This window comes from Streptomyces sp. NPDC029041, from assembly GCF_040637515.1.
GTDB lineage: Bacteria > Actinomycetota > Actinomycetes > Streptomycetales > Streptomycetaceae > Streptomyces.
This window is the reverse complement of sequence record NZ_JBEZWO010000001.1, coordinates 226337-341679: the sequence shown is the minus strand read 5'-3', so window position 1 is coordinate 341679 and position 115343 is coordinate 226337. Positions and strand designations below refer to the sequence as shown.

At 70.8% G+C, this 115343-nt stretch carries 75 protein-coding genes (1 of these 75 cut by a window edge); 44 read left to right on the top strand and 31 right to left on the bottom strand.

The features are described from left to right. The 3 genes from AB0F04_RS01395 to AB0F04_RS01385 all read right to left on the bottom strand — a co-directional run. Positions 1 to 1182, bottom strand: the 5' portion of a protein-coding gene (locus AB0F04_RS01395; RefSeq protein WP_362036491.1) for a cation:proton antiporter. It extends 72 nt beyond the left edge of the window; the window shows 1182 of its 1254 coding nt (coding positions 1-1182); the start codon lies at positions 1180 to 1182; the stop codon falls past the left edge of the window. A gap of 428 nt (positions 1183 to 1610) precedes the next feature. Continuing rightward, on the bottom strand, positions 1611 to 2399 hold the full coding sequence (locus tag AB0F04_RS01390) for an N-formylglutamate amidohydrolase (RefSeq protein ID WP_362036489.1): 789 nt from the start codon (positions 2397 to 2399) through the stop codon (positions 1611 to 1613). 144 nt (positions 2400 to 2543) lie between these two features. Then, positions 2544 to 4763: an NADP-dependent isocitrate dehydrogenase gene (locus AB0F04_RS01385; protein WP_362036487.1), complete on the bottom strand. Its 2220-nt coding sequence runs from the start codon at positions 4761 to 4763 to the stop codon at positions 2544 to 2546. A 187-nt stretch (positions 4764 to 4950) separates the two neighbouring features. Here AB0F04_RS01385 and AB0F04_RS01380 point away from each other — a divergent pair, with 187 nt between their 5' ends. Then, positions 4951 to 6495, top strand: coding sequence for a M1 family metallopeptidase (locus tag AB0F04_RS01380; protein WP_362036485.1), 1545 nt, complete (start codon positions 4951 to 4953; stop codon positions 6493 to 6495). 12 nt (positions 6496 to 6507) lie between these two features. Here the strand turns inward: AB0F04_RS01380 and AB0F04_RS01375 are convergent, their stop codons facing one another. Both AB0F04_RS01375 and AB0F04_RS01370 read right to left on the bottom strand, forming a co-directional pair. Then, entirely contained in the window at positions 6508 to 7605 is a 1098-nt protein-coding gene (locus tag AB0F04_RS01375; protein WP_362036483.1) for a mechanosensitive ion channel family protein, read from the bottom strand. Positions 7606 to 7845: 240 nt separating this feature from the next. Further along, positions 7846 to 8829, bottom strand: a complete 984-nt coding sequence (locus AB0F04_RS01370) for a lysylphosphatidylglycerol synthase transmembrane domain-containing protein (protein WP_362036482.1) — start codon at positions 8827 to 8829, stop codon at positions 7846 to 7848. 216 nt (positions 8830 to 9045) lie between these two features. On the opposite strand from AB0F04_RS01370, the gene AB0F04_RS01365 reads away from it, so the two are divergent. The 4 genes from AB0F04_RS01365 (at position 9046) to AB0F04_RS01350 (ending at position 13963) form a co-directional block, all read left to right on the top strand. Further along, positions 9046 to 10941, top strand: coding sequence for an ABC transporter ATP-binding protein (locus tag AB0F04_RS01365; protein ID WP_362037303.1), 1896 nt, complete (start codon positions 9046 to 9048; stop codon positions 10939 to 10941). Positions 10942 to 11037: 96 nt separating this feature from the next. Beyond that, complete coding sequence (locus AB0F04_RS01360; protein ID WP_362036480.1) at positions 11038 to 11541, top strand: hypothetical protein; 504 nt, start codon at positions 11038 to 11040, stop codon at positions 11539 to 11541. Between the two features lie 95 nt (positions 11542 to 11636). Beyond that, positions 11637 to 13265, top strand: a complete 1629-nt coding sequence (locus AB0F04_RS01355) for a sensor histidine kinase (protein WP_362036478.1) — start codon at positions 11637 to 11639, stop codon at positions 13263 to 13265. Further along, positions 13262 to 13963: a response regulator gene (locus tag AB0F04_RS01350; protein WP_362036476.1), complete on the top strand. Its 702-nt coding sequence runs from the start codon at positions 13262 to 13264 to the stop codon at positions 13961 to 13963. The genes AB0F04_RS01355 and AB0F04_RS01350 overlap by 4 nt, the downstream gene beginning before the upstream one ends. Here AB0F04_RS01350 and AB0F04_RS01345 read toward each other — a convergent pair. Both AB0F04_RS01345 and AB0F04_RS01340 read right to left on the bottom strand, forming a co-directional pair. Then, entirely contained in the window at positions 13945 to 14424 is a 480-nt protein-coding gene (locus AB0F04_RS01345; protein WP_362036474.1) for a MarR family winged helix-turn-helix transcriptional regulator, read from the bottom strand. The genes AB0F04_RS01350 and AB0F04_RS01345 overlap by 19 nt on opposite strands. A gap of 157 nt (positions 14425 to 14581) precedes the next feature. After that, complete coding sequence (locus tag AB0F04_RS01340; protein WP_362036471.1) at positions 14582 to 15529, bottom strand: methionyl-tRNA formyltransferase; 948 nt, start codon at positions 15527 to 15529, stop codon at positions 14582 to 14584. Between the two features lie 250 nt (positions 15530 to 15779). On the opposite strand from AB0F04_RS01340, the gene AB0F04_RS01335 reads away from it, so the two are divergent. The 8 genes from AB0F04_RS01335 (at position 15780) to AB0F04_RS01300 (ending at position 35886) form a co-directional block, all read left to right on the top strand. Further along, on the top strand, positions 15780 to 17135 hold the full coding sequence (locus AB0F04_RS01335; RefSeq protein ID WP_362036468.1) for a lysine N(6)-hydroxylase/L-ornithine N(5)-oxygenase family protein: 1356 nt from the start codon (positions 15780 to 15782) through the stop codon (positions 17133 to 17135). A 138-nt stretch (positions 17136 to 17273) separates the two neighbouring features. Continuing rightward, positions 17274 to 18335, top strand: a complete 1062-nt coding sequence (locus AB0F04_RS01330) for an iron ABC transporter permease (RefSeq protein ID WP_362036466.1) — start codon at positions 17274 to 17276, stop codon at positions 18333 to 18335. Continuing rightward, positions 18332 to 19393 carry an iron chelate uptake ABC transporter family permease subunit gene (locus AB0F04_RS01325; protein WP_362036465.1) on the top strand — a complete coding sequence of 354 codons (1062 nt, stop codon included), beginning with the start codon at positions 18332 to 18334 and terminating at the stop codon, positions 19391 to 19393. The genes AB0F04_RS01330 and AB0F04_RS01325 overlap by 4 nt, the downstream gene beginning before the upstream one ends. A gap of 41 nt (positions 19394 to 19434) precedes the next feature. Continuing rightward, on the top strand, positions 19435 to 20289 hold the full coding sequence (locus AB0F04_RS01320) for an ABC transporter ATP-binding protein (protein ID WP_362036463.1): 855 nt from the start codon (positions 19435 to 19437) through the stop codon (positions 20287 to 20289). Between the two features lie 91 nt (positions 20290 to 20380). Continuing rightward, on the top strand, positions 20381 to 21439 hold the full coding sequence (locus AB0F04_RS01315; protein ID WP_362036461.1) for an iron-siderophore ABC transporter substrate-binding protein: 1059 nt from the start codon (positions 20381 to 20383) through the stop codon (positions 21437 to 21439). Positions 21440 to 21443: 4 nt separating this feature from the next. Then, a complete protein-coding gene (locus tag AB0F04_RS01310; RefSeq protein ID WP_362036459.1) occupies positions 21444 to 23231 on the top strand; it encodes an ABC transporter ATP-binding protein in 1788 nt (595 codons plus the stop codon). 57 nt (positions 23232 to 23288) lie between these two features. Beyond that, positions 23289 to 34199: an amino acid adenylation domain-containing protein gene (locus AB0F04_RS01305; protein WP_362036457.1), complete on the top strand. Its 10911-nt coding sequence runs from the start codon at positions 23289 to 23291 to the stop codon at positions 34197 to 34199. Then, the gene (locus AB0F04_RS01300) at positions 34189 to 35886 is read left to right on the top strand and encodes an ABC transporter ATP-binding protein (RefSeq protein ID WP_362036455.1); all 1698 of its coding nucleotides are present in this window, start codon (positions 34189 to 34191) and stop codon (positions 35884 to 35886) included. Before AB0F04_RS01305 ends, AB0F04_RS01300 begins: the two co-directional genes overlap by 11 nt. Before the next feature lie 365 nt (positions 35887 to 36251). Here the strand turns inward: AB0F04_RS01300 and AB0F04_RS01295 are convergent, their stop codons facing one another. Beyond that, positions 36252 to 37358, bottom strand: coding sequence for an alpha/beta hydrolase-fold protein (locus AB0F04_RS01295; RefSeq protein ID WP_362036453.1), 1107 nt, complete (start codon positions 37356 to 37358; stop codon positions 36252 to 36254). A gap of 92 nt (positions 37359 to 37450) precedes the next feature. On the opposite strand from AB0F04_RS01295, the gene AB0F04_RS01290 reads away from it, so the two are divergent. Beyond that, on the top strand, positions 37451 to 37663 hold the full coding sequence (locus AB0F04_RS01290) for an MbtH family protein (RefSeq protein WP_362036451.1): 213 nt from the start codon (positions 37451 to 37453) through the stop codon (positions 37661 to 37663). Between the two features lie 117 nt (positions 37664 to 37780). Continuing rightward, a complete protein-coding gene (locus AB0F04_RS01285; protein WP_362036450.1) occupies positions 37781 to 38233 on the top strand; it encodes a DUF1569 domain-containing protein in 453 nt (150 codons plus the stop codon). A gap of 48 nt (positions 38234 to 38281) precedes the next feature. On the opposite strand, the gene AB0F04_RS01280 is transcribed toward AB0F04_RS01285, so the two are convergent. Together AB0F04_RS01280 and AB0F04_RS01275 are read right to left on the bottom strand one after the other, a co-directional pair. Beyond that, a complete protein-coding gene (locus AB0F04_RS01280) occupies positions 38282 to 39754 on the bottom strand; it encodes an NAD(P)/FAD-dependent oxidoreductase (protein WP_362036448.1) in 1473 nt (490 codons plus the stop codon). Next, positions 39751 to 40695: a patatin-like phospholipase family protein gene (locus AB0F04_RS01275; protein WP_362036446.1), complete on the bottom strand. Its 945-nt coding sequence runs from the start codon at positions 40693 to 40695 to the stop codon at positions 39751 to 39753. The genes AB0F04_RS01280 and AB0F04_RS01275 overlap by 4 nt, the downstream gene beginning before the upstream one ends. A gap of 58 nt (positions 40696 to 40753) precedes the next feature. Between AB0F04_RS01275 and AB0F04_RS01270 the strand changes: the two genes are divergently transcribed. After that, entirely contained in the window at positions 40754 to 41341 is a 588-nt protein-coding gene (locus AB0F04_RS01270) for a TetR/AcrR family transcriptional regulator (protein ID WP_362036444.1), read from the top strand. Between the two features lie 693 nt (positions 41342 to 42034). Here the strand turns inward: AB0F04_RS01270 and AB0F04_RS01265 are convergent. The 13 genes from AB0F04_RS01265 to aztB all read right to left on the bottom strand — a co-directional run bounded on the left by AB0F04_RS01265 (position 42035) and on the right by aztB (position 66760). Further along, positions 42035 to 42538 (bottom strand): hypothetical protein, encoded by a 504-nt coding sequence (locus AB0F04_RS01265; RefSeq protein ID WP_362036442.1) that lies wholly within the window; start codon positions 42536 to 42538, stop codon positions 42035 to 42037. A gap of 10 nt (positions 42539 to 42548) precedes the next feature. Further along, positions 42549 to 44831, bottom strand: coding sequence for a hypothetical protein (locus AB0F04_RS01260; protein ID WP_362036439.1), 2283 nt, complete (start codon positions 44829 to 44831; stop codon positions 42549 to 42551). 913 nt (positions 44832 to 45744) lie between these two features. Further along, positions 45745 to 46962 carry an ATP-grasp domain-containing protein gene (locus AB0F04_RS01255; RefSeq protein ID WP_362036436.1) on the bottom strand — a complete coding sequence of 406 codons (1218 nt, stop codon included), beginning with the start codon at positions 46960 to 46962 and terminating at the stop codon, positions 45745 to 45747. Then, entirely contained in the window at positions 46959 to 49814 is a 2856-nt protein-coding gene (locus AB0F04_RS01250) for an amino acid adenylation domain-containing protein (protein ID WP_362036434.1), read from the bottom strand. The genes AB0F04_RS01255 and AB0F04_RS01250 overlap by 4 nt, the downstream gene beginning before the upstream one ends. Next, positions 49811 to 50668, bottom strand: coding sequence for a glucose 1-dehydrogenase (locus tag AB0F04_RS01245; protein ID WP_362037301.1), 858 nt, complete (start codon positions 50666 to 50668; stop codon positions 49811 to 49813). The genes AB0F04_RS01250 and AB0F04_RS01245 overlap by 4 nt, the downstream gene beginning before the upstream one ends. 26 nt (positions 50669 to 50694) lie before the next feature. After that, a complete protein-coding gene (locus tag AB0F04_RS01240; protein WP_123540446.1) occupies positions 50695 to 51411 on the bottom strand; it encodes an alpha/beta fold hydrolase in 717 nt (238 codons plus the stop codon). Position 51412: 1 nt separating this feature from the next. After that, the gene (locus AB0F04_RS01235; RefSeq protein WP_362036432.1) at positions 51413 to 56443 is read right to left on the bottom strand and encodes an amino acid adenylation domain-containing protein; all 5031 of its coding nucleotides are present in this window, start codon (positions 56441 to 56443) and stop codon (positions 51413 to 51415) included. A gap of 69 nt (positions 56444 to 56512) precedes the next feature. Continuing rightward, positions 56513 to 60250 carry an amino acid adenylation domain-containing protein gene (locus tag AB0F04_RS01230; RefSeq protein WP_362036430.1) on the bottom strand — a complete coding sequence of 1246 codons (3738 nt, stop codon included), beginning with the start codon at positions 60248 to 60250 and terminating at the stop codon, positions 56513 to 56515. Then, a complete protein-coding gene (locus AB0F04_RS01225; RefSeq protein ID WP_362036428.1) occupies positions 60207 to 61478 on the bottom strand; it encodes an MFS transporter in 1272 nt (423 codons plus the stop codon). Before AB0F04_RS01225 ends, AB0F04_RS01230 begins: the two co-directional genes overlap by 44 nt. A 924-nt stretch (positions 61479 to 62402) precedes the next feature. After that, positions 62403 to 63602, bottom strand: coding sequence for a zinc metallochaperone AztD (gene aztD, locus AB0F04_RS01220; RefSeq protein WP_362036426.1), 1200 nt, complete (start codon positions 63600 to 63602; stop codon positions 62403 to 62405). A gap of 94 nt (positions 63603 to 63696) precedes the next feature. Further along, the gene (aztC, locus tag AB0F04_RS01215; protein WP_362036423.1) at positions 63697 to 64656 is read right to left on the bottom strand and encodes a zinc ABC transporter substrate-binding protein AztC; all 960 of its coding nucleotides are present in this window, start codon (positions 64654 to 64656) and stop codon (positions 63697 to 63699) included. Further along, entirely contained in the window at positions 64653 to 65882 is a 1230-nt protein-coding gene (locus AB0F04_RS01210; RefSeq protein WP_362036422.1) for a hypothetical protein, read from the bottom strand. The genes aztC and AB0F04_RS01210 overlap by 4 nt, the downstream gene beginning before the upstream one ends. Before the next feature lie 20 nt (positions 65883 to 65902). Beyond that, entirely contained in the window at positions 65903 to 66760 is an 858-nt protein-coding gene (gene aztB, locus AB0F04_RS01205; protein ID WP_362036419.1) for a zinc ABC transporter permease AztB, read from the bottom strand. Between the two features lie 23 nt (positions 66761 to 66783). Here aztB and aztA point away from each other — a divergent pair, with 23 nt between their 5' ends. The 3 genes from aztA (at position 66784) to AB0F04_RS01190 (ending at position 72428) form a co-directional block, all read left to right on the top strand. Then, complete coding sequence (gene aztA, locus AB0F04_RS01200; RefSeq protein WP_362036418.1) at positions 66784 to 67518, top strand: zinc ABC transporter ATP-binding protein AztA; 735 nt, start codon at positions 66784 to 66786, stop codon at positions 67516 to 67518. A 327-nt stretch (positions 67519 to 67845) separates the two neighbouring features. Then, entirely contained in the window at positions 67846 to 70683 is a 2838-nt protein-coding gene (locus tag AB0F04_RS01195; RefSeq protein ID WP_362036416.1) for a carbohydrate-binding protein, read from the top strand. 29 nt (positions 70684 to 70712) lie between these two features. Beyond that, positions 70713 to 72428, top strand: a complete 1716-nt coding sequence (locus tag AB0F04_RS01190) for a ThuA domain-containing protein (protein ID WP_362037298.1) — start codon at positions 70713 to 70715, stop codon at positions 72426 to 72428. Positions 72429 to 72528: 100 nt separating this feature from the next. Here AB0F04_RS01190 and AB0F04_RS01185 read toward each other — a convergent pair whose 3' ends face one another. Together AB0F04_RS01185 and AB0F04_RS01180 are read right to left on the bottom strand one after the other, a co-directional pair. Continuing rightward, complete coding sequence (locus AB0F04_RS01185) at positions 72529 to 74022, bottom strand: arabinofuranosidase catalytic domain-containing protein (protein ID WP_362036414.1); 1494 nt, start codon at positions 74020 to 74022, stop codon at positions 72529 to 72531. Between the two features lie 71 nt (positions 74023 to 74093). Next, the gene (locus AB0F04_RS01180) at positions 74094 to 77648 is read right to left on the bottom strand and encodes a ThuA domain-containing protein (protein WP_362036412.1); all 3555 of its coding nucleotides are present in this window, start codon (positions 77646 to 77648) and stop codon (positions 74094 to 74096) included. A gap of 533 nt (positions 77649 to 78181) precedes the next feature. Between AB0F04_RS01180 and AB0F04_RS01175 the strand changes: the two genes are divergently transcribed. From AB0F04_RS01175 to AB0F04_RS01150, 6 genes are all read left to right on the top strand, one after another. Further along, on the top strand, positions 78182 to 79699 hold the full coding sequence (locus AB0F04_RS01175; protein WP_362036410.1) for a sugar ABC transporter ATP-binding protein: 1518 nt from the start codon (positions 78182 to 78184) through the stop codon (positions 79697 to 79699). Then, complete coding sequence (locus tag AB0F04_RS01170; protein WP_362036408.1) at positions 79696 to 80667, top strand: ABC transporter permease; 972 nt, start codon at positions 79696 to 79698, stop codon at positions 80665 to 80667. Before AB0F04_RS01175 ends, AB0F04_RS01170 begins: the two co-directional genes overlap by 4 nt. Before the next feature lies 1 nt (position 80668). After that, the gene (locus AB0F04_RS01165; protein ID WP_362036406.1) at positions 80669 to 81655 is read left to right on the top strand and encodes an ABC transporter permease; all 987 of its coding nucleotides are present in this window, start codon (positions 80669 to 80671) and stop codon (positions 81653 to 81655) included. A gap of 8 nt (positions 81656 to 81663) precedes the next feature. Continuing rightward, positions 81664 to 82839, top strand: a complete 1176-nt coding sequence (locus AB0F04_RS01160; protein ID WP_362036404.1) for a substrate-binding domain-containing protein — start codon at positions 81664 to 81666, stop codon at positions 82837 to 82839. 4 nt (positions 82840 to 82843) lie between these two features. Further along, positions 82844 to 83722, top strand: coding sequence for a sugar phosphate isomerase/epimerase family protein (locus AB0F04_RS01155; RefSeq protein ID WP_362036402.1), 879 nt, complete (start codon positions 82844 to 82846; stop codon positions 83720 to 83722). Positions 83723 to 83859: 137 nt separating this feature from the next. Continuing rightward, the gene (locus tag AB0F04_RS01150; RefSeq protein WP_362037295.1) at positions 83860 to 86160 is read left to right on the top strand and encodes an RICIN domain-containing protein; all 2301 of its coding nucleotides are present in this window, start codon (positions 83860 to 83862) and stop codon (positions 86158 to 86160) included. A 279-nt stretch (positions 86161 to 86439) separates the two neighbouring features. On the opposite strand, the gene AB0F04_RS01145 is transcribed toward AB0F04_RS01150, so the two are convergent. Then, positions 86440 to 87045 (bottom strand): lytic polysaccharide monooxygenase, encoded by a 606-nt coding sequence (locus AB0F04_RS01145; RefSeq protein ID WP_362037293.1) that lies wholly within the window; start codon positions 87043 to 87045, stop codon positions 86440 to 86442. Between the two features lie 364 nt (positions 87046 to 87409). Next, positions 87410 to 88180, bottom strand: coding sequence for a FadR/GntR family transcriptional regulator (locus tag AB0F04_RS01140; RefSeq protein ID WP_362036399.1), 771 nt, complete (start codon positions 88178 to 88180; stop codon positions 87410 to 87412). 159 nt (positions 88181 to 88339) lie between these two features. Here AB0F04_RS01140 and AB0F04_RS01135 point away from each other — a divergent pair, with 159 nt between their 5' ends. The 19 genes from AB0F04_RS01135 (at position 88340) to AB0F04_RS01045 (ending at position 111037) form a co-directional block, all read left to right on the top strand. Then, positions 88340 to 89611: an extracellular solute-binding protein gene (locus AB0F04_RS01135; RefSeq protein ID WP_362036396.1), complete on the top strand. Its 1272-nt coding sequence runs from the start codon at positions 88340 to 88342 to the stop codon at positions 89609 to 89611. A gap of 4 nt (positions 89612 to 89615) precedes the next feature. Beyond that, positions 89616 to 90596, top strand: coding sequence for a sugar ABC transporter permease (locus AB0F04_RS01130; RefSeq protein ID WP_362036394.1), 981 nt, complete (start codon positions 89616 to 89618; stop codon positions 90594 to 90596). Continuing rightward, positions 90596 to 91426: a carbohydrate ABC transporter permease gene (locus AB0F04_RS01125; RefSeq protein WP_362036391.1), complete on the top strand. Its 831-nt coding sequence runs from the start codon at positions 90596 to 90598 to the stop codon at positions 91424 to 91426. Before AB0F04_RS01130 ends, AB0F04_RS01125 begins: the two co-directional genes overlap by 1 nt. Before the next feature lie 3 nt (positions 91427 to 91429). Continuing rightward, positions 91430 to 92632: a mandelate racemase/muconate lactonizing enzyme family protein gene (locus AB0F04_RS01120; RefSeq protein WP_362036388.1), complete on the top strand. Its 1203-nt coding sequence runs from the start codon at positions 91430 to 91432 to the stop codon at positions 92630 to 92632. After that, positions 92629 to 92892, top strand: a complete 264-nt coding sequence (locus tag AB0F04_RS01115; protein WP_362036386.1) for an SDR family oxidoreductase — start codon at positions 92629 to 92631, stop codon at positions 92890 to 92892. Before AB0F04_RS01120 ends, AB0F04_RS01115 begins: the two co-directional genes overlap by 4 nt. After that, positions 92877 to 93842, top strand: coding sequence for a sigma-70 family RNA polymerase sigma factor (locus tag AB0F04_RS01110; protein WP_362036384.1), 966 nt, complete (start codon positions 92877 to 92879; stop codon positions 93840 to 93842). The genes AB0F04_RS01115 and AB0F04_RS01110 overlap by 16 nt, the downstream gene beginning before the upstream one ends. Positions 93843 to 94323: 481 nt before the next feature. Then, positions 94324 to 95814 carry a ricin-type beta-trefoil lectin domain protein gene (locus tag AB0F04_RS01105; RefSeq protein ID WP_362036382.1) on the top strand — a complete coding sequence of 497 codons (1491 nt, stop codon included), beginning with the start codon at positions 94324 to 94326 and terminating at the stop codon, positions 95812 to 95814. A gap of 136 nt (positions 95815 to 95950) precedes the next feature. Further along, positions 95951 to 98809: a glycoside hydrolase N-terminal domain-containing protein gene (locus tag AB0F04_RS01100; protein ID WP_362036380.1), complete on the top strand. Its 2859-nt coding sequence runs from the start codon at positions 95951 to 95953 to the stop codon at positions 98807 to 98809. Between the two features lie 122 nt (positions 98810 to 98931). Beyond that, the gene (locus AB0F04_RS01095) at positions 98932 to 100194 is read left to right on the top strand and encodes a ricin-type beta-trefoil lectin domain protein (protein ID WP_362036378.1); all 1263 of its coding nucleotides are present in this window, start codon (positions 98932 to 98934) and stop codon (positions 100192 to 100194) included. 226 nt (positions 100195 to 100420) lie between these two features. Continuing rightward, positions 100421 to 101305: a LysR family transcriptional regulator gene (locus tag AB0F04_RS01090; RefSeq protein WP_362036376.1), complete on the top strand. Its 885-nt coding sequence runs from the start codon at positions 100421 to 100423 to the stop codon at positions 101303 to 101305. A gap of 73 nt (positions 101306 to 101378) precedes the next feature. Further along, positions 101379 to 102437 carry a tartrate dehydrogenase gene (locus AB0F04_RS01085; protein WP_362036374.1) on the top strand — a complete coding sequence of 353 codons (1059 nt, stop codon included), beginning with the start codon at positions 101379 to 101381 and terminating at the stop codon, positions 102435 to 102437. Between the two features lie 114 nt (positions 102438 to 102551). After that, positions 102552 to 103688, top strand: coding sequence for an N-methyl-L-tryptophan oxidase (gene solA / locus AB0F04_RS01080; protein ID WP_362036372.1), 1137 nt, complete (start codon positions 102552 to 102554; stop codon positions 103686 to 103688). 141 nt (positions 103689 to 103829) lie between these two features. Next, a complete protein-coding gene (locus tag AB0F04_RS01075) occupies positions 103830 to 104510 on the top strand; it encodes a haloacid dehalogenase type II (RefSeq protein ID WP_037768947.1) in 681 nt (226 codons plus the stop codon). 381 nt (positions 104511 to 104891) lie between these two features. Continuing rightward, on the top strand, positions 104892 to 105998 hold the full coding sequence (locus AB0F04_RS01070; RefSeq protein ID WP_362036370.1) for an ABC transporter substrate-binding protein: 1107 nt from the start codon (positions 104892 to 104894) through the stop codon (positions 105996 to 105998). Further along, positions 105991 to 107130: an ABC transporter ATP-binding protein gene (locus AB0F04_RS01065; RefSeq protein WP_362036368.1), complete on the top strand. Its 1140-nt coding sequence runs from the start codon at positions 105991 to 105993 to the stop codon at positions 107128 to 107130. Before AB0F04_RS01070 ends, AB0F04_RS01065 begins: the two co-directional genes overlap by 8 nt. Before the next feature lie 3 nt (positions 107131 to 107133). Then, positions 107134 to 108030 carry an ABC transporter permease gene (locus tag AB0F04_RS01060; protein ID WP_362036366.1) on the top strand — a complete coding sequence of 299 codons (897 nt, stop codon included), beginning with the start codon at positions 107134 to 107136 and terminating at the stop codon, positions 108028 to 108030. Beyond that, complete coding sequence (locus AB0F04_RS01055) at positions 108027 to 108896, top strand: ABC transporter permease (RefSeq protein ID WP_362036364.1); 870 nt, start codon at positions 108027 to 108029, stop codon at positions 108894 to 108896. The genes AB0F04_RS01060 and AB0F04_RS01055 overlap by 4 nt, the downstream gene beginning before the upstream one ends. Positions 108897 to 109205: 309 nt before the next feature. Then, the gene (locus AB0F04_RS01050) at positions 109206 to 110486 is read left to right on the top strand and encodes an FAD-binding oxidoreductase (protein WP_362036362.1); all 1281 of its coding nucleotides are present in this window, start codon (positions 109206 to 109208) and stop codon (positions 110484 to 110486) included. 197 nt (positions 110487 to 110683) lie between these two features. Then, positions 110684 to 111037, top strand: a complete 354-nt coding sequence (locus AB0F04_RS01045) for a cupin domain-containing protein (protein ID WP_362036360.1) — start codon at positions 110684 to 110686, stop codon at positions 111035 to 111037. 1076 nt (positions 111038 to 112113) lie between these two features. Here the strand turns inward: AB0F04_RS01045 and AB0F04_RS01040 are convergent. The 4 genes from AB0F04_RS01040 to AB0F04_RS01025 are packed head-to-tail and all read right to left on the bottom strand — an operon-like array spanning position 112114 to position 115325. Further along, on the bottom strand, positions 112114 to 113544 hold the full coding sequence (locus tag AB0F04_RS01040; RefSeq protein WP_362036358.1) for an aldehyde dehydrogenase family protein: 1431 nt from the start codon (positions 113542 to 113544) through the stop codon (positions 112114 to 112116). Further along, a complete protein-coding gene (locus AB0F04_RS01035; protein ID WP_362036356.1) occupies positions 113537 to 113713 on the bottom strand; it encodes a hypothetical protein in 177 nt (58 codons plus the stop codon). Before AB0F04_RS01035 ends, AB0F04_RS01040 begins: the two co-directional genes overlap by 8 nt. Next, on the bottom strand, positions 113710 to 114528 hold the full coding sequence (gene otnI / locus AB0F04_RS01030) for a 2-oxo-tetronate isomerase (protein ID WP_362036354.1): 819 nt from the start codon (positions 114526 to 114528) through the stop codon (positions 113710 to 113712). Before otnI ends, AB0F04_RS01035 begins: the two co-directional genes overlap by 4 nt. A gap of 47 nt (positions 114529 to 114575) precedes the next feature. Continuing rightward, positions 114576 to 115325 carry an aspartate/glutamate racemase family protein gene (locus AB0F04_RS01025; RefSeq protein WP_362036352.1) on the bottom strand — a complete coding sequence of 250 codons (750 nt, stop codon included), beginning with the start codon at positions 115323 to 115325 and terminating at the stop codon, positions 114576 to 114578. Positions 115326 to 115343 lie beyond the last annotated feature (18 nt).

Sequence of the window (115343 nt, the reverse complement as noted above, 5' to 3'; positions counted from 1 at the left end):
CCCCGGGAGACGCCTTTGCCCGGCCGCGGGTTGCCGGCCTTTTCCGGCCCGGTGACGCGACCAGCAGCCGAACGCGATCTGCGCCCCGTAGTGCAGCAGGTTCACCGTGACCACGGCCGGGGCGACGATGCCGACCGTCTTGGGGAAGTCGCGTTCCAGGGTGAGGGCGAGCAGCACGGCCGTGAGCCCGTTCTGCTGGCCGATTCCCAGCAGGATCCGGTCCCTTCCGGACAGGCCGCGGACGAAGAGCGGCATCAGCAGCATGGCCACCACGGCCTGCGCGAGGAACGCCGAGCCTCCCAGCAGCAGCCCCGGTGTGATCGACACCCCTTGGGCGACGAACAGGCCCAGCAGGACCGTGGCGAGCAGGAAGGCACTGGTCACCGCCCGCGTCAGAGGGCGGGCGAACGGCTCCGTCCGCAGGAACAGTCCGGCCACCGCCACGGCCAGCATGAGCATGTTCGCGGCCGCCAGCGCCAGCATGACCAGGACCAGGAGGGCGGCCGGCACAGTCGCCGGGCGCCGGGGGCGCGCGGGCCGCTGCCCGGCCCGCCGGGCCGGCCACAGCCTGCCGGCGGCCCACCACGCCAGCAGGGCGCCGGCCGTCAGCAGCGTGTTCAGCGCCAGCCCGAGGGCGTATCCCCGGGCCCCGCCGCCCACCACCGAGGGCGCGCCCGTGTGCCCGGCGGCCGTGTAGGCGTACCCGGCGACGTACAGCGTCAGCAGCACCGTCATCGGGTCGTCGAACGAGGCCCACGCCGTGAGCAGCGAGCGGGCACGCTGCGACATGTGCCCGTCCTTGCTGAGCGCGGTCACCGACAGCGGGTCGATCTGCGCGACGACGATGCCGAGAATCAGGTACTCCGGCCGGTCGAAGGCCCAGACCATCACGCCCGAGATCATCGCCGCCTTGAGAACGACCCCCAGCGTGACGGCCGCCACCACGCCCCGAAGGTCACGACGCAGATCCGCGAGATCGATGCCGTACGTGCTGCCGTACAGCCCGACGGCCAGCAGCAGGCCGGTGGCGAAGACGTACCCGGTGGTGCCGACGAGGCGCGTCGGGTCCGCCGCCAAACCGATCGACGTCCCCAGAACCAGTGCGCCCAGCGCTCCGAGCAGAACGGCCGGAACAGCCGGCAGCTTCCGCCGCCGGCCGCGGTCGCGTCGGGACCTGTCCACCTGCTCCCCCCATCCCCCGGTGTCACGCCGCGAGCGTAGTCGGGCCGTAGGCACCTCGTGCGCCGATCGGTACGGACGTGCAACCGCGAGAGCAATCAAGCGTAGATGTGAACACTCGGACGGCGTAACACCATTTGCGGCCGTTCCTCTGCACGATGCCCGGTGACGACCGCCGCTGAACGCTCTTCACCCCTGGGGTGGATCCACGGCGCCCCGGCCGGTGCGCCCCGCGTCCGCCCCGCGGCCCTCGACGGAGCGCCGGACGGCATCACGTCCAGGGAGCGTGCGCCCCCGGCCCCGGCCGGACATCGCAGTGAACGAGCGGATGACGGCGCACGCGCTGGTGGGCCGCATCCGGCGCGCACGAGCCGGTGGCCCCCCTCGACCCGACGCCCCACGCACACAGGCAAGGTGCCCGCGCGGGCGGTTCAGCGGGACGCGGCGTCCACCAGCCCGGCCAGCGCCCCGCCGAGCCGCTCCAGCCCGGGACCGGCGGGGCCGCCCGGCTCCGTCATGTAGGTGTCCCGGCGGATCTCCACCATGAGGGCGCTCACCTCGGGTCGCTTCCCGTGGAACTCCAGCGGGACGTAGGTCCCGGCGAACGGGGTGTCGGGCTGCGTCTTCCCGAACGCCTCCCGGGCCGCGTCCAGCAGTGCGGAGGGCGTGTGGAAGGAGTCGGTACCGAGGCAGACCGGCGGGCGCGGCCCCTCCCCGTGCAGTTCGTAGGGCAGCCTCCGGCTCGGGTACGAGTGCACGTCGATGATCACTGCGCGCCCGGTCGACTCCAGCCGGTCCGCCACCGCCTCGGTCATCGCCCGCGCGTAGGGCAGGAAGTACCGTTCCACGAGCGGCCCGGCGGCGACGGCCTCGGCCCGCAGCACCGCGCCGTGCGTGGTCCGCGTGTACACCGCGCCCATCCCCACGGCGAGCATCTCCTCCCGCTCGTCCGGAAACCGCTCCGGATCGACGACCAGCCGCGACAGCCGGTTGACGAACCGCCAGGGCGTGACGCCCGCCAGTCCGGCCGCCACCTCGGCGATCCGGTCCGTGTACGCGTCCGTGATGAGGTCCAGCTCCCGCGCCAGTTCCTCGTCGCCGAGCACGATCCCCGCCCGCACGGCGTCCGGTATCTCCCGCGCGGCATGCGGCACATGGAGGATCACCGGCGACAGCCGGTCCCCGGGCAGCAGGTCGAAGGAGTGCGATGCGTCGGTCATGAGGCGGCTCCGGTGGCGTGGTTGCCATGCTGTGCGGAGGAACCAACGTGCCATACGGGACCAGGACGGGGCCGCACATGGCTCCGCCCCGGCCGGGCATGGCGCCGGCCGGGGCGGAGGGGGCGGGCCGTCGGGCCCGGGGCGTCAGCTCAGGGACGCCAGGGCCTCGTTCCACGTGGCGGACGGGCGCATGGCCTCCGCGGCCTTCGCCGGGTCGGGCTGGTAGTAGCCGCCGATGTCGACCGGCTTGCCCTGGGCGCCGACCAGCTCGTCGACGATCTTCTGCTCGTTCGCGGCGAGCGTCTCGGCGAGCGGGGCGAAGGCCTTCGCCAGGTCCGCGTCGTCGGTCTGCCCGGCCAGCTCCTGCGCCCAGTACAGGGACAGGTAGAAGTGGCTGCCGCGGTTGTCGATGCCGCCGACGCGGCGGGTCGGGGACTTGTCCTCCTCGAGGAAGGTCGCCGTGGCGCGGTCGAGCGTGTCGGCCAGGACCTGGGCGCGGCTGTTGCCCGCCACCTTCGCGAGCTGCTCGAAGGACGGCACCAGGGCGAAGAACTCACCGAGGGAGTCCCAGCGCAGGTAGTTCTCCTTGACGAGCTGCTGCACGTGCTTCGGCGCCGAGCCGCCCGCACCCGTCTCGAACAGGCCGCCGCCCGCCATCAGCGGGACGACCGACAGCATCTTGGCGCTGGTGCCCAGCTCCAGGATCGGGAACAGGTCGGTCAGGTAGTCGCGCAGGACGTTGCCGGTGACCGAGATGGTGTTCTCGCCGCGGCGGATGCGCTCCACCGACAGCTTCGTGGCCTCGACCGGGTTGAGGATCCGGATGTCCAGGCCCTCGGTGTCGTGCTCGGCGAGGTAGGTGTTGACCTTCGCGATCAGGTTGGCGTCGTGCGCGCGGGTCTCGTCCAGCCAGAACACCGCCGGATCGCCGGTGGCGCGGGCGCGGGTGACGGCCAGCTTCACCCAGTCCCTGATCGGCGCGTCCTTGGTCTGGCAGGCGCGGAAGATGTCGCCGGCCGAGACGCTCTGCTCGATCAGCGCGGTGCCGTTGCCGTCGACCAGGCGGACCGTGCCCGTGGTGGCGATCTCGAACGTCTTGTCGTGGCTGCCGTACTCCTCGGCCTTCTGCGCCATGAGGCCGACGTTCGGCACCGTGCCCATGGTGGACGGGTCGAAGGCGCCGTTGGCCCGGCAGTCCTCGATCACGGCCTGGTAGACGCCCGCGTAGGAGGAGTCCGGGATGACCGCGAGGGCGTCGTGCTCCTGCCCGTCCGGGCCCCACATGTGGCCGGAGGTGCGGATCATGGCCGGCATGGAGGCGTCGATGATGACGTCGGAGGGCACGTGCAGGTTGGTGATGCCCTTGTCGGAGTCGACCATCGCCAGCTCCGGGCCCTCGGCGAGCTCGGCGTCGAAGGAGGCCTTGATCTCGGCGCCCTCGGGAAGGGCGTCCAGGCCCTTCCAGATGCCGCCCAGGCCGTCGTTCGGGGTGAGGCCGGCCGCGGCGAGCTTGTCGCCGAACCGCGCGAACGTCTTCGGGAAGAAGGCGCGCACCACGTGGCCGAAGACGATCGGGTCGGAGACCTTCATCATCGTGGCCTTCAGGTGCACCGAGAACAGCACACCTTCGGCCTTGGCCCTGGCGACCTGCGCGGTCAGGAACTCGCGCAGGGCGGCGACGCGCAGCACGGAGGCGTCGACGACCTCACCGGCGAGGACCGGTACGGACTCGCGCAGCACCGTGGTGGTGCCGTCGTCGCCGACGAGCTCGATGCGCAGCGCGCCGTCCTCGGCGATCACGACGGACTTCTCGGTGGAGCGGAAGTCGTTCTGGCCCATGGTCGCCACGTTGGTCTTGGACTCGGGGGTCCAGGCGCCCATGCGGTGCGGGTGCGACTTGGCGTAGTTCTTGACCGAGGCGGGGGCGCGCCGGTCGGAGTTGCCCTCACGCAGGACCGGGTTCACGGCGGAGCCCTTGACCTTGTCGTAGCGGGCGCGGATCTCGCGCTCCTCGTCGGTCTTCGGGTCGTCCGGGTAGTCGGGCAGCGCGTAGCCCTGGCCCTGCAGCTCGGCGACGGCCGCCTTGAGCTGGGGGATGGACGCCGAGATGTTCGGCAGCTTGATGATGTTGGCGGCGGGCGTCTTGGCCAGCTCGCCGAGCTCCGCGAGGGCGTCCGGGATGCGCTGGTCCTCGGTGAGGTACTCCGGGAACACGGCGATGATGCGCCCGGCCAGCGAGATGTCGCGGGTCTCCACAGCGACACCCGCCTGCGAGGCGTACGCCCGGACCACCGGCAGGAAGGAATACGTCGCCAGGGCGGGGGCCTCGTCAGTGTGCGTATAGATGATGGTCGAGTCAGTCACCGGGTGCTCCGCTCCACGTCTGCAACATTGCTCGACATCAAGATATCTCGTGGGCGACCTCGTCTCGACAGGGGTCCGCGACCAGTTTCGCGCAACCGATCGCCCCGTTCGTGTGTCTGGGAGAGAGATCACTCACTCCAAGCCACGGCCGGATCTGACCACCCGGCCGTCCGAGCGGAAGCTGACCATGAGATATCGCACCAGAGTGACGGCCCCGGCGGTAGCCCTTCTCGGCACGGCGGCGGCACTGACCACGGGGATCCCGGCCCAGGCGGCCGGTCGGACCGACGCCGCCCCGGGCCCCGAGACCCTCGGCGACCCCGTCTACCCCGCCCTCGGCAATGACGGATACCGCGTCTCGGCGTACCACCTCGACTTCGCTTACGACGCCACGACCAGGCTCGTCGAGGCCACCGCGACCCTGACCATCCGCACCACCCAGGCCCTGAGCCGCTTCTCCCTGGACGCGCGCGGCCTGGACATCCGCTCCGTCCGGGTCGACGGCCGCACGGCCGCCTTCGAGCAGGTGGCCGAGAAGCTGCGGATCACCCCTGCACGCAAGCTCGCGGCGAAGCGCCGGGTCACCGTGTGCGTGGCCTACGGCGCCGACCCGCGCCGGACCCCGCCGCCCGCCGGTGGCTGGGTGGCCACCCCGGACGGATTCGCGGTGTGCTGCCAGCCGGACCTGGCGCACACCGTCTTCCCCTGCAACGACCACCCCTCGGACAAGGCCGACTTCACCTTCCGCCTCACCGTTCCCGCCGGGCTGCGGGGCGTCGCGAGCGGCACGCTGGTGCGCACCGAGCAGCTGTCCGGCGACCGCACCGCGTACACGTACCGCTCCCGTTCGCCGATCGCCACCGAGGTGGTGCAGATCACCGTCGGCGACTACGTGATCAAGGACCGGCAGGGCCCGCACGGCCTGCCGCTGCGGGACGTCGTCCCCGTCGCCAGGGCCGCCGCACTGGAGCCCGCCCTGACGCTCACCCCGGCGCTGGTGTCCTGGGTCGAGCAGCGGCTCGGCGCGTACCCCTTCGAGACATACGGCCTGCTGCCCTGCAACAACGACGCCCCGGACGCCTTCGACTTCACCGGCCTGGAGACCCAGACCCTCACGATCTACAAGCCGAACTACCTCCTCCAGGAGGAGAGCAAGATCGGCTCGCACATGATGCACGAGCTGGTCCACTCCTACTTCGGCAACAGCGTCAGCCCCGCCACCTGGGCCGACCTGTGGCTGAACGAGGGCCACGCCGACTTCTACGGCCTGCTGTACCGCTACGAGCGCGGCTGGCCCGACTCCAAGGGCATGACCACCATGGAAGCCCGGATGAAGGACACGTACGCCCTCGGCGACCAGTGGCGCCAGACCTCCGGGCCGGTCGCCGCCCCCAACGCGGCCAACCTGTTCGACAGCCAGCGCTACCTCGGCGGCGTGCTCGTGCTGTACGCGCTGCGGCAGCAGGTCGGCGAGGCGGCGTTCACGGCCCTGGAGCGCACGTTCCTGGAGCGGTACCGGGACTCCTCGGCCTCCACGGAGGACTACATCGCCGTCGCCTCGGAAGTCTCCGGCCAGGACCTGACCGGCTTCCTGCGGGACTGGCTGTACGGCACGAAGACGCCCCGGATGCCGGGCCACCCGGACTGGACCGTGACGCCGGCGAAGGCGTCCCTCTCGGCGCCGCGCGACCGGAGGGACAGCCGCCACCACGAGAACTCCGCGACGCTGTAACGGCGGAGCGCCTCAGTCGAACCGGGCGGGGCTCAGCCCGCCCGGTTCGATCACGCCGGTCCGCTGCTGCGGGATGCCGACCCCGCCCTGCTGGAGCGCCACCGTGCGCGCCGGGGCGGGGATGCGGATGCCCTCCGCGCGGTAGCGCTTGTGCAGGCGCTTGATGAACTCGTGCTTGATCCGGTACTGGTCGCTGAACTCGCCGACGCCCAGGATGACGGTGAAGCCGATGCGGGAGTCGCCGAAGGTGTGGAACCTGATGATGGGCTCGTGGTCCGGCACGGCGCCCTCGACCTCGGTCATCGTCTCGGCGATGACCTCGTTGGTCACCCGCTCCACGTGCTCCAGGTCGCTGTCGTAGGCCACCCCGACCTGGACCAGGATGGTCAGCTGCTCCTCGGGGCGCATGAAGTTGGTCATGTTCGCCTGCGCGAGCTGGCCGTTGGGGAGCACGATGAGGTTGTTGGACAGGTTGCGGATCGTCGTCTGCCGCCAGTTGATGTCCTCGACGTAGCCTTCCTCGCCGCTGCTGAGCTTGATGTAGTCACCGGGCTGGACGGTCTTGGAGGCGAGGATGTGGATGCCCGCGAAGAGGTTGGCGAGGGTGTCCTGGAGCGCCAGCGCGACCGCCAGACCGCCGACACCCAGGGCGGTGAGCAGCGGGGCTATGGAGATGCCCAGCGTCTGGAGCACCACCAGGAAGCCGATCGCCAGGACCAGGATCCGGGTGATGTTGACGAAGATGGTGGCCGATCCGGCGACCCCGGAGCGGGACTGGGTGACCGTGCGCACCAGCCCGGTCACCACCCGGGCCACCGACACCGTCGCCACGAAGATGAGCAGCACGGTGAGCACCTGGTTGGTGGTGTGCTGCACGGTGCGGGTCAGCGGCAGCACGGCCGCCGCGCCCGCCACGCCGCCCACGACCGCCGCCCAGGGCACCACGGCCCGCAGCGCGTGCACGATCACGTCGTCGCCGCTCCAGCGCGTGCGGTCGGCGTGCCGGCCCAGCCAGCGCAGCAGAACGCGCAGGGCGAACGCCGCCAGCAGGCCCGAACCGAGGGCGATGCCGGCGAACAGCAGATCGTCCACGGTGAGCGCCCGGTTCACCGGTCACCTCCGGTGCGGGGAACCGCGGCGAACGCCGCCACCGGCGGCCGGATGTGAAGTCTCGTCACGTCGTCACCTGCTCGTCTTCCGGGATGTCCGAAGGTGCCCGACCACCCTGACCAGCGGTCGGCACGATCGTTCATCCTGCCGTATCCCGCACGGGGTTCCGTACCGGAGACGGGGGCGGGCGAAGGGTGAGTCACTTCACATGACGCACCGTCACGTCTCCTCGCGCGTCCGTCAGATCACCTTCAGCCGCACCAGCGCCGCCAGCGTGAGGGCGCCCGGCACCAGCGGCAGCCAGACGGTGATGACCCGGAAGGCCAGGACCACGGCGGTGGCCACCGCGGCCGGGCCGCCCGCCGCCACCAGTGCCACGACCAGCGCCGCCTCCACCGAGCCGATCCCGCCCGGCGTGGGCACCAGCGCGACGGCCACCGTCGCCGCCAGGTAGGCCACCGCCATGTGCGCGGCCGGGATGTCCAGCCCCAGCGCCCGCCCCACCAGTACCAGGACCGATGCCTGCAAGGCCGGGAAGGCGAAGGACCCGCCCCACAACGCGAGGGCGCGGGCGGGCCGGGCGTGCACCGAGCGTGCCTCGCCGAGCGCCGTCCGCAGGAAGGACACCAGTGCCGAGCGCAGCCGCCGTACGAGGACGAGCACGGTCGCGGCGATCAGCAGCACCGCCCCGGCGCCGGCCAGCAGCGGACCGAACGCCGTCTCGGGCACCAGCGTGCCGAGCCGCAGCGCGTCGGGGAACGCGACGAGCAGGGCGCCCAGCAGCAGGACCCGGCCGGCGCTCTCGGCGAGCAGATACAGGGCGAGGGCGGCCGAGGAGCGGGCGAGGGGCAGTCCGCAGACCGTCATGAACCGCAGGTTGACCGCGCTCGCGCCCAGCCCGGTCGGCAGCAGATGGTTGGCCGCGCCGGCCGCGAACTGCGTGGCCAGCAGCCGTCGTCGGGGCAGCCGTTCGACGACCGCGCCCTGCCGGGTGCAGGAGGCGGCGACCCAGGTCAGGCAGGTCGCACCGGCGGCCGCCAGCAGCCAGGGCCACTCGGCGGTGCCCAGGTGCGCGAAACCCGCCGCCAGCACCGACCGGTGCCGCACCGCGACCACGGCCACGAGGAGCAGGGGGAGCAGACACAGGATCTGCCGCAGACGGCGGACCGGGACGCGACGGGGGAGTCGTCCCGGCCGGAGTTCGGGGAGTGGTACCGCTGTCATGTCCGCAGAGGCTGTCCAGGCCGTGCCAACTGCGGGTTGCGGGAGCGGGGACTGGGGATGGCGCGCGGGATGCGGCTGGGTGGGGAGCGTCATCGGGGCCTTTGCGCGAAGGGGACGGGGAAGCGGGGGTTGGGGGTGATTGTGCGGGATGCCGTGGAATTGTGCGAGCTCCTTGACCTCAAGATTGCTTGAGGTTCTACGGTCTCCGTCATGAGTATGGAGACCACAGCGTGGACACAGCTGCACAGCGTCATGAACGCCGAACAGGAACGCCGTCCCTTCGCCCTGGCCACCCTGCGCCGCATCGGCGTGTTCGCCCGCCCGCACCGGCGCCGCATCGCCCTTTTTGTCCTGCTCGGCGTGGGTACCGCCCTGCTGGCCGTGGCGACGCCCGTCCTGGCCGGGTGGGTCGTGGACACGATCGTGTCGCACGGGGACGAGGACAGAGTCGTACGCCTCGCCCTGCTCATCGCGGTGATCGCGGTGGCGGAGGCGGCCCTGGGCATCCTCGGCCGGAGACTGTCCGCGACGCTCGGTGAGCATCTCATCCTCGATCTGCGCACGGCCGTCTTCGACCATGTGCAGCGCATGCCGGTCGCGTTCTTCACACGCACACGTACGGGCGCCCTCGTCTCCCGGCTCAACAACGACGTCATCGGCGCCCAGCGCGCGTTCAGCACCACCCTGTCCGGAGTGGTCTCCAACCTCGTCACGCTGCTGCTCACCCTCGCGGTGATGCTCACGCTGTCCTGGCAGATCACCCTGCTGGCGCTGGTACTGCTGCCGGTGTTCGTGGTCCCGGCCCGGCGCATGGGCCGTCGCATGGCCCGGATGCAGCGGGAGGCGGCGACGCTGAACGCCGCGATGGGAACCCGCATGACCGAGCGGTTCTCCGCCCCCGGCGCCACCCTCGTCAAGCTCTTCGGACGTCCCGAGGAGGAGTCGCGGGAGTTCGCCGAGCGGGCCCGCCGGGTCGCCGACATCGGGATCCGCACCGCGACCGCCCAGGCGGCCTTCATCACCGCGCTCACCCTGGTCTCGGCCCTCGCCCTGGCCCTGGTCTACGGCCTCGGTGGCTGGTTCGCCCTGCGCGGGGCTCTGGAACCCGGCGCGGTCGTGTCGCTCGCGCTGCTCCTGACCCGGCTGTACGCGCCGCTGACGGCGCTCGCGGGGGCGCGCGTCGAGGTGATGAGCGCCCTGGTCAGCTTCGAGAGGGTCTTCGAGGTGCTCGACCTGCGGCCCCTCATCGAGGAGAAACCGGACGCGCGCCCGGTGCCCGACGGGCCCGTGGCGGTCGAATTCGACCGGGTCCGCTTCGGCTACCCCGCCGCCGACAAGGTCTCCCTGGCCTCCCTGGAGGAGGTCGCGTCCCTGGACGGCCGAGGCGGTGACGAAGTGCTGCACGGCCTGTCCTTCCGCGCCGAACCCGGCCAGACCGTGGCGCTCGTGGGCTCCTCCGGCGCGGGCAAATCGACCATCGCCCAGCTGATGCCCCGCCTGTACGACACCGACGAGGGGGCCGTGCGCATCGGCGGCGTCGACGTCCGCGACCTCACGGCGCGCTCGCTGCGGCAGACCCTGGGCATGGTCACCCAGGACGGCCACCTCTTCCACGACACCGTCCGCGCCAACCTGTTGCTCGCCCGGCCCGAGGCCACCGAGAGCGATCTGTGGGACGCCCTGCGCCGGGCCCGCCTGGAGGAGCTCGTACGGTCCCTGCCCGACGGCCTCGACACCGTCGTCGGCGAGCGCGGCTACCGCCTGTCCGGCGGCGAGCGCCAGCGCATGACCATCGCCCGGCTGCTACTGGCCCGCCAGCGCGTCGTCATCCTCGACGAGGCCACGGCGCACCTCGACAACACCTCCGAGGCCGCCGTCCAGGAAGCCCTCGCCGAAGCCCTCGAAGGCCGCACGGCCGTCGTGATCGCCCACCGTCTCTCCACCGTCCGCGCGGCCGACCAGATCCTGGTCGTCGAGGCGGGCCGGATCGTGGAACGGGGCACGCACGGGGAACTCCTGGCGGCCGGAAAGCGCTACGCGGAGCTGTACCGCACCCAGTTCGGCGGACCGGCCGGCGGGGTGCCCGGCGAGACGGTGGGGGAGGCCGCGTAGGGCGTGAACGCCTGCCCGGACCTGTGCGTACTCCTCCCCGAGTACTCCCGAAGACAGTCCGGCGGAAGCCCGACAGCCCGCATCCGGAGAGGTGACGTGTCCCAGCAGCAAGCGCCCGTACGATCCACCCGCCGGAACCTTTCCCGTGCCCACCGGCTGCGGACCGTCACGGCGGCCGGTGCCCTGGTCGTCCTTCCCCTCGTCACCGCCTGCGGCGGCGGTGACGCCGCCGGGGGCGCGGGCGGCGGCAAGGCCGCGCCGAGTGTGACCGCCGCTCCCGCCGCCGGGGTCGTCGCACCGGCCAAGGTGGAGGTGATCGCCGGGCTGACCGGCTGCAAGGCGAAGATCCGCATCGACGCCGACGAATTGCGCCAGGGTCTGTGCCACACCGAGAAGGCCGACTACCTCATCACCACCTTCCCCGAGGAGAAGCTCAAGGAGACCTGGCTGGAGGAGGCGCGCGTCTACGGAGGCAAGTACCTCGTGGGCACGCGCTGGGTGGTCAGTGTGAAGCCGGCGCTGCTGGAGTCCTTCCGCGCGAAGCTCGGCGGCACGATCAGGGAGCTGCGGGGCATCGGCCCCAAGCCCGGCGGGCGGTGACGGATCTCTTTCGATTTCGGCTGGTGGGCGTCATGATGGTGCGGCTCGGCACATGAGCCGCCCCGCTCGCGGCGGCATCGCAGATTGAGTTCGTCGTGGTCGCCACCTTTCGTCGCCACTCGCTCGCGGGCGAGATGCTGGTGCTCCAGCTCGCCATCGTCGTGATGGTGCTGCTCGCCGTCGCCGCGGTCTCCCTCGCCCAGTCCCAGGCCACCTTCAACCGCGTCGAAGGGCGCCGGGTGGGCGCGCTCGCCGAACAGCTGGCCGCCAACCCCCTGGTGCGCAGCCAGCTGGTGCGCCCGGCGCCGGGGGAGGCGCTCGCCCCGCTGGTGCTCGCCACCCAGGCGCAGTCGGGGGTGACCTCGGTGACGGTGGCCGACGCGGCCGGGCGGATCGTCAGCTCCACGAACCCCACGGTCGTCGGGGACCGGATGCGGCTGGGTCCGGGCACGGCCCGGGGACGCGGCTGGTCCGGGCAGCTGACCCTGGACGGCAACCGCGAGCTGGCCGCCCAGGTGCCCGTCCTCGGGGCGAGCGAGGAGAACCTGGGCCGGATCCTCGGCACGGTGATGATCGGTGAGGCCGATCCGACGGTGTGGCAGCGGCTCAGCGGTGCCTCCTCCTATCTGCTCGCCTATCTGGGCATCGCCAGCGGACTGGGCGTGGCCGGTTCCTGGCTGCTCGCGCGGCGGGTGAAGCGGCAGACCCTGGGGCTGGAGCCGGGTGAGATCGCGGGGCTCGCCGAGCACCGGGAGGCGATGCTCTACGGGATCGCGGAGGGCGTGATCGCCCTGGACCCGCAGCACCGGCTCACCCTCGTCAACGACATGGGCCGCCGCCTGCTCGACCTGCCCGAGGACTGCGTCGGCCAGAGCCTCGAAGGCCTCGGCATCGACGGGCGGCTGCGCGACGTGCTGTCCGGCACCGCCGCCGGCGAGCGCGACGAGGTCGTCGTCCGCCACGGCCGGGTCCTGGTGATGAACCGGATGACCGTCACCAAGGACGGCCGGCCCCTCGGTTCGGTCACCACCCTGCGCGACCGCACCGAACTGGCCCGGCTGGAAAGGGAGATCGGCTCCTTCCGCAGCTCCTCCGAGCTGCTGCGGGCGCAGGCGCACGAGTTCGCCAACCAGCTGCACACCATCTCCGGGCTGATCCAGATCGGTGAGCAGGACGAAGTCGTGGCCTATATCCGCGCGTTGAGCCGGCACCGGCAGTCGCTGGACGTCACCCTCAGCCGCCGCGTCCGGGACACCGCGGTCGCGGCACTCCTGATGGCGAAGGCCTCCCTCGCGGCGGAACGGAAGGTCAGTCTGCGGATCTCGGACGACACCGCGCTGGAGCGCCTGACCCCCGAGGACGCCGCCGATGTGGCGACCGTGGTCGGCAACCTCGTGGACAACGCCGTCGACGCCGCCGGCGCCCGGGACGACGCCTGGGTGGAAGTGGCGCTGCGGCAGGACGCCTCCAGCGTGGAGATCGTGGTCCGCGACTCGGGGCCGGGCGTGGCCCCGGAACTGGCCCGCGAGGTCTTCTCCCACGGTTTCACCACCAAGGCCGCCCGGGAGGGCGAGCGCGGCATCGGGCTGGCCCTGACCAAGCTGGTCTGCGAACGGCACGGGGGAGAGATCTCGGTGTCCAACACCCCGGAAGGGGCCGTGTTCACCGCACGCATGACCGTCAGCCACCTCACCGGCGCGGTGGCGGAAGGAGCGGCCCGATGACCGAGGCGAGCGACAAGACGGACGCGATCGACGTCCTCGTGGTCGACGACGACTTCATGGTGGCCAGGGTCCACCGCGCGTTCGTCGAACGCGTCGAGCCGTTCCGCGTCGTCGGTACCGCCCACACCGCAGGACAGGCCATCGAGGCGGTCGAGACCCTGCGCCCCGCCCTCATCCTGCTCGACCTGTACCTCCCCGACCTGTTCGGGCTCGACGTCATCCCCCGGCTGCGGACCGCCGGGCACGACTGCGACGTCATGGTCATCAGCGCGGCGGCGGAGGCCGAGACGGTACGCGGCGCCGTCCGCCGCGGTGTGGTCGACTACCTTCTCAAACCCTTCGACTTCGAGGACCTGCGCCTGCGTCTGGAGCGCTACGCGGCCCAGCGGGGCAGGCTGCTCACGGCGGTGGTCCGCGGCCAGGCGGACGTGGACCGCGTCCTGGCCGGAGCGTTCGGCCCGGCACCGGCCCCCACCCTGCCCAAGGGCATGAGCGTGGAGACCGCCGAACTGGTCGAGCGGGCCCTGCGCGAGGCGGACGGCACCCTGTCCGCCACCGAATGCGCCGCCGTCACCGGCGTGTCCCGGGTGAGCGCCCGCCGCTACCTGGAGTACTTCCACGGCACCGGCAGTGCGGAGGTGTCCCTGCGCTACGGCGCCGCAGGCCGGCCCGAACGCCGCTACGGCTGGCGGGCCTGAGCCGGCTCCCGGAATCCGGCGGCGGGGCCGTGTTCCTCGTGGTGGGCGTGCACGCGCCGGAGCAGGGAGGCCAGCTGCTCCCGTTCGGCATCGCTCAGCGGAGCCAGCAGGTCGTCGTCCGCGGAGGCGATGTCGGCGTTGAGATGGTCGAGGGCCGTTCTGCCCTGCTGGGTGATGCGGACGTCGACGCGACGGCGGTCGGCGAGGCTGCGGACGCACTCGACCTGCCCCGCGTCGGCCAGGTCCTTCACGATGCGCGCGAGATCGCTGGCGTTCATGTCCAGCCGGGCGGCCAGCACGCCCTTGGGCTGCGGACCGAGGTCGGAGACCAGGGTCAGGACGGTCAGATGCCACAACCGCAGCCCTCTGGAGTTGAGTTTCTCCGACAGGGTGCGGCGGGCTGCCTTTCCCGTCGCGTACATCAGGTACGCGCTGAGGTCCAGCACGCTGGGCGGCGTCATGCGTGGACGGTGGTCCGGCTGTGCCTTCTCTGTGAACACGGTTCAAAATTAGGGTACTTGGCGGCCTCGGCGGGCACTTTCCGCGATCGCCGCCGTGCGGGAAGGGTCCGTACGGCGACGCTGCCGGTCGGCCCGGGGGCCGTGACGGGGCCGTGGGTCAGGGGCGGCCGGTGAGGTAGCCGCCCATGGAGGTGAAGTACTCGGCCGCGGGCAATTCCCGGCCGTCCTCGGTGCGTACGCGGGTGAGGGCCAGGCCGTGGTTGCGTCCCGTGCGGGCGTCGGCGCCGGCGACGATCACCACGCCGTCGCCCTCGCGGTAGAAGATCCGGCCGGGTGTGCCGCCGTAGCGGCCCTCGGAGACGAACGCGGCCAGGACGTCGAGCCGCTTGCCCCGGTGGAAAGTGTGGGCGCTGGGGTAGGGCTCGGACTGGGCGCGCACCAGGCGCTCCAGGTCCTCGGCCGGCCAGCTCCAGTCGATGCGGCTGTCCTCGTCGGAGCGCTTGTGGAAGAACGACGCCCGGGAGCGGTCCTGCTCGGTGAACTCGGTCTGCCCGGAAGCGATCAGATCGAGCGCGCCGATGGTGACCGGGGCGATGAGGTCGACGGTCTTGTGGAAGAGGTCGGTCGCGGTGTCCGCCGGGCCGACCGGCACCGCCTCCTGCCGGACGATGTCGCCCGCGTCGAGTTCGTCGTTCATCATGTGCGCCGTGACGCCCACTTCGGACTCGCCGTTGATGAGCGCCCAGATCAGCGGGGAGAAGCCGGCGTACTTCGGCAGCAGCGAGTCGTGCACGTTCAGCGTGCCGTGGCGCGGCAGGCCGAAGATGCGCGGGGGGATCCAGGTACGCCAGTTGTTGGCCACGATGATGTCCGGGTCGGCGTCTTTGAGGCGCTCGAACAGCTCCTCGTCGTCGGGGCGGTTGCGGATCAGCACCGGGACGCCGTGCTCCTCGGCGAGGTCGGCGACCGAGTCGCTCCAGATCTTCTCGTAGGCGTGCTCGCTCTTGGGGTGGGTCACCACCAGCACCACGTCGTGCTCGGACTCCAGGAGGGCTCGCAGGGTGCGGTGCCCCCAGGTCTGGTAACCGAACATGACGACCCGCATCGGGTTCCTCCTCAGCGCAAGGTGTTGGCCGACGAAAGTAAAGCAAGGCTTACCTTAGTGCGCAACGGGTATGCAGCAAGCGCCAGTTGGTGGGATCCACCTTCGAGTGGCGCCCGTTTTGTCCTGTCGACACCTCCACTTGTTTAGCTTAGGCTCACCTAAGTTCGTTGGCGTGTCGCGTCGTCGGCATGCCCGTCTCCCCTTCCCTTCACACCTGACACGCGCGGCTGCCCCGCACGATGGGAGTGACATGTCGCAGGTTCTTCCCGATGACGCATCACCGGTCCACGACCTGATCGGAATCGGCTTCGGGCCGTCCAACGTGGCCATGGCGATCGCGCTCCGCGAGCACAACACCCGCGTCGGCGGGCAGGGGGCGATCACCGCTCACTTCTTCGAGCAGCAGCCCCGCTTCGGCTGGCATCGCGGCATGCTCATCGACGACGCCACCATGCAGGTCTCCTTCCTCAAGGACCTGGTGACCCTGCGGAACCCGGCCAGCGAGTACAGCTTCCTCTGCTACCTGCAGAGCAAAGGCCGGCTGATCGACTTCATCAACCACAAGAACCTGTTTCCGCTGCGCATCGAGTTCCACGACTACTTCGAATGGGCCGCGGCCCAGGTCGGGGACATGGTCTCCTACGGCCACGAGGTCGTCGGCGTCGCGCCCGTGGCCCGGGACGGCGTCGTGGAGCACCTGGAAGTGACCGTCCGCTCGGGCGGCGGCCTCGAGGTCCACCGGGCCCGCAACCTGGTCATCGGCACCGGCCTGCGCCCCCTCATGCCCGAGGGTGTGGAACGCGGCGAACGCGTCTGGCACAACTCCGAACTCCTGGCGAAGGTCGATGAGCTGGAGGGCACCTCGCCCTCACGCTTCGTCGTCGTGGGCGCCGGCCAGAGCGCCGCCGAGAACGTCGCCTACCTGCACCGCCGCTTCCCCGGCGCCGAGGTCTGTGCCGTCTTCTCCCGCTACGGCTACAGCCCGGCGGACGACAGCAGCTTCGCCAACCGGATCTTCGACCCGCAGGCCGTCGACGAGTACTTCGCCGCGCCCGAGGACGTCAAGCGCCGGCTGATGGACTACCACGGCAACACCAACTACTCCGTGGTGGACATCGACCTCATCGACGACCTCTACCGGCAGTCGTACCAGGAGAAGGTGCTCGGCACCGAGCGGCTGCGGTTCCTCAACGTCTCCCGGCTCACCGGCGTCAAGGAGACCCCGTCGAGCGTCCGCGCCACGGTGACGTCCCTGGTCACCGGCGAGGAGACCGATCTGGACGCGGACGTCGTGGTCTTCGCCACCGGCTACAGCCCCGTCGACCCCACGAGCCTGCTCGGGGAGGTCGCCGACCGCTGCCTGCGCGACGACGAGGGCCGCGTCCGCGTCGAGCGCGACTGGCGCATCGCGGCCGACCCCGCCCTGCGCTGCGGCATCTACCTCCAGGGCGGCACGGAGCACACGCACGGCATCACCTCGTCGCTGCTCTCCAACACCGCCATCAGGGTGGGCGAGATCCTGGACTCCCTCCTCGGCCGCGGCGCCGAGCCCGCCGCCGACCGGACGCGCACGGTGGCCGACGGCACGGGCAGCACCGCCCGCTAGCCACTGCGCCAGGGGTTCCGGCCCCACCGATCGGCCGCCGCGCCGCCGTGGCCGGGCGTGCCGCCCCCGCAGCACTTCGGGCGTCGCAGGCGCCGTCCGGTCAACTCGCCCACCGCACAAGGGATAACGTACGTCGACATGGGCACGACTGCTGCAGTGGAGCGCCCCCCGGTCAAGGGCTCGACAGCGACCCGCCGACGACGGGTCGCGGGTCTGGGCACCCTGGTGACGGTCCTCGTGATCGCCGTGGTCCTGTCGCTGGCCGTCGGCGCACGCGCGTTGAGCCCCGCCGAGGTGTGGCACGGACTGTCCGGCGCCCCGGACCCCGACCGGCGGCTCACGGAGATCAGACTCATCGTCGAGACCGTACGGGTGCCCCGCACGGTCCTCGGGATCGTCGCCGGCATCGCCCTCGGCGTCGGCGGGGCGCTGATCCAGGGGTTCACCCGCAACCCGATCGCCGACACCGGCCTGCTGGGCGTGAACTCCGGTGCCTCGTTCGCGGTCGTGCTGGCGATCTCCGTGTTCGGGCTCGGCGACCCGTTCCAGTACGTCTGGTTCGCCTTCGCCGGGGCGGCCGTCACCGGTGTCGTGGTCTTCGGTCTTTCGAGCATCGGGCGCGGGGCCGGCAACCCGCTGACCCTCGCCCTGGCCGGTCAGGGCGTCACGGTGTTCCTCGCGGCGATGACCACCGCCGTCGCGCTCTCCGACCAGGCGGCGCTGAACGCCCTGCGGTTCTGGAACGCCGGTTCCCTCGCCGGGGCCGGATTCGACGTCATCTGGCCGGTGACCGCGTTCATCGGCGCCGGTCTCGTGCTGGCCCTGACCACGCTGCCCTCCCTCAACCTGCTCAACCTGGGCGACGACGTGGCCCGGGGCCTGGGTGTGAACATCGCGCTGAGCCGGACCGCCGGTATCACCGCCATCACCCTGCTGGCGGGCGCGGCGACGGCCGCGTGCGGCCCCATCGCCTTCCTCGGCCTCATGGTCGCCCACGTGGCCCGGTACCTGACCGGCCCGGACTACCGCTGGCTGGTGCCCTGCGCCGGTCTGCTCGGGGCCGTCGTGCTGCTGCTGTGCGACATCGTCGGCCGACTGGTGGTGCGGCCGGGCGAGCTGGACGCCGGCGTCGTCGTGGCGCTGCTCGGCGCCCCTTTCTTCGCGGTTCTCGTGTGGCGCGGAAAGTTCAGGAAAGCATGAACATGACCGAGGTGAAGCCGTCCCTGCCGCCGGGTGTGCGGCTCGGCCGGGTGTCGTTCGTCTGGCGGCCCTGGCTCCTGTGCGTCACGCTGCTGCTGGCGGCGGCGACCTTCCTGGTGTTCTGCGTGTCCATCGGCGTCGGGGACTTCCCGATCGGCCTCCCGCAGGTGATCGCCACGCTCTTCGGGCGGGGCGAGCAGGTCGACGAGTTCGTCATCATGGACCTGCGGATGCCGCGCGCCCTGGCCGGGATCGTCGTGGGTGTCGCGCTCGGGGTGTCCGGGGCGCTCACGCAGTCCATCGCGCGCAATCCGCTGGCCAGCCCCGACGTCCTGGGGATCACCTCGGGGGCCAGTGCCGTCGCGGTGTTCCTGGTGACGGTCTCGGGCGGGGCCGCCGCGGCGGTCGTCAGCTCCGTCGGTCTGCCGGCCGCGGCGCTCGCGGGCGGTCTCGGCACCGGTCTGCTGGTGTACTTCCTGGCCTGGCGGCGGGGTGTCGACGGCTTCCGGCTCATCCTCATCGGCATCTCGGTGAGCGCCGTGATGGAGGCGATCACGGCCTGGCTGCTGGTCACGGCCGACATCAGGGACGTGGCCCGGGCTCAGGCGTGGCTGGTGGGCTCGCTGGATGGCCGCTCCTGGGGCGAGGTCCGGACGGCCCTGTGGTGCGGGATCGTCCTCCTGGCCGTCGTCTCCTGCGTCGCCTTCCAGTTCAGGCCGATGCACTTCGGCGACGAGGTCGCCGCGGGCCTGGGCGTCCGGTACGCGCGGGTGCGGGCGGTCCTGCTGCTGTGCGCGGTCCTGCTGGCCGGTGTGGCGGTGAGCGCGGCGGGCCCGGTGCCCTTCGTCGCGCTGGTGGCACCGCAGGTGGCGATGCGTCTGGCGCGCTGCCCCACACCGCCGATGGTGGCTTCGGGTCTGACGGGCGCGTTGCTGCTGACCGGCTCGGACCTCGTCGCCCGCACGGCGCTGCCGGTCTCGCTCCCGGTCGGCGTGGTCACCGCCGCGATCGGCGGGCCCTTCCTCGTCTATCTGCTGGTGCGGGCGAACCTGCGGTAGATGTACAAGAGTCAGTGAACCGGAGCAAGGGGGGACGACCCGTGGTCGTACAGTCCGTCACCGAGGCCGCGGCCGGCGGCACGTCGCGGCTCGCAGCCAGAGGTGTCACGGTCGGCTACGGCGGCCGGGTCGTCATCGACAAGCTCGACGTGGCGATACCGCCCGGCGTGATCACCACGATCATCGGCCCCAACGGCTGTGGCAAGTCGACCTTGTTGCGCACCCTGTCGCGGCTGCTCAAGCCGGCCGGCGGGACGGTCGTCCTGGACGGTGAGGACATCGGCAGGCTACGGACCAGGGACGTGGCGAAGAAGCTGGGCCTGCTGCCGCAGGCGCCGGTCGCGCCGGAGGGGCTGACCGTGGCCGACCTGGTCGCCAGGGGACGCCACCCGCACCAGAGCTGGCTGCGGCAGTGGTCGTCCGACGACGCCGACGTGGTGGAACGCGCCTTGGCCATGACCGGCGTGTCCGACCTGGCCGACCGCCCGGTCGACGCGCTGTCCGGCGGGCAGCGTCAGCGCGTCTGGATCTCGATGACGCTGGCTCAGGGCACCGATCTGCTCCTGCTGGACGAGCCGACGACCTATCTGGACCTGGCGCACGCCCTCGACGTCCTCGATCTGGTCGACGATCTGCACGAGTCCGGCTGCACCGTCGTCATGGTGCTGCACGATCTCAATCTGGCCGCGCGCTACAGCGACCACCTCGTGGTGATGCGGGAGGGCTCGATCCTGGCGCAGGGGCATCCGCGGGACGTCGTCACCGCCGAACTGCTGCACGAGGCCTTCGGGTTGCACGCCCGGGTCATCGACGACCCGGTCGGCGATCGGCCGCTCATCGTGCCGATCGGACGGGCCCATGTGCGGCCGGGACACCCACCGGCACAGGAGGGTTAGTAAGGCTAGGCTAACCTCACTATCGCACGGTAGGGTTTGGCTGCCCTTAGGCGAGGGTGCAGCGAACTGGCGCGACAGCAAGGGGATTTGAATGCTCCTCCATCGAACGACGCCCGGAAAGCCATGGCGGCGGCTGGCGGCGGTACTGTCCGCGGCCGCCCTCGGCGTCGGTCTCCTCGCGGGGTGCGGTTCCGACTCGTCGGATTCCCCGGGCGACAAGGGCGAGGGCACTCGGGCCGCGGCCGGCGGCGACTTCCCGGTCACCGTGGAGCACGCGTTCGGATCCACGACGGTCGAGAAGACGCCCCAGCGGGTCGTCTCCGTCGGCTACACCGACGACCAGACCGTCCTGGCCTTCGGCATCAAGCCCGTCGGCATGGTCGACCAGTACCCGAACCCGCCCGGCAAGAGCCCCGACATCAACACCCAGTGGCCCTGGGTGAAGGACAAGTGGGGCGACACCAAGCCCGAGGTCGTCATGGAGAACGGCGACTCCGGCCCCAACTACGAGAAGATCGCGGCCCTTCGCCCCGACCTGATCGTCGCGGTGTACTCCGAGATCGACCGGGCCGCCTACGACAAGCTCTCCAGGATCGCCCCGACGGTGGCCCGCACCAAGGGCGAGAAGGAGCCCTTCAGCGCTCTCTGGCAGGACAACGCCCTGCACATCGCCAAGGCGCTCGGCAAGGCGGACGAGGGCCAGAAGATGGTCGACGACATCCAGGGGCAACTGGACTCGGCCAAGAAGGCGCATCCCGAGCTCGGCAAGCAGACCGCCGTCGCACTGTCCTGGTACAAGGACTCGGTGGCACCCTTCACCTCCACCGACGTGCGCGGCCGGCTCGTCACGGGCATCGGCTACCGGTACCAGACCGAGATCGACAAGGTCGCGGGCGGCAACTTCTACACCACGCTCTCGCCCGAGCGCATCGACCTCGTCGACGTCGACCACGTCTTCGTCATCAACGACAAGGCCGACACCGAAGCGCTCAAGAAGTTCAAACTGTTCGCCAACCTCGACGCCGTGAAGAAGGGCAACGTGTCCTACCTGCTCGACAGCGAGGGACCGGCGGTCGGCGCGGCCATCTCCCAGGGCACCCTGCTGTCCATGCCGTACGCGATCGACGAGCTCGTCAAGTCGGTCGAGTAGGGAAGTGAGCGCCACCGACACGCGCGTCGTCCCGGCGGCCCTGCGCACGACGACCGGACGCGAGGCCGCCCGCTGGGTCGCGCAGCACTGCCGCGCGATGCCCGGGCTGACGCTCGCGACCGTGCTCACCACGGTCGCGGGGGCGGCGCTCCAGGTGCTCCCCGTGCTCCTGCTCGGCCGGGTGGTCGACGGCGTCGTCGGGGGCGAGGACCGTTCGGTCCTGGTCACGATCGGGGTGCTCATCGGGGCCGCCGCGCTGCTCGGCGCGGCGGCCACCGCGGTGTCCACCTACCTCATCGGACGGCTCGGCGCGGATCTGCTCGCGCGGCTGCGCGAAGGCGCCGTCCGGGCGGTGCTCGGCATGCCGAGCGCACGCATCGAGCAGGTCGGCCGGGGGGACGTGCTCTCCCGGGTCGGAGACGACGTGGCCGTCATCTCCAAGGGCATCCGCACGGCCGTCCCCACGGTGTTCTCGGCCGGCGTGCTGGTCGTCATCGCCACCCTCGGCATGTTCGGGCTCGACTGGCGGCTCGGCCTGGCCGGCGCGGGCGCGCTGCCCGCCTACGCGCTGGCGCTGCGCTGGTACCTGCCCCGGTCCGCCCCGCTCTACCGGAGGCAGCGCGTCGCCCAGGCCGACCGGGCCCAGGCGTTCATCAGCGGCCTGAACGGCATCGACACGGTCCGGGCCTACCGCCTGGAGGGAGCCTTCCGCGAGAAGGTCACCACCGAGTCGTGGCGGGTGCGTGAGCTCGGCATCGAGGTGTTCCGGTTCTTCGGCCGGTTCGTCGGCCGGGAGAACCGCGCCGAGTTCATCGGTCTGGTCCTGATCCTCGTGGTGGGGTACGCCCTGCTGGAGGCCGACGCGGCCACCCTGGGCGAGGTGTCGGCGGCTCCGCTGCTGTTCCACCGGCTGTTCACCCCGCTCGGCGCCATCATGTTCACCTTCGACGAGGCGCAGAAGTCGGGCGCGAGCCTGACCCGTCTGGTCGGGGTGCTGGGGGAGTCGCCCGAGGAGCGGCTGGTCGGCGACGACTCCGTGACGCAGGCCCCTGCGGGGGCGTATCCGGTGACGGTCGAGGGGCTGACGTTCCGTTACCCCGGCTCGCAGGAGCCGGTGCTCCGGGAGGTGAACCTCGCCATTCCCGCGGGGAGCTCCCTCGCCCTGGTGGGCGCCACGGGCGCGGGCAAGACCACGCTGGCCGCGCTGATCGCGGGGATCGGCGCCCCACAGGCCGGGTCGGTGCGCGTCGGGACGACCGATCTGGCCGACCTGGACGAAGCCGGGGCCCGGGCCCTGGTCAGCATCCTGACGCAGGAGACGCACGTGTTCTCCGGCCCGCTCGCCGACGACCTGCGGCTGTCCGCGCCCGGGGCGAGCGACGCGGAGCTGATGGACGCGTTGCGCACCGTCGGCGCCGAGGGGTGGGTCGCCGCGCTGCCCGACGGGCTGAACACCCCGGTCGGTGAGGGCGGTGAGCGCCTGGACGTCACCAAGGTCGCCCAGATCGCCCTGGCGCGGCTGGTGCTGGGAAGGGCGCCGGTGGTGGTGCTCGACGAGTCGACCGCGGAGGCCGGCAGCGAGGGCGCCGCCGAGCTGGAGCGGGCCGTACGGGCCGCGTGCGCGGGGCGGACCACGCTGTTCGTGGCGCACCGGCTGACCCAGGCGATGGCGGCGGACCGGATCGCCGTGCTCGACGCGGGACGCGTCGTGGAGCAGGGGACGCACGAGGAACTGGTGGCTCTGGGCGGCCGGTACGCACGACTGTGGCGGGCCTGGCGAGAGGGTAGTTAGGTAACCCTTATTTAGGCTACCCTAACTCCACATTCTGGAAGGGACGCTGAGTCTTCGATGATGGAACCGCGTGCTCGTCTCGTACCGCTTTCTCCCACGCGCCTGGCCGATGTGCGCCGGCGGATCGGCGACTACCCGGACCGGACCATCAACGAGGCCTGCGCCGTCGGCCTGTCGTACTGGGCGACGGGCCACAGCCCCGAGGGCATCGACCTCACCCCCGGCACGCTCTTCGCCGACGTCCTCGGCTTCGTCGGCAACGGCGGGACCGCGTCCGGCGGTTTCGGGGTCACCCCGGACGGCCGCGGCATCACCGTCCCCGAGGGCGTCACCCCCGAGGACGCGCAGCTCGCGCTGGACGACCTGGCCGACTTCCCGGACCGGCCGCTGGGCACCATCGGCCCCTCCAGCGTCGCGGCCCGGGTGCGGACTCTCGCCGAGTGGAACGACAACCGGGCCGACCGGGACCGCCCCACCCTCGTGGAGATGTTCCGCCGGCAGGCGCACGCACGACCGGACGCCGTGGCCGTCGTCGACGAGCACCGCTCGCTGACCTACCGTGAAGTCGCGCAACACGCCGCCCAGTTGTCCCATCACCTGCGCGCCCGCGGGCTCGGCTGCGAACAGGTCGTCGGCATCTCCCTCACCCGCTCCGCCGACATGGTCGTCGGGCTGCTCGCCGTGCTCCAGGCCGGCTGCGCCTTCGTACCGCTCGATCCGCAGTGGCCCGCCGCGCGCCGGGCCGTCGTCATCGAGGACGCCCGGGTCGTCGTGCAGCTCAACGCCTCCGGCGAGCACGATCCGGCCGAACCGGACGCCCTGGCCGTCGACCTGGGCGACTGGCGGTACGGCGCGTACCCGGCACAGGCGCCCGACGTCACCGTCCTCGGTGACGCGCTGGCGTACGTGATCTTCACGTCCGGTTCGACCGGGCGGCCCAAGGGCGCGATGATCCGGCACGAGGCGATCAGCGAGCGCCTGCTGTGGCAGGTGAACGAGATCCTCGGCTTCGGCCACGACGACGCCTCACTGTTCAAGGCGCCGCTGTCCTTCGACATCTCCGTCAACGAGATCTTCCTGCCGCTGGTCTCCGGCGGCCGGCTCGTCGTCCTGCGGCCCGGCGGCGAACGCGACCCGCACCACCTGCTGAGCGTCATCGCCGAACAGCGCGTCACTTTCACCTACCTGGTGTCGTCCATGCTGGACGTACTGCTGGAGATGGCCGGCGACTCCGGCCGCCTGGACAGCCTGCGGCACGTGTGGTGCGGCGGCGAGGTCCTCACGCCCGAACTGTACGAGCGTTTCCGCACCAAGCTCGACAACATCCCCATGTACCACGGCTACGGCCCCGCCGAGACCACCATCGGCGTCTCCCACGTCATCTACCGGGGCGCGGCGGAACGCCTGTCGACATCCATCGGCAAGGCCAACCCCAACACCCAGCTCTACGTCCTGGACGACGAGCTGCGCCCCGTCCCGGTCGGCGTGGGCGGTGAACTCTACGTCGGCGGCTTCCTCCTGGGCCGCGGCTACGTGGGCGCGCCCGGTCTGACCGCCTCCCGCTTCGTCGCCAACCCCTTCGCGAACGACGGCTCCCGCCTCTACCGCACCGGCGACCTCGCCCGCTTCGCCCCCGACGGATCGCTGGACTTCCTCGGCCGCGCCGACAACCAGATCAAGATCCGCGGCATGCGGCTGGAGATCGAGGACGTGGAGGCCGGCCTCGCCGAGCACCCCCGGGTCCGGCACACCTGTGTCGTCGCGAAGAAGAACACGGCCGGCGGCACCTACCTCGTCGGCTACGTCATACCGGCCGCCGGCGCCGAGGACCTGAACGCGGACGAGGTCAAGGCGTGGGCCGCGGCGCACATGGTCGAGTACATGGTGCCCGCCCACATCGTGGTGCTGGAGGAGTTCCCGCTCACCGCCAACGGCAAGCTCGACCGCAACGCCCTGCCCGAGCCCGTGCTCGGGACGGGCTCGTTCACCCGCCCCACCAGCGACGACGAGCGGGCGGTCTGTGCCGCGGTCGCGCAGGTGCTGCGCCTCGAAGAGGTCGGCGTCGACCAGGACTTCTTCCAGCTCGGCGGCGACAGCATCCTGGCGATCTCCCTGCTGAGCGCACTGCGCGAGCAGGGCCTGCACGTCACGGCACGGCAGATCTTCACCCACACCACCCTGGGCGCGCTGGCCGCGGTCGCAAGCCGCGAGGACGTCTCCGCCGTGGACCACGCCGATGTCGCCACCGGCGCCGTCGTCGGCTCACCCATCGTGCAGTGGCTCGGCGAAACCACGGACGCCGTCGACGGCTTCGTCCAATCGGTCGTCCTGAACACCCCCGCGGACCTCACCGCCGATGCCCTCGACACGATCCTCACCGCCCTCCTCGCCCGGCACGACATGCTCCGCGCCAAGCTCGTGCGCGGCAGCCGCTGGAGCTTCGACATCCCCGGGGCCGAGCGGGCCCAGCCCGGCTGGCAGCGCAGCGACCGGCCGCTCGACGAGTGCATCGCCCTCGCGACGGCCGGGCTCGACCCGGCGAACGGCGTGATGCTCCGGGCCGTCTGGCGCCCCCGGGCGCGCCACCTCGTCCTCGTCGCCCACCACGTGGTCGTCGACGGCGTGTCCTGGCGCATCCTGATGGAGGACCTGGCCACCGCCTGGCGACGGTACAGCTCGGGCGAGCCCGTCGGACTCCCCCCGGTGGGAACGTCGTTCCGGCGCTGGACGCAGCTGCTGGAACGCGCCGCGTTCGACGCCGACAGCTCGACCTACCGGAGCCCCCTGCCAGGCGTGGACCAGCCGCTGGCCCGCCGCGCCCTGGCCGAGACGGACACCGTCGCCGGCGAACGCCTGCGGACCGTCACGGTCGGCCCCGAGGTCACGGCCGCGCTGCTGGGCGAGATCCCCGCGAGGTTCCACGCCGGCGTCAACGACGTCCTCCTCACCGCCCTCGCCGTCGCCCTCGCCCGCTGGCGCCGCGACCTCGGCCAGGACCAGACCTTCGCCCACATCGAGCTCGAAGGGCACGGCCGGGAAGGGCAGTTCGTGGCGGGCTCGGCCGGGTTCGAACCGGATCTGTCCCGGACGGTGGGCTGGTTCACCACCCTGTTCCCGGTCACCGTGGACCCCGGCGCGGCGTCCGACCTCACCACCCCCGCGTACCTGACCGCCGCCCTCAAGGCCGTCAAGGAGGACCTCGCCCGGGTACCGGACAACGGCATCTCCTACGGCGCCCTGCGCTACCTCACCCACAGCGAGTTCGACGCCCCCGCACCCCAGGTGCTCTTCAACTACCTCGGCCGCTTCGCCGCCGGTGCCCCCGGCGACTGGCAACTCGCCGGAACCACCGGCCGGCTGGGCGAGAAGCGCGACCCCCGGATGCGCCTGCCGCGCGCCCTGGAGTTCAACGCGATCGCCGAACCCGCCGCATCCGGCGCGTACGAGCTGGTCACCACCATCTCCTGGCCCGACGGCCTGTTCACCGACGCCGACATCACGGCACTCGCCGACCACTTCCGCACGGCCCTGACCGGACTCGCCGCACTCGACCAGGGCGGTCACTCGCCCAGCGACTTCCCCCTCGTCCCGCTCACCCAAGCCGACGTCGACGCCCTGGACGGCCCGGAACTGCGGGACATCCTCCCGCTGACCCCGCTGCAGGAAGGCCTCTACTTCCACTCGGTCTTCGACGACGACTCCGCGGGTGCCTACGTCGAGCAGCAACTGCTCACCCTGGACGGCGACGTGGACGCCGACCGGCTCGCGGCGGCGGCCACCCGGCTGCTCACCCTGTTCCCCAACCTGGCCGCCCGCTTCACGGCCCTCAGCGACGGCCGCGTGGTCTCCGTCCTGGAGAACGGACTCCAGGCCCCCTTCACCACGCTCGACCGTCCCGGCATCACCGCCGAGGAGATACGCGCCCTCGCCGAACGGGACCGCCGCACCGGGTTCGACCTGACGAGCGGCCCCCTCATGCGGTACACGCTCATTCGCGCCGGCTCCGGCCGCAGCGTCCTCGTGCAGACCGTGCACCACATCATCGCCGACGGCTGGTCGGTGCCGCCCATGCTCCGCGCCCTGCTCGCCGAGTACCACGCGCCGGGCACCGTCCATCCGCTCGGCGGCTTCGCCGACTACGTGCACTGGCTCGCCGGACGCGACGCCGCCGAGAGCGACCGCGTCTGGCGTGAGCAACTCGCCGAACTATCCGGCCCCTCACTCATCGCCGAAGGCCACACGCCCTCCGACCGGTTCGCCGACACCGCCGTGGAACCCGGGGGCGGCTTCGACGCCGCCGTCCGCGAGGCCGGCGTGCCGCTGAGCGTCGCCGTGCACAGCGCCTGGGCCGTCACCCTGGGCGGCATCCTCCACGGACGGGACGTCGTCTTCGGCTCCACGGTCTCCGGCCGCGACGCCGATGTGCCCGGCATCGAGGAGATGGTGGGCCTGTTCATCAACACCATCCCCGTACGCGCTTGTTGGACCCCCGAGACCACCGCGGCCGGCCTGCTCACCGCCGTACGCGACCACCAGAGCGCCGTCCTGCCGCACCAGCACGTCTCCCTGGCCCGCATCGGCCGCCAGGCAGGCTCCGGTTCCCTCTTCGACACACTCGTGGTGTTCGACGTGGCCACCGACCTGACCTCGCTCCGGAGCCCCGGCGACACGCTGACCATCACGGCCCTCGTCAACGAGGGCGCCCCGCACTACCCGCTGACCCTCGTGGTCGAGCGCGCACCCGACGGCCGTCCGCGCTTCAACCTCATCTACGACGGTGAACTGCTGCGCGAGACGACCGCCCGGTCGATCCTGCACACGTTCAGCCGGACCCTGACCGGCCTGCTCGCCCACCCGGACACCCCGGTCGACGACCTGGCGGCGGGAGCCGGACGACGCCCCGCCCCCATCACCCCGACCACTCTGGGCGGACTGTTCGACATCGCGGCCCGCCGCGACCCGGCGGCCACCGCCGTCACCCAGTGCGGCCTCGACGGCGCCACCCGCTCCCTGACCTACGGCGAGCTGTCCGACGCCAAGAACGACCTGGCCTCCGCCCTGCGCGCGGCAGGAGCCGGCCCGGGCAAGCGGGTCGCCGTGGCCGCCCCCCGCTCCCTGGAGCAGGTCGTCGCCCTCGTCGCAATCGCCGGCACGGGTGGCGCGTACGTCCCCCTCGACCTGGCCTACCCGGACGAGCGGCTGGAGTACATCCTCGCCGACGCGACCCCGCAGGTCGTCCTCGTGGACCGGGACCAACGCGACCGCTTCACGGACCTCCTGGCCCGGGCGGGGGTGCCGGCCCGGGTGCTGGTCCAGGGCGAAGAGCCCCCGGCCGCCCGCAGGGAGCCCGCCCCCGAGCCCGACTGGCACACCCCCGCCTACGTGATCTACACCTCCGGATCCACGGGCCGCCCCAAGGGCGTCGTCGTCCCGCACTCCAGCGTCGTGTCGCTGCTCGCCAACACCCGACCGGACATGGACTTCGGCCCGGGGGACGTCTGGGTCCAGTTCCACTCCTTCTCCTTCGACTTCGCCGTCTGGGAGCTGTGGGGCGCGCTGGCCCACGGCGGTGAGCTGCTGGTGCCCGAGTACGCCCTGACACGCTCCCCGGTCGACTTCCACCGGCTGGTCCGCGAGCGCGGCGTCACCGTCCTCAACCAGACCCCGTCGGCCTTCTACCAGTTCATCGAGGCCGACCGACTGGCCGGCGAACCGCTGCCCGCACTGCGCCGCATCGTCTTCGGCGGCGAGGCACTGGACCTCGGACGGCTGCGCGGCTGGGTCGAGCGGCACGGCACGACCGCACCCGAGCTCGTCAACATGTACGGCATCACCGAGACCACCGTCCACGTCACCCACCGGGTGCTCACCGACGAGGACTTCACCCCCGGCAACGACGTCAGTCCCATCGGCGGTCCGATCCCCGGTCTGGTCACCCACCTCCTCGACGACCGGCTCCGCCCGGTGCCGCCGGGCCGCCAGGGCGCCATCTACGGCGCCGGTGACCAGGTGTCCCTCGGCTACCTGGGCAGGCCCGCCCTCACCGCGGGCCGCTTCGTGGCCGACCCGTTCGCAGCCGACGGTTCCCGCATGTACCACACGGGCGACCTCGCCATCCGTACCCTCGACGGCGAGCTGGTCTTCACCGGCCGTGCGGACGACCAGGTGCAACTCAAGGGCTTCCGCATCGAGTCGGGCGAGGTCGAGGCCGCGATCAGAGACCTCGACGGCGTGATCGACGTGGCCGTGACGGTGGCGGACACCGGGGATCACCTGGTGGCGCACGTGGTGGGCACGGTGCCGGACGACTTCGAGAGTCGGCTGTCGGAGAAGCTGCCGGTGCACATGGTCCCGGGCCGGGTCCGGACCATCGATGCCCTGCCCCTGACGGTCAACGGCAAGCTCGACCGACGGGCCTTGGCGGAACGCCCCCTCGGGGGCGCGGGGAACTGCGCGACCAGCCACAGCGCACCGGCAGGCGAACACTCAGCGCTCGCCACGCTGGTGGAGATCTTCACTGGGACACTGCCCGGCACCGCGGTGACCGCCGACACCGACTTCTTCCGCGCCGGAGGCGACAGCATCATCGCCATCACGGTCGTGAACAGGGCCCGCACCCTGGGGCTGCCCCTCACCCCGCGGGACGTCTTCCTGCTCAAGACCCCCCGCGCACTGGCCGCGCACCTCGGAACGAGCACGAACACCCCCCGGACCGCTCCGGAGACCACCCCCCGCGAAGACGGCCCCCTGCCCCCCACCCCGATCATCCTCCGCCAACGCGAACTCGGCGGCTCCCTCACCCGCTTCGCCCAGGCCAGGACCCTCCAGGCCCCCGAGGGCACCGGCTACGCCGACGCCGTACGCGCCGCGAACGCCGTGGTCGCCGCGCACCCGGTCCTGCGGCTGCGCCTCGACACCGCACACGGCGTGTGGGCCCTCCGCACCGACCCCGCCCACGAGATCACCGTCGTACGCCCGGACACGACCGACGCGGCGGCCGTGGCGGACGAGGCGGCCGGACGGCTCGACCCCGAGTCGGGCGAAGTGATCGCGTTCGCGTGGCTGGAGGCGAGCAGGACCCTGGTCGTCACCGTCCACCACCTCGCCGTCGACTCGGTCTCCTGGCTGATCCTGCTGGACGATCTGGCCGCGGCCCTGCGCGGTGAGCCCCTCGCCCCGCCGACCACCCCCTACGCCGAGTACGCCGAAGCCATGACGCTCCGGGCGACCCAGGACCTTGACGACCTCGGCCACTGGATCACCACCCTCCAGGCCCCCGACCTGCTGCCCACCCCGGGCCCTTTGCGCCGGACGACGGTCGTGGTCGCCTCCGACGTGAGTGACCACCTCACCCGCACCGCGCCCTCCGCACTCGGCGTCGGTCTCACCGAGCTGCTCTGCGGCGCCCTGCGCACCGCGCTGACCAGGATCCAGCCTTCGCCCACCGACCTCGCGATCGACCTGGAGCGGCACGGCAGGGTCCCGGCCCGCGCACAGCACGACTACACCCGTACCGTCGGCTGGTTCACCTCCATCGCACCCGTACGGCTCACTCCGCACACCGATCCCGTCGCCGCCGCGCACGAGGTCGCCGAGCGCCAGCCGGACGAGGACGGGCACGTCGCCCACGGCCTGCTCAGGTACCTCAACCCGCAGACGGCCCCCCTGCTCACCGCCCGCCCGCAGGTGCTGTTCAACTACCTCGGCCGGGGCAGCGAGTCCCAGGCACTGCACCTCACGCCCGGCGACCAGGGCAGCCCGTACGCCGTCGAGGTCAACGCGTGGACCGACGAGGCCACCGGAGGCCTGCTCGCCGAGTTCACGCTCGCCGACGGCGTCCCCGACGAGATCACCGAGCACTGGCGCAGCGCCCTGGAGCACCTCGCGGACGCCGCGACGACGGCCGAGCGCACCGCCCCCGTCACCCCGCTCCAGCGCGGCCTGTTCTTCCAGGCCCAGCTGGCGGGCCCGGCCGGACACTACGTCGCACAGAACTGGTTCACCTTCGACCGGCGCCTGGACACCGGCGCGCTGGCCGAGGCGATGGCGCACGTGATCGCCCGGCACCCCGTCGTCGGCGCCGGTTTCACCACCGACGACGACGGCGACCCGGTGCAGGTCCTCAAGGCCGGCCGGCGCGTCGGCGTGCGTACGGTCGACCTGGCGACGGACGCGGAGGTCGACGCCCTGCGCGCCCGGGACCGCGACACCGGGTTCGACCCGGGCGAGCCGCCCCTGATCCGGCTGACGGTCGTGCGTCTGCCCGGCGGCCGGGACGGTCTGCTGCTCAGCTACCACCTGCTGCTGTGGGACGGCTGGTCCCGCGAGATCGTCCTGCGCGACCTGTTCGACGCCTACCGAGCCGTCCTCGCCGGCGAGCCGCTGGACAACGCACCGGCCACGCCGGGCTTCGAGGAGTACGCCCGGGCGCTCGCGGCACGGGACTCCGCCGCATCGGAGCGCTTCTGGGCGGACCAGCTGGCCGCCCTGCCCGGCCCCACCCTGCTCGCCGGGCCCGCGCCGGCCTTCTCGGACGACCTGCCGAAGGCCCTCGTGCACACGCTGTCCGCCGCACGGTCCGACCTCGTGCGCGAGGCGGCCCGGGTGCACGGCGTCACCCTGAACTCGGTGCTGACCGGCGCGTTCGGCCTGCTGCTCGGCGCGCACACCGGCCGCGCCGACGCCGTGTTCGGCGTGACCGTCTCCGGCCGCGAGGGCGAGGGACTCTCCGACATCGTGGGCGTGCTGCTCAACACCGTGCCGATGTGGACCCGGGCCCGCCCGGACGACACCGTCCGCGCCTACCTCACGGCCGTACAGAGCGCCCGGGTCGAGGCGATGGAGCACGAGCACCTCGGGCTCGGCGAGATCCAGCGGGCCAGCGGGCACGACACCCTGTTCGACAACCTGTTCGTGCTGCAGAACTTCCTGGACATGGACGCGTTCGCCGAGATGAACGCGCGGCACGGCATCACCGCGGTCAAGGCCGACGACTCCACCCACTATCCGTTCACCTGGGTCGTCACGCCCGGCGAGCGGCTCACCGTCAAGCTGGAGTACCGCGACGGCGACACCGGCAACGCCCGCCGTCTCCTCGACGACTACCTGCGCGTCCTCGAGGACCTGTCCCGGGCGACCGGCCCGGTCGGCGCGCTGCGGGGACCGGGCGCGGTGCCCGAGCCGGCCGTACGCACCGACGTCGGCACGGACACCGTCGTCGACCGTTTCGACCGGGCGGCGGACCGCGACCCGCGGCGCGTTGCGCTCGTCGCCCACGGCTCGACGATGACGTTCGCCGAACTCCGCGACCGCAGCAGGGCCGTGGCCGGCGTGCTCGCCGCGCGCGGCATCGGGCCGGAGACCACCGTGGGCCTCGCGATCCCGCGCTCCCTCGACTGGGTCGCGGCACTGTTCGCCGTCCTGCGGGTCGGTGCCGCGTACGTGCCGCTGGAGCTGGACCATCCGGACGAGCGGATCGCCGCCATCGTCGGCGACGCCCGTCCCGACGTGACCCTCACCGTGAGTGCCGTCTCGCCCCGGCTGACCGGCGAGCTGATCGAACTGGACCGGCCCCTTCCGGAGACAGAGCCGTTCGTGACGTTCGCGCCGGACGACCCCGACCGTCTGCGCCACCCCGCGTACACGATCTACACCTCCGGCTCCACCGGGAAGCCCAAGGGGGTGGTGACCGAGTACGCCGGTCTCACCAACATGCTGATCAACCATCAGCGCCGGATCTTCGAACCGGTGCTGGCCGAGCACGGCCACCGGATCTTCAAGATCGCCCACACCGTGTCGTTCGCCTTCGACATGTCGTGGGAGGAGCTGCTGTGGCTCGCCGACGGCCATGAAGTGCACATCTGCGACGAGGAGTTGCGGCGGGACGCGCCCCGGCTGGTGGAGTACTGCCGGGAGCACGGGATCGACGTCGTCAACGTGACCCCGACCTACGCGCAGCAGCTGGTGGCGGAGGGCCTGCTCGACGACCCGGCACGGCGGCCCGCGCTGGTCCTGCTGGGCGGCGAGGCCGTCACCCCGACGCTGTGGCAGCGGCTCGCCGAGACCGAGGGCACGGTGGGTTACAACCTGTACGGGCCCACCGAGTACACCATCAACACCCTCGGCGTCGGCACCTTCGACTGCCAGGACCCGGTGGTGGGCGTCGCCATCGACAACACGGACGTGTACGTCCTGGACCCCTGGCTGCGGCCACTGCCGGACGGGGTGCCCGGCGAGCTGTACGTGTCCGGCATCGGCATCGCACGCGGTTACCTCGGGCAGCCCGCGCAGACCGCGCACCGCTTCGTCGCCTGCCCGTTCGGCGAGCCCGGGGAGCGCATGTACCGCACCGGCGACCTGGTGGTCCGCCGGCCGGACGGAAACCTGATGTACCTGGGCCGCACCGACCAGCAGGTCAAGATCCGCGGCCACCGCGTCGAACTCGGCGAGGTCGAGGCGGTGTTCGCGGCGCACCCGGCCGTGCGGTTCGTCGCCGCGGTCGCCCAGCCCGACCCGCAGGTCGACGGCGCCCACCGGCTGGCCGCCTACCTGGTCCTGGACGGCGCGGACCTGGCGGCCGTCGCCGCCGAGGTGGGCGCCGGGCTGCCGGACTTCCTGCGTCCCACGCACTACGCGCAGGTCGACGGCATCCCGCTGACGGTGAACGGGAAAGCCGACACCAAGGCGCTGCCCGAGGCGAAGCCGCTGGGCGCGCTGACCACGGCGGGGGAGCGGGGCCCGCGGACCGAGACCGAGACCGTGGTGTGCGAGTACTTCGCCGAGGCACTGGACCTGGACGACGACGAGGTGAGCGCGGTGAGCGACTTCGTGTCCCTGGGAGGACACTCCATGCTGGCGGTGCGGCTCATCGGGCTGCTCCGCCGCGAGTACGGTCCCGTCATCACCATCCGCGATCTGTTCACCCTGCGCACCCCGGAAGCGATTGCCCGCCACCTCGATGACAACTGACACCCAGCGGCCCCGCGGGGCCGCCATCCTGCGGACCGCCCTGCGCCGCAACATCGGCGCCATGGCCTGGGGCACCCTCCTCATGGGCCTCTACCAGGCCGGTGAGACGGCCTTCCCCATCGCACTCGGCATGATCGTCGAGCACACGATGCGGGACGGCCGCAGCCTCCAGGCGCTCGCCTGGTCGATCGGCGCGCTGGCCGTGATCATCACGACCGTCTCGCTGTCGTGGCGGTTCGGCATGCGGATCCTGCAGAAGGCCAACACCACCGAGGCGCACCGCTGGCGGGTGAAGGTCGCGGCCTGCGGCCTGCAGCCCGTGGCCCGGGACGTCGGCCTCAAGTCCGGCGAGGTGCTGACCATCGCCACCGAGGACGCCGACCAGACCGCCGACATCATCGAGGTGGTGCCGCTGCTGATCAGCTCGCTGGTCGCGGTGCTGGTCGCGGCGGTGGCCCTGGGCCTGGCCGACGTCCGGCTCGGCCTGCTGGTGATCGTGGGCACCGTCGCGATCCTGTCCGTGCTCAGCGTGATGTCCAGGCGGATCGGCAGCAGCACCCAGGAACAGCAGGCCCGGGTGGCACGGGCGGGTGCGAAGGTCGCCGACCTGATCACCGGCCTGCGCCCACTGCACGGCTTCGGCGGCAACCACGCGGCGTTCCTGTCGTACCGGAAGGTGAGCACCGAGGCGAAGCACCAGTCGATCACGGTCGCCAAGGTGAACGGCGCCTACGCGGGCACCGCACTGGCCCTCAACGCGGTCCTCGCCGGCGCCGTGACCCTGACGGCCGGCTGGCTGGCGTTCGAGGGCCGCGTCACCATCGGCGAACTCGTCATGGCGGTGGGCCTGGCGCAGTTCATCATGGAGCCGCTGAAGCTGTTCTCGGAGATGCCCAAGTACGTGATGATCGCGCGCGCGTCGGCCGAGCGGATGGCACTGGTGCTGTCGGCCCCGCCGGTCATGACGCCGGGCTCCGCACGCCCGTCACCGGGCAGCGGCCTCGAGATCGACTCCGTCCGCCACGGCACCCTGGCCGACCTGAAGTTCCGGGTGAAGGCGGGTGAGTTCGTCGCCATCGCCCCCTACCAGCCCCGCGCGGCGGCCGACCTCGCGGCCGTCCTGGCCGTGCGGGTCCCGCCCACCGCGTACGAGGGGACGGTACGGATCGGCGGCCGGGAACTGGGCGACCTGGCCGTCGAGGCGGTCCGTGAGCACCTGCTGGTCAACCCGTACGACGGGGAGATCTTCGCGGGCACCCTCCGCACCAACATCGACCCGGCGGGCACCAGCCGGACCGTCCCCGACGCCGTCGAGGCCTCCATGCTGACCGACGTCGTCGCCCTGCACCCCGAGGGCCTCGACTACGGCGTCCGCGACCGGGGCGCCAACCTCTCCGGCGGCCAGCGCCAACGCCTGTCCCTGGCGCGCGCCCTGGCCGCCGACACCGAGGTCCTCGTTCTGCACGATCCGACGACGGCGGTGGACGCGGTCACCGAACAACTCATCGCCCGCAACGTGGCGAAGCTGCGCCGGGGCCGCACGACGATCGTGATCACCAGCAGCCCGGCCTTCCTGGACGCGGCGGACCGGGTCCTGGTCCTGGACAACGGCACGATCACAGCCGAGGACACCCACCGCAACCTGCTGGCACAAGACCAGGACTACTGCTCGGCGGTGGCACGCTGACCATCGGGGGCGCGGGGAACCGCGCGACCGGCCCCCAGGCAGCGGCACCCGGCAAGGGCGCTGCACGCGAAGTGCTTTCATCAAGGGGCTCGGGGGGGACTGGCCTCAGGGGCGCGGGGAACTGCGCGACCAGCCCCCACGCGCCGGCACCCGGCAAGGGCGCTGCACGCGAAGTGCTTTCATCAAGGGGCTCGGGGGGGACCGGCCTCAGGGGCGCGGGGAACTGCGCGACCAGCCCCCAGGCACCGGCACCCGGCAAGGGCGCTGCACGCGAAGTGCTTCCATCAAGGGGCTCGGGGGGACCGGCCTCAGGGGCGCGGGGAACTGCGCGACCAGCCCCCACGCACCCGCACCCGACAACGGCGCTACGCGCGAAGCGCCCAGCCGACATCCCTGACCAACGCATGACGCCACCCCACCCGATCATGCCCCGACGCGGACCGGGACACCCGCACGGTCGCCCCCGCCCGCTCCACCAGCCCCTCGGTCACCTCACAATGCGGCAGCATCCGGTCCTCGTGCTCCCCGACGTCGAACGCGACCCGCAGCCCCGACAGATCAACCCCCGCCCGCAACCGCTCGGCGATCACACCCCCCACCGGACCCCCCAACGGATCAGCCGCCCGCCGGGCACCCGGCGTCCACCAGAACGACCCCGACTGACACGCCACCCGCGACACCAACCCGGGAAACTCCAGCGCCGCATACACCGCACTCAGCCCCCCGAGGCTCTGCCCGGCGACCACCAGCCGCCCGAGGTCGGCGGGTACGTCCGACTCCGCCACCAGCGGCAGCAGTTCGTCACGCACGGCCTCCCACAGGTCGGGCCGGCAGGTGAACTCGGCGACCCGGTCCTTGGCCGGCAGGAAGACCAGCGTCACCGGCGGCATCTCACCCGCCGCCACGGCCGAGTCGAAGGCGGCCATGGCCGGATGCAGATACAACCAGTCGTCCCCGTCGAGCAGCAGCACCACCGGCCCACCACCCCCCGCCGGATGAAGCCGCACCGTACGCCGCCCGCCCAGGCGTTCACTCGCCCAGCGGATCCGCGCCCGCGGCACGGGCAGCACCGCGTCCGCCCCGAGAAACGGCCAGTACGGCTGCTCCGGGGCGTCCGGCGTCGCGGCGATGGACCGCTCCCCGCCCGCCCCGGCCGGGTTGAAGGGGTCGGCATGGGCGGCGCCGCCCGCCACGAACCGGTACGTCAGCCGCAGCCGCTCGGGCATGTGCACCTCGGCGTACCAGCAGTCGGTGTCCTGCCAGCGGCGGAGGGCGACCGGCTCCGACCAGCTCTCGAACTCGACGGTCACCGGCGACGACCCGCGCCACAGGAACAGCGTCACCCAACCGCCACCCTCGGCGGGCACCGACGAGGGCGCCCCCACAGCGGCCCAGAACGCGGCACTGCCGGGCGCCTCCGGCAGCCCGAACCCGGCGAACGCGTCCTGACTGTCGGCCGCGGCCACGCGCATGAGCTCTCCTTGTGAGAGGGGAGGACCAAAGGCTAAGCTCCGTCAATTAGGCGAGCCTAACCTAAACTTGGCCCTCCGAGGAGGCAGCGCGCATGAGCACCAACCCCTTCGACGACAACGAAGGCCGTTTCCTGGTCCTGGTGAACGACGAGGGGCAGCACTCCCTCTGGCCGTCCTTCGCCGAGGTCCCCGGGGGGTGGGCGATCGCCTTCACCGAGAACACCCGCGAGGCCTGCCTGGAGTACGTCGAGACCCACTGGACGGACCTGCGCCCCGCGTCCCTCGCCGCGGCCCAGGACGCCTGATCCCGCCGACGCCGTACACCGGGGCCGACCGATACCGCCCCGTGTCCATGGCGGGGCGGATCGGATAAGCGCCGGGGTGGAGACGGGCGGGCCCCCGGTCCTGAGTAGGCTCGCACCATGTCCTCCCCCGACCTGGCCGGACTCGTCGAGCGGCTCCATCAGAACCTCGACCGCCCCGAGCGTGACCTGCTGGCCCCGGGCAGCACCTGGAATCTCTCCCAGACGGTGCAGCACTGTGCCCAGACCGTCCGCTACTCCGTGACCGGATATCCCGTACTCAAGCCCGCCCTGTTCCGGGCGACGGCGGGCTCTCTGGCCAAGCGGGTCTTCCTGCGTCGTGGAGCGATGAAGCACCCGCTCGGTGCGGTGATCGACGGCGCGCCCCCGCTGGACCCGGCGCTGCCGGTGCCCGAGGCGGCGGCCGGCCTCGCCGAGGCTGTGGCCCTGTTCACCGGCCACACCGCCGAGCACGCCCCTCACCCCGCCTACGGCCGCTGTTCGCACGACGAGTTCGCACGGCTCCACGCCCTGCATCTCGCCGAGCACCTTCCCGCACTGACCGAGCGCTGACGCCCCGCCGGGCCGACCACGCCCGCGCGATGTCCGGCGACGGCTTCTCTACCGCCGTCGGCCTTCCACGGGGGACACGGTGAAGTCCTCCGGGTCGAACCGTCCGACGTCGGTGCGGAGCCGGCCGGTGGACCAGGGCCAGCTGAAGCTGTTGCGGCCGTTGGCGTCGAGGTAATAGCTCCTGCACCCACCGGAGTTGTAGACGGTGCCGGCCAGCGCGGCCTGCAGCCGGGCGTTGTACGCGGCCTGCACGTCCCCGCGCACCTCGACCGCCGCCCAATTCCCCTCCCGTGCGGCGTCGATGGCCCCCAGGACGAGGTCGAGCTGTGCCTCCAGGATGGCGAACGCCGACGAGTGCCCGGTGCCCAGGCCGGGGCCGAGGAGCATGAAGGCGTTGGGGAAGCCCGCCACGACGGTGCCGAGGTATGCCTCGGGGGAGCCCTGCCAGCGGTCGGCGAGCGAGCGGCCGGCCCCGTCACGGACCAGGCCGGCGAGCGGCGAGTCGAGGATGCGGAAGCCGGTGCCGAGGATGACCGCGTCCACCTCGGCGGCCCGGCCGTCGGCGCCGTGCACCGTGTTGCCCTCGACGGCGTGCACCGCGGTGGCGTGCACGGCGACATTCGGCCGGTTCAGCGCGGGGTAGTAGTGATTGGAGAACAGGATGCGCTTGCAGCCGATGGTGTAGTCGGGAGTCAGCTTGCGGCGCAGTGCGGCGTCGCGCACGGTGGCCCGCAGATGGGCCCGTGCGATGGCCTGGACGCCGCGCATCAGCCCGGGGCGCCGGAACCCGCGCCCGAGCGTCTCCATGGCCCGGTACTCCAGCCCCGCCACCGCGGCTCGCGCGCCCGGCAGATGGCGCATGGCCCACCGTTCGGCCTTCGGTATGTGATGGTCCAGCTTGGGCAGCACCCACTGCGCGGTGCGCTGGAACAGATGGAGCCGGGCGACGCCGGGGGCGATCGCCGGGACGAACTGCACGGCCGAGGCGCCGGTACCGAGCACCGCGACCCGCTTGCCCCGCAGGTCGTAGTCGTGGTTCCAGCGCGCGGAGTGGAACACCTCGCCGGCGAAACCGTCGAGGCCGGGGAGGTCCGGGACGAGGGGTTCGTTCCACGGGCCGGCGCCGGCGACCAGGAACCGGGCGGTGAACTCACCGGCGTCGGTGCGGACGAGCCAGCGGGCCGGGCCTGGCTGCCATCGCGCTCCGGTCATCCGCACCCCGAACCTGGTGTGTTCGCGCAGCCGGTGGGCGTCGGCGACCCGCCGCACGTACGAGAGGATCTCCGGCTGGTGCGCGTACACCCGCGTCCAGTCCGGATTCGGTGCGAAAGAGTAGCTGTACAGGCGGGACGGGACGTCGCACTGGCACCCGGGATAGGTGTTGGCCCGCCACGTGCCGCCGAAGTCGTCGGCCGCCTCGATGATCAGGAAGTCCCGGACACCGGCGCCGCGAAGCCTGGCCCCGGCGCCGACCCCGGAGATGCCGGCGCCGACGACGATGACCTCGAAGTGGGTGCTCATACCGCGATGCTCCTGTCGACGGCTCGCTCGACGCGGTCGGGTGCGGTGCGCAGGGAGACGTCGAGGGTGGCCGCACGCCGCCGCGGGTCCATGAAGTTGGCCCCCATCACGGCCAGTTCCTCCACACCGGGCTCGATCCGGACGACGCGGCAGCCCGCCGCGCGCAACAACCGTTCCTCCGCGTCGACGGTCCGGGTCATCCAGCGGCGCAGGACCCGTTCGAGACGGCTCAGGCCGGTGGCGGGTGCGCCTCCGGAGGTGGACATGGGCGCGACGATCACCACCTCGTCCAGTCCGAGGGGGACGAGGAGATCCGCCGAGGTCGGGGACACCGCCCCGCCGTCGAGGTAGGTCCGCCCGTCGATCCGCACCGGTGGGAACCAGCCCGGGATCGCCCAGGACGCGGCGATCGCGCTGCCCAGGTCGGTGTCCGGCGCTCCCGGCGCCCCGAACGCGACCCGCCGGCCCGAGCGGGTGTCGGCCGCGACCAGCCACGTGCGTGCGGATTCCGTCCACGGGCGGCCCTGTGCCAGCGCGGCCCCGAATCGGCGCAGCCACTGCGCATCACCCCGGCCGCGCGGCAGCAGGCCCACCAGCCCGGCACCCGGCGAGACCCGGCCGCGCACGGCAGCCGCCGTCAGGCCGGCCCCCGGCAGTCCGGGCCACGGGACGGGAGGCAGCGCACCCGGACGGGCGCGGAGATGTCCGAGCAGCACCGGGTCCGCGCCGGGCTCTCCCCGTACGGCCGCGAGCAGATCGGACACGGACCGCCCGGAGCCGAGCGCGGACACGACCTCCGCTCCGGCGGACGTCCCCACCGACACCTCGGCGGTCCGCGCGTCCCAGTCCAGTCGCTCTTCCACCGCGGTGAGCGCCGCGACCGTCCAGGCGAAGCCGAGCGTGCCGCCGCACCCGACCACCAGCGCACGCCGTAAGGCCATGGATTCTCCCGGAATTCAGATATCAATGGAATCCGGAAGCTAGCGGTAATCTGCAGGCGTGGCAAGACTGACCCGGGCCGAGAGCCAGGCCCGCACCCGCGAACACGTCCTCGACACCGCTCACGAGCTCTTCCTGCGCGACGGCTTCACGACGACCTCCATCGAGCGGGTCGCGGAGGCCGCCGGTTACTCGAAGGGTGCGGTGTACTCCAACTTCGCGACCAAGAACGAGCTCTGCCTGGCCGTCCTGGACCGCATCGCCCTGCAGCAAGTGGCCCACATCGCCGCCGAGATGGGCGACGCGCCCCGCTTGGAGGACCGGATCGCGGGTTTCGCGCGGTGGGCCGAGCAGCACATCGGCGACAGTTCGTGGACCGCGCTGGAAGTCGAGTTCGCCACCGCCAACCGCCACGACGCACAGGTCTGCGAACAGCTCGCCCACCGACGGCGCGCCGTCACCGAGACCCTCGCGGACCTCATCCGGGCTCAGCTGCGGGAACTGGGCCGCACGCCCCACCTGCCCGCGGACACCGCCGCCTTGACCCTGCTCAGTCTCGGCATCGGCATCGGCGTCCAGCGCGCGTTCGACCCCACCGTCCCCGTTCAGCCCCTCGTCGACCTGCTCCGCCAGGTCATGACGGGCTGACCCCGGAGCGGCGGACTGCAGGCACGAGGCTCGCGGGTGGTGATGTCTTCAGTCCGTGGCGAGCCCCGCGACCTCGGTGAAGCGCATGATCCTGCCGCCCGCTCCCCAGGTCCCGTCCGGCTGCTCGTGGCGCGCCGCTCGTCATCGAGGACACCGGACGGCACGGTGACGTCGCCCCGGAAGCGAGGCGCGTCATCGGCCGCGGTGACCAGCGCCCCGGCAGGCAGCGCATGCAGGGCAGGACCACAGCAGGCAACGGATTATCTCCAGGTCGGGTGCGCCCACCCAGGAGAGCAAAGCCCGCGCCAGGTCCTGCTGGATGCTCGCTGCGCCTTCCTCGGCCAACGCGCCGTCGGGCACAGTGAGCTCGATCTGGGACAAGACCCTTCCTCCCACCTCCTGGGACGACATCGGCGGGCTTGCCGATGGCCGTGAGGTTTTTCGCCGGGGCACGGGTCGACTCGGATGTGCAGGGCCCGGTGCTCGACTCGTTCCGCGGGACTCGAGCGGCACCACTTGGCCGTCCCCTGCTCCCCGGACGGGGTGATGGAGAACCCGTTTCTCCGTGCGGCCGACCCGGCTCCGGAGTAGCTGACCACCTCGCTCGTGAACGCGCGCAGGTCCTGCTTCGTGGTTCGAAGCAGGACCTGGCGTCTGTTGCCCTCAGCTGCGTGTCGTACCGACCCGCAGCTCCTAGCCGGTTTTCAGTTCGACTTCACAGTCGAGGGTTTGTGTGTAGTTCTGGTCGCCCTGGCGGTAGTCGAACCGGCACTTTCGGGCGTTTCCTCGAGGGGGAGAGGTGATCTTCAGTTTGGCGAGGTAGAAGATGTCGCTCTCAGCCCCGGGGGCTACCTTCACCGGCCTTTTGATGTGGTCGGTCAGCCTGGCGAAGTCGGGGGCGTCACCGCCTTCACGTACCAAGAGGGGGACGCCCTCGGTGTCCACTTTGCTGTATGCGCCGTACTTCAACACCTTGATTCCGTGTGGAACGTGGATCACTGCAACGTCCGTGATCTCGATAGGGTGCGAGGTGGTGTTGACCGGTACGGGCAGCGCGAACCACCACGTCTCACCGACCTTGGCATGCTCGGTCCCCACGACGCCGCTGGACTGGGTGCCCTCGCTGGCCAGTGCCCGGCCGGACTCGACCGAGTCCGTTTGGGACGAGCAGGCACTGAGCGCAACGACAGCAATCATGACCAGCAGGCTAGAACGAGAAGAAAATGCCCGGCTTACCCGAGACCCTGTCATTCTTCCCCCAGATGTCGTGCCGGGACCCCGACTTCATTCCCGCGGTGATGCGCTGCTTGTGTTCCCTGTCGAACTGGGTGGAGCCGCCCAGCGTGACACCGAAGGCAGTGACCGCCCCGGACCATTTGATGCTTCGGTTTTTGGAAAGCTGGAAGTAGGCGCCGCGTTCCACGTAGGCCCGATGGGACTTCGGGGAGTTGTAGTAGGCGGTCATACCGTCCTTGTTGCGCACGTCCTTGCCGTACTTGCCGGTGGCACCGCCGGCGGGGACATGGTACTTCCCGGCCTGAATCTTGTACTGGGTGAAGGTGTTGCCGCCACCGCACTTCCAGATCATCTTGATCTTCTTGTACTGGATGGGCACCTTCCACTGCTTGGCGAAGTGCGGTCCCCGGTTGGTGTATCCGGTAGTGACGGACATCGAGGAGCCGAGCGTCACCGAGCCCTGGACCGACCAGTTTGAACCGGTCTTCACCGCGACCTCCACGTTGGAGGCAAGCTTCTGGTCGTAGTCCACGCTGGCTTTGGCGTCCCAGTAGGCATGGCCTTCCGCGACGGTCGTGTAGTAGGTCTTCTTGTCGATGACCTTTTCGCTGGTCTTGTCGCATCCGCCGTCATACGGCTCGATGGACATCCGCTTCGTGTCCACCCCACCGACGATGTAGGGGTCGGCAGTGGAGGGGTTGCCCACATCGCTCTGCCACATGGGCAGCGGGCTGTCGCCCAAGGTGTCCTGCGCCAGAGCCTCTTGCTGCGCGCCCCAGCTCTGGGCGTACTCCTGCTCGGTCGGCTGTGGTGCGGTGTCCTCGCTGAGGGGGAGGACCGGCACCGGCTTCGCGGAGTCCTCCGCCGCAGTTGCCGCCAGCGCCTGAGCGGTGGCGGGCGCGGTAGCCGGCGCTGCGGTCACATGGTCCACACCACGCATCGGCACGCCGGTAGAGGTTTTCCCCATGACGCTGGCCATGGCGTTGACGGCCCCGCCGTTCTCAGCGGCCGCGCTGCTTACGGAGGCGGCAAGCGTGGCCGGGAGCTCGAGCTTCCAAGTGCCGTCCGACGCGGTGGTTGCGGTACCGAGCGTGGTCAGCTCGGTCTCCGTGTCGCTTTCCTCGGTTACGTTGTCGGCCTCCACTCGAACGGTCATGCCGGCGGCCGGCCGACCGTCGCCCAGGACGAACTTGCCGGAGAACTGCGCAGGGTTCACCGGCTCGGAGTCCGGAGTGTCATCCGTGACGGCTGATGGAGGAGTCTCGGTTTCGGTCGGCATGCTGCCGAGAACGGGCTTGGTGTCCGGCGCATCCACCAGGCACGAGGCGGTATCGGCAAACACATCGCCGTACAGGCCGGTCATGACATCGTCGTTGGCCAGGGCCAGCGCAGTGGTGCCGGTGTAGCTTCTGACGATGCCGGAGTAGTCCTTCGCGCTGGTGGCGGTGTAGACGGAACCCGGTCCCGGGCTCCATCCGTTGACCGCGTCAGTCAGACCTGAAGCGAGGAGAACGCCGCTGTCCGGCAGGACCGGTATGGTTCCCTCTTCACGGTAGTCCCAGGCGCGGATTTCTCCGTCCTTCAGCGTGAAGATCCGATTGCCGGCCGCCCAGACGTCATCGGCGTTCTTGAACGCGAGGACGCCTGGTCTGTCGAACGGCAGCGTACCGAGGAGGCTCACCGTTCCTGCTCCGGTGGCCGGATCGCTCTGCTTGAAGACCTCAAGCTTGCCGCCTTCGTGCACGGAGAAGATGCGGCTGCCGTTGGACCAGACCCGCTTGCGGGTGGTCCAGTTGACGTCGTACGTGCGCGCGGGGGTCAGCAAGCTTCCACCGGTGTCGGTCTTGTCCTTGTAGGACTTCAGGACGCCCTCATTGGTGATCTCGTAGATCACGCCCTGACCACCGGTGAACACTCGGCTACCGTACGGAATTTGCCCTGTCTTGCCGGTGTCGAGCATCGTGCCGTTGGTATCGCCGTTCTTGGGATCCCAGTCGACGTACTTTCGCAGCAGGCGCGGCTTGGCGACGTTGGTCCAGCCCGTGCCGGGGGTCACTTCCATCACGTAGGTGGCAACGTGGCTCCGGCACGATTCGGCGGCCTGCGCGACGGGCGAGAAAAGCGGACTCGGGATCGTGATCCCGCCTGCGAGGAGGGCCGTCAGACAGGCGGCGTGCACCGCAAGCCGAGTACGGCGGGCAGGAGGTGCCTCCTGCGAATGTGGATGACTCACTGAGATGTCCTTCTGCTGCACCGGGCGGGCACCACCCTCTTGACGCACGCTGTTCGCTTGAGAATCACAGGTGGTCGGGGGCGTTGACCCGACTCCTCGAACGAGCGTCCGAGGGGGGCACGAACAGTAACGTGAGGGTGATCATTCGAGGCAGACGTGCCCCGAGGGCTGGCCGAATTTGACTGCTTCCGGCATGTGCCGAATTCGGAAGGATCAAACCCGGCAAATGGGTTGTTTGAAGCCGTGGATGCCCTGCGGGGGAGCTGTGAAGGTTGAAGGATGTTGACTCGATTCAAGTGCCCGGAACCTCAAGAGAGCCTCAACGACTGCCCAGGTCAGCCACCTGAGGCCCGGGCCGGCGTCCGAGTCGATGACCGCTGACCTTGTTCGTGCGGGAGGGCCAGGGCCGGCCGTTCTGAGCACGACCGCACGGGGATGGCCGAAGCGCTGGAGGCTACGGCATGCTGCGGGCAGCAGTCGAGCAGTGGTAACTCGTGGTCATGAAAAGCGGCTGATGGTGTCAGATCCGGCCGCCGCAGCTTATTGGAAGGGGTGTCCCGGGACGGTGTCGGTCACCTCGACATCCGGGCAAGGTGGGCGACTTCCTCCGCGCCGCTGAACTGGAGCCCGTCGAGCGGGCCGCGCTCGATCACGGGGTGACCGTACGGCGCGGCCAGGGCTGCACCCTGCGCGTCAGCGCCGCACCGACGGAGTACCGCAATCGCTTCCGGCACACCCAAGGGCTTGTCAGTTCGACCAAGGTGGGGCAGAGGGTTGGGGGAGGGGTGTTGTGCCCCGGCCACTCTGCCCCCCGGCCCAGGCAGGATCCCGCCCTGGGAGCAGGTCCGCTCCTGGCCGCAGGTATCGCCCCCTGCTGTCGTCGGCCCTGTGCGCGGCTGAGGCGGCCACCGGCAAGTCGGGTGGCCGCCCCGCGTCACAGGGGGCGCAGCACCTCCAGACCGATCGCGGGCGCGGCCTTGTCGAGGTCGGCCAAACACCCTTCGCGGGTCTCGCCGACGACGGTGACCAGGGCGTAGCGGCCGGCGACATGGCCGTGCGGCGGCAGCCGCAACTCCTGGCCGGGGAGGGCGACCGGGAGGGCGGAGTCCACCCCGGCGGGCAGCGCCGCGCGGTCGATCGACACGTGGCGGGCGATGCAGTCCGCCTCCGGATAGTGGAAGCGGACGGCCGCCACGCGGTGCCGGTCGGGGCGGATGCCGGGCTCGTCGCCGCAGGCCACGCGGGCGGCGACGAGCGCGGCGTCGACACCGAGGGCGAGCCGGCCGATGTCCGGGATGCGGTCGCCGCCGATCCGGGCGTTGATCTCCACGACCTTGGGACCGGCGGCGGTCAGCCGCAGTTCGGTGTGGGTCCACCCGGTGGTGAAGCCGACGGCCCGGTGCGCACCGGCCACCACGTCCCGTACGCGCGGGTCGTCCATCAGCGGGTCGCGGCCGTCGACGAGGTGGCCGACCTCCTCGAAGTACGGCGGGTAGCCGCAGTCCTTGCGGGCCACGAAGGCCGGCGACATCCGGCCTTCGTACCAGGCCGCGTCGACACTGATCTCGGGGCCGTCGAGGTACTCCTCCACGAGGACGTCCCCGGGGGCCACCTCGACGGCGCCGGGCGCGGTCGCCGCGCGGGCCAGCCGGAACCGGCCGGCCAGCAGGTGGGCGGACTCCACCTTCACCACGCCCGTACTGGCGTTCAGCGCCCGGGGTTTGAGCACCAGCGGGTAGCCCACCCGCGCGGCGGCGGCGCGGGCCTGCGGGAGCGAGGTGACGGGCACCGACTCGGCCTGCGGCACCCCCGCGGCACGGAGCGCCTCGCGGGTGGCCCGCTTGTCGCGGCACCGCAGCACGGCCTCGGGCGGGCTGCCCGGCAGGCCGAGCAGCCGGGCCAGTTCGGCGGTCTGCACGACCCGGGTGTCGTCCCAGGTGACGACCCCGGAGCAGCCCAGGCCCCGGGCGGCGGCAGCCAGCGCGGCCGGGTCGGCGGTGTCGAGGACGGTGTGCCCGGTGAGGTACGGCGCCTCCCAGGTGGGCGCGCGGTCGGCGAGCAGGTGGACGTCGTACTCCCCGGCCACCGAGCGCAGCAGGTACTCCCGGTAGATCTGCGAGCCGGCGCCGACGAGGGCGAGTGTTCTCCTCATGCGCGTGCCTCCGCCGCGGTGAGGTGGGCCGCCAGCGTGCGTACCGTGCGGTGCAGGTAGAGCTGCGGCAGGGGGAAGACGGGCATGCTGGCCTCGCGGAGCGCGGCCAGCAGCCGCACCGCGAGCAGCGAGTTGCCGCCTAGGGCGAAGAAGTCGTCGTCCGGTCCGACGCGGAACCCGAAGACCTTCTCCCACACGCCGCGCAACCGGGTCTCCAGGTCGCCGGCCTCCTCGTCCGCCGCGGCCGGCGTGCTCCGCCCGCCGGCGAGGGGCTCCGGCAGCCGGGACGTGTCGATCTTGCCGTTGGGGGTGAGCGGGAGGGCGGGCAGCGCGGTGACCGTCGACGGCACCATGTGCTCGGGCAGGAACCGTGCCGCGTGGCGCCGCACCTCCTCGGTTCCCGTCGCGGGCGCGGCGCCGTCGGGGCCCGGCACCCCGTCCCCGCCGCGGAGCACCACATAGGCGTCCAGCCGCGCGCCGGCCGCGTCGCCCGGCTTCTGCCGCAGCACCACGGCGGCCGCCGCGACACCGGGCGCGTCGAGCAGCCGGGCGCGGATCTCGTCCAGCTCGATGCGGAAGCCGCGCAGCTTCACCTGGTTGTCGAGGCGCCCCAGGTGCTCCAGCCTGCCGTCGGGCAGGAGCCTGCCCCGGTCGCCGCTGCGGTACATGGGTCCGGTGGCGTGCGGGTCGGGGATGAAGCGCTGCGCGGTGAGTTCGGGCCGGTTCAGGTACTGGCCGGCCACTCCGGCCCCGCCGACGTGGATCTCGCCGGCGACGCCCGGGGGCAGCTCGCGGCCCTCGGGGTCGAGGACGTAGAGGTGCCAGCCGGGCAGCGGGCGCCCGACGGACCGCGAACCGGTCAGTGCCTCGCGGCGGGTGACCGTCTGGGCGGTGACGTGCACGGTGGTCTCGGTGATGCCGAACATGTTGACCAGCCGGCACCGCGACGCCGGGTGCCGGTCCAGCCAGGACAACAGCGGGCGGGTGTCCAGCGGTTCGCCGCCGAAGACGACCAGGCGCACCGAGTCCGTCACCGGCTCGGCCCGGTCGGCCTCCATCAGCTGGGCGAACGCGCTCGGGGTCTGACTGAGGACGGTCACCCCCTCCTCGCCCAGCAGCCGGGCGAACCGCTCCGGGTCCCGGGACGCCCAGTAGGGCACGACGACGAGCCGGCCACCGGTCGTCAGGCAGCCCCAGATCTCCCACACGGAGAAGTCGAAGGCACTGGAGTGGAAGAGCGTCCACACGTCCCGGCCGCCGAGCCCGAAGTCCGCGCGGGTGGCGTCCATGAGGGCCGCCACGTTGCGGTGCGGCACGACGACGCCCTTGGGGCGGCCGGTGGAGCCGGAGGTGTAGATCACGTAGGCGGCGGCGGCGTCGGCGGAGAGCGGTCCGGGTTCCGGCGCCTGCCCGTCCGGGTCCGCGGCGGCGAGGGAGCCGGGGTGGACCGTCCGCACGCCCTCCATGGCGGGAAAGGCATCGGACTCGGTGACGACCAGGGACAGTTCCGCGTCCTCGGTCATGTACGCCAGCCGGTCGGCCGGGTAGGCGGGGTCCATCGGGACGTACGCCGCACCCGCCTTGAGCACGGCGAGCAGGATCACCACGAGGTCGGCCGTGCGGTCCAGGCAGACGCCCACCCGGTCCGCCGGGGTGACACCGAGCTTCCGCAGCGCGCCGGCGATCCGGTCGGCCCGCTCATCCAGCTGACGGTACGTCAGCTCTTTGCCCTCGAAGGTGAGGGCCGTCGCGTCCGGGGTCCGTTCGGCCCAGGACCGCACGGTCCGCTCGATGCGTTCGCCGGCCGCCTCGGGCGCGACGGGTGCGCGTCCCAGGCCGCCCAGGACGGCCAGGCGCTGCCGCTGTTCGTCGTCGAAGAGCGGGACGTCGGCCAGCGGCGTGTCCGGCCGTGCGGTGACCAGGCCCCGGTGGGCGGTGACCAGCATGCCGGTGAGCCACTCGACGGCGGAGTCGCCGACGGCGGAGCGCCGGTGGTGGCAGACACCGGACAGGACGGTGGAGCCGTCGTCCGCCACGTGCACCGACAGCGGGTGGAGCGGGGCGAGGAACGGCCGGTCCTCGATGACCTCGGCCTTGAGGCCCTCGCCGGTGAGCACCTCGGCGGGCTCGGTGACGTACAGGCCGGCCGCGGGGGTGCGGGACGGCCCCGGTTCGGCGCGCCGTATCCGCTCCAGGTACTCCCCGACCGTGGCGGTGGGGTCGGCGGTGAAGGTGATGCTGCGCCCGGGGCCGGTGCCCAGTTCGACGCCGGGACCGCCGGCGCAGCGCGCCAGGACCAGCCCGAGCGCCGCCGCGGCGGTGACGGCCGCCGGGGCGTCGCCGTGGACCGGCAGGGTGAAGGAGCGGCTGCCCGCGCCGGCCGCGCCGGGTTCGCCGAGGCCCCAGTCGGGGGCGGGCGCCCGGTCGAGCAGGGCCACCTGCTCGCCGAGCCGCCCGGCGGCGCCGTGCTCCGCGGGGACCGGGGCGGTGGGCCGGGCGGCCGGGTCGAGCAGGGCGCGGGCCAGTTCGTACGGGTCCGCCGGCACCGCCCGGTGGGCGACGACGACGAGGTCGGCGCCCCCGTCGGCGTACCGCAGCAGGACCGCCCGCAGGCCGGGTCCCGTGGCCGGGTCGGCGGGGCGGGTCAGCTCGCGTTCCCGGGCGTCGGCCGCGGCGGGGGACTCCGCCCCGTCGGGCACGTCCTCGACCCACAGGCGGGCGCCTGCGGTGCCGGTGAGCAGCGTGACGTCGCGGCGCAGCCGCTCGGGGTCGGCGCCGGTGTGGACGCGCAGGGCGACGGCGCGGCACAGCCGCCCCGCGGCGGACGGATCGTGGAGGTGGTCGTCGGTCATCGGCTGGTGAACCCTCCGTCCACGGTGACCGTCGAACCGGTCACCTGTCGGGACTCGTCGGACGCGAGCCACAGCGCGGCTCCCGCCACGTCGTCCGGCTCGATGAGCCGGTTCATCGGCTGGGCGGCCACGAAGGTCTGCTCGTGCTCCTCGACGGGGACGTCGAGGGACCGGGCGATCTCGCTGAGCATCCGGCCCTCGGCCGCCTCGTCGTCGCGCACCGAGCCGGGGCACAGGGCGTTCACCCGGACCCCGAACGGCGCGAGGTCCAGGGCGGCGGCCTTGGTCAGGCCGACCAGCGCGTGCTTGGCGGTGACGTACCCGGCGAAGTGGCGGTAGCCGACGAGCCCGGCGGTCGAGGCGACGTTGACGATGCTGCCCGAGCGCTGACGGGTCATGGCGCCGCCGACGGCCCGGATCATCCGCCAGGCGCCGGAGACGTCGACGTCGAGCATCAGGTCCCACTCGTCGGGCGTGATGTCGTGCACGGTCTTGCCCGAGGGGGCGGCGATCCCGGCGTTGTTGAGCAGGACGTCGATCCTGCCGAACCGGTCGAGGGCCGCGTCCACCACGGCGCGCACGTCCTCGGTGTCGCGGACGTCGGCGGGCACGGTGACGACGGAGCCGGCGCCCTGTTCGCGGCAGAGGAGCGCGGTGTGGGCCAGCTGGTCGGCCGTGCCCAGCGGGTAGGGCACCCCCGGCAGGTCGCGGCCGATGTCGGTGAGGAGCAGGTCGGCGCCGGCCCGGGCGTACGCCACCGCGCACGCCCGGCCGATCCCTCGTGCGGCGCCGGTGACCAGGGCGGTCTTCCCGGCGAGCCGGCCGGGCGGGCGCCCGGCCGGTGCGGTCGGCACGTCGTGTGCCGTCGGGGCGGGTGCGGTCACCGTCGCACCGCCAGTCCGGCCAGCTCGGCGTCGAGCAGGCGCATCAGGCCGTCGGGCGACTCCACCACGTACATGTGCCCGCCGGGCAGTTCGGCGTGGTGGTACGCGGCCGTGGTGGCCGCCTCCCACTCCTCCGCCTCGTCGCGCGAGACGAGTTCGTCGTGGTCGCCCCGCACGGAGACGACCGGGACGGGGAGGGGCTTGCCGGAGGGCGCCCGGTAGTTCTCGTGCATCTCCACGTCGGCGCGCAGCGGCGGCAGGAGCATCTCGCGCAGGTCGGGATGCTCCAGTGCCGGGTGGGTGTACCCGGCGAACTCCCGCACCTGCGCCAGGAACGCCTCGTCGGTGAGGCCGGTGGCCCTGGTCCGGCGCTGCGTCCAGGGGCCGGGCGAGCCGCTGACGATGAGCTTCACCACCTCGGGCCGGCCCAGGGCGCACAGCCGGTGGGCCATCTCGTAGGCGAGGACGGCGCCGAGGCTGTGGCCGAACAGGGCGACCGCGGGGCTGCCGGCGATCCGGTCGAGCACGGACGGCAGGAGGTCGTCGACGGCGGCGACGACGTCGGTGTGCAGCGGCTCGCCGAAGCGCTCCTCACGGCCCGGGAGCTGGACGGGGGTGATGAGGACGGTGTCGCTGCCGTACTCCTGGCAGCGGCGGTACACCGAGGCGCCGGCGCCGGCGAACGGGAAGCACAGGACGGGTATCTGCGGCATGTCAGCCCTCCATCTCGGTCGTGGTGGCCCACGCCCGCTCGATCAGTTCGCCGGTGCCGGCGGGGTTTCCTCGTACGAAGTAGTGGCCGCCGGACGCCAGCCGCTGGAAGCGCACGTCCTCGGCGAGCAGCCCCCAGGAGCGGTGGGCCTCGGCGGCGTGGGCGAGGCCCTGGTCGTCGTCGGCGACGACGACGGTGAACGGTGCCTCGATGCGCCGCCCGGACGGCTGCTCGGTGCGCCCGATGAAGTAGCGGTAGCCGCCGCAGACGTCGTGACGGAACGAGTCGCCGAGGAAGGAGATGTAGCGGTGGTCGAGGCCGTCCAGTTCGCTGTAGCCGGTCTCCTCGACCATGTACCTGATGATCTCCTCGTCGCTCCAGCCGTCGATCATGGCGATGGACTCGCGCATGTCGGAGACGGGCGGCAGCAGCTTGGACCCGATGAAGACGTGCCGGAGGTCGAAGCCGCGCTCCTCCAGGACGCGGGCCAGCTCGACGGTCACCGCGGCGCCGCCGCAGTGGCCCCAGAGGATCAGCGGCAGGTCCGCGCGCTGCTCGATCTCGTCGACGACGCGCAGCACCGTCTCGGTGACGTCGGTGAACTCGCCCCGGCGCTCCGGGCTGTGGCCCGGCTGCTCGACGCCGTACACGACGAGGTCGGGGGTGAGCTTCTCGATCGCCTCGGCGAGCGGCTTGAAGTTCACCGGGTGGCCGCAGGGGTACGGGACGCAGATCACCGCTCCGACGGCGGCCTCGCCCGGGGCGCTGGTCAGCCGCTGGAGCAGCTCGCCCTCCTCCTGGCCGGTGCCGCTCTCCTCGCGTGCGGAGCGCTCGTCCACCAGGGCGGCCAGCTCACCGAGGCGTGAGATGCGGGTGAGGTCGGACAGGGTGACCAGGCCGTCGAGTTCCAGTACGACGCGCAGCGCCAGCAGGGAGTTGCCGCCGAGGGCGAAGAAGTCGCCGTCGCGGGTGATGGTGGAGGCCGGGGTGCCGAGGACGTCCGCCCAGGCGTCCCGGATGCGGGCGACGGTGGCCTCGGACGCGCTGCCGGCGGTCGAACCCGCCGGGCCCGACGGGCGGGTGGCGGGGCCGGGCGTGCGGCCCAGCAGGGCCAGGTCCTCGTCCGCGAGCAGGGCGTGGGCCTCGTGCGGCGCGTCGGGTTCGGCGGCCATCAGCTCCAGCACCCGCACGAAGTAGCCGCCGATCCGGTCGATCTGCGCCTCGTCGTACAGGTGGGTGTGGAAGTGCAGGCAGAGCTGGAGCTCGTCGTCGAAGAAGTGCCGGGAGAACTCGGTGCGGAACGGGAACTCCGTCTCGGAGTCGACCCGCATGTCCAGCAGGGAGAACTCCGGCAGCTTCTTGAGGTTCTGGAGCAGGTAGAAGTGGGTGAAGTTGAACGTGGTGTTGAACAGGACGCGCTGGGTGGCGAGGTCCTGCTTCATCCGGGCCATCGGGTAGCGCCGGTGCGGCAGCAGGTCGAGCTCGGCGCGGTACACGCGGCGGATCAGGTCGGCCCAGCTGCCGCCGGCGAGGTCCACCTGGAAGGGCACGGTGTTGAGGTGCAGGCCGAGGGTGGTCTCCGCGCCCGGCAGCTCCGGCCGGCCGCTGTGCTCGTAGCCGGTCATCACGGTGTCCTGCCCGGACACCAGGGCGAGGACCTTCATGTGGGCGGCGAGCAGTACGTCCTTGAAGGGCACCGACAGGGCGTCGGCGGTCGCCTCGATGCGCTGGGTGAGCCCGCTCGGCAGGGGCACGTCCCGCAGGACCACGCTGAAGTCGTCGGTGGGCTCGGCACCGGGCCGGGGCGGCACGTCGGCGGGGTGCGGATCCCGCAGCACCTCCAGCCAGAAGTCCCGGGACTGCGGGGAGCGCAGTGCCTCGGTCTCCAGGCCGACGAAGTTGCGCAGGTGGTTGTCGACGGACGGGCGCGAGGTGTCGCGGCCGTCGAGCAGCTGGTGGTACAGCTCGAACAGCTGGGTGTGCAGCAGTGAGATGGACCAGCCGTCGAGTGCCGAGTTGTGCTGGCTGACGGTGTAGCGGAACAGGTCGTCGCCGAGCACCTGGACGTGCAGGGTGACCAGCCCGCCCTCCTCCCACACGAAGCGGCGGGCCTTCTCCTTCGCCAGCCACTCCTGGTGCCAGGCCTCCTGCCCGGCCGCGTCGAGGTGGCGCAGGTCCGCGACGGTCAGCGGCGGGGCCACCTCCCGGTGCACGATCTGGAGGAACTCGCTGTAGCCGGTGAGGTGGTAGGTGGTACGCAGGATCGGGTGGCGTGACGTGAGCCGGCGTACGGCCTCGGTGAAGGCCTCGGTGTCGAAGGTGCCGGTGATCGAGTAGCTCAGCACGTCGTGGTACTGGCCGAGGCCGCCGGTGATCTCGGTCTGGAAGATCAGCCCGGCCTGGAGCATGGAGAGCGGGTAGGCGTCCTCGGCGTCCTCCGGCAGCAGGGCCCGGTCGGCGTCGCCGATCAGCTCGAAGGGCCGGAACGCGCCGCGGGCCGCGACGTCCGCCTCGGCGGTCGCGGATTCGGTCCCGTCCTCGATGCAGCGGGCGAGCCGGGCGATGGTCTGGTGCTTGAAGAGCTGCTGGAAGGTGAACTCCAGCCCCGCCTCGCGGGCCTTGGCGAGGACCGACACGAAGTGGATCGAGTTCCCGCCGAGGGCGAAGAAGTTGTCGTTCACGCCGATCCGGTCCCGTCCGAGGACCTCGCGCCAGATCTCCGCGAGGGTCTTCTCGTGCTCGGTGCGCGGGGCGACATGGTCGGCGGGCTTCGGGCGCAGGGCATCCGGGCTGCGCAGGGCCGCGCGGTCCAGCTTGCCGTTGGGGGTGAGCGGCAGTTCGTCGAGGGCGAGGATGCGGCCGGGCACCATGTAGGCGGGCAGCGCCTCGCGCAGGTGGTCCTTGAGCGCGCTCTCGGCCGGGGCCTCCCCGGCCGGGACGACGAAGCCCCGCAACGAGGCGGTCAGGCCGTCGTCCACGGCGACCACCGCCGCGTCCCGGACGTCCGGGTGGGCCCGCAGCCGTTCCTCGATCTCGCCCGGTTCGACGCGGAAGCCGCGGACCTTGACCTGGAGGTCGACGCGCCCGAGGTAGTCGAGGGTGCCGTCCGGCAGCCACCGGGCGCGGTCACCGGTGCGGTAGAGGCGCTCCTCGCCGACGGCGGCGCCGCCGGTGAACCTCTCGGCGGTCAGCTCCGGTCGGTCGAGGTAGCCGCGGGCCAGGCCGACGCCGGCCACGTGGAGTTCACCGGGCAGGCCCACGGGGCAGGGGCGGCCCTGGTCGTCGAGGACGTGCATCCGGATGTTGTCGATCGGCCGGCCGATGGGAAGCCGGGCGCGGCTGTCGGCCCGGTCGAGGCCGGTGACGGGCTGGTGGGTGACGTCGACGGTCGCCTCGGTGGGACCGTAGAGGTTGATCAGGCGGGCCTCGGGGAGCAGTTCGGCGAACTGCGCGGCCTGGGCGGGGGTGAGGGCCTCGCCGCTGGCGAAGACCTGCCGTACGGACCCGGCCCGGGAGACGTCGCCGAACCGGTCGAGGTGGCCGAGGAACATGCTGAGCATCGACGGCACGAAGTGCAGGGTCGTCACGGAGTGCCGGTCGAGCGCGGCGAGCAGCTCGGCGGGGTCCTTCTCGGCGCCGGGCGCGGGCAGGGCGAGGGCGGCGCCGGCGAGGGGCCACCAGAACAGCTCCCACACGGAGACGTCGAAGGAGACGGAGGTCTTCTGCAGGATGACGTCGCCGGCCCCGAGAGGGTAGGCGTTCTGCATCCAGGCCAGCCGGTTGACGGCGCTGCGGTGCTCCACCTGCACACCCTTGGGGCGGCCGGTCGAGCCGGAGGTGTAGATGACGTACGCGACGTCGCCGGCGCCGCCCGCGGGGCCGGCCGGGCCGTCGGCGTCGGGGTACGCGGCGGCGTCCTCGAGGTCGAGCGCCGGGGTGTCGCCGAGCAGTGCGGCGAACCGGGCCTGGGTGAGCGCGAGGCGCGCCCCGCTGTCGGCGAGGAGGAAGTCGATGCGGGCCTGCGGGTAGGACGGGTCGACGGGCAGGTAGGCGGCGCCCGCCTTCAGCACCGCGAGCAGGCCCGTCATCATCTCGGGCGAGCGCTCCGCGACCAGGGCGACGACGGTGCCGGGGCCGACGCCGCGTCCGCGCAGGGTGTGCGCGAGCCGGTCGGAGCGGGCGTCGAGTTCGCCGTACGTCACGGTGCCGGCGTCGGTGAGGAGCGCGGGGGCATCGGGAGTACGGGCGGCCTGCGCGGTGAACAGGCCGTGCAGGGTGGCGTCGCGGTCGAAGGGCCGCTCGGTGGCGTTGCTCGCCGCGACGACCGCCGCGTCCTCGTCCGTCCACAGCGGCAGGTCGGTGACCTGCCGGTCGGGTTGCGAGGTGGCGAGGTCCAGCAGCAGGGCGTAGTGGCCTGCGATGCGGCGGACGGAGTCCTCCGCGAGGCGGTCGGTGTCGTACGTGACGGTGACGACCAGTCCGTCGTCCTCGCGGGAGACGGTGAAGCGGGTGGCGGCGGGGGTGGCGTACCCGGCGTCGTGGAAGCCGGCCAGCTCGATGGCGGTGTCGAAGGCGTCGGTGCGGCCCAGTTCGGCGGCGAGGGCGGCGACGTCGCAGTCCTGGTGGCGCTCGGCCTCCTTGACGGCGGCGGCGACCCGGGCGAGCAGTTCACGGAGGGTGCCGGTGGGGGCGGTGCGCAGCAGGAGCGGTCCGCCGGTGTGACCGGGGGCGGCGCCGCGGGTGGGCTGGGCGACGACGACGTCCTCCTGGCCGGTGCAGCGGCCGACGAGGGCGATCAGGGCGGCGGTCAGGACGACGTGCAGCTGCTCCGGCCGGCCGCGGCTGACGCGGTCGAGGCGGGCGGTCGGTTCGGGTCCGAGGCGTACCGCGTGGGTGGCGGTGGGCACCCGCTCCCGGTCCGCCGGCGGGCGGAAGTCGGACAGGAAGCCGGAGGTCTCCGTGAGCGCGGCCAGCTGGGATCGCCAGTGGGCGGCCTGCGCGGAGGGTGCTGCCTCGGGGTGGTGCGACGGCATAGGTGTCTCCTGGATCGAGCTGCGAGTGAGTGCGTGACGGGCAGTGCGTGTGCGTGGTGCCGTGTGCAGTCAGAGATCGAAGTCGAGGTCGAAGCCGGAGGGGGCGGGCAGGAGTGCGCCCAGGGAAGTGGTCGGGTCGGTGGTCGCCGTGTCGAGCACCGTGGTGAAGGTGTCGCGCCAGGACTCGACCGTGTCGCGGCGCAGCAGACCGGCCGCGTACTGCCAGGCGACCTCCAGGCCGCCGGGGGTCTCGTGGATCTGCATGTTGAGGTCGAAGACGGCCTGGCCGGTCTGTTCCAGGCGCAGTGGCACGCGGGTGCCCTGGAAGTCGACGGAGAGGTAGCGGGTGCTGTGCAGCGCGAGGAGCGCGTCGAACAGCGGGGTGCGGCTGTAGTCCCGGCCGGGGGCCGTCCGGGCCACGACCTCCTCGAACGGGAAGTCCTGGTGGGCGGAGGCCTCCTCGGCGGCCTCGCCGGTACGCCGCAGGAAGGCGTCGTACGGCAGGGCGGGGTCGGCGTCGAGGCGCAGGACGACGGTGTTGGCGAACATGCCCACGGTGCGGTGCAGTCCGGGGACGGTGCGGCCGGACACCGGGGTTCCGATCGTGATGTCGGACGTGCCCTTGAGCCCGGCCAGCAGCAGGGCGTACGCCGACGCCAGCACGGCGAACGGTGTGACGTCGTGCGCGCGCGCCGCAGCGCGGATCCGGTCGGTCCGTTCGCGGCCGAGGCCGAAGGCCACAACGTCGCCGTCGAGTGCGCGCAACGCCGGGCGGGGACGGTCGGTGGGCAGGTCCGCCGGGTCGACCGGTTTGGCGAACACCTCCTCCCAGTGGGGGGCCTGCGCCTCGCGGGCCGCGGCGGCGTCACGCCCCCGGAGCCACACCGCGTAGTCCCGGTACCTGCGGGCGGGCGGGGTGGGTTCGCCGCCCTCGTACAGCAGCGCCAGGTCCTCCAGGAGCGGGGTCAGGGAGAAGCCGTCCACGATGATGTGGTGCAGGTCCAGCCGCAGCCGGACACTGTCACCGGCCCGGTGCACCTCGGCGCGCCACAGCGGAGCCCGCGCCAGGTCGAAGGGGCGGACGAACGCGCCGGGCGGGGTGGCGTCGCGCGGGTCGCCGACGACCCGTACCGAGGGTTCGGCGTGGTCCTCGACGCACTGGCGGACCTCGCCGCCCTCGATGGTGAAGCGGGTGCGCAGCGCCTCGTGGTACTCCGGGAGCCGCCGCAGGGCGTCGGCGAGGCGCGCCGGGTCGGTGCCGGCGGGCAGGTCGAGGGTGACGGGCACGTTGTAGTGCACGGCCCGCTCGTCCTTGATCTGCTCCAGGTAGACCTGCCGCTGCTGCGGGGCCACCGGGTAGGTGTCGGCGTCGGGCGCGGCCGGGATGCGTGCCGCGACGGAGGCGGTGGAGTCCCGCAGCAGGGCGGCGAGACGGGCGGGCGTACCGCTGCGCAGGACCGCGCCCGCCGGGCAGTGGCGGCCCAGCCGTTCCTGCGCCCGGGCGGCGATCAGGGTGGCGGTGAGCGAGTCGGCGCCCAGGTCGCGCAGGTCGTGGCCGGTGCCGATGCCGGTCAGGCCGAGTGCCGCCTCGGCCAGTTCGACGAGCGTGCGCTCGACGTCGTCGGCGGGCGCGGTGTACGGGGTCGCGGCGAGCAGGGGTGAGCCGTCGGGGTCGGGAAGCCGGCCCCGGTCCACCTTGCCGGTGTGGGTGAGCGGCAGCCGCTCCAGGGGCACCAGGTGGGTGGGAACCATGTGGCCGGGCAGGGTGGCGACGAGGTGGTCGCGCAGTTCCTCCGGTCCGGGCGGCCGGGGGCCGGCGTAGTAGCCGCACAGCCGCAGGTCGCCGCGGCCCGGCAGGGGACGTGCCGTCACGACGGCCTCGGCGACGCGGGGGTGACCGAGCATGGCCTTCTCGACCTCGGCGGGCTCGATGCGGAACCCGCGGATCTTGACCTGGTGGTCGCGGCGCCCGAGGAAGTCGATCACTCCGTCGGGCCGCAGGCGCGCCAGGTCGCCGCTGCGGTACATCCGGCCGCCGGGGACGAAGGGGTCCTCGGTGAACCGCTCGGCGGTGAGGTCCGGCCGGCCCAGGTAGCCGAGCGTGACGCCCGCCCCGCCCAGGCACAGTTCACCCGGTACGCCGACGGGGCACAGGCGTCCCGCCTCGTCCAGGACGTACGCGGTGGAGTTGGCGATCGGCCGGCCGATGGGAATGCGGCGGCCGTCCAGATCGTCGCGGGTGACGCGGTGGGTGAGGGAGAACGTGGTGTTCTCCGTCGGCCCGTACCCGTTCACCACGGTCAATTCCGGGCAGGCGTCAAGGGCTTTCGCCACGTGCGGGGAGGAAAGCGCGTCACCGCCGACGACGAGTTCCCTCAGGGCGCGGAACGCTTTCGCGTCCTGCTCCACCAGCTGGTTGAAGAGCGGGGAGGTCAGCCACATGGTGGTGATCCGCCGCGTGCTCAGTTCCCGGCCCAATTCCCGGGCGTTGAGAATGACGTCCCGGTCGGACATGTGGAGACTTCCGCCATTCAGCAGCGGTCCCCATATCTCGAAGGTGCTCGCGTCGAAGGCCACCGAACCGGTGGGCAGCATTCTGGTGTCCGGCCCGAACGGTACGTATTCCGTTCCTTTGACCAGCCGGACCACATTGCGGTGCGTGACCTGGACGCCTTTCGGCGTGCCCGTGGTGCCGGAGGTGTAGCAGATGTACGCCAGGTCTCCGGCGGACACCGAGTCGGCCGGGGCCTGTGCTCCGGCGTCCGGGGGCCGGGTGACGGCGGCGTGCTCGTGGTCCCGGACGTCCACGGTCAGGACCGTGCCGTCGAAGGGCGGGGCCGCCGGGAGGCCGGGGCCGGTGACCAGCACCCGCACCGAGGAGTCGGCCAGCAGCCAGCCGGTGCGCTCGGCCGGGTGGTCGGGCTCCAGCGCGACGTAGGCCGCTCCGGCGCGGAGGATGCCCAGCGCCGAGACGACCAGTTCCGGGCCGTGCGCCGCGCGGAGTCCCACCCGGTCGCCGGTGCGCACCCCGCGGGTGCGCAGCGCGGCCGCCAGGTCCGCCGACCGCCGGTCGAGCTCGTGGTAGTCCATCCGGCCGTCGGCCCAGGTGACGGCGGTGGCCTCCGGGGTGCGCCGGGCCTGCTCGGCGAAGAGCCCGTGGACCGTGGCCGTGTCCGGCCAGTCGACGGCCGTGTCGTTGAGGGTGCCGAGGATCAGCGCCGGCTCGCCCTCCGCGAGGAGGTCCGCCTCGCCGACGGTGGCGTCGGGCCGGCGGGCGAGGAACTCCCGTACCCGCAGCAGGTGCTCGGAGAAACGTTCCATCGTGGCCGGTTCGAACAGGGAGGAGCGGTACGCCAGGCGGGCCTTGTCCCCGTCCCGGATCAGGAGCAGCTCGCACGCCTCGCCGGGCGCCGACGCGGCTCCCGCCTCCGCCGCCGCCGTCGTGTGATCCGCGTACCGCACCGGGGTGCCGGCCGGGGGCCCGGCGGGCCGCGGCGCGGCGCACCCGGCCAGCAGTGCGTCGACCGGCCCGGCCGGGTCCACGGTCAGCGCCAGGGCTCCGCGGTCGGTGTCGACGAGGAGCCGGCGGCGGCCGGTGTACCGGTGCAGGAGCACGGCGTACGCGGCGAGGAGGAGGGCGCCCTCCTCACCGGCGTTGTGGCGCGGCAGGGGCGGCAGGTCGACGGTGAGGGTGCGGAAGGGCGCCGTACCGCTGTCGAGGGCGCGCGGGTGGTCGGTGACGAGCAGGACGGGTTCGCCGGCGTCAGGAGCCGGAAGGGACGGTGTCGTTCCTGGTCTGCTGGTCATCGGCCGCGGTCACCCCCAATCTGAACGGGGTACGACGGAAGAGGACGACCGTGAGGATGCCGGGCGCGGCCGCGAGCGCGGCGACGGCGATGATCAGCCCGTGGTAGTGGCTGTCGGTGAGCAGGAAGCCGCCCAGCGCGGAACCGGCGGGCAGGGCGCCCGCCATCACCGTGCGCATCAGCGTCATGGCGCGGCCCCGCATCTCGTTGGGCACCCGGGTCATGCGCACCACACCGCCGAGGACGGTCATGGGCGCCGACAGGATGCCGTTGAGCGCCAGCCCGAGCAGGATCCAGGGCAGCGCGGTCGGGATGAGGAAGAACAGGACGGCGCCGGAGAGCAGTTGGAAGACACCGATGCGGAGCATCTGCTTCTCGGAGGTCTGCACGGCGCCGGAGACCAGCGAGCCGATGAGTTCGCCCGCCGCCATCACGGCCAGCATGAGGCCGAGGACCCCGGGACCGCTGGCGAACTCGAACTTCGCCAGCCACGGCAGCGCGACCACCAGGGCGCCGGCGGAGACATTGAAGGCGCCGAACGAGAGCGTCAGCACCAGCAGGAACCGGTCGCGGACGATGAGCCGGAAGACGGGCGCCCAGCCGGGCCGCTGCGGTGCGTCACCGGTGGTCTCCGCCGGCTCGGGGCGGCCCATCGGGGCCTTGATCCGGCTGATCAGGAAGGCGAAGAGCAGGTAGGTCGCGGCGTCCAGGAGCAGCACGTTGGGGGCGCCGAAGAGGGTGATCAGACCCGCGCCGATGGCCGGGCCGAGGACGTTGGCAGCGCCCATGGCGGTGGCTTCCAGGCCGGAGGCCGCCTGGAGCTTGTCGGCGGGCACCAGTTCGGGCAGCACGGCGGGTGTGCCGGCCAGCGGAATGATCTTGAGGAAGCCGTACATCAGCGCCACGACGTACAGGTGCCAGACATCGAGGGAGTCCGCGAAGGCGAGGAGCGGGATCAGCGCGACGACCACGCCCCGGAACACCGAGTCGTAGATGAAGAGCTTGCGCCGGGAGAACCGGTCGAGAAGCGGGCCGACGACGGCCCCTCCGGCGATCACCGGGAGCGTGAGGCAGACTCCCAGGATTCCCAGACCGGCGGCGCCGGCCTCCTCCACCGTGATCCAGGCGAGCGCGGCGTACGTGGCACCGTCGCCGAGCAGGTTGAGCACAAGAGCCGACCAGAGCAACCGGTAGTCACCGATGCGCAGGATGGCCAGATATGCTTTCACTTTCCACACCGTTCAGTAGGCCGAGATGGGCAAGCTAAGCCAGCGGGTGGCATGAAAATGCGCCAACACCGCCGCGAGTGTGCGAATGAGAGAGACGCCAGGGCGTGATGTGTCGACATGCCCGCGGGCATGCGTCGACAGTCCCGGCGTTCCTAAATATGACCTGTCAGGCGTGCTCGTTTCCGGCTCTCGAGTCCGGAATCCCCCGTGCGAGTGTCCTCAAGAAGTGCCCCCACCCCCGTACTGCGGCCACCGAAGCAGCGCGCCATTTCCGCCGATCGTTCTAACAGTTCGCGTGAAACGCGTCAACGACGGTGGAGCCAAGAGGAATGGCCTGTTCTGCAGCTTGAGTTCGGACGGTGGGCGATGTCGCCGAAGAACGGGCCGGAAGCGGCTTCGCTCACTCTCCCCGTCGGCCGGACTCGCGGCGGGTGGCCCGGACGGGTTCCTGAACCGGTGTGACGACCGGATGCACGCCGCTGATCACGGCGCATGGCGGCGGGAGGGGCCACCCCTTCGCCGCAGGGCGCGCACACCCGGCGTGTGGATTCCGGGAGGCGATCCGGGAAGCCGGCCGGACGGCTCGCGGGCGGGGCGCGGTGGGCGGTGTGCTCGGCTGGCTGATCGAGTTCCTGACGGATACCCGCGCTTTTCAGTCATGATGACGACACAATTTGCTCGCCTTGTGACCAGAGAACCGGCGATCTTCCCGCAGTGTCACCCCCTCAAGGTGGCCGGCCGGCAGCCCGCCGTCACCGCCAGCGCAGCGCCCTGCCGGGCGCCGAACCGACCCGTCGCCCGAGGGTGCGCAGCACCTCGACCCGTCCGGCCGCACGATCAAGTACATCGGTGAGACCGCGGGCACCGGCGCGGTGACGGCAAGCCGGTACCTGGTGTGGGTGCGGTCTCACCGAGGTCTGAGGGTCAGTGGCCGGTGACGACGCCGGAGAGTTCGTTCGTGCTCTTCGGCAGGGTCACGGACTTGACCTTCTTGCCCGATTCGATGTCTATGGCGTGCAGTTGGCGCTTGCCCGGCTCCGAGACGTACGCGGTGTGGTCGCGGACGAAGAGGGTGGGCCGGGGCTGCTGCCAGTCCAGCGGCTCCTGCCACTCGCCGACGACGGGGATCTTCTTGTCGACCTTGCCCGTCTCCGGATCGATGACGTGGAGAGTGCCGTTCGTCCCGAGGACGAGGGCCTCGCCGTGGGGGCCGCGGCCGAGGGAGCGGAAGGAGTAGCTGGTGCCCAGGTCGACCAGGCGCAGTTTCGCGGTCTCGGTGTCGATGAGGGAGATGCGGGTGGGCCGCTCCAGTTCGGCCTCCGGGTCGGTCTTGTAGTCGCCCAGGAGGATGGGTGAGGTGTCGCTGCCGCGCTGGTTGCCGATGCGGCCGTAGTCGTCGGGAGCGTCGACCTTGGTGAACGTGCCGTTCCTGTAGAGCAGGAGGCCGTCCTCGCAGCCGATGCCGACGGCTTCGCCCTTGGCGGTGGCCTCGCCGTGGACGCCGGGGCAGTTCTCGTTGCGCTTGATCTCCTTGTTGTTCTTGTCCAGGACGAGGGCGCCGGTGCGCTTCTCCTCGGTGCCGAGCGTGGTGAGGAGTTCGCCGTCGGACAGTTCGATGGCCACGCCGTGGTGCGGTTCGGCGGAGGTGTAGGTGCGGCCTTGCGGCTTCTTGCCGCCCTTGAGGTCGTCGGGGTCGAGGACGTTGACCTCGCCGGTGCCGTCGGTGAACAGCACCGTCTTGCCGGCGTGCTGGACGACGTGGCCGGGCTTGGCGCCCTTGTACTCGACGCCGGTGAAGGTCTGCTCGGCGGCGTTCAGGACGCGGAAACCGGCGTCGGTGGAGACCATGACATGGGAGTCGTCACCCGCGGGGTTGAGACGGTTGAAGCCCGGCAGCTCGATCGTGCCGGCCAGCTTCAGGCTCTCGCCGTCCAGGACGTACAGTCCGCCGTCGAACGTGGCGACCACCGGGTCCTTGACCGCCACGGCCTTGGTGCCCGGCGCAGCCTTGGCCTTCGCGTCGGAGGAGGAGCCGTCCTCTCCTCCGCAGGCGGTCAGGACCGCGGAGGCCGCCAGGGCGAGGGCCGTGCCCGTGACGGCTCTGTTGCGTATGGACTTGTTCACCGGTGTGTTCCTTTCTGTGCCGCGCGGGTGCGGCCGTGGATGGGGTGTGCGTGAGCGACCGGCCGGCCAGGGTTCGTGTGCGGGGCGGGCCTGCTCAGGCGGCGGTCAGGCCGTCGGTCATGGCGGTGGTGTTGGCGCGCATCATCTGCAGGTAGGTGCCGGCGCCCTTGCCCTTTTCGGTCAGGGACTCGGAGTAGAGCTCGATGACGCGCACACCGCCGCCCAGTTCGGTGCGCAGGACCTCGGCCAGCCGCTTGGGCTGGGAGGAGTCGGCGAATACGGTCCGTACGCCTGCCTTGCTCATGGCCTGGCTGAGGGAGCGCAGGTCGGAGGAGCTGGGTGAGGCCAGCGTCGTACCGCTGGGGATCACCGCGCCCGTCACCCGGAAGCCGAAGCGTTCGGCGAGGTAGCCGAAGACGTGGTGGTTGGTCACCAACGACCGCTGTTTCTCCGGTATGCGGTCGAAGGACTTCTCCATCCAGGCCGTGAGATCGGCAAGTTGCTCGTCGTAGCGGTCGGCGTTGGCGCGGACCGTCTTCTCGTCGACGCCGTCCACGTGGTCGACGACCTGGTCGGCGATCAGGCCGGCGGCCTTGCGGACGCGGTCGGGGTCGGTCCAGAAGTGCGGATCGGGCTGCCCGGCGTCCTCCTCGGTGCCACCGTCGTCCCGCGCCTGGAAGGTGAGCGGGTCCGCCGCCTTGCCGGCCTCGAAGGTTGCCACCCCCGCCTCGCGGGCGGCCTCCACGTGCCGCAGCACGTTCTCCTCCAGCCCCAGCCCGTTGAAGACCACCAGGTCCGCACGCTCCAACTCGGCGGCCTGTACCGCCGACAGGCCGAAGGAGTGCGGGTCGGCGTTCGGCTTCATCAGCACGGTCACATCGGCCTCGTCGCCGACGATCTCCTGGGTGATGTCGCCCAGGATGTTGGTCGTCACGACGACCCGGGGCCGGTCGTCGCCGCCCGCGCAACCCGTGCCCGCACCGGCGAGGGCGAAAGCGATCAGGGCCGGCAGGAGAGTGCGCAGCCGCCGCGCCCCTCGCGTCCGCGTGGTCATCGTCCGGTCTCCGCCATCAGGACCGGCTCGACGTCCAGCTCGAAGGTGCGCGCGAGGCGCAGGTTGTCGTTGTAGTCGATCTCGTACACGCGTTTGCCCTTGTGGTCGTTGAGGTAGGCGCGGCTGCGGTCGACCTCGATCGCCGGTGGCACAGCCCCGTCGGTACCGGTCTCGGAGGTGCCCGTCACCAGCCGCTTCGTCGTGGAGACCTGCTCGGCGGTGGTGATGTCGTAGCCGTGGAGTGCGCCGTCGGTCTCCAGGACGATGAGAACGGAGCCTTCGCCGGCGGTGTTGGCGGATACGACGGGCCCGGTCTTCACCCGTTTCCACGTGCGCTCGCCGACGTCCAGGACCCATACGGCCCGCTTCCCGGCCGGCGCCGTGAGCGTGTCGCTGCCGGGCCGGTGCCGGAAGGCCGTGGCCCGTTCCGCCTCGGGCACGTCGCTGCCGTACGGGATCTTCTCGGCGGTGAAGGCGCCGTCGTCCTCACGGACGAGCAGGGCGCCGTCGGCGCAGCCGAGGACGACTCCGCGCCGGGTGACGGCGTCCCCCCGCATCTCCTCGCACCGGGCGTCCGGCGACGCGGCCCGCTTGCCCTCGCGGTCGTACACCGTGACCTTCCCGTCCTCCGTGACGCCGAGCAGGTGCTCCGCGTAGGGCACGACGGCTGCCGCGTGCGTCCCGGGAAGCGTGCGGGCGGTGCCGACCTCGCCCTGCTCCAGACCGGCCCGGCGGTAGATCCTGGACCGGCCCTCCTCGTCGGTCACCGCTGTGACGGCGGCATCGCTGCGGACGCGGGTGCCCGGGCCTCCGGGCATCCGGCCCACGTCACGTATCGCCGCGCGGTAGTAGTGGACGTGGTCGCCGTGGTCCACCATCCAGGCGCCGCCGTCGAGCACGTGGATTCCGTCCGCGGTGTGGAAGTAGCCGAAGCGGCCGTCGGTGGTGAGTTCGGTGGTGCCCGTCGCCCGGGACACCTTGTGTGCCTTGCCGGTGATCAGATCGAGTACCCGGGTTCCGCCTGTGGCCGGGTCGTTGAGCAGCAGCCGGGACTGCTGCTCGGCCTTCTCCTGGGCGCCCTCGACGTAACCGTGCGGAGCGGAGGCCGAGGCGGCGGCCTCCGGGGCTGACGCGGTGTCGTCGTGGCTCGCGCAACTCGTGGTGAGCAGGGAGATCGCCGCGAGCGCGGCGGGCGCCCAAGGTATGACGTTGCTTCGGACGAGCAAGGGGATCGCCTCAGGTTCTTTCAGTCGGTCGCCGTCGCGTGAGCACCGAGGAGGCGCGCACGGTTGCGGTGGCGGAGAGCGGATGCCAGGTGGGAAAGGAAGAACAGGCTCACCGCGAGGCCCGAGACGGTCGCGCCGGCCGCGGTGCTCAAGTGCCAGGACAGCAACAGGCCGCCGAAGGTGGCGGTCATGCCGAGCAGCGTTGCCAGGACCATGACCCCCCGCACGCTTCGCGCCCAGGGCAGCGCTGCGGCCGGCGGAGCTATGAGCAGGCCCAGCACCAGCAGCGTGCCCACGATGTGGAAGGAGGCGACGATGGCCAGCGCGAGCAGTCCGAGGAGCACCGCATGGGCCAGGCGCGGGCGCAGCCCGAGTGTCTGGGCCTTGCGTGAGTCGAAGGCCAGGGCGAGGAAAGCCCTGTGGCCGAGGACCGAGACGACCAGCGCAAGCAGCAGCGCCACGCCCAGCAGCAGCAGGTCCTGCTCGCGGACGGCGAGGACGTCACCGAAGAGAAACCCGGTCAGGTCGACCGCGAAGGACTGCGAGCGCGACACGATGATCACACCGAGCGACAGCATCCCCACGAAGAGCAGGCCGATGCCCGTGTCCTGGGACAGCTTCGGCGTGCGGCCCAGAGCCGTGACGCCGACGGTCATGACGATCGCGCTCAGCAGCGCTCCCAGCAGCAGGTTGCCGCCGAACAGCGCGGCGAGCGCGACTCCGGGCAGCAGCCCGTGCGACATGGCGTCACCGAGGAAGGCCATTCCCCTGAGCACCACCCAGGTGCCGGCCAGGGCGCAGATCGCCGACACCAGCATTCCGCCCCACAGGGCCCGCTGCACGAAGGTCACCTCGAAGGGACCCGTCAACCACTCCATGTAAGCGGACTATAATGAAAATCATGTTCAACGCACAGGGGGCCCCTCCCGCAGTCGCCGACGCCCGGACGCCCCGGGTCCGCTTCACGGAGCTCTGCGCCGGATATCCCGGCCACCCCGTCCTTCATCAACTCGACGCCGTCATACCCGCGTTGGCGATCACCGCCCTCGTCGGCCCGAACGGCAGCGGGAAGTCCACCCTGCTCGGAGTCATGGCCGGGGTGATCCACCCCACATCAGGCCGGCTCCATCACGTCGGCGACCGGCCGCCGGCGTTCGTCCCGCAGCACAGCGCCGTCACCGACGCACTGCCGCTCACGGTCAGGCAGGCAGTGGAGATGGGGCGCTGGGGCGACCGCGGGCCGTGGCGCCGACTGACCCGGCAGGACCGTGCCACCGTGGACCAGTCCATGGAGAGGCTCGGCATCGCCCACCTCGCCACCCGCCAACTCGGGGAACTCTCCGGCGGACAGCGGCAGCGCGCCCTGATCGCCCAAGGACTCGCCCAGGAGTCGGACCTGCTCCTCCTGGACGAACCGACCACCGGCCTGGACCCCGAGGCAAGGGACCGGATCGCCACCCTGCTGACGGAGCTGGTCGCCGACGGCAGGACCGTCGTCCAGGCCACGCACGACCTGGAAGCCGCACGATCGGCGGACGCCTGCCTCCTGCTCCGCGAGGGCCGGCTGGCGGCGCAGGGGCACCCCGGGCAACTTCTCACCGCCTCGACACTCGCCCGGATCTGGCAACCGGTGTGAGGCGATGACGCTGACGGCGCCGACTCCGGCAGCGCTCACGACTTGTTCCACAACAGATCAGAAGTCTGCCTGGTCCGGAGGGAAGTATGGACATGGTGCGCCGAAGCCCTCTAGCCTTGTCGGTGTACCGTCACGGTCGTCGATGTGATCCGACAGCGCGGCAGCCATCGACTTCTCCTGTTTCCGAGCTGTTGCCCCCGCTCGGCGTAGTGGCCTGCTGAAAGCACACCCTGCGGGCCGTGTCGGCCACATCCCGCTACGGCATCGGCGCGGCAGCGCGCGCCCCAAGCCTGGCAGCCACCTGTTCAGGAAGGGGATCGCATTGTCATGCGCATGAAAATCAAGGTTCCCGCGCGTTGGCAGGCCATCGGTTCGGCTCTGCTCCTGGTCGCCGCCGCTCTCATCGCCACCTTGTCCAGCGCGCCCCCGGCCTCGGCGCACCCGATCGACCCCGCCGACTTCCAGCAGGTCCAACTGGCCCGCGGAGTGGCGGAGGTCGGTGAGCCGATGTCGCTGGCCGTACTCGCCGACCGGTCGGTGCTGCACACCGCCCGCAACGGCACCGTGCGCCGCACGGACGCGGGCGGCACCACCAAGGTGATCGGCACCCTCCCCGTGTACGCGCACGACGAGGACGGGCTGCAGGGCATCGGCGTCGACCCGGGCTTCGCCACCAACCGGCACATCTACCTCTACTACGCCCCGCCGCTGTCCACACCAGGAGGCGACGCACCCACCACCGGCGCCAACTGGTCGGCGTGGCAGGGTGTCAACCGGCTTTCCCGGTTCACGCTCAACGCCGACTTCACGCTCAACCAGTCCAGCAAGGTCGACATCCTCGACGTGGCGGCCGACCGAGGTATCTGCTGCCACGCCGGCGGAGACATCGACTTCGACGCGGCGGGAAACCTGTACCTGTCCACAGGCGACGACACCAACCCGTTCGAGTCCGCCGGATACTCCCCGCTCGACGAACGGACCAACCGCAACCCGGCGTTCGACGCGCAGCGCACCGCCGCCAACACCAACGACCTGCGCGGCAAGATCCTGCGGATCAAGGTGAACGAGAACGGGTCGTACTCGATCCCGGCGGGCAACCTGTTCCCGCCCGGCACGGCCAGGACCCGGCCGGAGATCTACGCGATGGGCCTGCGCAACCCGTTCCGGATGAGCGTGGACAAGGCCACCGGCACCGTCTACGTCGGCGACTACGGCCCCGACGCCGGCGCCGACTCCGCGCGCGGACCGCAGGGCCAGGTCGAGTTCAACCGCGTCACGGGCCCCGGCTTCTACGGCTGGCCGTACTGCACCGGTACGAACACGACCTCCGAGACGTACGCCGAGTGGGACTTCGCCACCAACACGGCAGGCGCGAAGTACAACTGCTCGGGCGGGCCGACGAACAACTCGCCCCGCAACACCGGCTTGAGCACCCTGCCCCCCGCCAAGGCCGCCTGGATCCGCTACGGAGGCGAGGCCGGCAGCCCGCCCGCGTTCGGCGGCGGCTCGGAGTCTCCGATGGCGGGCCCGGTGTACCGGTACGACCCGAACGTCAGCTCGCCCACGAAGTTCCCGCAGTCGTTCGACGGGCAGTTCTTCGCCACGGAGTTCGGCCGCGGCTGGATCAAGCCGATCCACCTCAACGCCGACGGCTCCCCGGGGACCATCGACAGCTTCCCCTGGACCGGCAAGCAGGTGATCGACTCGGCGTTCGGCCCGGACGGCTCCTACTACGTGCTGGACTACGGCACCGGGTACTACCAGGGCGACCAGAACTCCGCCCTGTACCGCTTCGACTACGTCGGCGCCGGCAACCGCGCGCCCACGGCGGTGGCCGGCGCCAACCGGACCTCCGGCACGGCACCGCTGACCGTGACGTTCTCCTCGGCCGGCTCGTCCGACCCCGAGGGCGGGGCACTGACCTATGCGTGGAGCTTCGGTGACGGCACCAGCTCCACCGCCGCCAACCCGACGAAGACGTACAGCACGAACGGCGAATACACGGCCACGCTGACCGTGCGTGACGCGCAGGGTGCCACCGGCACCGCCGACGTGCGCATCACCGTCGGCAACACCGCGCCGACCGTGACCATCAACAGCCCCGCCGCGGGGCAGATCTTCGCCTTCGGCGACACCGTGCCGTTCAGCGTCACCGTGACGGATCCGGAGGACGGCACGGTCGACTGCGCCAAGGTCAAGATGACGTACATCGTCGGGCACGACAGCCACGGCCACCCGGTCACCTCGAAGACCGGTTGCTCCGGCACCCTCACCATCCCGGTCGACGGGGAACACGACGACGCGGCGAACATCTTCGGGGTCTTCGACGCCGAGTACACCGACAGTGCCGGGCTCACCACGCACACGCAGCACATCCTTCAGCCGAAGCACCGGCAGGCCGAGCACTACAAGAACTCGTCCGGCATCGCCACCTTCGACAAGTCGACCGCCGAGGGCGGCAAGACCGTCGGTGACATCCACAACGGCGACTGGATCGCGTTCGAGCCGTACAAGCTGAACAACGCCACGTCGTTCAGCGCCCGGGTGTCGTCAGCCGGCGCGGGCGGCACGTTGCAGGTCCGGGCCGGCTCACCGACCGGCACCGTCCTCGGCTCCGCCACCGTCCCGGTCACCGGCTCGTGGACGAACTTCACCACCGTGGGCGGCTCGGTCTCCGGTGCGCCGGCCGGCACCACCACGCTCTACCTGACCTTCGCCGGCGGCTCCGGATTCCTCTTCGACGTCGACGCGTTCACCCTCGACACCGGCGGGGGCCCGGCCCCCGGTGCGGGTCCGGTCGTGGGGCTCGCGGGCAAGTGCCTGGATGTCCGTGACGGCGGCTCGGCGGACGGGACGGCGGTGCAGATCTCGTCGTGCACGGGCGCGGCGGGGCAGCGGTGGACGGTGACGCCGGGGTCGACGGTCAAGGCGCTGGGCAAGTGCCTGGACGTCAGCGGCAGCAGCACGGCGGACGGGACGAAGGTCCAGCTGTGGTCCTGCAACGGCGGTGCCAACCAGAACTGGCAGGCGAACCCGGACGGGTCGCTGCGCAACCCGCAGTCGGGCAAGTGCCTGGACGTGTCGGGCGGCACCTCGGCGGACGGCACCCTCGTGCACCTGTGGACCTGCCACGGCGGAGCCAACCAGAAATGGACCCTGCCCTGATGCCTGTCACCAAGAAGGGAGCGACGGACATGCGCAGACATCCCCGAATCCTGCTCGGCGGGGCGGCGGCCACGACACTCGCCGCCCTGGCCCTCCTCGCACAGCCCACACCCGTCAGTGCCGCGGACACGCCCTATGACGTCCTCGTGTTCTCCAAGACGGCCGGTTTCCGGCACGACTCGATCCCGGCAGGGATCCAGGCCGTCCGCGACCTCGGAGCGGCGAACAGTTTCACCGTGACGGCCACGGAGGACGGCAACCACTTCACCACCGGCAATCTGAGCCGGTACGAGGCGGTGATCTTCCTCAACACCACCGGCGACGTCCTGAACGACGCCCAGCAGGCGGCGTTCCAGTCGTACATCGGATCGGGGGGCGGCTTCGTCGGCGTCCACTCGGCCGCCGACACGGAGTACAACTGGCCGTTCTACGGCGATTTGGTCGGCGCCCTTTTCGCCTCGCACCCCGCCGTCCAGCAGGCCGACGTCAAGGTGGAGGGGCGGGCGCACGCGGCGACCGCCCACCTGCCGCAGACATGGACCCGCACCGACGAGTGGTACAACTTCCGGACCAACCCCCGTGCCACCGCCCGTGTGCTCACCACGCTGGACGAGTCGTCGTACTCCGGCGGCTCGATGGGCGCCGACCACCCGCACACCTGGTGCAAGAGCTACTCGGGCGGCCGGTCCTTCTACACCGGCGGCGGACACAGCCAGGCGTCGTACGCGGAGCCGGCGTTCCGGGCGCACCTGCTCGGCGGCATCCGGTACGCGGCAGGCCGGACCAAGGCCGACTGCCGTCCCGAGACCGGCTATACGAACCTCTACAACGGCTCGACCACCGGCTGGTCGCAGGCCGGCCCGGGCGGCTTCACCAACGAGGACGCCACCCTCACCTCGCACGGCGGCATGGGCATGCTCTGGTACAGCGCCCGGCAGTTCACCCACTACTCGCTGAAGCTGGACTGGAAGATGCCCGGCGACGACAACTCCGGCGTGATCGTCGGCTTCCCGCCGTCGAGCGACCCGCAGTCGGCACTGAACAACGGCTATGAAGTGCAGATCGACGCCACCGACGCGCCTGACCGCACGACCGGCTCGGTCTACGCCGTCAAGGCCCCGGACACGGCCGCCCGGGACGCGGCGCTCAACCCACCGGGCGAGTGGAACGCCTTCGAGTTGCTGGTGGAGGGCGAGCGGCTCCAGGTCTGGCTCAACGGCGTGAAGATCAATGACTTCACCGACACCGACCCCGCCCGCTCGCTCGCCGGCCACGTCGGCATCCAGAATCACGGCACGGGGGACGACGTGTCGTTCCGCAACGTCCGGATCAAGGAGCTGGGCGGCAGCCCGTCACCCACCCCCGGTGCGGGTCCGGTCGTGGGGCTCGCGGGTAAGTGCCTGGATGTCCGCGGCGGCGGCTCGGCGGACGGGACGGCGGTGCAGATCTCGTCGTGCACGGGCGCGGCGGGGCAGCGGTGGACGGTGACGCCGGGGTCGACGGTCAAGGCGCTGGGCAAGTGCCTGGACGTCAGCGGCAGCAGTACGGCGGACGGGACGAAGGTCCAGTTGTGGTCCTGCAACGGGGGCGCCAACCAGAACTGGCAGGCGAACCCGGACGGGTCGCTGCGCAACCCGCGGTCGGGCAAGTGCCTGGACGTGTCGGGCGGCACCTCGGCGGACGGCACCCTCGTGCACCTGTGGACCTGCCACGGCGGAGCCAACCAGAAATGGACCCTGCCGTGAGCTGACGCGGCATGCCGGAAGGGCCACCTGCCATGGTGCGGTGGCCCTTCCGTGTGGTTCCGCGTGTGCCGTTCATCGACGAACCTTGAAGAGCGGCGACTCAGCGGTAGCCGGCGGCGATGATGTTGGCCTGTACCGCGTTCTCGGTCACGTCGGACGGGTATCCGGACACCATCGCGCCCTCGTAGAAGGTGCCGGCGCTGAGGTTCGCGCCGCCGCCGGGCTTGCAGCAGTCACCACCGCTGCCGAGGATGATGGCGCCCTGCTTCTTCATGGGGCTGTAGCCGGGCGGAAGCGCGCCGTCCCAGAGCGTGGTCAGGTTTCCCGTCTGGGCGTTGCCACCCTTGAGCGCGAAACGGCTCGTCCCGTTGTTCTTCAGCATCGCCGTCACGAACTTGCTGGTGAAGGCCCGCTGGTTCGGGTTCCAGGTCTGGCTGCCACCGGAGTAGAGCCCCCATTCGAGGTCGGCCTGGACCCAGGGTCCCCTGCCGGCGCACCCGCCGAACCAGCACTGGGTGCTGAAGTTGATGGCGTCCATCGCCCCGGCCGCGTCGGCCGCCCGGGTCGTCTCACTGTTTCCGTAGTCGAAGCAGCAGCCGCTGTTGACATGGGTGCCGCTGGTCACCATGTACATGCCTTCGGGGGCGCTGCCAGTCGGCACGCCGGTCAGGTGGCCGTCCCGCCAGTAGCTGTTGCCGGGGTTGATGTAGAGCGAGTAGGCCTTGCTGCCGCCGACCGCCAGCGACTCCGACGTCGCGATCGCCGGGCGGCTCTGGGTGGAGCCGGGGACCACACTCGACCCCTGGTACCACAGGTCGTTCCCGCGGCCGGACTGGTCGTAGATGACGGTGATGACACAGGTGGTCCCCGCGCAGAACGAGTCCTGCGTCGTCGCGTCGGCGGTGCCGCCCGCGCTCAGGACGCCGATGTTCCGGGTCGTGCTGTCGGACGAGCGCCGGACCTGGTAGAGGTTGCCGTTGTAGGTGCCGTAGAGCGCTCGTACGGTGCTGTGGGCGGCGATGCAGGGGGTGCCGCCCGAGGCGTAGATGTCGCACGTGCCCGCGCCGCCGGGCACCGGCGGGTCCGGCGGCGGGGTGGGCGAGTTCCACTGCTGGTTGGTGCCGCCGTTGCAGGACCAGAGGATGATCCTGTTGCCGTTGGCGGTGCCCGCGGCGTTGGCGTCGAGGCACAGTCCGGACTGGACGCCGGTGATGGTGCCGTCGGGATTGACGTTCCACTGCTGGTTGTTCTGGCCGTTGCAGTCCCAGATGATGACCGCGGTGCCGTTGGTGGTGCCGCGTCCGCTGGCGTCGAGGCACTTGTTTCCGTGGACGGTCAGTTGTCTGCCGGTGGTGTGGGTCCAGGTCTGGCCCGTGGCGCCGTTGCAGTCATGTAGTTGGGTCTGGGTGCCGTTGGCGGTACTGGAGCCGGGGACGGTCAGGCAGCGGCCGGACTGCACGCCCACGACAGGGGCGCTCTTTCCGGGCTCGATCGGTGCCGCCACCGCGGTGGCGCCGACGGCGACCAGCACCAGGGCGGTGCCCAGCGCGGACAGCCGTCCGTACCGGCGGGGCCGGGGGATCCGAAAAACCATGGCGGTTCCTCACCTGTTCGCAGGGTGGGATGCCCGGCGCGCGACCGCGCCGGGCATCCCGTCCGGTCGATTCATACGGCGGTGAACCGCCACTGCTGGTTGGCGCCGGAGTGGCAGCTCCACTGCTGGAGTCGTGCGCCGTCGGCCGTCGAGCCGCCGTTGACGTCCACGCACAGCCCACTGGGCACGCTCTTCACCGTGTACACGCCCGCCGTGCTGGTCGGTGTGACGAGGAACTTCTGCGCGTTGCCGTTGTCGCAGGCGGACTGTTGCAGGAACGCGCCCTGGGCGGTGGACCCGCCCGTGACGGCGAGGCACTTGCCGCTGTGCACCGCCTTCAGGTGGACGGCGCCGCCACCGGCGTCGACGGCCTGCCACTTCTGGTTGTTGCCGCCGGTGGCCGGCCACTGGACGACCTGGGCGCCGTCAGCGGTCGAGGCCTCGCTGACGTCCATGAACTTGCCGCTGTGCTGCGCCGCGACCGTCCAGGTCCTTCCGGCCACGCCGCCACCGCCGCCGCTGCCCGGTTCGCCGACCCCGTTGCCGCCGAAGGTGAGCGAGTCGAGGTCGAACCAGTTGCTCGAGGTGCCCTTGAACACCAGGTAGAGCGGGTGCGAGCCGGAGAGATCGGCGGTGTTCACCGCCGACGTGGACTGGTAGGTGTTCCAGCCGCCGGTACTCGGCACCGGTGTCGTGGCCAGGAGCGTGCCGGTCGGGGAGTCGGCGCGCAGTTCGATCGATCCGCCGCCGCTCGGCGACGACAGGCGGTACTTGACGCTCGTGATGCCCGACAGGCTCATCGGTTTGAACGCGATCCAGTCGCCGTCGGAGATGTCGCCGACCCGCTTGCCGCTCTCCGCGCCGGCCTGCTCGACGATCCGCACACCCGACTGGTCGGTGTGGAACTCGGCCTGCTTGTGCTTGGGCTGGAGGATCACCTGGGCGTATCCGGTGAGCGGGTTCGCGCCGCCGGGGCCGCCGTCGTCGGTGTAGCGGGCGTTGAGGACGTAGTACAGGTTCGCGCCCTCGGGGTGCCCGCCCAGCAGCGTCGTGTCGATGGTGCCCGAGCACCCCGGATGGTCCGTGGTCTCGTGCTGGTGGTCGTCGTGGCCGAGGGCGGGGTTGACGAACACCTTGGAGCAGTCGACGGGCGCGCCGCCGGGGTCCGAGACGGACACCTTGTACGGGACGCGGTCGCCGAAGTCCAGCATGCCGCCGTCGGACGGAATCGTGATGGTGACCTTCGGCGCGGTGTTGCCCACGGTGATCGGCACGTTGGCGAAGGCCGTCCTGCCGGTGTTGTCGGTGACCTTGAGCTGGGCGGTGTAGTTGCCGTTGGCGGTGTAGGTGTGTGACGGGTTGGCCGCCGTGGACGTGGTGCCGTCGCCGAACGTCCAGTGGAAGCTGAGCGTGCTGCCCGGATCCGGGTCCGTGGACCCCGCGCTGCTGAACTGCACGTTCAGTGGCGCGTCCCCGTTGGTGGGTGTTCCGGTGGCTTTGGCGATCGGCGACCGTCCGCCGTGGTTGTAGTCGATGCGGTAGAGACCCGAGTCGTTGTTGCCACCGGAGAAGCTGTTGCCCCATTCGAGCAGGTACAGCGAGCCGTCGGGTCCGAACTCCATGTCCATCGGCTTGAGGAACTTGGCGGCGGGCATGAAGGGGTTGGTCCGGGTGACGGCGGTCGCCGAGTCGAAGTGGACCTCCTTGACGGTGTGGCGCGACCACTCGTAGAAGAAGTGGACCCCGTCGTAGTAGGGCGGGAACTTCGTCTCCGAGGGGTTCGCGGCGTTGTAGCGGTAGACCGGTCCGCCCATCGGCCCCGAGCCGCCGGAGCCGAGTTCGGGGAAGTTCGGCGAGACGCCGTAGCCATACCACATGTTCGGCGCGGTGATCGGCTTGAGGCCGGTCAGGCCGGTGTTGTTCGGCGAGTTGTTGACCGGCGCGTTGCAGTTGAACTTGGCGCCGACGACGCGGGTGTCCGGGTTGTAGGGCGCGTAGGCCTGGTTGTCACCGTGGCAGAACGGCCAGCCGTAGTTGCCCGGGGCCTTGATGACATTGAGCTCGACGAGCCCTTCGGGGCCGCGGTTGGTCGTGGGCGGGTTCCGGTCCGGGCCGTAGTCGGCGAGGTAGACCCACCCGTTCTCCGGGTCGATCGAGAAGCGGAACGGGTTGCGGAAGCCCATCGCGTAGATCTCCGGCCGGGTCTTCTCCGTGCCTTGCGGGTAGAGGTTGCCGGCCGGGACGGTGTAGCCGCCGCCCGCCGACGGCCGGATGCGCAGGAGCTTGCCCCGCAGGTCGTTGGTGTTGCCGGCGGTGCGGGCGGCGTCGAGGTTGGCCTTGCCCGGCCGCCAGTCCAGCGGGGCGTAGCCCTGCCAGTTGGAGTCGAGGTTCGGCGGGACGTCGTCCCCGGTACCGATGTAGAGGTTCTTGTCGGGGCCGAATTCGATGTACCCGCCCGTGTGCCCGGGCTCGGCGAACGTGCGGTCCCGGGTCGCCGGGATGTCGATGACCGTCACCTGGCTCGACATGTTCAGGGTGTCGCCGGTGAGCGTGAACCGGGAGACCCGGTTGATGTCGTTCGGGACTCCCGCCGGGGAGTGATACAGGTACACGTAGCCGTTGCCGGCGAAGTCGGGGTCGAGCGCCAGTCCGGTGAGGCCGTCCTCGCCGCCGGTGTAGACGCTGAGCGTGCCGGCTGTCACGGTCTTGTTCGTGGTCGGCTTGAAGATCTTCACCTGTCCGGACCGCTGCACGTACAGCACCCGCCCGTCCGGGGCGACCGCGAGGGCCATCGGGTCCGCGGTGTTGTCGTCGAGGGTGCGCTTCTCGAAGTTGCCCCACACGGTGCCGCCGCAGTCACCGGGCTCCTTGCCGGCCGCCCACTTGACGCCCCCGAGGACGTGGTTGCGGAAATGGGTCTCGCTGTACGCCGCGCTGGTGTGCCCCATGCCTGTGGCCCACACGCGGCCGCCGCCGGTGTTGCGGCACCAGGAGATGGGGTGGTCGGGCCCCATGGCGCGGGGGCCGGGGTTGTACGTGCGCTCGTCCGCGGTGACCAGCACATGGACGTCGCCGCGGGGGTTGCGGTCGAAGTTGTACCACTCCTCGCTGCGGTTCCAGCGGTCCGGCAGACCGGCCGTCGACGGGTGCTTCTTGTCCGCGACGACGGCGGTGCCGCCCAGCACGCCGGGGGAGTGCTCCGGCATGTGGGCGCCGCCGTTGATGGTCTGGTCCCACCACGGGTACTCGTTCTCGATTCCCATGTCCGTGGCGTTGTGGATCGCGACGATGCCCTTGCCACTGGCGAGGTAGCCCTCCACCGCCTGACGTTGGGCCGCCGTGGTCCACACCATTCCCGAGGTCTGGAACATGACGAGCACGTCGAAGGTGGCGAGGTTCGCCGGGGTGAAAACGCTCGAGTCCTCGCTGTGGACCAACTCGAAGTTGTTGGCCGCCGCCTGCTCCCGGAACATCGCGAGGCCGGCCGGGATCGAATCGTGCCGGTAGCCGGCCGTCTTCGTGAAGACCAGGGCGCGGAAGTCCGGCGCCGCTGACGCCGGTGGGGCGATGACGAGCGACAGGAGCACGCCCGCGATCGCTCCGAAGACAAAGATGATGCGACGCAATGCCGTCTCCTATTTCGGCGGAGCAACGATGGCATGACCACGGGCACGCGTCGGCCGCACCTGAAGATGCGCCGGAGTGCCCGAACGCGTCGTAGGCACGCGTGTGCCGTCAGCTCGTCGTCCCGTCCGCCGTGACGGGCAGTCAAGTCCCTACGAAAACAAGGGGAGTCACACCAGATGCGACCGTCTCCCGTGGTCTGCCGGCCAGCATGCAGCGGGGTATCGCAACAGTCAATATGAATCGGGGTGCGGCCGAATCCATAACACATTTTGCGCATCAATCGTTGTGGTTCGGTGCGCGACTGTGGTCGGGCCGATTCGATAACACATTTTGCGCAACAGCCGTCGTGGTTTGACGTGCGACTGTGGACGGGGCGATTCGATAACAGATTTCGGCGTATCAATCCCTGATGTCCGCTGGTATTGCCAGGAACTCATCGAGGCATTTACCCTCGGGGCCGCGATGTCGCCATCGCGTCCGGCGAAAGTTCGCAGCTATTCGACCTGACGACGCGAATGCAGAGGTTCCCACGATGTCTGGCCTGCCGTCGCCGCTGCTCGCTCTGCGAGGCATCGGCAAGTCGTTCCTCGGCGTGCGGGTGCTCGACGGCGTCGGACTCCAGGTCCGGCCGGGCGAGGTGCACGCGGTCGTCGGTGAGAACGGCGCCGGCAAGTCCACGCTCATGAAGGTGGTGTCCGGCGTCCACCAGCCCGACGAGGGAACGGTCGAGTTCGCCGGCGCACCGCGGACCTTCCGCAGCCCGCGTGAGGCCCAGCAGGCCGGTATCGGCACCGTCCACCAGGAGCTGACCCTGCTGCCCGAGCGCACCGTCGCGGAGAACGTCTGGCTGGGCCGCGAGCCCCTGCGCCGCGGGCTCGTCGACCGTAAGGCGATGCTCAGCCACACCGCGGGGCTCCTCGCCTCGATCGGGGAGGACTCGTTACCGCCCGACACGCGGGTGGGACGACTCGGCGTGGCGCAACAACAGGTGGTCGAGATCGTCAAGGCGCTCGCCCTCGAAGCGCGGCTGCTCATCATGGACGAGCCCACCGCCGCTCTCGCCGACCACGAAGTCGACCGGCTCTACGCGCTCGTGCGGCAACTGCAGGAGCACGGGATAGGCGTGCTGTACGTCTCGCACCGCCTCAAGGAAGTCTTCGACCTGTCCAGCCGGATCACCGTGCTCAAGGACGGCCGGGCGGTGGCCACCTTGGACACCGCGGACACCAGCGCCGATCAGCTGGTGCGCCACATGGTCGGCCGCGAGCTGTCGAGCTACTACCCCGACCCGGCGAGGCCGCAGGAGCTGGGCCCGGTGCGGCTGACCGTCCGGGGCGGAGGCAACCGGAAGCTGCGCGGCATCGACCTGCGGCTGCGCGCCGGCGAGGTGCTCGGCGTCGGCGGCCTCCAGGGCTCCGGCCGGTCGGCGCTGGCCCGCGCACTGTTCGGCGCCGCACCGTTCAGCACCGGCCGGGTGACCGTCGACGGAGCGCCGGTCCGGCTGCGCTCACCCCGCGCCGCGATGCGGGCCGGTATCGCCTACGTCTCCGAGGACCGCAAGGGCGAGGGGATCGTCGCCGGGCAGTCGGTGCTGGACAACGCGCTGCTGGCCGCACGCGCCGTCCGCGCCGTCCGCCCGGGGTGGGGCGGACGCGGTGCCCGGACCGCGCGGGTCCGGGAACTGCTCGCCGCCGTCGAGCTTCGCGCCGCGGGGGAGGACCAGGAGATCCGTTTCCTGTCCGGGGGCAACCAGCAGAAGGTCGTGCTGGCCAGGTGGCTCACGCTCGCTCCGAGGATCCTGCTCTTCGACGAGCCGACCCGCGGCATCGACGTGGGCGCCAAGTCGGCGATCCACGACCTCGTCCGACGGCTGGCCCGCGACGGCGCCGCCGTGCTGATGGTGTCGTCCGAGCTGCCCGAGCTGCTCGGCATGAGCGACCGGATCGTCGTCATGCGCGACGGCCGGATCGCCGGCGAGCTACCCGCCGGCGCGCGTGAGGAGGATGTCGTCGCCCTGGCGGTCGGCACCGCGCGGGAGGAGGCCGGATGAGCGGCGCGCTGTCCCTGCGGGCCCGGCGGACCCCGCCCGGCGTGTTCGTCGCCCTGGTCCTCACCCTGGCGATCGGCTGGATCGTCGTCACACTCGACGGCGGCCGACTGTTCAGCGTGCCGACGACGGTGAGCCTGCTGCACGTCGCCGCCGGTCTGGGCCTCGTCGCGGTCGGCCAGACGCTGGTCGTCGTCGGGGGTTCGCTGGACCTGTCCGTGGCCTACGTGGTCAGCCTGAGCACCCTCGTCGCCGCAGAGACCATGGCCGGTGACGACGGTGCGCTGCTGCCGGCGATCGGTCTGACGCTCGCCGTCAGCGCCGCGATCGGCCTTGTCAACGGCCTGCTCGTCACCGCAGCGCGGATCAACCCCTTCATCGCGACCGTCGGCGTCGGACTGCTGCTGAAGGGATACCTCGACAACGGATACGACGGCCCGGCCGGCAAGACCGCACCCGCCCTGGTGCAGGGCCTGGGATACCAGCGCATCGGCCCGGTGCCGCTGTCGTTCCTGCTGCTGCTCGCCGTCGCCGCCGCAGCCTGGTTCGTGCTGACGCGCACCCGGTTCGGTCACCATCTGACCGCCGTGGGCGGTGACCCGGAGGTCGCCCGGCTCTCCGGCGTGCGGGGCAGCCGGGTCCTCGTCACCGCCCATGTGCTGTGCGCCCTCTGCGCCGGCCTCGCCGGGGTCTACCTCGCCAGCCGGCTCGGTGCCGGCGCACCGAGGGTGGGCACCGAGGGACTGTACGACCTGGAGTCGATCGCCGCGGTGGTGCTCGGCGGCACCGCCCTGGCCGGCGGGCGCGGCGGCGTGGTCGGCACGGTCGGCGGCGTGCTGCTGCTCGCGAGCATCGACGCCGTCTTCAACCAGCTGGAAGTCGACGTGTTCTTCAAGCAGGTGATCCGTGGCGTGATCATCATCGTGGCGGTCGCCGTCTACGCCCGCCGGGCGATGCGAAAGGCGTCCTAGCATGCGGATCGCGCGCCCACCGCGGCTCCTCAAGGTCCGCTCCGGCGGCCTCACGCCGATCATCGCGATCCTGGCGGTGCTGCTGGTTCTGCTGGCCGCCCGCCAGCCGGACTTCCTCTCGCCGCCGTCGCTGATGTCGTTCCTCGGCCGCTCCGCGCCGGTCGTCCTGCTCGCCGCCGGCCAGTACTTCGTCATCGTCTCCGGCGAGCTGGACCTGTCCGTCGGCTCTCTGGTCACGGCGCAGGTGGTCGTCGCCGCCCGGCTGATCGACGGCGATCCGTCGGTCGGCTGGCCCGTCGTCCTGCTGCTGCTCGCGTTCGGCATCGCCGTCGGCGTCGTCAACGGCCTCGTCACCACGCGGCTGCGGGTGCCGTCGTTCATCACGACCCTCGGGATGTTCCTGATCCTCGTCGGCGCCGTGTACCTGTGGTCCGACGGTGCCCCGAAGGGCGGCCTCTCCGAGGAGTTCCGCCGGCTCGGCCGGTCGGCGTTCGAGGACGTGCCCGTGCTGGGGCGGGTCCCGTACGCCCTGCTCGTCCTGCTGGCGGCGGCCGCTGTGGCGCTGGTGCTGACGCGTTCGGACTTCGGCCGCACCCTGGTCGCCGTCGGCGGCAACCCGCGGACCGCCGAACTGAGCGGGGTGCGCGTGTGGCGCGCCAAGACCCTGGCGTTCGTCCTCAGCGGACTCGCCGCCACGCTCGCGGCGGTCCTCATCGGCGGGTACAGCGGGGTGTCGTTCCAGGCCGGTGCCGGCCTGGAGTTCGGCGCGATCACCGCGGCGGTCCTCGGCGGTGTCGCTCTGGGCGGGGGCCGCGGTTCGGTCGTCGGCGCGATGCTGGGCGCGCTGACCCTCGAGACGCTCTTCACGCTCATGAACTTCTACGGCGTCTCCGGCGCCCTCAAACCGACGGTCCAGGGCGCGATCATCCTGTTCGCCGTGGCGGCGGCGTCCTTCCGTCTCCCGTCCAGACAAAAGGGGATTCAGTGAGGCATTCCATGACGGTGCTGGCCGTGAGCGCCTTACTGGTGCTGGCCGGTTGCGCCACCGACGAGCCCACCTCCACCGGCGCATCGGGTTCACCTTCCGCGGGCACCGGGTCGGGCACCGGGAAGCAGTCGAAGTTCTTCGTACGGGCCGACTACGACAAGCAGCTCGCGCTCCTGGACACCGCGCCCACCGGGCCCGCCGGCAAGCCCTGGGAGCAGGCGCTCGACCCGGTGATGGTGAAGACCGCGAAGTACAAGAAGTCCGGACCGCACAAGATCTGCTTCTCCAACGCCGGGCTGAACAACCCGTGGCGCCAGGTCGGTTTCAAGACCATGCGGGCCGAGGTCGACACGCACCGCGGCCGGATCTCCGAGTTCGTCCACGTCGATGCCGAAGGCAAGGACCAGAAGCAGATCGCCGACATCAACGACCTGCTCGGCAAGGGCTGCCACGCGCTCATCGTCTCGCCGAACACCACCGCGACGCTCACCCCGGCGGTGGAGGCCGCCTGCCGGAAGGGGCTGCCGGTCATCGTCTTCGACCGCGGCGTCGACACGACCTGCCCGGTGACGTTCATCAACCCGATCGGCGGCTACGGATTCGGCCACGTCGCGGCGGAGTTCGTCACCCAGAAGATGAAGCGGGGCGGCAAGGTGCTCGCGCTGCGCATCCTGCCCGGCGTCGACGTGCTGGAGACCCGTTGGTCCGCGGCGAAGGTCGCGTTCGACAAGGCGGGCGTCGACGTCGTCGGCGTCGAGTTCACCGACGGCGACCCGGCCAGGACGAAGAAGATCGTCAACGACTACATCCAGCGGTACGGCACGATCGACGGCGTCTGGATGGACGCCGGGGCGGTCGCGGGCGCGGCGGTCGAGGCGTTCCAGGACGCCGGCAAGCCCGTGCCGCCCATCAACGGCGAGGACCAGCTCGACTTCCTGAAGCTGTGGAAGGACAAGAAGCTCACGGCGATCGCCCCGACCTACCCGACCTACCAGTGGCGCACCCCGGTCATCGCCGCGCTGAGGATCCTCGACGGCGAGCAGGTGCCGAACCCGTGGAAGCTGCCACAGCCGACCATCACCCAGGACAACCTGGACGAGTACGTCGACCCCGCCATGCCGCCGCTGCACTACGCGATGTGCGGCTGCACCGACCTGCCCGGCTACCCGAAGCGCTGGAAGTAGTCAGGTGTACACCATCGGTGTCAACCCGTGGGTCTGGGCCTCGCCGGTCGACGACGAGGCCCTGGCCGAACTGGTGCCGCGCATCGCCGCGTTCGGGTTCGACGCGGTCGAGCTGCCGATCGAGCAACCCGGCGACTGGGACCCGGCCCGCACCCGGGACCTGCTGGCGGCGTACGGTCTGCGCGCGGCCGGCGTCTGTGCGGTCACCTCGCCCGGACGTGACCTCGTGAACGCCCCGCCGGAGGCCGTCGCCTCGACCGTGGCGTACCTGAAAGCGTGTGTGGACAGTGCGACGGCCGTCGGCGCGCCCTGCGTCGGCGGCCCGGTCTACGCCGCGGTGGGGCGGACCTGGCGCATGTCACCGCCTGAGCGCGCGGCCTGCTACGCGGACGTCCGCCGCGCCCTGCGGCCGGTGGCCGACCACGCGGGGGAGCGGGGCGTGAGCATCGGCGTGGAGGCCCTCAACCGCTATGAGACGAGCGTCGTCAACACGGTCGGGCAGGCGGTGGAGCTGATCGACGGCCTGCCTGCGAACGTCGGTCTCATGATCGACACCTATCACATGAACATCGAGGAGGCCGACCCCTACGAGGCGCTCCTCACGGCTGGTCCGCACCTCAAGCACGTCCAGGTCAGTGGCACCGACCGCGGCACCCCCGGCGCCGACCACTTCGACTGGCCACGCTTCCTCGCCGGCCTGGCCACGACCGGCTACGGCGGCGCGGTGTGCATCGAGTCGTTCACCGCGCAGAACGAGGCCATCGCCACCGCGGCCTCGATCTGGCGGCCGCTCGCCCCGTCGCAGGACACCCTCGCCCGTGACGGGTTGTCGTACCTCCGAACGGTCCTGCGCGGACTGGAGAACGCTCCCTTGACCGGGTGATGGGGGAGGGATCGCTTCTGCCGTCATCGCCTTCGGCCCGGGAACCCCCACAAGGAGAAAAGGTGTTCACAACTCTCACCATTCGAAGGCGGCTGCTGGCCGGAGCCGCCACGGTCGGTCTGACCGCGACCGCCGTGATGGCGTTCCCCGCGCCCGCAGCCGCGGCTCCCCGCACCGTGTACGTCTCCCCGTCCGGCACCGGCACCGACTGTTCCAGCGCGCAGCCGTGCTCCCTGACAGCCGCGCAGGCGGCGGTGCGCTCGCTCAACGACTCCATGTCGGACGACATCGTGGTGCAGTTGGCCGACGGCGTGTACCGGCTGGACAAGCCCTTGCGGCTGACGGCGGAGGACTCCGGCTCGGGCGGTCACACGGTCGTGTGGCGGGCCGCCCCGTCGGCGCGTCCGGTGATCACCGGTGCCCGGGCGGTCACCGGCTGGTCGGTGGCCGACGCGGCCAAGAACATCTGGAAGGCCGACGTGCCCGCCGGTCTCGATGCCCGGCAGCTCTACGTCGACGGCGCCGTCGCCACCCGGGCACGCACACAGGTGAACAGAGCCGATTTCACGGCCTCCAGCGCCGGACTGAGGTTCTCGAGCGGTGCGCTGAGCTATCTGAACAACCTGGGCAACCAGAGCCGGGTCGAGGTGGAGAGCGTCAACTCCTTCACCGACCGGTACTCGCCGGTGCAGAGCATCAGTTCGAACTTCATCACGATGCAGCAGCCGGCGTGGAACAACAACAACTTCGGCTACGACACCCTGATGCGGCCCCACCGGGCCGGTCCGTTCTACCTGTCCAACGCGTACGAGTTCCTGGACATGCCCGGCGAGTGGTACCTCAACCCCACGGCCGGAGACTTGTACTACATCCCCCGGCCCGGGCAGAACATGAGCACGGCCAGCGTGGAACTGCCGAGGCTGCAGTCGCTGGTGAGTGTCGGGGGCACGTACAGCGAGCCGGCGCACCACGTCACGTTCAGCGGGATCACCTTCACCGGTACGAGCTGGCTGGGCCCCAGCAGCAACCAGGGTTACGTGGACCAGCAGACCGGCGCGTACCTGTCCGGCAACTGGAACTGGCCGGGTTTCGACTCCTGCCACAACGGCTGCACGCAGTTCGAGGCCGCCCGGCCGCACTGGCAGCAGATGCCGGCCGCCGTGCAGGTCTCCGCCGCCGACACCATCACCTTCAGCGACTCCCGGTTCGTCAACCTGGGCCAGACGGCCATCGGCATCGGCAACGACGCGGGCGCGCACGCCGGCGGCGTCGGCCTGGGCGCCCGCGACATCACGGTGACCCGGTCGGAGATCGCCCGGAGCTCAGCCGGCGGCATCCTCGTGGGCGGCGTGCGCGCCGACGCCCACCACCCCGGTGACCAGCGCATGGTCAACAGGGACATCACGATCAGCAACAACCGCATCCACGACCTCGGGGCGGACTACCGGGGCATCGTCTCCGTCCTGACCACGTACGTCACCAACAGCACCGTCGCTCGGAACGAGGTCTACAACATGCCGTACTCCGGCATGTCGATCGGGTACGGCTGGGGCGCCAACGACGCGGGCGGCAGCAACCACTACGCGGGCCGCGGCCTGTACAACTACCAGCCGCGCTACACGACGCCGACCACCGCGTCCAACAACCGGCTCATCGGCAACTACATCCACGATGTCATGCAGCAGATGAACGACGGTGGCTGCATCTACACCCTCGGATGGAACCCGGGCGCGCAGATCAGCCGGAACCACTGCCTGCGGACCAACGGATACTTCGGGGTGTACTTCGACGAGGGCTCGAAGTACTACACGGCCACCAACAACGTCTTCTCGAACACCGGTACGTGGGCGACGGCCAACTACTGGGGTGGCGAGAACATGGGGAACTGGACCGTCACCAACAACTGGTCGACCAACGGCAGCACGAACATCACCCACGGGGACCGCGGCAACGTGGTCTCCGGCAATGTCACGGTCACCAATGGCAACTGGCCGTCCGGCGCCCAGGACGTGATGGCGTCCGCCGGACCGCAGGACACCACCCCGCCGCCCACGGGGCAGCAGATCGTGGGCGCGCAGTCCGGCCGCTGCCTGACCGTCCCCGGCTCCAGTACCGCCAACGGAACCCAGACCCAACTCCAGGACTGCACCGGAACAGCCGGCCAGACCTGGACCCACACCACCGGCAGACAACTGACCGTTCACGGAAACAAGTGCCTCGACGCCAGCGGACGCGGCACCACCAACGGCACCGCGGTCATCATCTGGGACTGCAACGGCCAGAACAACCAGCAGTGGAACGTCAACCCCGACGGCACCATCACCGGCGTCCATTCCGGCTTGTGCCTCGACGCCAACGCCGGCGGTACCGCCAACGGCACCAGGACCATCCTCTGGTCCTGCAACGGCGGCACCAACCAGCAGTGGGCACTGCGATAGCGGGATCAACGCCTGTTCGCTCTCTCTGCAGGCGACGGACTACCTCTTCCCCCGCAACGCCCTACCCATCAACCGCCACCAGGAGATGACCACCTGCGCGGTCCTGGCGGATCTAAGGCAGTTGAGCCCGGACATCCAAGTTCCGACAGAGTCAAGTGAGGAACGCAGGAAGCCCCGTCGGGGCAGGGTGACCAAATGGGGCCCCTGCCCCGACGGGGCTCGGTCGGGCGGGTTACCGGCGCCCGGCAGAGGCCGGTGCCGTGTGCGGTGCTTTGCGGCTCAGCCGAAGTTCACGTCGCTGCACCACATGTAGGCCTGGTCGAGGTGCGAGGCCTGCCAGATCACGAACACGATGTGGTGTCCCGTGTAGCCGGAGGTCTGGACGGGGAACGTGATGTCCTTCGCCGGGGCGAAGCGGCCGGTCTGCGTGATGAAGTCGAGGTTGCTCCAGCCCAGGGTCTGGGTCTTGGGGTTGAAGCCCTGCTTGCTCACATAGACCTTGAAGTAGTCGGCACCGTGGGACGCCTGGTCGTACAGGTGGACCGAGAAGTTGTTGCCGACGGTGGTGGTCTTCCACGGTCCGGGCTTGTCCAGACTGGCGTTCCTCGAGAGGTTGTTGCTGCAGAGTGTCCCGTCGGGGGTCCGCGCCTGGAACTGGCCTCCGAGGCCGTCGCGGAGCGCGCTCATCCAGTTCCACATGGTGTCGGAGTTGGCCTGGAAGGCCTGCCAACACATGGGGTCTTGGGTCTGCATGGCCGGGTTCGTGTGGTTGCTGCCCCACGTCTTCCAGCACTGGTACGCGCGGGTGGCGGGGCCGACGACGGTGCCGTGAGCCTGGGCGGGGGTCGACCAGGCGAGGGCGCCGACGGTCACGGCGAACAGCATGACGAGCGCCTGGAGAGGCCGGCGTAGGGACGTCCGCGAGCGCCCGGTTAACGGACTCTGGTTGCGCATGTGGGGGGACTCCTTCCAGTTGCAGGGCTGTTATGGGAGCGCTCCCAAGGTCAGGTCTTTTGAGTGAGATGTCAATGAAGCAGACGGAGTTGATTACACGGGTGGGTGGCGACCAGGGAATCTGCCGTGGGCCGGGAGTCAGAAATGTTCGCGGGACCGGAGAACGAGGATGCGGCCTGGACCGGTGTGCTCGCGCGGTGGGCGGTGTGCGGCGGGGGCCACCCTCTCGTGGCGCGCCCCGACACCCGGGGATCAAACACTCGTTCCGGGATGAAACATCGGGAGAAAGCGACCTCTAACGCCGCAGCCGGGTCGGCTCGCCCGGCCCCCTGCGGCGCACCACCCACGCCTCGGTGATGTGGGTGAACATCGCCTCGGCCGCACCCTTGGGGTCGTGCGCGGCGATCCGCTCGTAGATGCGCCGATGGCCGTGGTTGGACGCGACGCAGAAGGCGCGGCCGGTTCGGCCCATGTAACGGGCCGAGTCGATGGCCTGGCGCTCCAGCGAACGGACCACGGCACGGCCGATGCGGTTCCCCGACGCCTGCATGACGGTGTCGTGGAACGCCCGGTCCTCCTCGTGGTACGAGGCGGGGTCGTCGACGAGCTCGTCCATCCGCTCCACCAGAGTGCGCAGTTGGTCGATCACCTCGGCGGTCGCCAGGCGGGCGGCGACGTTGGCCATATCGGACTCCAGCGCGCGGCGGGTCGCGACGAGGTGATCGAGAATGGCCAGGCTCTCGTCCTCGGCGATGGTCGCGCCGAGGACCAGCTCGTCCAGCATGTTCCACTTCGCCGGCGGGGTGACCATCGTGCCGGCGCCCTGACGGACCTGCACCAGCCCTTTTTCCTGAAGTATCTTCACCGCCTCGCGGACCACGGTGCGGCTGACCGAGAAGGTCTCGCAGAGCACGGGCTCGGGGGGCAGCGGCGAGCCGGACGGATGGACTCCGCGGACGATCCGCTCCACCAGCTCAGCCGTGACCGCGACGGCCAGGTTCGCGGGGCGCCGGCTCCAGGCGGGAGCTCCGGAGGCCTCTGCGGATGACTGCGGTACTGCCGTCATGACACCCCCCGGGGACCCGTGCCCTACCACGGATGCTCGCCAACTATACGGCATCCGGTTGACGTCATACGTCATACGAGTTACATACGTCATACGAGTTGCGTTCTTCCTCAACCTCAATCGCCGGACAGCCGGCCACCTGTGGAGAGTGGGGCAGCAATGAAGCAGCGATTACCGTGGTCGGCGATCCTGGTTGCCGGGCTCGTCGTCTCAGCCGGCTGCGGAAGCGCCTCCGACCCGCATGCGGCGCCCGGCGGTTCGCAGGGCAAGCTCGTCGTCTGGGACTGGAAGTCCGGCGACGCCACAGCGTCCTCGTACGTCAAGAAGGCCAAGGCCGACTTCGCCGAGCGGCATCCCGGCGTGACGGTCGAGTTCGTCGCTCAGCCCTTCGAGCAGTACTACACCCTGCTCGGGGCCGCCCTCCAGGCCGGCAAGGGGCCGGACGTCATGCTCTTCAACGGCGGCGGGCAGATCCGTGACCGCGCCAACTCCCTTCTGCCGTTGGACGAGTACGTCCGTGACGACAAGAAGCGGCTGGCCGGGTGGGAGGCCTTCACCAAGGACGGCAAGACCTACGCCGCTCCGGTGACCTTGCAAGGTCACCCGATCTACTACAACAAGTCGCTCTACCGGAAAGCGGGGCTGGACCCGGAGCAGCCGGCCACCGGCTGGGACGAGTTCGTCGCCGACTGCCGGACCATCACCGAGGCGACCGGTGCCAGGTGCCTCGCACAGGGCAACAAGGAAGGCATCGGTATCCAGTTCTTCCTCTCCGGGCTCGGCTCGGGCGTCCTGTCGCCCACGCAGTACGACGACTGGATCGCCGGCAGACGAGACTGGTCCTCACCGGCGGTCAAGCGGATCTTCTCGCTCTGGAAGGAGGCCGACGACAAAGGCCTGAACAACGACGGGGCGAACTCGACGGCGATGTTCAACGACGCGTTCGCGGTGTTCCAGTCCGACAAGGCAGCCCACGTCATCGGGTTGATGTCGGACGTCGGGCACTGGAAGGACTTCGCCGAATTCCTCGACGCCGACGATGTCGGCGTCATGAAGGCGCCGGTCGTCACGGCCGGTGCCACGCCGAGCCTTCCCTACGACGGCGGCATCGGCTACGCCGTCGCCAAGTGGACCAAGGACCCCGAGGCCGCGGCCGACCTGGTGCGCTCCCTTACTTCGACCGACGCATTGAAGTCGTTCACCACCGACGCCGGCGCCATCGCGGCCGACCGCACCGTGGACGTCTCGGGCGCCGGCCCGGCCGTCGCCACGATCGTGTCCGGGATCGACCGTGGCAAGCCCGCCCTGCACGTGGCGCTGTCGTCCAGGACCGTGGACCTGATGGGGCGGCTGTCCCAGCAACTGCTGAGCGGATCGGTCACGGTCGACTCGGCGGTCAAGCAACTGGCGGCGTCCGAGCAAGTGAGCTGAGGCCATGTCACCCGTTGGTTCGTCGGGCCGCGCTGCTCAAGCAGGCCGGCCCGACGGGGCGCGAGCAGGTGAGGCGGTAGACGGCCGCGGCCCTGCGTCGAAGTCCCCGCGCGCCCGGAACGGCCGGCGCGCCGACCGCCTCGCCCCCTACATCCTGGTCGCTCCCGCCGTCCTGATCATCGTGGTGCTCCGGCTCTGGCCCCTGGGACTGGGGGTCAACTTCTCCTTCACCGGTGACGGCGAACACAACGGCGCCACGGTCGGGTTCGACAACTACGCGGAGCTCCTCGACGATCCGCTCTTCCGCACCGCCCTGCGCAACGTCGGCTGGCTGGTGCTCCTGCTGCCGGTCGCGGTGGCGATCCCGGGACTGCTCGCCACCTTCATCCATCTGCGGGTGCCAGGACACCGGGTCTTCCGGAGCGTCTACTTCTTCCCGGCTGTGCTCTCACCGGTGATCGTCGGCGCGATCTTCAACCTGCTCCTGGCCTTCGACGGTCCGCTGAACGCCGTGCTCGGCGGCTCGGGGCTCGGTCCGGTGGACTGGCTCGGCGATCCCGGCGTAGCCATGTTCACCGTCGTCGGCGTGCACATCTGGGCGACGTCGGGGATGGCGCTGGTGGTGTTCCTGGCCGGGTTCTCGACCCTGGACCCCGCGCTCCTGGACGCCGCACGGGTCGACGGCGCCTCGCTCGCGCGGATGATCTGGCACGTCATCATCCCGGGGCTGTCCCGCACCATCCAGTTCGTCGTCGTCACCACGATGATCGGGATGCTGACCTCGATGTTCGGGCTGCTCTACGTCATGACCAGTGGTGGCCCGGAAGGGTCGACCTACCTGCCGGAGTACTACATCTGGGTCCAGCAGGGGCAGATGAGCCGCCCGGCGCTCGCGTCGGCCGCGTCCACCCTCCTCTTCCTCGTCATGCTGGTCGTGGGCCTGCTGCAGGTCGGCCTGCTGCGCCGGGCGGGGAGGGAGGACTGATGCCCCGCCCCCTGGGACCGAGCAGATGGCCGGTCGCCGTGCCGATGGCGCTCCTCGCCGTGGCGACGGTCTACCCGCTGCTGTTCACCGCCAACGTCGCGATGAAGACCCGCCGGGAGTACGTCCTCGACCGGTTCTCCCTGACCGGCACCGTGAGGTGGGACAACCTCGGCACCGCGTGGAACAGCGACGGCATGGGGCGGTACTTCCTCAACTCCGTGATCGTGGTGGCCTGCGCCGTGGCGCTGCTGCTGCTCATCGGGTCCATGGCCGGGTTCGCGCTGGCCCAGGTGCGGTTCCGTGGCTCGTCCGCGCTGGCCCTGGTCTGCCTCGTGGCACTGTTCATCCCGTTCCAGGTGATCATGGTGCCGCTGGCCAGGATCATGGCCGACGGCGGTCTCCTCGACACCTATCCGGGGCTGGTCCTCGCCTACGTCGCGCAGTTCCTGCCGTTCACCGTCTTCCTGATGACGAGCTACTACCGAGCGGTGCCCACCGAGCTCGTCGACGCCGCACGGATCGACGGCAACACCCTGTACGGCGTCTACCGGCGCGTCATGCTGCCGATGGGTGCTCCGGCACTGCTGTCGGTGGGCATCCTCGACGCGCTGTTCTGCTGGAACGACGTGCTCATCTCGCTGCTGATGATGCCGTCGGCCGACCACCGCACCCTGATGGTGGGCATCACCGCACTGCGCGGCCAGTACTCCGCCGACATCCCCACCTTCGCGGCCGGCGTCCTGATCGCCGGGCTCCCCGTGTTGGTGACCTACCTGTTCCTGCAGCGCCAGATCGCCGACGGCGTGACGGCCGGCGCGACGAAGGGATGACGCATGCGCATCACCGGGTACAGAACCCTGACGACGGCGCAGCGATGGGGCCGGCCTGTCGGTGACGCCAACGGCGTCTACGCCGACGGCGTCATGCCCGTACCGGTCGTCGTCGTCCAGACCGATGAGGGGATCACCGGAGTCGGCCTGGGACCGCACGTGGAAGCCGAGGCGATCTTCGCCGCCCTCTACGGCCAGGACCCGCGCGCGGTGACGGCCCTCTACGACCGCATGCTGCGGCACACCTTCAAAGCCGGGCACGCCGGCGTGGTGTTCGGCACGATCGGCGCGTTCGACACGGCGTTGTGGGACATCAAGGCACAGGCCGTGGGTGAGCCGCTGTGGCGGTTCCTCGGCGGCAGCGACCGCACGGTCCACGCCTACGCCTCCGGCCTGGACATCGGCCTCACCGACGACGAGCTCGTCGCCGCCTACCGGGTCTATGCCGAACGCGGTCTGAGGGCGGCGAAGCTCAAGGGCGGCCTGGACATCGAACGTGACCGGCACCGGCTGTCGCTCGTACGCGAGGTGCTGACCGAGGCCGCGCACGGGACCCGGCCAGGGCTCATGCTGGATGTGAACGAGTCCTGGAGCCGCAAGCAGGCGGTACGCCACGTCGCTGAACTGGAACGCACACTTGACCTGACCTGGATCGAGGAGCCGGTCCGGCGCTGGGACGCCGACGGCCTGGCCGCCGTCAGCCATGCCGTACGGACGGCGGTCGCCACCGGGGAGAACCTCACCGGCCTCGAACAGTTCCGCCCGCTGATCGCGGCGGGAGGCGTCGACGTCGTCCAGACGGCCGCGGTCTGGGGAGTCACCCACTTCCTGCGTGTCGCCGCGCTGGCGCACGCCTACGACCTGCCGGTCAGCCCGATCGGCAACACGCCTGTCGCGCTGCTGCACGCCGCGACGTCGGTGCCCAACCACCTCGCCAGCGAACTGCAGGGCCTGCAGCCGCCGGTCGGCGTCGCGATGGACCTGCACGTCGAGGACGGCGCCTTCGTGCTCGGCGACACGCCGGGCCTGGGCATCCGGATCGACGAAACGGTGATGACCGCGGCATCTCAGGGCACGGCACACGCAGCCGACGGACCGCACATACGGCCGGAGCAGGCCGGCCGGCGGCTGCTCGCGGTCACCCCTGGACCATGCCGATCCACCGCGGAAGGGGCGTCAGACACCATGGAGAAGGAGGATCGATGAAGGCGGTTGTCCACCGCGGGGCCCGCACCCCCGGGACCGAGATCGAGAGCCGGGTCGCCGAGGCGCAGGCCCCGGCGAAGGAGTGGGGCGGGCGCGGCATCGACGTCACCGTCATCGCACCGGGCTGCATCGCCACCGACAACACCGAGGCGTTACGCGCGGACCCCCGGCGCATCCGGGCGATCCTCGCCCGGGTCCCGGCCGGCCGCCGGAGACGCCCGGACGATCTCGCCGGGGTCGCGGGATGGCTGGGGCGATGATGGGCGGCCCCTTGTTATCGACCGGCCGCGCGCGAGTCGATCGTGAGCGCGACGGCGACGGGGGCGACGTGCGCGGCGCCTGGGGCGGTGTTGCCCGAGACCACGTGTACGGGCTCGTGAAGCCGGCCGGCCGAGCCGACGAGCCGAACCTGGTCGTCGCCGCACAGGCCGGCGATCCACAAGCGCTCGACGACCTGGCCGCGACGTACCTGCCGCTGGTGTACGCGATCGTGCGCAGGGCACTGGGTGAGCTTGCGGACGTCGACGACGTGGTGCAGGAGACGATGCTGCGGGTGCTTCCCGAGCTGCGCACGTTGCGCGCCCCGGAGTGCTTCCGGCCCTGGCTGGCCACGATCGCGACACGACAGATCAGCACCCATCTGCACCGGCGGCAGGCGGACGCCGAACGGACGGCGCCCCTGGAGGAGATGACCGACCCGCCGGACGCCGACGCCGAGAACCTGGCCCTGATCCACGTCGAGCTGTCCGGTCATCGCCGAAAGACCGTACGCGCCAGTCGTTGGCTCGACCCGGACGCCCGGGCGCTGCTGTCGCTGTGGTCGCTGGAGACCGCGGGCCGGCTGACGAGGGCGGAGCTCGCGGCGGCGCTGGGAACAAGCGCGGCTCACGCGGGTGTGCGCGTCCAGCGGATGCGCAACCAGCTGGAGCTGAGCCGGTCACTCGTCGCCGCGCTGGAAGCCAGCCCCCGGTGCCCACAGCTGACCGCGGCGCTGGCGGGCTGGGACGGCGTACCGAGCACGCTGTGGCGTAAGCGCATCGTCCGGCACACCCGATCCTGTGCGGACTGCGGCCGGGCCGCCGACGAACTGGTACCCCTTGAGCGGCTGATCGTGGCCTTGGCGCTGCTCCCGGCCCGCCGAAGCGGTCGGCCCCGGTGTTTCGGCACTACGGCGCATGAGAATGCGACTGCTCAAGCCGGTCGCCGATAACGAAAACCCCCGCGATTCACACACGTCCGTCACCACAATCAGCCGTCGGAAAAGGTTATGAGGGGTGGCCGTCAATAGTCCCGCTTCTCCGGTTGGTTGCACGACGGCTCAAGCCCGCAAATGGCGTCCATTCCCTCTTGAATGGACCATGTCAATCTGGCAATCTTTTAGTCGTCGATCCGTGACGTTCCCCATTCATGACGTGTGACGGGGGAGTCAAAAGCGATCCACGGATTGCCGGCGCCAACACAGTGATGCGGCTCCGACTGCGAAAAGGTGCCGACGACGGAGCGAGCCTTTCCAGGCGCCACGGCAGCGGCATGACGCTGACATGCCCGCTGCTCGAGCGCTCTGGGAGGGGGCCGGCGCGGAGAGGGCAAGCTCCGCGCCGGCTCGCCCGGCTGCCGGCTCGCCCGGCCGACGTCGACAGACGCCCGCACAGCGCAGAACTGACCACACCGCCGACCGGGAAGGCACGACCATGCCTCACACCCATCACCGGCGCCACCTCGCCCGGGCGTTAGCCTGCATCCTGACCGCTCTCGGCGCGCTGGCGGTCGTCGGGCCCCAGAGCGCCTCGCCGGCCGCCGCCGACACCTCCCAGTTCCGCGGCGTCAACTGGGCCCGGCTCGGCGACAACTTCCACGGTGGACCGCTGGTCCTGCACGGGTTGAGCGCCTCCGACAGCTACCAGACGGTCGTGGCGAAAGCCAACGCCGTCTACACCGGTTTCGAGAACAACCTCGGCGCCAACACCGTTCGGCTCCCGGTCAACACCTACACAGTCGGCACGAGCTGGTGGAGCGCGTACACGGGCGCGATAGACGCGGCCACCGCGAAGGGATTCAAGGTCGTCCTCTCCTACTGGGAGGACGGGGTGGCCGCCCGCGGCGGTCGCATCGTCGACCCGAGCGCCTTCGACACGATGTGGAACACCGTGCTCGCCCGGTACGGCACCAACAGCCTCGTCTACTTCGAGCCGATGAACGAACCGGGCGGGCACAGCGCCGGCGAGTGGGCGAACCTGGTGAGCGACTGGATCAGCAGCCGCCCGTCGATTCCGCGGAACCGCGTCTTCGTCAGCGGCGCCGGCCTGAACACCGACATCAAGTCCCTGTGCGCCGACCGCCGCCTCGACGGCACGTTCCTGTCGCTGCACCACTACACGTTCTTCAGCGGCGCGAAGACCTACGACCAGTGGGTGGCGTACCTGCGGGACGCGATCGGCTCCTGCGCCGGCCGCACTGTCGTCGACGAGTTCGGCGCGCCGATGGACACCGGGCTCAACTACCACGACGCCGGCAGCACCGACAACTTCGTGCGCTACTTCCGGGCCACCACCACGGTGCTCCGGGAACTGCGCATCGGCTCCGTCTACTGGCCCGGGCTGGGCGGAAAGATACGCGCCGGCCAGGGTGACGACTGGTATGCCATGCAGAAACTGCACGGCACCGGTACCAACCTCACGCTCAGCACGCCCAGCGCCGGCGGCCGCGAGCGCCTCCGGTACAGCTGGGGCCTGGACGGCGACGCCCCGGCCCCGACCAGCCTCCTGCGCAACGCCGGCACCGGGCGCTGCCTGGACATCCCCGGCGGGACCATGGCGAACATCCAGGTCCAGGTGAACACCTGCGCCAACTCGGCCGGTCAGCAGTGGACCTTGACGGCGGGCAGACAGATCACCGCACTCGGGGGCCGGAAGTGCCTGGACGCGTACAGCAACGGGACGACGAACGGCACCGTGGTCGGCACGTGGGCGTGCAACGGCGGCGACAACCAGCGGTGGACGGCGGGCGCTGACGGCACCGTCCGCAGCGTTCACTCCGGCCTCTGCCTCGACGTGAACACCACCACCTCCAAGGTGCAGCTGTGGGCGTGCTGGGGCGGCGACAACCAGAAATGGCAGATCCAGAACACTGACGCGCGACGCGACGCCCGGCTCGGCGGACACGGCGGACACGGCGGACCGTGACCGCCGCCGCGGCCGAACCGATGGCGACGCACTGCGGCTCGTCGGAGAGGACACCGGGCCAACGTCGCCCCTCTCACCGGCGGTTCGTCATCACCCAAGTCAGCGACCTGCTCCGGCCCGGTGAGGGGAGAACGACATGTCCGAGGTGACACGCAGACGGTTCCTCGCCGCCGGGGCGGTGGCTGGAGCAGGGATCGTGCCGGGTGGGTGGACGGCCACCGCCAGGGCCGGCTCGGCCGCGCCGCCGAAGGTTCTGGCCGCGGACGACCTCGCCCTCTGGTACGACAAGCCGGCCGGCGCGGACTGGCTGCGGGCCCTGCCGATCGGCAACGGACGCCTCGGCGCGATGGTGTTCGGCAACATCGACACCGAACGGCTGCAGCTCAACGAGGACACCGTCTGGGCCGGCGGTCCGCACGACTCCGCCAACACCCGCGGCGCGGCCAACATCGCGGAGATCCGGCGGCGGGTCTTCGCGGATCAGTGGGGGCCGGCACAGGACCTGATCAATCAGACGATGCTGGGCAGCCCCGCCGGACAGCTGGCCTACCAGCCGGTCGGAAACCTTCGGCTCTCTTTCGGCAGCGCCACCGGTGCGTCGCAGTACAACCGGACGCTGGACCTCACCACCGCCACGGCCACCACGACCTACGTGCTGAACGGCGTGCGGTACCAGCGTGAGGTGTTCGCCAGCGCACCCGACCAGGTGATCGTGGTCCGGCTGACGGCCGACCGGGCCAACTCCATCACCTGCACCGCCACGTTCGACAGTCCACAACGGACCACGGTGTCCAGCCCGGACGGGGCCACGATCGCCCTCGACGGCATCTCCGGCACCATGGAGGGCATCGCCGGGCGGGTCCGGTTCCTCGCCCTGGCGGGCGCCGCCGTGACCGGCGGCACGGTCAGCAGCTCGGGCGGCACGCTGCGGATATCCGGCGCCACCAGCGTGACGGTGCTGGTGTCGATCGGCTCCAGCTACGTCGACTTCCGCAACGTCGGCGGCGACTACCAGGGGATCGCGCGCAGCCGCCTCAACGCCGCCCGCGGCGTCGGCATCGACGGACTGCGCAACCGGCATCGTGCCGACTATCAGGCGCTGTTCAACCGGGTGTCGATCGATCTGGGCCGTACGGCGGCGGCCGACCAGCCGACCGACGTACGGATCGCGCAGCACACACAGGTGAACGACCCGCAGTTCTCCGCCCTGTTGTTCCAGTTCGGCCGGTACCTGCTCATCTCGTCCTCGCGGCCGGGCACCCAGCCGGCGAACCTGCAGGGCATCTGGAACGACCAGATGGCTCCGTCCTGGGACTCGAAGTTCACCATCAACGCCAACCTGCCGATGAACTACTGGCCCGCCGACACGACGAACCTGTCCGAGTGCTTCCGCCCGGTCTTCGACATGATCAACGACTTGACCGTGACCGGCGCCCGGGTGGCACAGGCGCAGTACGGCGCCGGCGGCTGGGTGACGCACCACAACACCGACGCGTGGCGGGGCGCCTCGGTCGTCGACGGGGCGCAGTGGGGGATGTGGCAGACCGGTGGCGCATGGCTGGCCACCCTGATCTGGGACCACTACCTGTTCACCGGTGACACCGACTTCCTCCGCTCGAACTATCCGGCCCTGAAGGGCGCCGCCCAGTTCTTCCTCGACACCCTGGTCGCCCACCCGACGCTCGGACACCTGGTCACCAACCCGTCGAACTCTCCGGAGCTCGCTCACCACGCGAACGCCACCGTCTGCGCCGGGCCCACCATGGACAACCAGATCCTGCGCGACCTGTTCACCGGCGTCGCCCGCGCCGGCGAAGTCCTCGGTGTGGACGCCGGCTTCCGCGCGCAGGCACTGGCGGCCCGGGACCGGCTGGCGCCGACGCGGGTCGGCTCCAGGGGCAACATCCAGGAGTGGCTGGCCGACTGGGTGGAGACCGAGCGGACTCACCGGCACGTCTCCCACCTCTACGGTCTGCATCCGAGCAACCAGATCACCAAGCGCGGAACACCCCGGTTGCACGAGGCGGCGCGGCGGACGCTGGAGCTGCGCGGTGACGACGGGACGGGCTGGTCGCTCGCGTGGAAGATCAACTTCTGGGCGCGGCTGGAGGACGGCGCCCGGGCCCACAAGCTGATCCGGGACCTGGTGCGGACGGACCGGCTCGCGCCCAACATGTTCGACCTGCACCCGCCCTTCCAGATCGACGGCAACTTCGGCGCCACCTCGGGCATCGCGGAGATGCTGCTGCAGAGCCACAACGGCGAACTGCACGTGCTGCCGGCGCTGCCGGCGGCGTGGCCCACCGGGCGCGTGAGCGGACTGCGCGGCCGCGGCGGACACACCGTCGGCGCCGAGTGGAGCAGCGGCCGGATCGAGTTCACCGTCACACCCGACCGGACCGGTGCCGTCCGGGTGCGCAGCCGGATCTTCACCGGCGACTTCACCCTGCGGGACGAAGCGAGCGACGAGCCGGTCCAGCCGAAGCGGCCCGAGGCCGATCTCATCGAGTTCACCGGCCAGGCCGGCCGCACCTACCGCGCGTCCGCACTCAGGTCGGGTCCGGTGGAGGCCGGTGTGGCCTACCGGCTGGTGGCCCAGCACAGCGGCAAGGCCGCCGACATCAGCGCTGCGTCCACGGCCGCCGGGGCGCGGCTGATCCAGTGGCAGATCACCGCCGGTCCCCACCAGCACTTCGAGTTCCTGCCCTCCGATGGCGGGCACCACAAGATCCGGCTCGGGCACAGTGGGCTGTTCCTGCAGGTCGCCGGTAGCGGCAGCGGCGCCGACATCACCCAGCAGCCGGCCACCGACACCACCGGCCAGCAGTGGCGGACAGTCGACCACGGCGGTGGCGTGATCAGTCTGGTCAACCGGCAGAGCGGCCTCGCCCTGGACGTGTGGGAGGCCTCCACCGCCGACGGAGCCCGCATCTCCCAGTGGGCGGCCACCGGCAGCACCAACCAGCGATTCCAACTCCACCGCATCCAGCCTTAGGGCGAACCGCGGCCCCACCGACCAGTCAGAGCCGTGTCACCGAGCAGCGAGGGAGTCGCATGATGTCGATCCACAGATGGTTGTTGGGGCGAGCCGTGTCAGCGGCCTTGCTCGTTCTGGCCATGGCCGGCATGGCAGGGGTCAGTGCTGCGGCCGACACGTCGCCCACCGCCGGGGCCGCCCTCGCGGGGACCGCCGGATGCGGACGTGCCCCCACACTGACGAACGGTACGCACACGATTCAAAGCAACGGTAAGAGCCGCTCCTTCATCCTGAGCATCCCCGAGAACTACGACAACACCCGCCCATACCGACTGATCTTCGGATTCCACTGGCTGGGTGGCACCGCCGGGCAGGTCGCCGGCGGCGGTAGCGACGGCGATGTCTACGCCCACTACGGACTCCGGCGACTGGCGAACAACAGCGCGATCTTCGTGGCTCCGCAGGGCCTCAACAACGGCTGGGGCAACTCCGGCGGCGAGGACGTGACCTTCGTCGACGACATGATCAGGCGCATCGACAACGACCTCTGCGTCGACACCACGCAGCGCTTCGCCCTCGGCTTCAGCTACGGCGGAGCCATGAGCTACGCACTCGCATGCGCCAGGCCGAACGTCTTCCGTGCGGTCGCCGCGATAGCCGCGCCCGGGGGGATCAGCGGGTGCAGCGGGGGCACCCAGCCCTTCGCGTACATGGGAATCCACGGCATCAACGACAACATCGGCGCCGGTCGCGGACTGCGGGACAGGTTCGTCAGGAACAACGGCTGCACTGCCCAGAACCCGCCGGAGCCCGCGTCGGGCAGCCGCACCCACATCACCACCGCCTACTCGGGCTGCCGAGAGGGGTATCCGGTCGTGTGGGCCGCGTTCGACGGAGGTCACCAGCAGGGTCCGGTGGACGGGTGCGCCGGCTGTGAGAGCGGCGCCAGGAGCTGGGTCAAGCAAGAGGTCTGGAGCTTCTTCACCGGTGCTGACCCGATTCCGAATCCCCCGGACCCGGACCCGACCACCTTCCGGCTGCGGAGCCAGTCCGCCGGCCGATGCCTGGACGTCAGCGGTGCCAACTCGTCCAACGGCGCCCAGATGATCATCTGGGACTGCCACACCGGCACCAACCAGCAGTTCACTCAGACGGGACAGACCCTGCGGGTGATGGGCAGATGCCTGGACGTGCCGAGCAACGCCGCCTCCGGCACCCGCGCACGGATCTGGGACTGCACCGGCGGCGCGAACCAGCAGTGGAATGTGAACACCGACGGAACCGTCACCAACGTCCGGACCGGACTCTGCCTGGACGTCGACGGCGCCGGCACCGCCAACGGCGCTGCGGTGATCGTGTGGAACTGCCACACCGGAGTCAACCAACGCTGGGCCCGAGGGTAGGCAGACCTGCGGAGGCGGCCGCGGCAGTCGCGGCCGCCTTCATCCTTCCGGGAAAGCAGGGCGCGAAGCGCCGTAGCTGTCCGGTGAATACTCAGTCGGCTGTGACCGTGCTTGGGTGACGATTACGGCCAGTGCATCGGTGGTCCGTACTTCGTCCAGGCGATCTTCACGCCACCATGGTCGAAACCCGACCGAGTCATCGGTTCTTCGAGGACAGAGGGCGCGTATGGACATTCGGCAGCTGGAGTACTTCCTCGCGATCGTTGATCGTGGGGGCTTCAACCGTGCGGCGTCGGCTCTGTACGTGTCGCAGCCGTCGCTGTCGCAGGCCGTGCGGGCGCTGGAGCGTGATCTGGGCTCGGAGCTGTTCCATCGCATCGGGCGCAGGGCCGTGCTGACGGAGGCGGGAAGGGCCCTGATCGAGCCCGCCCGGGAGGCCGTGCGGAGTCTGGAGACGGCGCGGGCGAGTGTTGCGGCGGTGCATGAGCTGCGTGAGGGGCGCCTTGATGTGGCGGCGATGCCGTCGCAGGCGGTGGAGCCGCTGACGAGCTTGGTCAGTGCCTTCAGCCGCCGCTATCCCGGCGTTTCCGTGGCGATCAATGCGGCGTTCAGGTCGCGTGATGTGATCGACATGGTGCGCACGGGTGCGGTGGAGCTGGGACTCCTGGCGTCCGCCGGTCCTCTTTCCGACAAGGAGGTCGTCTCCCATGCGCTGGGGCGGCAGCGTTTTGTGCTGGTGGTGCCGGCCGACGGCCCGTTCGCCGGCCGGACGGCGGTGGAGGCACGGGAGCTTGCGGGACAGCGGCTGATCGTCGGGCAGTCGGGTACCGGGATGCGTGCCTACGTCGACGCCTTGCGGGAGCAGGGCATCGACTTCGCCGTCGCCGTCGAGACCGAGCACCGGGTGTCGCTGATGCCCCTGGTGCTGGCCGGGGTGGGGCTGGCGGTGGTCACGGATTCCTGGCGGGACCTCGCCGGCCGGCTGGGCGCCCGCGTCCTGGACATCGAGCCGGAGAACACCTTGGACATCGCCCTCGTCGCCCGCCGCGGCAGCCTGTCGCCCGCGGCCGCCGCGTTCGTCACGGCCGCGACCTCGGCCACCGACAGGTGATAGGCCCCGCTTATAAGGCAGATCCGCTTTGCGTCTTGGACGCCCCTCGGACCGCCCTGCTGCAATCGACGCCATGACGACGAACCACCGGATCGCCCTGATCCCGGGCGACGGCATCGGCGCCGAGGTACTGCCCCCGGCACAGCAGGTGCTCGATGTTCTCGGCCGCCGCCACGGCTTCAGCCTCTCCTACACGTCGTACGACTGGTCGTGCGAGCGGTACCTGCGGGAGGGCGCCATGATGCCCGCCGACGGGATCGACCGGCTGCGCGAGGCGGACGCGATCCTGCTGGGCGCAGTGGGATACCCGGGGGTGCCCGACCATGTCTCGCTGTGGGGACTGCTGATCCCCATCCGGCGCAGCTTCCGCCAGTACGTCAACCTCCGGCCCGTCCGTGTCTTCGAAGGCATCGACAGTCCGGTGCGCGGCGCACGGCCGGGCGAGGTCGATGTCGTCGTCGTGCGCGAGAACACGGAAGGCGAGTACAGCGAGGTCGGCGGCCGGCTCAACAGCGGCTTCCCGGACGAGGTCGCCGTGCAGGAGGCGGTGTTCACCCGGGCCGGCGTCACACGTCTGCTGGACTTCGCCTTCACGCTCGCCTCCCAGCGCGGCGGCCGCCTGACCTCCGCGACCAAGTCGAACGGCATCATCCACACCATGCCGTTCTGGGACCAGCTCGTCACCGAGCGGGCCGCCTCGTTCCCGCAGGTCGCCTGGGACCAGGAGCACATCGACGCGCTCGCGGCGAAGTTCGTCCTCGAGCCGGCCCGCTTCGACGTCGTCGTGGCCTCCAACCTCTTCGGCGACATCCTCAGCGACCTCGCGGCCGCCGTCGCCGGATCCATCGGCATCGCCCCTGCGGCCAACCTCAACCCCGAGCGGGACTTCCCCTCGATGTTCGAGCCGGTGCACGGCTCCGCACCCGACATCGCGGGGAAGGGCATCGCCAACCCGCTGGGCGCGATCTGGTCAGCGGCCATGATGCTCGACCACCTCGGTCATCAGGCCGCGGCCAGGGACATCACGGACGCGATCGCCGCGGTCCTGGCCAAGACCGATGTCCGCACCCGTGACCTGGGCGGAACCGCGACCACCGCCGAGTTCACCGACAAGCTGATCGAACTCCTCTGAGCCATCTCGCCCTGCCTCAGGGGCGCAGCGAAGTATGGGTTGACCTGCAGGATTCCATGGCCGAAAGTGAGCGCCATTCCAGCGGGGCCCAAACCGGAAGAAAGGAGCGATTTCATGAGCATCCCGAAGCGCGTCGCCGTGATCGGAGCCGGCAGCATGGGCAGCCAGGCCATGTGGCGACTGGCCGCCCGCGGAGCCGAGGTCATCGGCTACGACCGGTACGCACCGGGTCACGACCGCGGCGCGGCCGGGGGCGAGAGCCGCATCTACCGAGCCGCCCACCTCGGCGAGCCCGGCTATGTTCCGCTGCTGCGGCTCGCGGACCGGATGTGGGAGCAGCTCCAGGAGGAGACGGGCCGGTCGCTGCGACGCCGCAGCGGCAGCCTCGTGATGGGAGGGACCGCCTCACCGTCCATGCGCCTTCTCCTTTCCACCAGCGCCGCCCAGGGGCTGGATCACGAGGTACTGGACCGGGAGGAACTCGCCCGCCGCTACCCCCAGCACCGGCTTCCGGACGGATACACCGCCGTCCTCGACCGGCTGGGCGCCGTCATCAGACCCGAGGCGTCCATCCAGGCCGCCGCCACCCGCGCCGAACAGCTGGGCGCCCGGCTGCACCGCTACACCACGGTGCGCGAGGTCGTCCCCGCGGCGGGCGGCGGGGTGCAGATCGTCACCGACCAGGGCACGGACCACGTGGACGCCGCCGTGGTGACCGTGGGCCCCTGGATCAACGCCCTGCTCCCGGACCTCCCCCAGGCCATCGACGTCCGCCGGGTGATCTGCTCCTGGCACCTGCCCACGCGCCACGACTGGTTCGCGGGCGGTGCCCCTCCCTTCGTGCGCGCCACACCCCACGACTGCTTCGGGATCCCGTCGCCCGACGGCATCTCCGTCAAGCTCGGTCTCTCCTTCAAATACCATGCGCCCGTGCCCGAGCCCGAACGGCTCGACCGTACGGTCCGCCCCGAGGAACTCGGCGTCTTCCGCGAGCTCATCGGTGAACTCATGCCCGACCTGAACCCCGACCCCATCAGGATGTCGGCCTACATGGAGGGCTACACCACGTCCGGAAACCCGCTCGTCGGTCATCTGCCCGGCGAGGACGACATCATCGTCATGGCGGGATTCTCCGGCAGCGGCTTCAAGCTGTCGCCCGCCATGGGAGAGATCGCCGCCGACCTGGCGCTCGACGGCACCACGGAGCACCCCGTCGACTTCCTCGCCCCGGCAGGAGTCGGCGCCACCTGACCCCGGGCGAGCGCCGACGACATCACCCCGCACCCCCACACCCCGCCCCCCCCACACCCCACGCCGACATATCTGTCATGGGCATGCCCGAAATCAGGTTGCCCGCAACCAGTTCCCCGCAGCAAGAAAGTGAGCACTCCCATGCCCATTCCCTCGTTCCAGTGGCGCCCCAAGTACGTCTCGTTCGACTGCTACGGCACGTTGATCGACTGGCCGATGAACCCCATCACGCGTGAGCTCGTCGGCGACCAGATCCCGGCCGAGCACTGGGACCAGTTCGTCAAGGAGTTCCGCGGCTACCGCTACGACTCGGTCTGCGGCGAGTACAAGCCCTACGAGCAGACACTGCAGGACGCCTTCGAGGGCGTCTGCCGCAAGTGGGGCATCAAGGCCGCCCCCGACGCCGGCAAGCGGCTCGGCGACGGCGTCCGCAGCTGGGGCCCGCGCGCCGATGTGCCGGAACCGCTGAAGAAGATGGGCGAGAACTACAAGCTGGTGATCCTCTCCAACGCCGACAACTCCTTCCTCGAGGAGAGCGTGCCCCGGCTCGGCGCGGACTTCCACGCGGTCTTCACCGCGGAGCAGGCCGGCTGCTACAAGCCCCGCTACGCCGCGTTCGAGTACATGCTCGACCAGCTCGACGCGTCCCCCGAGGACTTCGTGCACGTCTCCTCGCACACCCGCTACGACCTGCTGCCGATGCACGACATGGGCTTCCGCAACCTCGTCCTCCTGGACCGCGGCAGCGACCCGGTCACCCACGGGTACGACTACGTGACGGTGAAGTCCCTGGACGAGCTCAACACCATGCTCGGCCTCTGAGCCGCGACGCACACCGTCCCGCACCTACACCTCGAAGGATCCGCAGTCCATGCCGGCGACGCCCGCGTAGAACTCGCAGGACCGGGCCGAGGGCGACGTCCGCCGCATCCTCGGCCCGGCCGACGGCACCGAGCACACCGTCCATGCCCCGGCCGACGGCCGGATCTTCTACGGCACGCACGGCCTCACCGTCCCCGACGCGGAACTGGCCGCCCCGGCCCTCCCGCGGGACCCCGCCACGGCCACGCGCCCGCCCTCCGGCCCGCAGGCCAGGGCGTCGACTACGACGAGGCGGATCACCCCCAGACCCAGCTCCGGCTGCCGCTTTCCACGTCCCCAGCCGCGCCCCTTCTTGCGGCAGGCACCACCAGGAGGCACACGATGAAAGACACCCGAATAGACCGCAGACTGTTCCTGAGAGGAATAGGCGGGGTCACGGCGGGTGCAGCCGCCGCGACCGCCCTCAGCGCCTGCGGTACCGGTACCAGCCGGGCATCGGCCGGCGGCGGCAAGAGCGGCGGCAAGACGGTGGTCGTCCGCGACAGCGGCGGTTCCTACGGTGCGGCGCTGCAGAAGGCGATCTATACGCCGTTCACGCAGGAGACCGGTATCCAGGTGAAGGTGCTGAACCTGGACAACGCCCCGCTGCTCGCCCAGATCAAGCAGGGCCGCCCGCAGTGCGACCTCATCAACGACGCGATGGTGTCGCACCTCAAATACGTCAAGCAGGGCGCGCTGGAGAAGCTGGACCTCGACCGGCTCAAGAGCGTGAAGAGCGCCAAGATGCCCGAGAACCAGATCACCGAGCATGCCATCGGCCATAGCTTCTACGGCCAGTGCATCGCCTACCGCACGGACGCCTTCGGCGGAAAGAAGCCCGAGTCGTGGGCGGACTTCTGGGACACCAAAGCGTTCCAGGGTGGTCGTGCGATGTGCAGCCCGGACGGTGACCTGCCGGAGCTGGAGTTCGCGCTGCTGGCCGACGGTGTGCCGATGGACAAGCTGTACCCGCTGGATGTGGACCGTGCCTTCAAGGTGCTGACGCGGCTGCGGGGCGACATCAAGAAGTTCTGGGACAGCGGCCCGCTGCCCGGTGTGCTGCTCAGCCGCCAGGAAGTGACGATGTCCACCGTGTGGGACGGCCGGATCGCCGACCTGCAGAAGCAGGGCGTCCCGGTGGAACGGCAGCTCAACGGCATGCGGCGCCAGTTCTCGGGCTACGCCATCGCCAAGGGCGCGGCCAACCTGGACAACGCCTACCAGCTGTTGGACTTCTCGCTGCGGGCCGAGAGCCAGGCCGCGCTGGCGAAGGCATTCCCGTCGAACCCGTCGTCCCCGGTGGCCTACGAGAAGCTCAGCGAGGGCGAGCGCGACGCACTCGCCGGTGCGCCCAAGTACTACGACATGGGTTTCGACGCGGATGTCGACTGGTGGCTGAAGAACGAAGCGGCCGTCACCAAGCGCTGGTTGGAGTGGGCTCGTGGCTGATTTCGGTGTTGCCACACCGCCGGTGAAGGTGGCCGGCGGCAAGCCGGCCACCGCGACCGGAAAATCTTTGTCGGTGGTGGCCCTGCGCAAGACCTACGGCGATGTGGTCGCCGTCGACGAGGCGTCGATGGAGATCGCGGCGGGTGAGTTCGTCACCTTCCTCGGCTCGTCCGGGTCGGGCAAGACCACGACGCTGATGATGATCGCCGGGTTCTGTGAGCCCGACTCCGGCACCATTACCGTCGGGGACCGTGACGTCACCCGCCTCGCCCCGCAGAAGCGCAACCTCGGCTTCGTCTTCCAGCAGTACCTGCTCTTCCCGCATATGACCGTGCAGGAGAACGTCGCCTTCCCGCTCACCCTGCGCGGCGTGGGCAAGGACGAGATCCGCCGCCGGGTGGGGGAGACGCTGGAGATCGCGGGCCTGTCCCGCTTCGGTGGTCGTAAGCCGCGTGAGCTGTCCGGTGGCCAGCAGCAGCGTGTCGCGTTGTGCAGGGCGCTGGTGTACCGCCCGCCGGTGATCCTCATGGACGAGCCGCTGGGCGCGCTGGACAAGAAGCTGCGTGACCAGCTCCAGGTGGAGATCAAGACCATCCAGCAGGAACTCGGCCTGACGGTCATCTATGTGACGCATGATCAGGAAGAGGCGCTGGTCATGTCGGACCGCATCGCGGTGATGCGCAACGGTCTGATCGAGCAGTTCGACACTCCCAGGGAGCTGTTCGAGCGGCCCAGGACGCCGTTCGTGGCGGACTTCCTCGGCGCGGCGAACTTCCTGCCCGGCCGTATCGAGCAGCACACCGACGCCCACACCCTGGTCCGCCTCGACAACAGTGGCGGCTTGATCAAGGCCCGCCGCCACGACCTGCCCTCCGGCGTGTCTGTGAAGGTCGCCGTTCAGCCGGGTCGGCTGCGGGCCTGTGCCGCCGATGACGGGTTCTGTACCGGCACGGTGGAGACTGCCACCTACGTCGGCACGCTGGTGCGGGCGGGGGTGCGCATCGAGGGCAAAGAGGCGCCGCTGCTGCGCTTGGAAGTACCCGCCGGCCGCGGCCCGGTCGCCGGCGAGCGGGTCGGGATCAGCACCGACGCCGAGGACGTCAACCTCTTCGCCGACGAAAAGGCAGGGTGAGTCATGGCCGCCACCCTCACCGCCACCGCCCCCGCGCGCCCGCGCAAACTGCTCGCATCACGCCGAGCCCGGGTCGGAATCCTGTACGCACTGCCGGTCGTCGTCTATCTGCTGGTGCTGTTCGTCTACCCGATCTTCAGCACCCTGCTCCTCAGCCTGAAGAACGCCGACGGATCCTTCACACTGCACTGGTACGCCGATGCCCTGACCGGCGTCAACCTCTCCGTCCTGATCACCACCCTGCGGATCTCCGCCGAGACAGCGGTGCTCAGCCTGGTCTTCGGCTTCATGTTGGCCCAGGCGATCACCCGGCTCAAGCCCATCCTCGCGGGTCTGGCCATGCTGGTCGTCGTCGTCCCGCACTTCATCAGCGCCCTGGTGCGCACCTACGGCTGGATCATCATGCTCGGTGACAAGGGCCTGGTGAACGAGACCCTGACCGCCATGTCGGTGCCCGGAGCGCCGTTCCAGCTGCTCTACAACGAGCTGGGTGTGGTCATCGGCACCACGTCGATGATGCTGCCGTACACGGTGCTGCTGCTGTACGGGGTGATGCGGGGGGTGGACCGGCGTCTGCTGGCGGCCGCGTCCAGCATGGGCGCGGGCAAGGTGACCATCTTCCGCCGTATCTACCTGCCGTTGGTCGCCCCGGGGCTGGCCAGTGCCGGACTGCTCAGCTTCATCCTGTCGCTGGGTTACTACATCACCCCGGCCCTGATGGGCGGCCCCAACCAGACGATGATCGCCACCCTCATCAACCAGCAGGTCACCAAGGAGAACCAGTGGAACGGAGCCGCCGCGCAAGGCGTCATCCTGCTGGTGCTCACCCTCGCGGGACTGCTGCTGGTCAAGGCCGTCACCTCCCTCGGTGCCAGCCGTAAGAAGAGGAGCGCGACATGATGGAACTGCGCAAGTCCCTCACCGGCCGCATCGCTCTCACGGCGGTGGCCACCGTGATCCTGCTGTTCCTGGCGCTGCCGATCGTGGTCATCCTGGTCACCTCCTTCAGCAACAACGCCTTCGCCTCGTTCCCGCCCCAGACGTGGACGCTGAACTGGTACAAGGCCCTGTTCGCCGACGGCAGCAAATGGCCCGCCGCGCTGTCCCTGAGCGCTCTGATCGCGGCTCTGAGCACCGTGTTCTCCTTGATCATCGGTGTCACCGCCGCGACCGCGCTGACGCGCAGTGAACTGCCGCTGCGTTCGGCGGTCTACGCCCTGGTCCTCGGGCCGCTGATCATCCCGCAGATCGTCACCGCACTCGGGCTGTTCCTGTTCTTCGAACCCGCGGCGATGCTGGGCAGCCCCATCGCCATCGCCCTCGGCCACACCGTGCTGGCCTCGCCGATCGCGGTGCTGATCCTGGTGGCAACCCTGCGCGGCATCGACGAACGCCTTGAGGACGCCGCCGCGAGCATGGGCGCCGGGCGCCTCACCATCGCCCGGAAGATCACCTTCCCCCTCGCCGCGCCGGGCATGATCGCGGCGGCGATCTTCTCCTTCATCACCAGCTTCGACGAGTTCTACATCTCCCAGTTCCTCTCCTCGGTCAACACCGTCACGCTGCCGGTGCAGGTCTACAACTCGCTGACCTTCGAAATCGACCCCAGCGTGACCGCGGTCAGCGCGCTGCTCACCGCCTTTGCCATCCTCGCCCTGGGCTTGGTGGCCCTGGTGCGCTGGATCGGCTCCGGAAAGCAGGGCTCGCTGCTCTCGGTGGAGAACACGGCAGGCGTTGCCAACCCCGCAGGCGAGACCGCCGCATGACCGCCAACGGCTCGTTCGGCCCCGAGGGCGAGGACCTCCTCGTCGTCCAGCGAGGGGAGGGACCGTACGTCGACGACGCCGACGGCAGGCGCTACATCGGCGGCCCGTGAGGGCTGTGGCCGGCGTCGGCCTGATCGTCGACCTGATATCGCGCCGACCGCGGGCGAGGCCCGCCTCCTCGCCCGCGTCTGCAACCGTTCCATGCCGCTGATCCGGATGCACCCCCGCGGATCAGCGACCGCAGTCCCGTAGGCCGCGCTCCTGGTGGTGCCCGGCCGCGCCTTCGAAACTTCCCGCTAAGGACCCGACATGAAGACGATTCCCTACTGGATGGAAACCGCCGGGGCGTTTCCCGACCGGTCCGGCAAGCCGCTGACCGAGGACACCGACCTGGTGGTCGTCGGCGCCGGCCTGACGGGTCTGTCCACCGCCCTGCACTCCGCCCGCAAGGGCGCCCGCGTCACCCTCGTCGAGAAGGGCCAGATCGGCTCCGGTGCCTCCGCGCGCAACGGCGGCATGGCCAACCTGGGCTTCACCATCGGCGTGGGGCAGGCCATCCGCCGGTACGGCCTCGAGCGGGCCCGGGAGATCTACAACTCCTACGGCGAGGCCGTGGACACCGTCGAGCGGCTCGTGAACGAGGAGTCCATCGACTGCCAGTTCCGCCGTGTCGGACGCCTGGGCCTCGCGTCCCGCCCCGCTCACTTCGAGAGCCAGAAGGCCAAGCAGCGCGACCTGGCCAAGTACTTCGGACACGAGACCACTCTGATCGGCAAGTCCGAGCTGCGTTCCGAAATCGGATCCGATGCCTACCACGGCGGGCTGCTCGACCCGTTCAGCGCCGCACTGCACGTGGGCCGCTTCGTGCGCGGGATGGCCGAGGCGTGCGAGCGCACCGGTGTCGAGATCCACGAGCGCAACGCGGCCATCGCCGTGCGGCGTACCGCCGCCGGCCGTTTCGAGGTGCAGACCGAGCGCGGTGTCATGCGTGCCGGGCAGGTCATGATGGCCACCGACGCCTACACCGACAAGAACTTCCCGTGGCTGCGCCGCCAGCAGGTCTGCGTGGGCAGCTTCATCATCGTCACCGAGCCGCTCGGCGAGGAGCTTGCCCGGGACATCATCCCCAAGGCCCGCCTCCTCGTCGACTCCAACAAGGTCTGCCACTACTTCCGGCTCACCCCGGACAACCGGCTGCTGTTCGGCGGCCGCGCCCGCTTCGCACCGTCCGACCCCACCTCGGACAAGAAGAGCGGACAGGTTCTGTTCCGTGAGATGTGCGAGATCTTCCCCCAGCTCTCCCGCACGAAGGTCGAGTACGTGTGGGGCGGCTCCGTCGGCTTCGCCATGGACCGCATCGTGCACGCTGGGCAGAGCGAGGACGGCGTCTACTACTCCATGGGATACGCCGGGCACGGCGTCCAGATGGCCACCCACATGGGGCACGTCGTGGCCGAGGTGATGGACGGCCACCCCGAGGTCAGCCCCGTCCGCGACATCGCCCCGCCCCGCATCCCCCTCTACAACGGCACCGCCTGGTTCCTGCCCTTCGCGGGCGCCTACTACAAGACGCTGGACCGCATCCGCTGACCGGTCGGCAGCCGGCGTGGGCAGCACCGGCAGCCAACGAAGTCCTCGCCGCCGACCGCGCGTGGCCCACCTGCTCAGCAGAAGGGCCTGTCACCCGCCGAGAGGCTCACCGACCTGCTGCGTGCCGTGACCGTGGAGCGCAGCCGTCAGGCGCTGATCCCATTCGCATCGCTTCCGAAACCAATAGAGGAAAAAGCATGTCGCTCCTGAAGACCATCGACACTGATCCCTCCTTCGCACCCAGCGAGTCCGGCCCGCTGCCGGAACGCCTGATCTCCGGCGACCCGGCGTACAAGACCTGGGCCCAGGACAGTGCCCGTGAGGGAACGATCAACACGGGTGTCTGGGAAGCCACGCCCGGCGAGACGCGCTCGATCAAGGGCGAGACCTTCGAGTTCTGCCACATCCTTTCCGGCGTCGTCGAACTCACGCCGGAAGGTGGTGAGCCGGTGATCTACAAGGCTGGCGACAGCTTTGTCATGAAGCCGGGCTACGTCGGTGTCTGGAAGACCATCGAAACCGTGCGCAAGATCTACCTGACCGTGTCGTAACGCCGCCCGGTCCCATCCGTACTGCTCGGTGTCGCCGCGTGGAAAGCGGGCGGGCGCACGGAGAGGCCCAGATCGACGAGGCCCTCCGCGCGCCCGCGGCCCGCAGGCGGCAGCGGAACGTGGCGGCCTGCGCGCAGCTTCGATCCCGGTGATCTCACTGCACGGGATCCATATATCCGCGGTTGGCCATAGAGAAGAGCGACCAGCACCCAGGCGGCGTTCATCTGCCAGGACTTCGTAAGCAGCAGCCCGAGGCCGACCCGTTCGCCCCCTTTCACGCGGTCCTCGACCTTCGCGTGATCACGCTAGAGGGCGTCCACGAACCACACCTGCCCGGAGCCGGGAATTCCGGAAAGCCCATGGTGAGCGGGGACGTTCGTGGCGAGGGCTTGAGCCCACGCACGATCAGCCGCATCCCGGTCGGCCAGCCGGCAGGTCGCGCGGGCCGGTCAGCTCGGCGACCTGGTGAGGAACCATGTCGCCGCGGGCCCTTGATCGCGTGGATCTTGCCGTCCTGCCGCAGCGCGGCCGTCCGCACTTTCGCCGGCACAGCAGCGCGATGGCCTGCTCGTCCGGGGCGTTGACGGCCCAGCCGGTCACCCAGCTATTGGCCACCCACGCACCCAGCGGCCTGTGACCGAAGCTGCCCTTGAAGGCGCGCCCTCCTCGCGGCTGACGCAGGTGACGATGGTCGCGTCCAGGTCGAGGACGTACCAGTTGGCCGGCTCGCGGCCGCACACCGGGATCCGGCCTGCGACGGGGGCGCCGATCGCCGCCAGAGCACGGCGCAACGTGCTCTCCGAGACCGGTCCGCCGAGCACCGCCCGCCAGTGGTATTGGAGTTGCTCGGCCTCCAAGATGTTCGTCGCACCGAGCATGATTGCGCAGGCCAGCTGAACAGAAAGTCCAGATCGTCGCAGGTGCGAGGCGCCCTTTCGTTGTCAGGGCGCCAGTCGGTTGTTCCAGCTGCATGCATGAGGCTGATGCAGCAGACAGTCAGGTGCGCCCCATCGACAGATCTGACAATTCCTCCGGCCGCGCCGTTGCGCGGGAGTCGCGCGCGGCGCGGAAGGCGGTCATCGCGCCACGTCGGTGATGTGGTTGATGCAGACGACCTTGGGCTGGGTCATTTCCTCGAAGGCGAAGCGCACACCTTCGCGGCCCATGCTGCCGTACTTGTATCCGCCGAACGGCATGGCGTCGAAGCGGTAGTCGGAGGAGTCGTTGATCATGACGCCGCCGGCTTCCAGCAGCCGTGCCGCGTTCAGGGCGCGGTCCAGGCGGGAGGTGAAGATGCCCGCGTGGAGGCTGTAGTCGATGGCGTTGGCCTGCTCGATGGCGTCCTCGAACGACGTGAACGGCTGCAGCGCGACGACCGGCGCAAACACCTCCTCCTGCCAGATGGAGCAGGTCGCCGGGACGTCCTCCAGGACGGTCGGCGCGTACAGGGCGCCGGTGATCTCGTTGCCGCACAGCAGGACCGCGCCCTGGGCCATCGCCGTGTCGACCTTGGCCCGGGTGGCGGCCGCGGCTTCCGGGGTGATCATGGGGCCGACGTCGGTGCGCTCGTCGAGCGGGTCGCCGAGGCGCAGCCGCCGGGTACGGGCGACGAAGGCGTCGCGGAAACGCTCGTAGACCTGGGCCGCGATGAGGATCCGCTGGGTGCCGATGCAGTTTTGGCCGGCGGCCCAGAACGCGCCGGAGACGCAGGAGGCGACGGCCTCGTCGAGGTCGGCGTCGTCCATGACGATGACCGGGGCGTTGCCGCCCAGGTCCATGGCGAGTTTCTTCAGGCCGGCGGTGCGGGAGATGGCCTCGCCTGTGGCGAACCCGCCGGTGAAGGACACCATGCGCACGTCGGGGGAGGAGACGATCGCGGCACCGATGCCCGCGTTGCCGTTGACGACGGTGACGATCTCCTCGGGCAGGCCGGCCTCGATGAGGGTGTCGACCAGGCGCAGGGCGGACAGCGGTGTCAGCGCGGAGGGTTTCAGGATGACCGCGTTGCCCCCGGCGATGGCCGGGCCGAGTTTGTGGGCGACCAGGTTGAGGGGGTCGTTGAACGGGGTGATGGCGGCGATGATGCCCAGCGGCTCGCGGGTGAACCAGCCCTGCCGCTTCTCGGAGCCCTCGTAGGAGTCGAAGGGGATGACCTCGCCGGCGTTGCGCCGTGCCTCCGCTGCGGACAGGGACAGGGTGTTGACCGCGCGGGCGACTTCCTTGCGGGCCTGGGTGAGCGTCTTGCCCGCCTCGGTGACGATCAGCAGGGCGAAGGACTCGGCGCGCCGCTCGACCAGGTGGGCGGCGCGTTCCAGGACCCCGGCCCGGGAGGCGCGGGACAGCGCGGCCGCGGTGCGGCGCCCGCACCTGGCCTGCTGAAGGATGCCGCCGACGGCGTTCGCGTCGACGGTCGGGACCGAGGCGATGACCTCACCGGTGTAGGGGTTGTGCACGGGCGCCGTGTCGGCGCCGAGTTCGATGCTGGGGGGTACGACGGTGTCAGGCACGGTGAGTCTCCTTCAGAACGGGGCGCGTGGGCGCGGCGTAGTCGTCGGCGTGGTGCTGGTGGATGGCGATGAGGTCCGACAGCAGGGCGTAGGCGGTCTCGATGCGACCGGCGCCCGGCCCGGACACCGTGACGGTGACGAGGAGGCTCGGGGTGGCCGTACCGCTCATCCTCGTGCGCCTTCTGCTCGGTGGCTGCGGTAGTCGTCGAGCCAGCCAAGACCTTCGCTCGTGCCGGCGCGGGGGCGGTACTCGCAGCCGGTCCACCCGTTGAAGCCCAGCTCGTCGACCACGTCGAGCAGGTGGCGGACGTTGAACTCGCCCTGGTCGGGCTCACCCCGGTCGGGCACGCCCGCGATCTGCAGATGACCGACCCGGCCGGTCGGCAGGTCGCGGCGCAGCGTCGTGGTGAGGTCGCCCTCCACGATCTGGCAGTGGTAGAGGTCGAGCTGCACCTTGAGGTTGGAGGCTCCCACCTCCTGCACCACGGCGTGGGCCTCGGCCTGGGTGCTCAGGAAGTATCCGGGCATGTCGCGGCCGTTGATCGGCTCGATCAGGATGTCGACCCCCGCCGCGGCGGCCCGTTCCGCGGCCCAGGCCAGGCTGGTCAGGTAGGTGTCGCGGTGCTTGGCCCGCTCGACCGGCGTCGCGTCCGGTCGGACCAGCCCGGCCATCAGGTGCACCCGAGGGCAGGCCAGCACCGCCGCGTACTCCAGCGCCCGGTCCACCCCGGAACGCACCTCCGCCTCACGTCCGGGCAGTGCCGCCGTCCCGCGCTCTCCGGATTCCCACGCTCCTGCAGGTGCGTTGAAGAGCACCTGCACCAGGCCGTGGTCGTCGAGCCGGCGGCGCAGCTCGGCGGCGTCGTACGCATAGGGGAAGAGGTACTCGACCCCCTGGAAGCCATCGGCCGAGGCCGCGGCGAAGCGGTCGAGGAAGTCGTGTTCGTTGTACATCATGGACAGGTTCGCTGCGAACCTCGGCATGCTGGCTCCTGTGTTCCGGCCGGGGACGGCCACGGTCAGTGGTTGAATCACCTAGCTCCGCAGCCTCCCTGCCATTCCGTGTTCTCCCAGGCCCTCCCTGTGGCATGGGCAGGTTCAGCCGTCTGCTCACGCAGCACACGCACCGCGTTCGCCGTTCCGCTGCGCGGGCTGGAGAGCACGGGCTTGCCGACCGCTTCGGCGATCGCGGGAGCCAGCCGTGCCATGGAGGCCTGGGCCAGCACGATCACGTCGACCTCCTTGGCCAGCGCCCGTGCCCCGTCCAGCACCATCGCGTCGTGGCGGTCGCGGTCACCGGACATCAGCACCGAGAAGGCGCCCTCGCAGAGCAGCTCCTGGACGGTGATGTCGCGGCCGGCCGCCCGGGCCTTCTCCTCGACGAGGGCACGGGTCGGCGGCAGCGTCGTGGGGACCGTGGCAAGGACGCCGACGGCGTCCGCGGTCTCGACCGCGGACGCGGTCATCGCATCGTCGATCTTGACGATCGGGACGGAGACGAGGCGCCGGGCCACGTCGATGGCCGGGCCGACCGAGGAGCAGGCGGAGAAGATGACGTCGGCGCCCGCGGCCTGCGCGGCTTGGGCCAGGTGCACCATGCGCTGCGTGCTGGCAGGCGAGATCTCGCCGTCGCGCACCACGGCTGCGAGCACGTCGCTGTCAACGAAGTGCAGGACCCTGGCGTCCGGCGCGAGTTCCGAGAGGTACTCGTTGATGACCGAATCGGCGTCGACGAACAGCAGGCTGGTGTGCAGTACGGCGATCGTGGCAGTGGTGGACATGATGGCTCCAGCAGGGTG

Excerpts from the sequence above, each read along its gene's own strand:
- AB0F04_RS01390 (WP_362036489.1), bottom strand. The coding sequence starts at position 2,399 with ATGACCGACGCATCGCACTCCTTCGACCTGCTGCCCGGGGACCGGCTG.
- AB0F04_RS01380 (WP_362036485.1), top strand. The coding sequence starts at position 4,951 with ATGAGATATCGCACCAGAGTGACGGCCCCGGCGGTAGCCCTTCTCGGC.
- AB0F04_RS01370 (WP_362036482.1), bottom strand. The coding sequence starts at position 8,829 with ATGACAGCGGTACCACTCCCCGAACTCCGGCCGGGACGACTCCCCCGT.
- AB0F04_RS01365 (WP_362037303.1), top strand. The coding sequence starts at position 9,046 with ATGGAGACCACAGCGTGGACACAGCTGCACAGCGTCATGAACGCCGAA.
- AB0F04_RS01350 (WP_362036476.1), top strand. The coding sequence starts at position 13,262 with ATGACCGAGGCGAGCGACAAGACGGACGCGATCGACGTCCTCGTGGTC.
- AB0F04_RS01345 (WP_362036474.1), bottom strand. The coding sequence starts at position 14,424 with ATGACGCCGCCCAGCGTGCTGGACCTCAGCGCGTACCTGATGTACGCG.
- AB0F04_RS01340 (WP_362036471.1), bottom strand. The coding sequence starts at position 15,529 with ATGCGGGTCGTCATGTTCGGTTACCAGACCTGGGGGCACCGCACCCTG.
- AB0F04_RS01335 (WP_362036468.1), top strand. The coding sequence starts at position 15,780 with ATGTCGCAGGTTCTTCCCGATGACGCATCACCGGTCCACGACCTGATC.
- AB0F04_RS01330 (WP_362036466.1), top strand. The coding sequence starts at position 17,274 with ATGGGCACGACTGCTGCAGTGGAGCGCCCCCCGGTCAAGGGCTCGACA.
- AB0F04_RS01325 (WP_362036465.1), top strand. The coding sequence starts at position 18,332 with ATGAACATGACCGAGGTGAAGCCGTCCCTGCCGCCGGGTGTGCGGCTC.
- AB0F04_RS01315 (WP_362036461.1), top strand. The coding sequence starts at position 20,381 with ATGCTCCTCCATCGAACGACGCCCGGAAAGCCATGGCGGCGGCTGGCG.
- AB0F04_RS01305 (WP_362036457.1), top strand. The coding sequence starts at position 23,289 with ATGATGGAACCGCGTGCTCGTCTCGTACCGCTTTCTCCCACGCGCCTG.
- AB0F04_RS01300 (WP_362036455.1), top strand. The coding sequence starts at position 34,189 with ATGACAACTGACACCCAGCGGCCCCGCGGGGCCGCCATCCTGCGGACC.
- AB0F04_RS01295 (WP_362036453.1), bottom strand. The coding sequence starts at position 37,358 with ATGCGCGTGGCCGCGGCCGACAGTCAGGACGCGTTCGCCGGGTTCGGG.
- AB0F04_RS01290 (WP_362036451.1), top strand. The coding sequence starts at position 37,451 with ATGAGCACCAACCCCTTCGACGACAACGAAGGCCGTTTCCTGGTCCTG.
- AB0F04_RS01285 (WP_362036450.1), top strand. The coding sequence starts at position 37,781 with ATGTCCTCCCCCGACCTGGCCGGACTCGTCGAGCGGCTCCATCAGAAC.
- AB0F04_RS01280 (WP_362036448.1), bottom strand. The coding sequence starts at position 39,754 with ATGAGCACCCACTTCGAGGTCATCGTCGTCGGCGCCGGCATCTCCGGG.
- AB0F04_RS01275 (WP_362036446.1), bottom strand. The coding sequence starts at position 40,695 with ATGGCCTTACGGCGTGCGCTGGTGGTCGGGTGCGGCGGCACGCTCGGC.
- AB0F04_RS01265 (WP_362036442.1), bottom strand. The coding sequence starts at position 42,538 with ATGATTGCTGTCGTTGCGCTCAGTGCCTGCTCGTCCCAAACGGACTCG.
- AB0F04_RS01255 (WP_362036436.1), bottom strand. The coding sequence starts at position 46,962 with ATGAGGAGAACACTCGCCCTCGTCGGCGCCGGCTCGCAGATCTACCGG.
- AB0F04_RS01250 (WP_362036434.1), bottom strand. The coding sequence starts at position 49,814 with ATGACCGACGACCACCTCCACGATCCGTCCGCCGCGGGGCGGCTGTGC.
- AB0F04_RS01240 (WP_123540446.1), bottom strand. The coding sequence starts at position 51,411 with ATGCCGCAGATACCCGTCCTGTGCTTCCCGTTCGCCGGCGCCGGCGCC.
- AB0F04_RS01235 (WP_362036432.1), bottom strand. The coding sequence starts at position 56,443 with ATGCCGTCGCACCACCCCGAGGCAGCACCCTCCGCGCAGGCCGCCCAC.
- AB0F04_RS01230 (WP_362036430.1), bottom strand. The coding sequence starts at position 60,250 with ATGACCAGCAGACCAGGAACGACACCGTCCCTTCCGGCTCCTGACGCC.
- aztC (WP_362036423.1), bottom strand. The coding sequence starts at position 64,656 with ATGACCACGCGGACGCGAGGGGCGCGGCGGCTGCGCACTCTCCTGCCG.
- aztB (WP_362036419.1), bottom strand. The coding sequence starts at position 66,760 with ATGGAGTGGTTGACGGGTCCCTTCGAGGTGACCTTCGTGCAGCGGGCC.
- aztA (WP_362036418.1), top strand. The coding sequence starts at position 66,784 with ATGTTCAACGCACAGGGGGCCCCTCCCGCAGTCGCCGACGCCCGGACG.
- AB0F04_RS01195 (WP_362036416.1), top strand. The coding sequence starts at position 67,846 with ATGCGCATGAAAATCAAGGTTCCCGCGCGTTGGCAGGCCATCGGTTCG.
- AB0F04_RS01190 (WP_362037298.1), top strand. The coding sequence starts at position 70,713 with ATGCGCAGACATCCCCGAATCCTGCTCGGCGGGGCGGCGGCCACGACA.
- AB0F04_RS01185 (WP_362036414.1), bottom strand. The coding sequence starts at position 74,022 with ATGGTTTTTCGGATCCCCCGGCCCCGCCGGTACGGACGGCTGTCCGCG.
- AB0F04_RS01175 (WP_362036410.1), top strand. The coding sequence starts at position 78,182 with ATGTCTGGCCTGCCGTCGCCGCTGCTCGCTCTGCGAGGCATCGGCAAG.
- AB0F04_RS01170 (WP_362036408.1), top strand. The coding sequence starts at position 79,696 with ATGAGCGGCGCGCTGTCCCTGCGGGCCCGGCGGACCCCGCCCGGCGTG.
- AB0F04_RS01165 (WP_362036406.1), top strand. The coding sequence starts at position 80,669 with ATGCGGATCGCGCGCCCACCGCGGCTCCTCAAGGTCCGCTCCGGCGGC.
- AB0F04_RS01160 (WP_362036404.1), top strand. The coding sequence starts at position 81,664 with ATGACGGTGCTGGCCGTGAGCGCCTTACTGGTGCTGGCCGGTTGCGCC.
- AB0F04_RS01150 (WP_362037295.1), top strand. The coding sequence starts at position 83,860 with ATGGCGTTCCCCGCGCCCGCAGCCGCGGCTCCCCGCACCGTGTACGTC.
- AB0F04_RS01145 (WP_362037293.1), bottom strand. The coding sequence starts at position 87,045 with ATGCTGTTCGCCGTGACCGTCGGCGCCCTCGCCTGGTCGACCCCCGCC.
- AB0F04_RS01140 (WP_362036399.1), bottom strand. The coding sequence starts at position 88,180 with ATGACGGCAGTACCGCAGTCATCCGCAGAGGCCTCCGGAGCTCCCGCC.
- AB0F04_RS01135 (WP_362036396.1), top strand. The coding sequence starts at position 88,340 with ATGAAGCAGCGATTACCGTGGTCGGCGATCCTGGTTGCCGGGCTCGTC.
- AB0F04_RS01130 (WP_362036394.1), top strand. The coding sequence starts at position 89,616 with ATGTCACCCGTTGGTTCGTCGGGCCGCGCTGCTCAAGCAGGCCGGCCC.
- AB0F04_RS01125 (WP_362036391.1), top strand. The coding sequence starts at position 90,596 with ATGCCCCGCCCCCTGGGACCGAGCAGATGGCCGGTCGCCGTGCCGATG.
- AB0F04_RS01120 (WP_362036388.1), top strand. The coding sequence starts at position 91,430 with ATGCGCATCACCGGGTACAGAACCCTGACGACGGCGCAGCGATGGGGC.
- AB0F04_RS01115 (WP_362036386.1), top strand. The coding sequence starts at position 92,629 with ATGAAGGCGGTTGTCCACCGCGGGGCCCGCACCCCCGGGACCGAGATC.
- AB0F04_RS01110 (WP_362036384.1), top strand. The coding sequence starts at position 92,877 with ATGGCTGGGGCGATGATGGGCGGCCCCTTGTTATCGACCGGCCGCGCG.
- AB0F04_RS01105 (WP_362036382.1), top strand. The coding sequence starts at position 94,324 with ATGCCTCACACCCATCACCGGCGCCACCTCGCCCGGGCGTTAGCCTGC.
- AB0F04_RS01100 (WP_362036380.1), top strand. The coding sequence starts at position 95,951 with ATGTCCGAGGTGACACGCAGACGGTTCCTCGCCGCCGGGGCGGTGGCT.
- AB0F04_RS01095 (WP_362036378.1), top strand. The coding sequence starts at position 98,932 with ATGGCCGGCATGGCAGGGGTCAGTGCTGCGGCCGACACGTCGCCCACC.
- AB0F04_RS01090 (WP_362036376.1), top strand. The coding sequence starts at position 100,421 with ATGGACATTCGGCAGCTGGAGTACTTCCTCGCGATCGTTGATCGTGGG.
- AB0F04_RS01085 (WP_362036374.1), top strand. The coding sequence starts at position 101,379 with ATGACGACGAACCACCGGATCGCCCTGATCCCGGGCGACGGCATCGGC.
- solA (WP_362036372.1), top strand. The coding sequence starts at position 102,552 with ATGAGCATCCCGAAGCGCGTCGCCGTGATCGGAGCCGGCAGCATGGGC.
- AB0F04_RS01075 (WP_037768947.1), top strand. The coding sequence starts at position 103,830 with ATGCCCATTCCCTCGTTCCAGTGGCGCCCCAAGTACGTCTCGTTCGAC.
- AB0F04_RS01070 (WP_362036370.1), top strand. The coding sequence starts at position 104,892 with ATGAAAGACACCCGAATAGACCGCAGACTGTTCCTGAGAGGAATAGGC.
- AB0F04_RS01060 (WP_362036366.1), top strand. The coding sequence starts at position 107,134 with ATGGCCGCCACCCTCACCGCCACCGCCCCCGCGCGCCCGCGCAAACTG.
- AB0F04_RS01055 (WP_362036364.1), top strand. The coding sequence starts at position 108,027 with ATGATGGAACTGCGCAAGTCCCTCACCGGCCGCATCGCTCTCACGGCG.
- AB0F04_RS01050 (WP_362036362.1), top strand. The coding sequence starts at position 109,206 with ATGAAGACGATTCCCTACTGGATGGAAACCGCCGGGGCGTTTCCCGAC.
- AB0F04_RS01045 (WP_362036360.1), top strand. The coding sequence starts at position 110,684 with ATGTCGCTCCTGAAGACCATCGACACTGATCCCTCCTTCGCACCCAGC.
- AB0F04_RS01035 (WP_362036356.1), bottom strand. The coding sequence starts at position 113,713 with ATGAGCGGTACGGCCACCCCGAGCCTCCTCGTCACCGTCACGGTGTCC.
- otnI (WP_362036354.1), bottom strand. The coding sequence starts at position 114,528 with ATGCCGAGGTTCGCAGCGAACCTGTCCATGATGTACAACGAACACGAC.
- AB0F04_RS01025 (WP_362036352.1), bottom strand. The coding sequence starts at position 115,325 with ATGTCCACCACTGCCACGATCGCCGTACTGCACACCAGCCTGCTGTTC.